Raw genomic sequence first — 115,343 nt, 5'->3', positions numbered from 1 at the left:
CGTGGGTTGTAAACCCACGGATGGGATATGATCTTAAAATGATTTGGCGGGATTTTTGCCAAATGAGAATAAGTTGGTCATTCTATCTACTGACAATATCACCATCCTTTTCATAATATATGATTGCAAAAATCATGACAAATCCCTAGTCATTTTAATTTCGTAAGCGATCAAGCAAATACGTCTTTATACATTAATTAATCGAGATGAACCTTTTTTAAAATGAATAGCTTAATTAATTGGTTTTATCATAGAATACTCAGTCATACCCAGAAATCTTTATAAATAAGGCCTGAAAGGACGTAGTCTAATAGCCGTGGGTGACCGAATATAACTGAATGAAGTCACGTAGTGACCAAATACCCTCAATGGATGACCGAATGCAGCTCAAAGAGCCAAATGCCTACTAAAGGCATTTGATGAAGATGACTGAACGAAATACGTAGTATCCAATCGACTAAATATGACTAAATATAGTACATTATCGAACATAATACGTAGTATCATTGACCGTAAATCGGTCAATGGTGAGAAAACCACAGCTACCACGCTGTGGGTGGGTGTGGAAAGGTCGATTTACGACCTTTGATTGCTCAAAGAGCAATTTTGCTCAGTCATTGCCTCGTCAAACGGCCACCCCACCCGTGAGGCTGAGCTCACGGCTCCCTCGCTGAAAGTCGATTTACGACTTTCAATGCTATCGCATCTTGTTCAGTTGTCTCGAAATCTTATCCGACATCATAAGATGCATTTGGTATAAATTACACTCCCTTCGTATAATATATTATCGAAAAAATTATTCCTCACCCAATACTTCCTCACTCCATAAATTATAGTCAGCAGCCATTTTAGCCGCTCTCTGAGGATATTCTTTTATTAGATTGTTGCTTTCCGTAATATCCAAGCTTAAATTGAATAGGTAATTACCATTCTCATCTTCCATATATTTCCAATCTCCCCTCCGAACACTGATGACAGGGTTGTCACTCCGGATAGGCAGTGTCCTCCAGAATAAAGTCCGTTTACTATCCATCGTTTGACCCGACAACAATGGACTAAAATCCATGCCATCAAAATTATCTTCCTCACTCGAAGCATTGGCCAGCGACAAGAAGGTAGGAGCCAAATCCATGGTCATCAAAGTGGTCGATTCTACTACACCCTCAGCGATTTGCCCCGGCCAATACGCAATGGCAGGAACCCGATGTCCTCCTTCGAATAAATTTCCTTTACCTCCTCGTAAAGGATAATTACTTCCCACCCAGGGATAAGCTCCATTGTCTGAAGTAATAAACACAAGGGTGTTTTCATCTAAATTCAACGATTCAAGTTTAGACATAAGCTCACCAATGCTATTATCTACAGATTCCAACATATCTAAATAGGCTCTTCGGTACTGACTCTCAGGCAGTGGTCCATACTTGACATCATGCCATATCTTGCCTTCTGTCCGCAAGGGAGGGTCGGTGGGACCTTGAAACGGAAAATGAAGAGCAATATGAGAAACATATAGAAAAAATGGATTTTCTTTATTTTCATCCACAAAATCGAGTGAATGTTGAGAAACTAAGTCGGTCAAATACCCCGATTCATTATTTAATTCGTGATCTTCATACCAATCTAACTCCCCTACTCGAGACATATGGGTATGGTAATCAGGGGAATTATTGCTCACTACACTCTTGTCAAAACCTTGAAAATTCGGGCCAAAAAATTCAACATGACCCAAATGCCATTTTCCAAAAACACCGGTCTTATATCCTTTCTCTTGAAGTCCTTCTGCAAATATTCTCTTATTCAAAGGAATTCCTTCTTCTTTATTGAAACCAATAGCCCGCTCCACACCAGAACGCTGCTGATATTGTCCCGTCATTAATGCTGCTCGAGTAGGACTACATACCGATCCGTTGGTATGAAAATCACTAAAGATCATACCCTTTCTGGCCAATCGATTAATATTGGGAGTATTATGCTGTCCATGACCGTATATCCCAAGATCCCCATATCCTATATCATCGATGACAATTAATACTATATTGGGTGGTTGACTAGAATTTTCATTGGCCTTTTGCGCCATTGCAGTAGATCCCAGCAATATACAACTTAACAATAGTGAAAACTGAAATCGTATATTTGGAGTATTCATCATAATTATTTGACTTTTTCAATTCGGTTAGGATCGGATAAAACTTGACCTTGATCGATTAGCAAAGACTGCATTTGATCGATGGCTACATGTCGCGGCAATTCCTCATTCTGAATACATAAATGCGCAGCTATTCCAGCAGCTTGACCTAAAGACATCCATGTGGGCTCCATTCTAATAGAACAAAATCCTATATGCGTAGCTGATAAAGCAACAGGAACAATAATTCCATCCAATTTGACAGGTATCATAGACCGATATGGAATCTCATACGGTCGTGTCAAATAAGCCAACATACCCAAATATCCTTCGAGTACGAGTGTATCTCCAGGTTGTTTCTTGTGAACCGGAAAACTATCGATGGGAAATTCTCCCATTGCAATGGTGTCAGGATGGGTAAAAAATTCAGGAGCTTGTTCTGTAATTGCAATGTCGTGCTCTGTAATGGTGTATTCACCGACCAAACGACGAGCTTCTCTTACATACAACTGATAAGGGAAGTGCTCATTGTCTTGAAATTCATCCAACGGCAGATGATATTGTCTGGCCATGGCTCTATGCTCTGGTAAAATTTCTTCGTCGTTTTGCAAAAACCATAAAAGTCCTAAAGCAATTTGCCGATGACGATCTGCTATGTTCAATCTGGTTTGATAATCGCCCTCCACATAGCCTTTATTTTCTTCGGGAAATGGAAAGGCCAAAGGACGGGGATTGATATTGGCATCTACTTTGTTTCCAGGCAGATCGGTTACGGATAATGCTCTAACCATGGTATCAAAGTGCTCAGGATAATATCCCCAACCATCGTGAAAAACAGCTGGCGCCGACATTAAACCCGATGCTAAATCTTCAAAATAAGGAGTATACAAATCTCTATTATACCCCTTAGGTGGTTGTGTAAGAACATAACTATTGTCTGGATCCTTAGTCAAACAGAGACGATAGGTATAAGCTGGCAATCCATCATCGCCCTCTCCAGTACTACCCTCCAAAAATTCTCCCTTCTGATAATCGAAATAGATTTTCCCTGCATGCGGTTCATTAAAATCACTTCGACCTTCACGCCCAAGACGATATTCAGCACCAGCACCGGCATATAAATCCCCTTCATAAGTGCCATCGATAAACACTTTGGCATCTACCGTCAGAGTATCGTGATCGGTATTATTTCTAATTAATACCTGTTTAATAGTATTATCCTGAACTTTGGGCACCACCAATGAATAATTTCTCAACACGGTAATATCCCCGGCTTCTGCGATCATTTCTTCGAGAATTTGTTCTGCTAGGGCTGGGGTAAAGTAATAGCCTTCCCTGCACAATGCCAAATCTTCAGATCCTTCCGGATAAATATTTTTGTAATAATCATATATTTTTTGAGTAAACTCTTTAAATAGACCGCCTATATATTCTTTTTGCTCTACATCACTCTTACCCAAACCACTCGTTGTCATACCTCCTAAATGTAATTGTGGCTCTATCAACAATACGGAACGCCCCAATCTTGCAGCAGTGATGGCAGCGGCTATTCCACCTGGTGTTCCACCATAAACAACAATTTCGTACCTTACATTTTTACTTACCTCCATTATCACTTTCTTTTTACTAATTATTTTTTAACTCTATTCCACACGGTCAATCCCGTCAAATCTTTGGTTGAATTCTTGTATCTAAAACTACCCAGCACATAAGCCACTACGATAAATAATCCATTGACCAAAGCGCCTACCCAATAACTATGTACTTTTAAAATCCAATTGTCGGGCAATACTCCTAACAAGCCCAGCCCTAGGTATATATTGAATGTAACCGCTACGATCAATGCTACTACAGCACTGTACCCATCAATTTTATTGGTAAAAAAGCCCATCAAGAACAAACCCATCAAACATCCTCCAAACACACTGGTCACAATGAGGCTTATATCGTTCATACTTTCTTTCTCAATTTGGCTAAATCCTATAGCTCCGGAAATCACTAAAACCGTCACAACTCCAGCGATCCAATGCGCTGATTTTAAATAAAAAGCATCGGTTTTTCCTTTTGCCAGCCAAGGCTTCATTAAATCGACAACGCTTACGGTAGATATAGCATTAACCCCTGAATCCATAGTACTCATTGCCGCAGCAATCACTGCAGAAATAATAATACCAGATACTACAGGAGGCAATTCTGAAAATATAAAATAAGGCAAAACTTGATCTGACTCTAATCCACCGATGACATCACTTGGATTTACTTGGTAAAACACAAATAATGCTGTACCGATAAAGAAGAACAAAATCCACATCGGTAACGCTATCGCTGAATACAATAATGTGGCTTTCTGAGCTTCTCTTGTCGATCGAGCTGAAGCATATCTTTGCACCATATTTTGATCACCTGAATAAATTCCCAACCACGTTATAACCCCCAATATAGCTACGGTATAAAATGTCCGCTCCCCTAGATCAAAGCGCATTTCCCCCATGCTAAATTTATTATTGGCTTGAGCAATTTCTATTACTTGACTTAAACCGCCTGGAATATCCATGACCATCCAAGTACAACAAATAGCCCCTCCCACCAATAAAATGATAGCTTGCAATACATCTGTCCAAATTACCGCTTCGATCCCGCCCACTATGGTATAGAATCCAATAAAGACTCCAGTGGCTATAATAACCCAGACTATAGATATTCCGGTGAGGAACTGTATGACTAAGGACACCAAAAACAATATCTGAGCCATCCGTATCAACTGGAGAATAATAAAACTAAAAGTACCATACATCCTAGGCACCATGCCATATCGCTCGCCCAAGTATTCGAAAGCAGAAGTTAATTTACCCCTTCTAAAAAACGGGATAAATATAATAACGGCCAAAATCGCCACAAAGGGAACTACTAAATTGACCGATAATTGCCGCCAATCCAAGATATACGCTGCAGCGGGTAGGGCTAAAAAGGTAGCGGAACTAACGATGGTTCCAAGCATTGACAATCCAATCACCCACCCAGAAAAAGATCGATTCCCAACGAAATAATCTTCAGTAGTCTTATTCTTTCTCGAAAAATATAAGCCCGCTAAAATCATCCCCACTAAATAAACCAAAACCGTAATTACATCGGCTGTTCGTATTTCTATATTCATTATTATTTTTCTTCGTTATTTGACCATTTAGTAGTAGGTCATTACAATTTATCTAAAGCAGATACTGGAAATTTAAGTACTTCCATAGTTTGTTTAGCACCTGCAAAAGCGACCAAGATTTCGCCGTTGTGCTCTATAACGTGGGGATAATCGATATGACGTCCGCCCACTAAATATCCAATTTTATTAAATACCAATCCGTCCTCACTTACGGCGATTGTCATTGGATCCCGCTTTTCTGGATTGGAGTTAGAAACCAAAATATATCGACCATCTTTCAATCTCAGACCGCTAAACTTTGACCGTGCATCGGGGAAATTGGTTTTAACTGGATTAGACCAAGTTTTGCCATTATCTGTTGAAAAGGCCCGATACAAATAGCCACTTCTATTATTATCTCTGAAAAAAGCTACTAAGTTATTGTCTGGTAAGATCAACCAATAGGGCTCTTCAGCTGCTAATTCCTTGCCTTTGTATCCAATTAAAGGAAAATTTTCCCACTGATCAAAAGACTTCACTCCTCCTATTATGATATGTACATTAGCCATACTATCTCTACGAGTCATCATCCATTCCCCTGTAGGCAATTTTTTAGGTGAAAAATTATTCATTGCATCATCCATTACCATTCCTAGATGTTCCCATTTCATTTTTCGCTTAGAAGTCAGTTCAAATGCATGAAGTTGTAGACCTTTACCTCGATAACCTCTTCCTCCATATTGGGTAACCAAGGCCAATAATTTACCGTCTCTTACCCAAAATCCTCGAGCAATCCAACCGTGACCTGTTTTGGGATCACCTGCCAAGCTTCTAGGTTCACTCCAATGGATACCATCTTTACTGGTAGCGAAAGACACCAACTGTCCAGGCAAATCATGTCCAGGCACTACACCGCGATGCTTTTCGGCACCTACACCATCGCGTGGATTTCCGACACCATCACTCCACATGGCCCAATACAATCCCTTGTAATGCACCAAATAATTGTGCTGATTGACTTTTCTTCCCCAAGCATATCGCACGTCATTGACGATAGAATGTGTGGAGGCTATCACGGGCAAATTTTCAAAATCCAAATCGTGAGTTTCCTCTGGAATTCCAGGACCTTGAAGCATCAACGGCGAACTGGGATTGGTCTCTGGATGGGGGTAGGATTCCTGCCCAATTACCGGATGTACTATTACTAATAAACTAAAAATGATGAATAAATAATTTCGTGATTTCATGGTTACTTATTTTGAGGATAATCATCCATATTTAATTTGTCTAAGTCTGATATCTTGATTTTCAATACTTCTATTTTTTGTTTTGTCGAACCTGCAAAAACGACTAATATATATCCATCGTGTTCTATTACATTGGGATAATCAATATGGCGACCTCCAGTCAAATAGCCCATTTTGTTAAACACCATCCCATCATCACTAATGGATATAGCGAGCGGATCTCTTTTCTCTGGATTGGGATTGGACACCAAGATATACCTACCATCGGACAAACGCAATCCATGAAATTTAGACCTTGCATCAGGAAAATTAGTCTTTACTGGGGTACTCCAATTTCTTCCATTATCCGTAGAAAATGCTCTGTACAAATACCCACTTTTTTTGTTGTCTCTAAACAAAGCCATTAAACTTTTTCCATCCGGCAACACCCACCAATAGGGTTCTTCTGCTGACAATTCACTATTAGTGCCCAATACTGGATACACTTCCCAATCATCCTTTGAAGTCAAGCCGCCGACCATAAAATCTACTCCTTTCTCAACGTAGTCATAAGCTCTTCGCGACATCATCCATTCTCCAGAAGGGATCTTTTTAGGGGCAAAATTATTAATGGCATTGTCGTAAATTAAACCGGCATCTTCCCACGATCCACTTTGCTTATTAAAAGTAAAAGATCTAAGTTCAAGACTTGGTCCAAAAAAACCTTTGGCTTCATCCAAGGTAGCAAGCGCCAAAAGCTCTCCATCTCTCAACCAAAATCCTCGTGCTATCCATCGCATACCTTTGTCCGTTCTAGTATTATAATATTCGGAACTAGGACCTGAATTGGGAGGATAAGGGGTCAACATCTTCGGCTCTGTCCACTCTAAGCCATCAGGACTAGTCGCATATTTGACAACCTGCCCTACTCTGTCCTCCACTCCTGGCCCGTCGCTCCACATCAACCAAAATTGACCTTCATGAAAAATCATGTAGTTGTGTTGATTCACGCCTCCTGCTAAATGTTGCCCTGCAAACTTATATTTAGATTCGTTCTCATCTTTACTTTGTACATCGCTTACTACCACATGTTGCGATGGAATCACTGGCAAACGATCAAAATCAATGCTATGAGGATGGTCGAACCAATCCCCTTCCAACATCAATGTTGACTCTGGATTTTTGACAGCGTCAGGATAATTTTTTGGACTACATCCAAAAACAATAATGAGCAATGCTAATAATGTGAAAATGTTTTTCATTTAATTCGATTTGTATTTTGACATATCTAATAGATCTAAATCAGATATTTTAATTATTAAAACTTCAATTTTTTGCTTAGTTGATCCCGAAAAGGCAATTAATAAATACCCGTTGTGTTCTATTGCATGAGGATAATCCAATTGAAATGGTGGGCGATGACCTACTAGGTAAGCCATTTTATCAAATACCAATCCATCATTACTAATAGACAGGGCTAGTGGATCTCTTCTCTCAGGATTAGGATTGGATATTAAAACATATCTACCATCTTCCAATCTTAGACCATAAAATTTAGACGCTGCATCTGGAAAATTGGTTTGTACAGGGGTAGTCCAATTTCTTCCATTATCTGTAGAAAACGCTCTGTACAAATAGCCACTTTTTTTATTATCGCGAAACAACGCCATTAAACTTTTTCCATCTGGCAACACCCACCAATAGGGTTCCTCTGCTGACAATTCACTATTGCTTCCCAAAACTGGATACACTTCCCAATCATCTTTAGAAGTCAATCCACCAACCATAAAATCCACCCCTTTTTGGACATAATCATATGATCTTCGAGACATTAACCACTCCCCAGATGGAATTTTTTTAGGAGGAAAATTATTTATAGCATTTTTCATAATTAATCCTTTATCTGACCATCTTTCAGAATGCTTATCCCATTTAAAGGCTCTTAATTCTAAACTTTCACCAAAAAAACCATTGGCTTCATCCAGTGACACTAAAGCTAACAAATTGCCCTCATACTCCCAAAAACCTCTAGATATCCATCGATATCCATTATCTGATCTTGTATTATAGTAAGAACTCGTCGTATCTGACTGAGGTGGATAAGGCGTCAACAATTTTGGTTCCGCCCAATCTAGACCATCTTTACTCGTAGAATATTTTACTACTTGACCGACTCTGTCCTCTACCCCTGGGCCATCACTCCACATCAACCAATATTGATTATCATAAAAATATAAGTAATTATGTTGATTCACTCCACCACTGGCTTTGGGATTGTAATGAAGATTGGCAGTATCGCTACCTCTGACATCACTTACTACTATGTGATGCATAGGCAACTTCGGCAGATTTAAAAAGTCGATATCATGAGGATGATCAAACCAATCTCCCTCTAACATTAAAGTTGACTCTGGATTATGCTGTGGATCAGGATAATCAATACGCTGCGTACAAGAGAAAAATAGAGATATTAGAATGATCGAACAAAATGGAATTAAAAATTTAAGCATCTACTTTAAATGATTATTGTGAACAAAGTAATCCGACATTGCTTTACCTAGAGCTATAGCTTCAGATCTGTATCCAGCCTTAGTACTCAAAGGTGTATTCATATTTACTTCTAGTGTAAATGCTATACAGGAATCATTCGTGTGGAGCAATACCCATTCATGAGAAGAACTACTTTTTTCTTTATCCCAAGCTCTTTCACTAAACAAAATATGAGTCATTGATTCTGTTTTTTTCGTTTCATCCGTCAACAACTCAGATTTCAAAATTTCTAAAAACGCTTTTCGATTCTTTCTTTGTTGTTCAAAAGGTAAATCCTTTTCAAAAGGTGTCAAAAAGAAGGGGTTACTTTTAGCGCCTGGCCCATGAAAATCAATAAACATATCCATCATATTAGAACTCGTAAGTCCTAATAAATGAGATTTTATAGTTGCCACCTCTGGCCATAGCTCAGGCTCAGTGTGCCAATTCATCCAATGATCATAAGGCAATTGATATTTACCCGTTCTTCCCTCGACCACCGCATCAACATCAACGATAGGCACGATATAAATATCAGACCATTTTCTCAGTTGAATAGCTTGGTCATCATTCGAACACAACCACAATGCCATTTCATGTAGTACCCAACTCGCCCCAGATTCAAAAGCATGAGCTCGCGCTTGCAACCAAATACCATTTTTTGCTTTTTTTGTTGCTTCCATTTTCATTGCCCGAACCGAACGTTTTTTCTTGGTTCTACACAGTTCAAATGGTTTCACTTTTTCGAACCTTGAGCATTGTTCTATCAGAGCCGTTGCATGATCTGGTACATATGGTAAATCATAAGCCAAATACATTTCATGATTTTTAACAATGTGCTTATATTCAAAATACTTCTTCCCATCCACTACAATATCTTGCCCCTTATTGGTCAAAGCCCAACTCATTTGATCATAACTAAAATAAGCTTGATCACTTATACCAGCTATTTCAGGATCTCCCTTAACCAATCGAATGGAAATTTCTTGGCCTGGTTGCAATCCTAGTATTTTGAAATACCACCATACTTTACTCCAACCTGCTTGCCCTTCATCGTGTGGGATCACTTCTAAGACAGTAGGTTGATTTTGGACAATAGAGATCTCACCTCCGGCACTTATGAAATCAGTTTGGATCAATAATTCTTTTTTGGCATTCATCTTTAACATATTTCAAATCATCCTTTATTTAAGATGAAATCCTTGACTAAAATATTTTGAAATTGCTTTTCCCAAAGTTATCGCTTCAACTTGATACCCATCTAAAGTACTCAATGGTGTACCCATATTCACTTCTAATGTCAGGTTAATTACATTATTAGTGGTGTTTTGCCCCACCCACATATTCGAAGAATCATGATTTTGACTTTTCCATTCTCTTTTACTATAAAAAAATTGATGCATGGATTGAGTCTTACTGGTGTTTTCATCAAATGACCTTGCCCCTAAAACGTCAAAAAATTTCTGACGATTAGTTCTTTGAATATCTGTTTTGAGGTTTTTGTCAACAGCGATTATAAAATAGGGGTGACTTTTATTTCCCGGGCCATGAAAATCTATAAACATATCTAACATCTCCTTAGAAGACATTTTATTCAGTTTAGATTTTGTCACATTTACTTCTGGCCAATGAGACTTTGCTTCACTCCAACCTCTATTGTGGTCGTATGGTTTTTGATTTTTGCCAGTTCTACCTTCTTCTACAGCATCCACATCCACTATTGGGAGAATGGTTATGTCCGCAATTTCGCGAAGTTGTAGAGCAAGAAGGTCATTTGAGATTAACCATTTAGTCAATTCATGTAATACCCAACTACTCCCAGCTTCAAAAGAATGAGCTCTGGCCTGCAACCAAATACCATATTTTCTATCTGACTTTTTACCTGTATTTTTCAATTGAATAGCCTTGACGACTCGTCCATGACTACTCTTACAATAATCAACGACTTTAACACGAGGCACACCCTGCAATTGTGGCAAGAGTTTGGATTCTAATTCCTTCATTCGATAGGGCAAATCATACGCAAAAGAGATCTTTTCTCCACGCATCACATGATGGATTTGTACATACTCTATACCATCTATATCAATGATATTTCCAGAATTAGTCAATGCCCAATTTTCATCATCATAGCTGTAAAAAACTTGCTCGGCAAACCCAGATCCCTTTTCTATATTTAAAATTATATTTTCATTTGGAGAAATTCCCTCCACTTGAAAATGCCACCAAATCTTAGACCATCCACCATCATTTTGATTATGCGGAACAACCTGAATCGTTATTGGATCCATTTTTTTCAACAACACTTCCCCCCCTCCATTAGGAAACTCAGTAGTCAATTTAATTTTCGAGTATTGACCTACGTTTTTGGAAGAGAAGCAGTAAGCATTAGCACCAATGATACTTACTGCCCCTATCGTACCACTTAATTTAACAAATAGTCTTCGATTGATCATAAGAAGTTATCTTTCTATTTCACCAGAATTATTTCCAATTCGGATTTTGTTCTAGATTTTTGGCTCTATCAATAGCATCTTGAGGAATAGGCCAAGTGTAATGTTTAGCTGGATCAAATATTCTTGTTTGAACATCTTTGTACGGCAATAATGAATTACCATTTTCATCTCTAGGCAAATCTACCCAATTAGATAAATCCATACTTTTTATTTCTTTATTTAAAACATCTTCAGCTATTCCCCATCGAAGAATATCAAAATATCTCAATCCTTCGCCTGCCAATTCAACTCTTCTTTCATTTCTAATAAATTCGCGCAAGCTAGATTGATCATTATATATAGTTTGGTCTACATCTGGCATTCCTGCTCTATTTCTAATAAGATTCAATGCATCGTAGATACTTTGATCAGGACCTGATACTTCATTCTTTGCCTCTGCATACATCAACAAAACATCAGCATATCTAAACAAAATCCAGTTGACATAAGCATCCCAAAATTTATTTTCTAAATCTGCTACATATTTAAGATAGTAAATATAAGTAAATGCAAACCGCGCTTCTGAACCTGTAAAATCTACGGTCGCACCGTTATAATCAATTCCTTGATAAATAAAAGTTTCATAAAAACGGGGATCTCTATTGTCAAATGGTCTTGCGGCGTGTTCAGGATTATTCCAATCAAATGGACTTCCATCACTCATTTCAAAACTCTGTTGCAATTCATCCGTAGGTAATACAAGAGCATAACCACCTAGATTAACAGGTGCATATTTTCTCACAATCCCTTGACCAGGGTGCGTATTGACATTTGCAGCATACTGATGAGCTAAAATAACTTCCTCTGTTTGATTATTAAATGCTGTAAGAAAAACCTCTTTAAAATTGGGATGAAGACTATATTGATTTAAATCCATAATTTGCTTAGCAGTATTAGCAGCTTCAGACCATTGACTATTGTATAAATGCATTCGTGCTTTCAATGCCAATGCTGCACCTTTTGTTACCCGTCCTGTTTCACTTTCAGGCCAGTCAAGAGGAAGTTTCTCAATTGCCAAGTCTAGTTGACTAAAAATATAGACTAAGACTTCTTCTTTAGAGCTTTTAGGTATGTCACTTTCCTCGATGCTTAATGGTTGGGTGACCAGTGGGATACTCCCATAAAAATTAACCATTCTAGAATACTGGTAGGCTAACATAAAATGCACTTGACCAGACAATTCACTCTCTTTTTCTGCAGTAATATTTGGAACTTCCTTCACATAATCGAAAAATTCTAAAGCTAATCTAATGTATCTGTAATTCCAAAAACTATTTACATGAGGATCATTAGTGTCATACAATCCATTTGCAATATTATTTGCGCCAGAACCCGCTCGTCCATAGGCATTATCACTAAAGGCTTCAAAAAGAGATTCATCAGCACCTCCTAAGCCAAGATACAAATTGTTCACCCACAACTCTGCTTGCTCTTCATTTTCCCAAAATGTATCTAAGGATGGGGTATCCAAAGGAGCCCTATCTAAAAAATCATCATTGCACGCAAATAATAAAACTAGTATTATTGCAAAAGATGAATGTTTATTAATTGAATATTTCATAATTACTAGATTTATAAATTTATATTAACACCAAAATTAAAGAGTCTAGACAGAGGATACCTAGCCTCTAATTGTCTAATATCCAACCCAGTAGCTAACTCTGGATCATATCCTAAATATTTGGTAAAGGTTATTAAATTTTCAGCACTTACATACAATTGAATGTCTCCTAATTTAAGATTGGACCATTTCTCTCCTGATATGGTATAACCTACTTGTAATTGTTTTAAACGGAAATAAGAAGCATCTTCTAACCAGAAACTTGAAAATTCCTTATTAATACCAACTAGTGGTCCTCCTCCTACTCTAGGACTAGGAAACTTAGCATCTGTATTCTCTGGGGTCCAATAATCCAAATGATAAGATCTAACAGAAGAAATTTCCCATGGTCTAGTTATGGCATTATGACTCATAACTCCTTGTCCAAATGCAATAAAATTAAAGTTCTTATAGTCAAAATTAATGCGTACTCCAAAAGGCAATCTTGGATCTGACCTTCCTAATCTTACTCTATCATCGCTATTAATTTCACCATCGTTATTGGCATCAAGATATTTAATATCTCCTGCTCCTACTTGAGGATTTTGTGTTGCACTATTATTGGCTTCATCATCAGATTGGAAAAATCCAATTGCTTTGTAACCAAACCATTCATCCATAGAATAATCCTCTTCTGAAATACTATATCCTGAAATACGAGGACTAATTCCCCCCATACTCACTATGTTGTTTTTTGAATCCGAAATTTGAAAACTTAAGCCATAACTAAAATCTCCTAAAGTATTTCTATGTCTTAACTCTAGTTCCCATCCCATGTTATCTACCTGACCAGCATTCTGAACTGGTTCTGCTTGACCAAATGTTGTTGGCAAAGGCAATTGCAATAAGATATTTTTAGCATTTTCACTAAATAAATTAATATCAAACTCTAATAGATTATTAAAGATACTTCCTTCAATTCCTAAATTAATAGCTTCTTTGGTTTCCCATGTTAACAGAGGATTAGGTGCTCCTGCAGTACCTACTGCTCTTTGAGGAGATCCATTGAAAAAATAAGCAGACTGTGCTAATCTATTAGCAAAAGGATAAAACCCAACATTCTGATTACCCACTTGCCCCCAAGCAAGTCTAAATTTCAAGAAAGTTAACACTGAATTACTACTTAAAAAATCTTCATTTGAAGCTACCCAACCTGCTGAAAACGAAGGAAAGAATCCCCAACGTCTATCCTCAGAAAATCTAGAGGAACCATCATACCTAGCAGATGCTTCAAATAAATATTTATCATTATATGAATAATTAGCCCTTGCAATATAAGACTCCAATGCCCAATCAGATGCAGTACCATTAACAGACCAAAAGTTTGGATCACTACTACCTGCATCAATAACATAAATATTATCAGTCAAAAAATCTCTTGTACCTATGCCTTCGACTGTATTATTGTACCATTCACGAGTCATACCGCCAAGAAATGACAACTCATGGCCCGAGATATTTTTACTATAATTTAGGAATAGATTTATATTTTGCAAAGTCTCTTCAGAATAATCAATATCTAAATAATTATCTACTGATTCAACAGCTACTTTGTCTTGATCGATTGGGTCATAAACCTTTAAAATATTTTTATAACTTCTATTCTTTTCATTCGTACCCACAATTCCATAACCAGCTGTAAAATCCAATTGATCCCAAATATTATAAGTTACCTTAAAATTACCATTTAGGCGATTGCTTTTACTCAATCTTTGACCTCCATCCTCTGAAAGAACTGCCAAAGCATTTCCTCCTTGAGTATGAGCTGCTTCCTGTAACCACTTGCCATCTTCTGATAAAAATGGCTCTGTTTTTTGGGTTGAATAAATAAATCTTAATGGAGACCAACCAGAACTCGGTGAGATTCCTTTAGAGGGAGAATATCCTCCACGCACATCCAATTTCAATTTTTCTCCGATGTTAAATACTTGATTTAACTGAAAGTTCAATCTTTGAAAATCTGAATTGATAACGATCCCATTTTGATCCAATAACCCAATGGACATGTAATACTTATGAGCATCCGTTCCGCCGGAAATGCTAACATTATGATTGCTTTGAATAGCTTGATTGATTAAATAACCATCCCAGTCGTGATCTTGCCAATCAGAACTCGAAAATCTAGCTAAATCCGATTCGGTATAAAATGGAGCTGTTCCATCATTAACTAAAGCCAAATTCCGCATTGTTGCATAATCAAATGCGGAGGGTTTTTCTGGCCATCTAGTCGGATCTTGCAAGCTAATTGTACTTTTTATGTTAATTCTTGGTTTTCCACTACCTCCTGATTTAGTAGTCACTAATATTACTCCACCAGCAGCTCTAGATCCATAAATAGAAGCCGAGGCAGCATCTTTTAAAACACTGATACTTTCTATGTCATTGGGATTTATTCTATCCAAAGAAGAAGGTACTCCATCTATAATGGTTAGTACAGGATTACTAGTAAAAGTACTTGCACCTCTTATCTTAAAATCTATGGTTTGATTCCCGGGCTGCCCTCCTGTTCTCACTACATTCAAACCAGAAACTTGTCCTTGAAGTGCTTCTTCTACAGAGGCAATGGGTCTATTCTCTAATTGATCAGCTTCGATAACACCTACGGCACCAGTTAGATTCACTTTTTTTTGAATACCGTATCCTACCACAACCACCTCGTCTAACAATTCAGAATCCGATATCAATTGTATGGAAAGCTCTGTTCTTCCATCCAAGGGTACTTCGACCGTCTGATAACCAATATAAGAAAAAACCAAAATGGCATTTTCATTGACATCATTAAGAGAATAATTTCCATCAAAATCAGTTGCGGTTCCTTTGTCTGTTCCTTTGACTTGCACATTGACCCCAATTAATGGCTCATTATTCACATCAGTTACTGTACCAGAGACATTGAGTACTAGTCCAGTCAATTCTCTAAGTTCCGGAGACCAAGCATATAAGAGTCCAGCTTCGCTAAGTGGTCGCAAACTCCGATCGACCTTAGCTTCTTCTCCCTTCTGAATAATGTCGCCAAAATGTTTCATCATTTCTTTTAATGATTCCAATCCTTGCTTATCATTCTTGTATAATATAACAAAACGTTGATCGTAAAATTTAAAATGAAGATTGGTACCTTCCAGCACTCCAGAAACGGCCTGCTCAACGGTTAAACCATCTTTTTTTACGTAATGTACCTTCATGTCCTTAACCAAGGTGTGATCAAAGGTGAAGTACACCCCATAATCCTCACTAATGGATCGTATGGCCTCAACCAAAGTCATTTCTTGATTGCCATCCATTTTATTTTCATACTCTGTCGCCCATGTGGGATAGACCAGAGACATAAAAAGCCCTATGGTGCATAAACACCTAATGTAAATTTTTAACATAATCAATATTGTATTTATATACTCCTAAATAAAAAAGTTTTACTTATTACTAGATATTTTATAGGTTTCACCTATAGATTCGATATTCACATTCATGGAGAGTTTAAGAGACTCCATGGTCGCCTCCCAATTCATATAAGGAACCCCTATATCCATTGACTTTTCAAGCAAGTCATTTTCCTCACAAATAAATTCTTTACCGAAAATATCACTAAGTGACACGAGAATGTCCTTTAATTTTTCACCGCGAAAACTAATGACACCATTTTTCCACGCAGCTGCAGAATTCAATGTTTCATTGACTGATTGCGCAATTTCTTCCGTTTCACTATCAAAAGACACTTGATCTCCTGGCTTTAAGACCAGCGATGTATTTTCATTGTTATCTAGATTCAATTTCACCTTTCCTCGCTCAAGAAATACTTTTGCATCTCCCCTACGAGATTGAACATTAAATGCCGTCCCTAAAACATTTACTCTTATATGTTCCGCGACCACATCGAAAGGGATGGCTTTCCCTTCAGCCTCATCATCTATGTGTACAATATCGAAGTAAGCCTCGCCCTCCAATTCAATTTCTCTACGATTCTCCTTCTCCCAGTCCTTCATCCATTTTGCCGTAGAATTGGCATTTAAAGTCAATTGACTACCATCGGGCAAAACAATTTCTTGAGTTTCTCCATAATTGGTTTGATAGACGATATAAAGGTTCTGATCCGACTTCATACCCCAACCAATCGCCAACACCAAGACAGCTACTGCTGCTGCACTTGCCAGAGCGACAGCAATGGACTTGGAAGTCCAGAAGCCTTTCTTAATTTTCACTTCTCCAACTCCGTTAAATTCAGTCAACCAATCGTGATCGACAGAATCTTCAAGTTCTTTATATAAGGATGGGTGGTCTCGAATAATAGCAATCATTTCTTCGTACTCCAATCGACTACTATCCCCATTCTTATACCTTTTCAATAATATTTTAAATTTTTCTTGATAATTCAAGGCTTTCCATATTTATATTTAACAATAACAAAATATAATTTCACCAATTCTCCTTTCTAAAAATCAAATCCAAACAGGTAAACTGTTTTAACCAAAAAAAAGACTAGTCAATAATTGATTTTTTTTAAAAATTATCATTTGACTTTACTACCTTTACACCTACAATATACTATTCACGCAGCTTTTCAAAAGATCAGATCCACTTTTGAGTATATAAATAACAATGTGTGAAAATGGAAGAATTATTAAAAAAGTATAGAAATCGAATTTACGGATTCATGCTTAAATATGTCAAAATTCCCGAGTTGGCGGAAGATTTGACTCAGGAGGTGTTGATTAAAATTTGGAAAAATAGAAATCGTTTTCTTACTATGGAAGACAAAGAATCATATATGCTGGCAATCACCAGAAATATGATTAGAGATCATTTCAAAAAACTAACCCAAGAAGAGAAGTATAAAGAAGAAGTATGGAGTCATTTTCCGCAAACTGATAATTCACTGATTCGACAAATACAACGGGAGGAATTAACCGACAGCATTAACCAAGTCGTCAATAGTCTACCCCATCGCCAACGTGAAATATACAAACTCAATTTTCAAAGAGGCATGTCACTTAAAGAGATATCCAAACAACTCGACATCTCCCCTTTCACCGCCAAAAACCACTTGGCTAAAGCGCTGAAGGTCATTCGATCTAAGGTCAATCCGGAGTCGTTTCTTGTAGGGTTATTGATTATTGGATTTTATGGCAACGGAATAGGAAGAGTAGTTTCAAATCTTATACAATAAATCTATCGGCTATACCTAGGGAGTATATCAAAATAGCTTCCATCAAACTATTGTCGCAGCATTGTACTATGGCATGAAAATAGACGAGGCAATTGTATCAACTACCCATTCTTACTTTCTTAAAAATACGGCTTACAAAAAATAAGCCCTATTTATCAAACTGTCATTGGTAAAGTTTTATAAAAACATACCAAACAACATTTTACTATTTTGATAAATAAGGCTTAATATTATTCAAAATCTTTAATTATAGTTTTAAAGATTTCTCTCAGAAAAATTCAATTTTTGAATTTTCGTAAAATTTAAAGGCTAAATTCCTTCTATCATTTAGAGTATTGAATTGACCCTAAATCCTGATCATTCGATAGGAAGGGATTTTTCTTTTTTAAATCCAGTAAGTACCATCTCCAAATCAGAATTGATATCCAAAATTGCAAAACTATTATTCTCCAGTCCCGGGCCTTCTACTGCTGCTTTTAAGGTAAAATAAGTAATAGAATTAATCTTATTATTATCTCCCTCATGGTAATGACCTTGAAGAACTAAAATAACCTTTTCTGATTTTTCCAAAACAGATCGAACCACACCTGAATTATTCACACAATATGCTGCATTACTTTCATTCTCATCTAAACGCTGATGAACAAAAACAACGGTTGGCAATTGGGTTTTCTCCAAGTCTTTTTCAAGCCACAGCAATTGGTTAGCTGGAATATTTGCATCTTTCCAATCAAAATTTCCATGATCGTATTCCATTCCTTGAGAAGTATAATTCGCATCTAGGACAATAAAATGAAAATCATTTTTATCAAATGAATAGAAATTCTTTGCTTCCTTAAAACCAGAAATGGAAACATTCTTCAAAAACTGTCGCTTAGAAATACTGTCGTGATCATGATTCCCCAAAACATGGTATTTAGCTCCATTGAAACGACTAAACTCTTTTTCCATTGCTGAAAGATACTTCAACGTCTTCTTTTCATTAGGCACTTCATCTTGATCTTTAAAATCTCCTAATTGAATCAAGAAATCAACTTTTTCTTCATTCATTACAGAAACACATTCTGATAATTTCGTTAAAGATTGATTATAATACCTATTATTCCCTTCTCCTGGTATACGATCTGCAAAGTGAAGATCCGTTATCAACCCTATTCTAATATTGTGCTTTTTAGATAACTTATTCCAAGAAAAATTGAAAGGTGCACCACCTATTATTATCGATGATGTATATATGAACGCTCTCCTTTTCATTATTCATTTGTTTATTGATACAATAAAATTTAGTACCCTGGATTTTGCTGAAGTTGAGGAGCCTTATTAAGTTCATCTATAGAAAGGGGAATCCAGTATAATTTATCCGTTATCGATCCTCTATCAAATGCAACAAAATTTTGCCATGTAACGACGGTATCATTCTTGACTTGATCTCTGGTTTCAATAATCCTAACACCTCTAACAGGTTTTAATACTTTATCCAAGATTTTCCATCTTCTTATATCAAACCATCTTTTGTCTTCAAATACAAGTTCTATTTGTCTTTCATGACGTAAGGCCTCTTCAATATCTCCTTCAAAATCCGGCATACCCGCTCTATTTCGAACCATATTCAAGTATTTTTCCGCTTCATTTAATTCTCCCAATTCCATACATGCTTCTGCATAGTTTAAAAGAATTTCGGCATACCTAATTTCAATCCACACATTACTGTTGTATTCATCCTTTCCCACTACTTCATCATCAAGCATTTTCTTCATTATATACCCTGTAAAACTTCCACTCCACTCTTGAATTGGACCTTGCCGTGTATCCAGACCAAACTCCTGAGTTTTGGATCCATCACTATGAATGGTTTCAACCGTTCTTCTATCATAAATTCCTATGGTATCAAAATCTCTAAGTGATTCGATTCGCTCTTGAAACTTAGCACCATCATATAAAACAGAAGCATAAAAACGAGGTTCTCTATTACTATAGATATTACCTGCATATTTATTTGATTTATTAAAATAATACCCGTCAGCGTCCATATCAAAATGTTCACTAAATTTAGAACCATCAGCCATCTCATAATTATCCACTAATTCTTGAGTTACATTGGTAGATGACCAATTGTATTGTCCATTGGGCCCCATCCATAAATTCATCCGATGTCTTTCACCAACATTATCGAGAAACATTTTTCCCCAAATGATTTCATCATCAGACAAATCTTTAGCCTTAAAAAAATTGAAATAATTACTTGCAACGGCCACTTGATCAGGGGCACCAAAATCACTTAACTGAAGTGTCGCTAAATCCATCACATCTTTTGCTGCAGATTTCGCAGACTTCCACAATGCAACTCTATCGGCGTTTTTGTATCCCACCAATTCATTCACTACTTCTTCATCAGCAGTCAGATCACTTGCCGCAAACAATAAAATTCGTGACTTGATAGCAAGTGCCGCTTCCTTAGTAGCTCTTCCTAGATCAATATTCTGTTTCAAAGGGAGTAATTCCGCCGCTTTATCACAGTCTGCTACAATAAAATCAACGGTTTCTTTAAACGATGATCTCTCTACTTTTGAAAAGTCAAAATCTATTTGAAATGACTCGGACAATAGAGGCAAACCACCATAAGTTCTCGCCATATGAGTGTATAAGAAAGCACGTAAGAATAAAGCTTCACCTTTTTTAACCGCTATGGATTCTTCAACCTGAAGTCTTTCTTCTCCACTATAAGCTTGGGCCACTTGATCAACATTATCTAGAAAATAATTAATCCGCTGGATATTCTTAAAATTCCACCATCCAATATGAAACAAACTTTTTGATCCATTCTGTCTTTCCCAATAAGTCCATACCTCATCCGCAGTAAGGTTTCCATCTACATAACCTACCATATGTTTATTATAAACTTCATCGGTAACAGCAGAAAGCATTAAATAACCTTTAAATCCATGACTCGTGTTTTTATAGCAATCCCTTAATACTGCATCCGCCAAATCAATATCAGACCACACCGTAACATCTGAATATTTGTCCAAAGGCTTTTTATCAAGCAATCCCTCATTACAAGAAGTGAGAGACACCAAAATAAATATTATATATATAAAATTTTTCATAATAATTAATTGAGAATAGTTTATAATTTTATTTGCAAACCAACAGCAATAGTCTTCATTATGGGATAGTTCGAAATACTACCAAGTTCCGGATCCATAATATTACTACCGCTTCCTACAGATAGCATTAATAGATTCTGAGCAGAAACATATACTTCCGCATCAGACAATAAAATAAAATTTGAAAGACGCTTTGGAATGGTATAAGACAGTACAATATTTTTTAGACGCATATAGGACATATCATGATGATAATAATCTGTCATATGACTTCCTCTCCAATAAGGATTGTCTCTTTCAAATGATCTAGGTTTATCCGCCAAGGTATTGTCCGGTGTCCATCTTCCATCTGCATCATACTGAAAGTAGGTTCCCCCTTTGCCTTGCACAGCGGTAAATATCTGTTTTGAAGTTTGTCCTACACCTTGAATCAAAGTATTTAATTTCCAATTTTGATAAGACAGATTGATGTCTAAACCATAAATAATTCTAGGGGTACTCGACTGGTCAAAGACTACTCTATCATCGTTTGTGATTTCTCCATCATTGTTATAATCCAATATTATTATATCTCCAGGACGAGCCCCATCCACATGAGGATAAGAATCCAAATCTTCTTCATCATCGAATACCCCAATAGATTTATACAATAAGGTTGATCCAATTGGATGCCCTGTCAGACTCTGCCATGCCACACTTCTCTCAGGCTCATCATATTCAACTATTTTATTATTTGAGAAAGAGAAATTTCCATTTACCGATACACCTAATTTATTGAATACATTATGATATCCAGCTACTATTTCAAAACCATTGACATCCACAATACCAAAATTTTCATCAGGCAATTCCAAACCTGTAAAGCTTGGCACGGAAGCATTTCTTTGTATAAGTATATTATTTCTTCTCTCATGAAAGAATTCAAAGTCTAAACTGAATTTTTGATTAATAAACATTGATTCAAAACCAAGATTAAAGATATTGGCCACTTCCCAGGTTATGAATGGATTGGGTACTCCATCTTGAGTTAATGCCGTTTGATAACTTTTGGTCAAACCAAAAACCGTACCTGTAGAAAATTTATAATTGGTCAAATATTGGAAAGCATCCACTGCATCATTTCCTAATTTTCCCCAAGAAGCTTTTAGCTTAAAATAATCAACTTTAGGAAAGACCCTAGGCCAAAAATCCTCACTAGAAGCCCGCCAGCCTAATAAAAGACTAGGGAAATTCCCCCATCGGCCATTGTCTTCTGAAAATCTCAAAGAGCCATCTCGTCTGAATGAAAATTGAGCTAAGTATTTTTCATCATAATTATAGCTAATTCTACCAAAATAATTCATTCTAGAATCAATAGAAACCGACGAACCAATTGACTGATCATCCACACTACCTGCAAAAAGATATGGCAATTGATCTGAGATAAAATATCTTCTAAAAGCATTTATTCCTTTAATTTCATATTCAGAAGATTCATAGGCAACAAAAGTGTTCAATGAATGAATTTTATTAAATACTCTGTTATAATTTATTTTAAAATTCAAGGTTTGAGTAAATGCATCACTATAAAAATCATTTACTTGAGGTTCAGAAAAACCAGTTGTATATGATTTTAAAAAACTGGAACCATCTTCTTTTCCAGTATTTCCTGCAGCATAATAAGCTTCAGTATCCAATACATATAAGGTCCAAGGCTTCTGAAATACTTTCTTAACATTAAAATATCGATCGTAAGAATAAAATCCAGAAAGGGACATTCCTTCTACAAAGGGTACTTTTACCTCGGCATCTAAAATATTTTCTAACCTGTATATTTTAGTGTCATTAAATCCAGTTTCAAAAGAGGTAGTTACAACAGGTTGGTCACCATATTCTACATCAGGTCCAGGAAATCCATTGGGAAATATCGCATGCTGAGTTGGTTTACTCCTATATATCCCATTTTGAAAAATTGAACTAGCACTTTTCGTTGGGTACATTGAATTTTCTTGTGAGCCATTGACATTTATCCCTACTTTGATATAGTCATTAATTTCACTATCTAATTTCAACCTTAAATTATATCGATTATATGAGGTAGCATTAGACTTGTAAATACCATCATTAAACTGATTACCAAATGAACCATAATACTGTATCTTTTTAGTTCCCCCACTTACCGCTACAGAATGATGATGAATATTTGTGTTTTTAGCAATGGCAGCACTATACCAATCGGTATTGGGATGGGTCCATACATATTCTCCTGATTTATATTTTTCGACATCTTCTAGTGAAAATTTCAAATTTTCTTCAGGAATTCCCTGATACAATTCTTGCTCTCTAATCATTTGAGCATAAGTAGGCGCATCGACCATTTCTGTTATTTTCGTTGGCGAGCTAAATCCATGATAATAATTATAACTTAATTTAGGTCCTCCTTCTTTGCCTTCCTTTGTTGTAATAAGGATGACGCCATTAGCCGCTCTCGCGCCATAAATAGCTGCAGAAGCATCTTTCAATACAGACAAACTTTCAATATCTTGAGGATCTATTGAATTCAAATCTCTTCCAGGTATGCCATCAATGACGATTAATGGATTATTATTCCCTAAAGTTGATTTACCTCTGATTAAAATACTCGCCGCATCACTTCCTGGTTCTCCGCTCGATTGTTGTATAATGGTCCCAGAAAGTCGCCCTGACAGAGCATTCGACACCATTGACACAGGAGAAGAAGTAATGTCTTCATTAGACAAACTACTCACTGAGCCAATTACGTTCACCTTCTTTTGTGTACCATATCCTACGACCACTACTTCATCCAAAAGCTCTGAATCAGATAGCAGTTTTACTGACAGTTCTGTTCGACCATCTAACGGAATTTCGACGGTTTGAAAACCAATATATGAGAATACTATTATGGCATTTTCATTAACGTTATTGAGTGAATAACTTCCATCAAAATCAGTGGCGGTTCCCATCTCACTTCCTTTAATTCGTACATTCACACCTATCAAAGGCTCTCCGTTAACATCAGTAACTTCCCCACTAATGTTTAAGATTAGCCCAGTTAATTTTCTTAAATCAGGCTTCCATCCATCCATTAGTCTGGTTTCTCCCAATGGGTAAAGAATACGACTGACTTCCCCAACTTCTTCCCTTTCAATGATTTCGCCAAAATGCTTCATCATTTCCTTAAGAGATTCCATCCCCTCTCTATCGTTTTTGTATAGGATAATAAAGCGCTGATCATAAAACTTAAAATGAAGATCAGTACCCTCTAACACCCCTGAAACTGCTTGCTCCACACTTACCCCATGGTCTTTCACATAGTGTACTTTAAGATCTTTGACCAAGGTGTGATCGAAAGTAAAATAGACCCCATAATCTTCGCTAATGGATCGTATAGCATCAACCAAGTTCATTTCTTGATTGAGAATTGCTTCATCTGTCTTTTCTCCTGACCAAATAGGGTAGATTAAAGACATAACAAGCCCTATGGTGCATACACACCTAATGTAAATTTTCAACATAATAAATTTGTATTAATAGACTCTTAAATAAAAAAGGTTTTACTGATTACTAGTTATTTTATAGACCTTATCAATGGGTTCAATATTAATGTTCATTGAAAGTTCGAGTGACCTCTTCGTGGCTTCCCAATTCATATAAGGGACCCCAATATCCATCGACTTTTCAAGCAGGTCATTTTCCTCACAAATAAATTCTTTACCGAAAATATCGCTGAGTGAAATAAGGATATCTTGTAATTTTTCACCGTGAAAACTGATCACGCCGTTTTTCCACCCAGCAGCGGAGGTCAGGGTTTCATTCACTGTTTGAGCAATTTCCTCTGTCTGACTATCATAAGACACTTGATCACCGGGATTAAGGATCAAAGCTGTATTTTCACTGTTATCAAGATTTAATTTCACCTTTCCCCTTTCGAGAAATACTTTGGCATCCCCTCTTCGAGACAGTACATTAAAAGCTGTTCCCAAAACATTAACTCTTATATGTTCCGCAACCACATCGAAGGGAATGGCTTGACCTGCAGTCTCATCATTTAGGTGTACAATATCAAAGTAAGCCTCTCCTTCCAGTTTAATTTCTCTTCGATTCTTCTTCTCCCAGTCCTTCATCCATTTAGCGGTAGAATTGGCATTTAGAGTCAATTGACTCCCATCTGGCAAAGAAATTTCTTGTGTTTCTCCGTAATTGGTTTGATAGACAATATAAGTGACTTGATCCGCCTTTATCCACCACCCAATAGCTAATATCATTAAAGCGACTGCCGCAGCGGTTGCTAGGGCTAAGACCATTGATTTTGTGGTCGAAGGAACTCTTTTAACCTTGATTTCCTTAACGCCATTAAATTCAGTCAGCCAATCTTTGTCTACAGAATTTTCAAGCTCCTTATACAAGGATGGATGGTCGCGAATGATAGCGATCATTTTTTCATAATCGGATTTGGACGACTCTCCAGTCTTGTATTTATCTAATAATTCTTTAAACTTGTATCGATAATTCAATGCACTATTTATTTATATTTATACCAAATCAATCCCTATCCAAAAATCAACGATTTCTAGAAAGTAAAAATCAAATTCAACCGGGTAAACTTCAATTGAATAAAAAAAGACTAGTCTGAAAATATATTTTTTTTAAATTTTCATTTCGTCAAATACTTCACCTTAACATAATATTCGGAATTCAACTTTCATACAGATTAATTCTACTTTTGAACGAATAATATCACTATGTGAAAATGGAAGAGTTATTAGAAAAGTATAGAAATCGAATTTTCGGATTCATGCTTAAATATGTTAAAATTCCCGAGTTAGCTGAGGATTTGACACAGGAGGTATTGTTGAAAATTTGGAAGAATAGAGATCGGTTTTTAACCATTGAAGACAAGGAATCATATATGTTGGCTATGACTCGAAATATGATTAGAGATCATTTTAAAAAACTAACGAAAGAAGAAAAATATAAAAAAGAAGTCTGGCGCCATTTACCTCAAAGTGACAATTCTTTGATTCAAACCATTCAACGAGATGAAATGACCGACAACATTAAACAAGTCGTCAATAGCCTACCTCATCGCCAACGGGAAATTTACAACCTCAACTTTCACACTAGCATGTCTTTAAAGGAAATATCTGAACAACTCGACATATCACCTTTTACCGCCAAAAACCACTTGGCCAAAGCGCTGAAGGTTATTCGTTCTAAAATCAATCCGGAATCATTTCTAACCGGACTAGTGATTATTGGATATTTCGGATGGGAAATGGCCCAGGCCATACTAAACATTTTATAACCAAATCTTAGAAAATAAAGACGAGTGATGTGATTAGAAATTTTCATAAGTGTTGACCTATTTTCTTAATAGATAATAACCTACACCTTATCCGACACTCATATCACAATATTCGACCGAAGACAAGAACCAAAAAGTATTAAAATCTTTTAAAATATCAATTTCCCAAAAGACCAGTATTCCCCACATAGTCTAGGGCCAATATTACCTGTACATATTTAGAGGAGATATTGGCTTTTATGTAATTGGCATAGAATTAATTGATCACAAATTCGGTCAAAACCAATCCATGGTCTGAGGGGTACATAAATTCTTTATCATTGATCATTATCGTTTCACCGAGGTCTTTCTTTAAAATATGTGATTTTCTGGCCTTGATTTTATTGCCCTTATAATGGATGTAATCAATTCGACAACTGGCATCTCCACTGCCTATGGTATGGCCCGGCTTTAATAAGGCATCGGGATGAACTTCCCGGTATGAATCGATTAAACCGACTTTCTCAAATGCTGATGTTGTCCACCAATTGACGACCATTCCCTGATGAATACCCTTGGTATCCTCTTGCCAATCTAAATGAGAACGGGCATTGAAATCGCCTCCAAAGATTAATGGTACTTCCTCATTTTGATCCAAAAAGTATTGCAAAGAATCCAAAATAGCTGTCACTTGAGGTTCTCTTTCATCTGATTTATCCCACTCAACCAATTCTTCTGCACTCATATTTAAGGTAAATGGCTCGTACGACCATGGCTGATAATTTAACCAAACATCAAAAACATTAAGTTTCATGGAATCATTAGGAAATATTTCAATACCACCGATATTAAAATATCTGTAAAAATCAAATCTTTCACCAAATGGGAATTTACTCATTATTGATAAGTTGATATTGGGATTATCCAACGCAGTCCCTTCTGGAGCAATGAGGTGAAAATTGTAATTTAGAGAATCTGCTATCATTTCACCCGCACCATAAGTCTCTATCATCAACACTATATCGGGATCCAACTCTTTAATGATGTTAATTACATGAGGTCTTCCATCTTCTTGCAATGCTACATTCTGTCCTCCGTGCAAAATATTCCATACCAATACAGAAAAAGTTTGATTGGTTTTTTCAACCTTATCTTCATTCCTTTCTGATTGATTGCAAGAACAAAAAACCCATAGTAATAGAAAGACCACATTAATTTTCATCATAGCATTATTGTTTTGACATACCGTTTATCTTCATCACTGCCTTCGATATCCACAAAAGAGCATCATTTTCTTTTATCTAAGTGCGAACTTTTACTGAACTCCATGATTGAATACAGATACATCCTTACTAATTATAGATTGAAGGATGATAATCACAACATAGAAAATCAAAACTTTCCCTCTGTCAAGTTCTACTTTTCCAAATATAATCTATTTACACCCAACGACTCTTGCACATTCAAGAATTAACCGTGAATTATTATAGATTGTATGGAATACATATTATACGAATTACATTTTATAATGACGGAAAAGATTTCGAGAATATTTGAAGTTTAACGAGGCTAAAAACACAGGCATAGCCGTAGCTACGGCGAGTATTTTAAACGAAGTAAAACTTCTAATAAATCGAAAGATTACCGTTAATTATAAATGTAATTCGTATTAGATATCATCTTCGGATTTTCATATCTCAACGAGCCATACCGGAAGTTATATATTCATTCCTTAGGACAAAATACTTATCAAAAGTAGTAGGTAATAAAATCGGCTTTATGTTCACACATAAAGCCGATTTAAAATATTCATTTGTTCTTTTTCCAAATGTAGAATTCTGATATACTTCGATGTAATTCTTGCCATCTATCTCAATGGTACTTGAGCATTGGGATACAAAGCAACTTTTTCAGGCTAAAATCTCATATTCAATACCTGCCTAGGTAATTTCTCACCTCGTGTGTATCTCAATAAATAATCGCAACTATACCCTTCATAGGACAACTTTTCTCTTCGTTGTCTTATCACTTCAACTTAAAGTACAGAAATAAAGAATATTACGAAAATGGAATCATCTATGTAATTTAAAGCGGCGATAAATCGAAATATTTTCAAACAAAATCGGCGATGTATATTGACAGATCTTCTTATGTATTAAAATAGTTTTTTGTTTCATTGGTAATCGTCTCATGATTCAAAATTAGATGCTTCCGAAAATCCCTTGGAGACATTCTTATGTGCTTCTTAAATTGCCTATTAAAATTGGATCTATTGTTAAATCCACATACTTGTGCTATTTCTGAAATATTCATTGCTCCATCTCTCATCAACAAACATGCTTGCCGCATTTTTACTGAATTAAGAAATTCTATAAACGTCATATTAAAATGATATTTAAAATAGATTGAAAAGGATGTCTGACTCATTTCAACTAGATCAGCTATCTGCCCCAACTTTATTTTGGAATCAAAATTTTTATAAATATAATCTAAGATCATGGTGCGTTTATCTGCGTCACTTCTAACACCTAAATTCATATAAGAAGGTCTCGCCAGTTGTTGTAATTCTTTGGAATCAATTAAAATTTGAAAAATTGAAAGCAAAATTGCGATTTTGGTTAATCTAGTTGATTTAAGCATTCGAAGAATCAATGGTTTTACTTTTCTTTTCGTTTCTCCTAAAATTATAACTCCACATTGCGATTGATGTAAAAGATATTTTACAGCCTTCATTTCTGGAATCAACATAGTTTCGCTTCCCAAAAAATCGCTTTTGAAATGAACAACGATGCCATCTGCTTTACAACCTGCTGAACCGTTAAAAAATTCAGGTCTATTGACCCACACATGAGGTAAATTAGGCCCCAAAAAAACTAAATCTCCTTCTTTAAAATCACCGATATGATCCCCGACTATTCTATACCCGGAACTTTTATTCACCAAAAAAAATTCATAGTTTTCATGATAATGCCACGGGTCTGGAAAATAGTTATTTAGTATTCTATAAGCATGTATTGTATTCAGATTATCACAACCACTGCAATCAATAAATTGCTTCATCTTGAAAAACATATTTAATTGTATAATTTAATACTCATAAGCCACATAGTTTTGTTGAAAAAAATCCAGAACCGACCATAACCATTTGATTGACTGAATTAATCTTTTTTAATACAACATCAATTCTCCTCAACTAAGTGATCAGGGCAACGATTGAATAAAAGGTCTCATCTTATTCTCATATACATCATCCAAATAAGCAGCTAAACCTATGTACTTTCTAAAGCCACTTTCAAGTTCATGCCTTAAAAAATCTTCAATTTCAATATGAAGGTTTGTTTTGGGTGGTGCAAGTACTAATTCTTCGATGGATGTACAATATCCAGATGTTATCGTTTTATTCCCTGATGTAGATTTAGATTGTACTCTTAAAAAACCATCAAATCCGCCAACTCCAATGGTATAATTAAATCCAACACCTCGTGCATCTTCTGCTATTAATACACTTGGAATTCGTCGACTAAAAAAATTAAGATGGGCATGACATTCATACCCTACATGTAAATCACATGATTCATAAAAATCTAAGTTTTTTAAATCACCAGCCATTTCTTTTATTTGAAAACCTTTAGATTTTGCATATTCGCGAACGGCTCGATTTTTAGCTGTTACATCTGGATTAAGGGCTGCACTATTTTCACTCTTCGCATCGCTTTCTTTATACGAATCAGCATCAAATAAATGAAATGCACATGTTTTCTCTGCATCTGGAAATAACTTTGCTAATAATCTTATCACAGATTTTCCTTGCTCTAAATAATATGGACTTAAAGGAGGACTAAAAACCACTTTCTTTACTTCTTTTGGTCGATACATTGGCTTGCCTAAAGATTCTATTGTATACCATGCAGGATCTCCAGTCATAATGGTATTTTCAATACCATGTTTACTTAATATGTCCAACGTGTATGATTCACGACAAGACATCACATCTACCTGATTATTGATATAATGAATAAAGTTACGTGTCGCATCAGAATACGATAATGTATTCCTAGATTCTCTATCTCCTGGATAAACATTCCAATTCGCACCTATTGGAATCATCGGTACTTTTATTTTAGATAAATCTTCCGTAAGACGATAAACTCCAGGATACATAGGGGTATCCCGTATAGGAAATGCTGGCAACAATATAGCTCTAGTCTTATTGATTTCTTCTAAATAGGGTTCAAGCGGTTCTTCTCTAAATATGGTTAAGAACTCAACATCTCCCTTTTCTCTCAATACAAGATCTTTTGTTCTTTGTTCAATCAACTTATCACCTACATTTTGACTACCATAAGGTGGGCTGGTCGTAAGTACAGTATAGGTATTGGACTTTGATGATTTTCTGGCTTTTAAATTATCAAAAAATTTGGAGCTTATATTTATATCCCCGATTGTCAATCCAGCACTTCCTAATATACTTGTTTTTATAAAGTCTCTTCTCTCTTTCATATTTTACTATTCAAATATTTTTTCTAATACCTCCTATCGAATTATTACATCTGGCTGGAGCTCTATACACTAAATAATTTATTGGGTTTATTCCATTTAATTTTTGCCACCCACAAACTTCCATCACTTCCATATTTCTCAACTCCCTTGGGCTGCATCCATTCTGAGACTGTTATCCAAGTTTCCTTTGGACTGACCTCAGTCACTCCAAAATTCCCCAAGCGGGCTCCTCTTTCAGGCACTAATATTTGCTCTGTTTCACGAATTATACATAAATTCTCTGGATCAACTTGTCCAATAAACAAAGGTGCCCGATGTCGAAAAACATGGTCATTGTTAGCCCCTTTTCGGGTATAGATTAAAAAAAGTCCATCACTATGTGTTACCCAATGCTGTTGGGTATTGTAATTTCCTAATTCTGAACCATCATCGAATTTCCATATTTTAATGGGATCAAAATGTAATCCATCTCCGCTACTCGTCACATAACCATGAAAATTGTGTCGGATCGTTAAAAAATATTTTTCTTTATAACAGGTTATAGATGGTTCATACAATCCTCTCGTTTCATCATCTATAGAAATTTCATCACCATGTTCCATGTACTCCAATTTTTTATTTATAAAGGAACATCTAGCAATGGTCACACTTCCATTTTGGCCAAGAGGATCAGGATGAAAAGCAAGAGGAAGTAATATTGTCCCCTCTTTTTCATCGTACCTCTGTGTGCTTCCAGCTCCACAATCATGAAACCTTTTATAATCTGGCATGACCAATTTTTTCCATTTCGACCATAGCCTTTTTTCTTCATTATAAATAGCATATGCTGGATGCCTTGGACGTGGTCTCGTAACCTTCCACTCGGGTGTGTAAAAAACCGTATGACCTGTACCCAATAATGTTTTCGAGTTTTTATGCCATTTTGGCCAAAAATCTCCCAAAGCAACCGGATGTTTTTCTCTATTCACAATCTCGTACCTAGGAGCCAATCGATCAACCACACTTGGACTTGTCCATGATTGCCCCAAATCATCCGTTTCCATTCCATATGTAGATTTGTATACATCACTTCCCGAAAGATCTTGTGTACTCATTGTCATCACCACTCTAGGTGGTAAATCTTCACCATCTCTTGAAACAATGCCTGCTCGAGAATGAACAAAACAACTCTTACCATCGTAAAAACGAGTAGGGTTGTTGAGTGAAATTTTATATTTAACCTCAATAGGTTTTACTCCTTTTGTTGCCACACACATTGGGAGACAAAGAAATGAAATTCCAGAGATTAAAGTTGTTTTCAAAAAACTTCGCCTTTCTGTCTTTGTTTCACTGTTTTTGAATTCACTTTTATTCTCACTCATATCCTTTATATTGTATTTCAAACTTGAACAACTACTCAATCTCTAATATTGACCCCGCAATAAAACGATTCATGTTGTTTTTATTAAAGTAATAGGTTACAAGTACTCTGTTATGCCCTATATTGACAGCCCACGGATAGCCAAGATCACTATTGCCACCATCTTCTCTTATTATAAACTCTTGAGCCGTTTCATAATCTGTACACTCAGGATTTAAAACTCGTGCCCGAATACCATATGGTTTATGTCGATAGCCATATACCAATAAGACCCTATTGTCTGAAAGTCTTGTGGCTTGTAAGGGATGTCCCTGAAACCCCATAGACTTCCATTTTTGAAAAGTCTTGCCACCATCTTTAGATCTGGCTATACAGGCCTGATCGCCATAATTCCCCGTTCGAAGAAATGCAACAAGATCCCCTTTGGGGGTTTCGTATAACGAAGTTTCATTAAAGATTATACTATCACTTTTAGCTATTTGAGATAGGTATTCCCATGTACCTCCCTGATCTTCTGACACCATTAAATAATTGGAGGTTTTCCTTTTGGGGTTATATGTATCTGCCGATGAAACCGCCCAATACAATTTCCCATTTTTCCCTTCACACATTTGTCCTCGATTGTAAGCACTTATTTTATTGCCAAATGCATTGAAGCTTTGTTCTGCTGGTGTTGCAGGCGGATAAATTGGTTCTTCCCAATTATTGCCTCCATTCAAAGAACGAAGCAAATACCCCCCTGAAAAAAGAAAATTACTTCTTTCCAGATGGGGGTCATTGAGATTTTCAATCGATTTATCACTTAAATAAACCCACAAATAACTCGCACAAAGCATTGTACCATTCTTTGTGATATAGAGACAAGGATCTTGTGATCCACCATATGGATGCGCAAATAATAACTGAGGGTTACTCCAATCCTCGCCTCTATTACTCGATTCGACATACATCAAATAACTATTTGGATCTATGTGGCTCGATTTCCCGTTTGCGAATATTCTTCTATCTGGTGCCCGTCGAAAAGCAAGATATAATGAACTATCTGGTTTCATAATTACAGAAGGAAAAGTTGCATAAGAATTTGTATCACTATAAATTACTATATCTTTTATTTTCCTAATTGAAACTCCATCATCTCTCTGTATTACATTATTGTCATCAATTTGACCATAGCTAATATTTGCAATTGTAAGAAAAACAAATAGTTTTGTTAGAAATAGAAGAATCTTCATACTATGTATATTGATAGAATATTAATACCCAGGGTTCTGAAGAATATTTTTATTTAAATTCAATTCCCGCTGAGGAATTGGATATAAATACCTATCGTTACTTGTAAAATTACCCTCGAGATTATATTTTGATAAAAAATCATTCATTACCTCTGAAGCTCGATCGGTTCGAACCAAATCAAACCATCTTATATTTTCAAAGCAAAATTCATGTCTTCTCTCTTCCTCTATCCAAAGCCTAAACACCTCTTTATCAGAAGTTTCAGGTCTTGGATTTATTCCCGCACGAGATCGAACATTATTTAAAATAGAGAGAGATTCTGTATTGGGGCCAACCGTTTCATTTAATGCCTCAGCATACATTAATAATACATCTGTATATCTCAATACAATCCAATCAATATCCCAATCACTATTACTGGTGATATAAGGACCACTATTATACTTCTTAATAAATGGTAAATCAGTTCTTAGGTCTCCATTTCTATCCACCCATTCAAATTCAATTGAAGAAAATTTTCTTACATCCTCTGATTCAAAAGAATTTAAAAGATCATCCGATATTAAGGGATAATTATCTGTACTCCCATATGGAATTCCAGGTGCCATCCTTAATGGAAACGGATTCCCAATTCCAAACCCAGCAATAAATCTTATACTAAAGAGCGATTGATTACCCAATTCATTTTCAAATTGAAATATATCATCGTAGTTTTCAAAAAAGGCAAATTTTCCCGAATCAATAATATCCTTAAATTCCTTTATGGCTGCATCCCATTTATCCATCTTTAGAGGATAGCCGCTTTGGAATACATAAGTTTTACCTAATAATCCTTTTGCCGACCATTTGGTTGCCCGACCTGCATTTTCAGAAGTATGTTCGTCAGGCAATAGAGCCGAAGCATCTTTAAAATCTTCTTCAATTTGCTTATACACTTCTGAGATACTATTTCGAGACAAACCGTAAGAATCAGAGATACTTAATACTTTAGTTATTAACGGAACATCCCCAAAATACCTTACCAAGTTAAAATATGCTATTCCTCTTAAAAATTTTGCTTCTCCCTCAAATTGATTTTTATCCGTAGCATTTAAATCCACAGATTCCAAGGTTTCTAATATCTTGTTTGTTAGAAAAACTAATTTATAATGCGCTCCCCAACAAGAAGATAACGCTGTAAGGGTTGGTGTTTCAGCAAACCTAACGATAGGTCCATCGTCATAACCCTGTAATCTTAACCAAATATTATCACTTCGAGATTCAGACATCCAAAAGGAATAATTCCCTCTCACCATAACATCTCCTAATGCCTCGTAGGCTGCAACCAAAGCTTGATCTACTTCAATTTTATTAGAGTAAAACCCTTCAGCACTTTTAGAAGATACTGGGAGTAAGTCTATTTCGTTACATGAAAATGATGTAAATACTAATATATATACTAAAATTTTATATGTTATATTCTTCATGATTTTTATAATTTTAAGTTGACTCCAAATGTATAAGTCGTTGCAAGTGGATAGGAGGAAGCATTATCAAGGTTAGGTGTTAGCGGTGAATTAGAATAATTCGCAGCCATAGGCGTATGATGATAAAAATCATGCATAAATATATTACTCCCGGAAACATAAATTTTCAATGCACTTATCCCCCTCATGTTATTTATTATGTTGGCTGGAATGGTATATCCAAGAGTAATATTTCTTATACTCCAGTAACTGGCATCATACAACCAAAAAGAGGATGGTGTTGTCAAATTATCATTTACTACTGCCCTTGGGGTCATTCCATCTCCAGGATCCTCTGGTGATTTCCATCTATTTCGCCAATACCCCCATTCATTATTTCTGGATTGACCAGCAGCTCTTTTAAAAATATTCATCGCATTTGCACCTTGTGTTCCATCAATAACTACGTTCAAATCAAAATTCTTATAAGAAAATGAGTTACTCAATCCCCAAATAAAATCAGGATGTGGATTTCCAACTATATGAATATCATCAGAATCTATAATTCCATCTTTGTTATAATCTAAGTATTTGATATCACCTACTTCTTGATTATTATAAGTTGGGTTCTGCTCTAAATCATCACGATCTAAAAAGACACCAGCTTGTTTTAGCAGATAATAACTTCCTATAGGTTTACCTATCTCGGTTATAGTCACTAAATGCCCTGCTCCATATCCATACAGTGGAGCGTTTTCAGGTCCAAGTTCAAGAACCTTATTGCGATTAAACGAAATATTAAAACTTGAAACCCATCTAAACCTTCCATCGAAATTCACTGTTCTCAAGTCCAACTCAACCCCCTTATTTTCTAAACTTCCAATATTTTGAATAGCACTGGAAAACCCAGTCGTTTGCGGGATTTGAACATTTAACAAAAGATTACTGGACACACTTTTATATACATCAGCTGTCAATTGAAATTTTCCATTATAAAATCCTACATCAACGCCAATATTGGTAGTTCGAAGTTTTTCCCAGCCCAAAAAAGTATTACTAAAATTTTCAGGTCTTAAACCCAACACTACGTTTTGTGGATTTCCAAAAACAGCTCGTTCCGTTTGGAGCGTCCCAATAGAAGCATAATTCCCAATATTATTATTCCCAGTTTCTCCATAACTTGCCCGCAACTTAAGATCACTAACCCAATCTAAATTTTGCATAAAACTCTCTTCCGCCATTCGCCATCCTAAAGAAACTGAAGGGAATAATCCCCATCTACTTTCCTTTCCAAACCTTGAGCTACCGTCCCGTCGTATACTGGATGTAAGCATATACTTATCCTTAAAAGCAAAATTAGCTCTCCCTAGGAAGGACATCAATCTCCATTCTGAGGTTTGAGATGATCCCGCAACTAAAGTCGAAGCAACATTTAATGTATGTATACTTTCATCAGGGAAACCAGTTTTATCCAAACTTAAATAACTATATTGGTCACTTTGATAAGTAAAGCCCCCCAAAAAATCAGCCCGCCAATCATCATAATTAATCTTGTAGTTTAATGTGTGCTCAGTCAATAAATTTAATTTACTGCTAGCGCCAACTGAACCGATTGAACCCTTTCCTCTATTTACATTGTCTTTCTTAAAATATTCATTATATCCATTTTTCTTCTCGATCCCAATAGAAGATCGCCAAGTTAAATTCTCTATTATTTTACCTGTCAGATAAAGATTCGATAACAAATTATTGTTTTTGGTATTGTCAAGCGTTTCATTCATCCATACATAAGGATTCACAATCCAGCTTGCTGCATATGGATAATATCCAGTATTTTGAGTGTTCTGATCCTGCCCTATTACAGGTGGGGCCAACTGAGATCGACTTATTCCTTGTCCATACCCATCAGTTTCAGGGTCATTGTTTTCTGTTATGGCTCCTGTGAAATTCAGCCCCACAGCTAAGAATTCGGAAAAATCTGCTTCCACATTACCTTGTATCGAATATCTCTTAAAATATGAATTAACAATAATTCCTTTTTGATCGAAATAACTACCTGAAACATAGTACTTAAACTTATCAGTAGCCGCGGAAGCAGATAACTGGTAGTTTCCAATCGGAGCAACTCTATCCACAATATCTTGCCAGTCATTATCTGGTAAAGATTCAGGGTTAGTTAACCATAAAGGATCAATCCAATAACCTTGAGAACGAACCTCATTTGGATCAGATTTATTTCCACCATTTAATTCCCATGTATTATTTCTTTCTTCTATGGCAAATTCTATCCATTCATCTCTATTTAAAACATCGTATTTACTAAATCTCTTCTGAAGACCATAATTCATATTAAATCCAATAGAAACCTTCCCTAACTCACCTTTTTTTGTGGTGATTAAAACTACTCCATTAGAACCTCTTGAACCATAAATAGAAGCCGAAGCTGCATCTTTTAGTACATCTATAGATTCTATATCATTTGGATTCAAAAATTCAATCCCCCCATCTAATGGAAAACCATCTACAACATATAATGGTGAATTTGAAAAATTTATTGATCCAGTTCCTCTTATTTTTATATCTAAAGACCTTCCGGGAGCGCCACTATTTTGTTGAACCTGTACACCAGAAATTTTCCCCATTAATGCTTGATCTAAACGTCCCACAGACAAATCATTGTTCAAACTTTCAGAATTAATTGTTGTAATCGCACCTGTTACTTGAGAACTTTTTTGTGATCCATACCCTACGACTACAACCTCGTCTAACAATTCCGAATCGGAGAATAAAACAACTCTAACATCAGTTCTACCATTTAATGCTATTTCTTGAGTTTGATAGCCTATATAAGATATTATCAAAGTAGCATTTTCATCGACATCTGGCATCGAGAATTTGCCATTAAAATCAGTAGCCGTCCCTACATTGGTACCCTTGACCAATACATTTACACCTATCAGAGGTTCTCCATTCTGATCGACAATAGTTCCAGAAACATTCATAACCAACCGCTTACCATTTAAACGTCCTGTATTATAGGAATCCAAGGGATGTAAAAGATTTGGCCTTCTTTTAATTTGAGCTTCATTTTTATCCACAATGCCTTGAAAATGCTGAATCATTTCCTTTAACGACTCTATGCCTTCTTCATCATTCTTATATATGACCACATAGCGGTGGTTAAACATCTGGTATTTCAGATCGGTATTTTCTAAAACCGCAGAAATAGCATCATCCACATTATCAGTGGTCGCGGGATCAAAATGAACTTTGATATCAGATATAATGGTTCTATCGTAATTAAACAATACATTGTAACTATCACTGATCTGTTGAATGGCTTCTATCAGTGTAATCTCCTGATTGAGAGGAGAAAATCGATCAATTGTATGCCCTTCTGCTATCGGTATTTTAAAGAATAGGGTGATCAATCCCAAAAAAACCAGCTTGATTTTTACTTTCGAATGGAGTAAAAATTGTACTTTCATCTTCGTTTTTATTTAAAAAATTATTTAATGCTGTGATTGGGGGAAATTGAATATGTTTTTAAATTAAAACATGAAGCTGCGCGAACAGCTTTTCAATTTTTCCCCTGTCACTATTTTACTGTAACTACATTTTCTGTTTCCAACATCTCTCTATTTATTGTCAACTTCATTAACTTAATTACCGTCTTCCAATCAGAATAAGGATAAGCTGCATCAATTTTCTTCTCAAGTAAACTCGAGTCTTGAACAGCGAATTTTTTTCCGTAAACGTCACTTAGTTCTTGAAAAACTACTTTTAGAGGTATGTCTTTAAATATCAGTGAACCCGTTTTCCAAGATGCCACCTGTTCGATGGTTCGATTGTCATGCTGTACAATCTCTTCTGTTGTACTAGAATAAGTAAATTGGTCTCCAGGCACCATTTCCAGGCTCGCTTTCATCAATTTCTTTTTATCAAAAGCCAAAATATCCGACTCTGTCCCTGGATTCAATTGAAGAAAGACCTTGCCTGATTCGAGAAAGACCTCTGTCTTTTCTCTGCGATTGGACACATTGAAAGTGGTTCCTGTAACTTGAACCGTCAGATCCGGGGTTTCCACCAAGAATTGATTCCCATTTAGATGAGCTACATCAAAAAAGGCCTCGCCCTCAATTTGAACTTTTCTATGACTCCTAAAGGCCCAGTTCTCATCCCAGTACATTTTGGAATTGGCATTCAAGCGGACATAGCTATTGTCGTTTAGTTGTATTTCTTTTACCTCTCCATATCCAGTCTCATAAATTACAATGACCTCCCTGTGCAGCCAAAACCAAGCCGCCAAACCTACGATCAAAAGCAGTCCTGCAGCGATGGATAGTGGAGTCATCCAATGTTTCTTTTTCAAAGGAGATGAATTACTATTAGATTTCTTTTGATCGGTTTTTTTCAAAAAAGTATCCCAATCCAGCGTTGTAAGTTCTTCCACTCTGTTATTACTACCCCAGTTATTTTGAAGAACCGACCTAACCTTATGGATATTTTCTTCGCTTTTTAGCAAATCAAACAATTCCTCCAACTCTGCATCACTACAGGTTCTATCAATATATTTTTGGTATAAAAACTTTATTCTTTCTTCTTGTGACACTATATTAAAATTTATATTATTAGCATAAATCATTAACCTTTTCAATAAGGTTTTTATGCATCTGTTAGTATATAAGACGTTTCAGAAAAAGCGGAATACTAATTTTTTATTTTTTTATTATTTATTATTCTTAAAATTCATCACCCACTTTTCACATTTTCCGTATAAAATATTAGATAATTAGCCTTAATCAATAACAATGACGTCATGGCATTTTTCACCTACACGTTATTAGATATGACGTTTCAGAAAAGATAGGATACTAATTATTTTATTTTTTTATTCATCTTTTTTATATTAATATTGTTCTTTCACCACATTAATTTTTTAACTAAAAAATGTGAAGGAAATTATGAAAAACTCATCTCTTGAATCCATATTCAATACCTACCGAGACAAGGTGTTTGGGTTTTTCATTAGTAGTTTAGGAAATCGTGAATTGGCAGGAGATCTCACTCAGGATCTTTTCTATATGCTTTGTAAGAATGAAGAAAAACTCGACGAAATTCGGGATATCAATAACTATATATTCTGGAAGGCTCAACGAATGGTCATTGACCATCTACGAAGAGCAGCTCACCAAAAAGACTATCGAGAAAAACTAATTGAAGCTTGGAAAAAGGATAATTTAGGTATATTCCAGCAAAAACCAGAGATCGAACAACAAATCCAAAATGAACACTATCATCATTTATTTGAACAATTGGTGCACGACCTAACTCCCCAACAAAAATTAATCGTAACCCTTAGCAAAAAGGACGGACTATCCAATGATCGTATCGCACACAAACTTGGCTTGTCCCCCAATACTGTTAAAAACCACCTCCATCAAGCATTGAAAATACTTCGATCACAACTCAATTCAAATATGCATTATATTATTCTGATTCTCCTAGTTGAAATGCTGTAAAATACATTGATCTTTATCCCCCTTTTAAACAAATTCAAATTGGGCTAAATAATAACAATCCTTTAGGCAAAAAAGCAAGAAAATGCTCGCGGCTTATTCTCAATCTCATTGCTCCAAAGAACGAATCCATTTAGCTATCTTCTCCAAATCATGATCAGGAATATGTGACATGGGAGGCATAGGGGTGGCAAATTCGGGCCAATTACTCGGTTGTGGTTTTTTAATCAAATCAATTAACTTGTCTATGGAATAATTCCGCTTAGCAATATTCGCAAATGAAGGACCCACTCTCTTATCAGATTTATGATGACAAGAAATACAGGTATATTTGTTCAATAACAATTCTATATTTTCGACTTTGTCATTCTTTTCAATTCCTTCACCAGAACTAGGTCCCACTAACTTTACATCTGCATTTGACAACGTAACATCATTTGGAATTACTCGATTGTCTGATGTAATCATTAGTTTCCTCATTTTGGGCAATTCGGTTAATGTATAATAACCAACACTATGCAACAAAGCCGACCTATCATGAGAAGCAATACCAGGCAAACTCACTTCATAAATATAGCCTAATTTCATTTCATCGAGAACCAGCCTAACTTTCATTCGATCCGGTGAAATTTCAATAGCTTTAATTTTAGCATATTTAGAATCAATGATGGGACTTCCATAATTGTGATGATACTTATAAGTAAAGCTACGCATTTGATATGATGCAACATCACGTGCCGTAGCTATATCCACTGGATGGGTAAATTCAATTTCAAATCCATCCGATTGAGCACGAACAGCCTTCATTTCAAAGGGTACATCTCCATTCCATATTACACGTTGTAGGCCGTATAGTTCTCCACCTATTGAACCCCATCCTCTTGCTGTCATACCTACGAATAGACTACCATCTCTCCCCAATTCTAACCTCATCACACCTGAAGAAAAACCACTAAGAAATGGAAAAACAACACCTTGTTTTACGCCATTCACTTCCTCAACAAAAATTCGATTAATTATACTCTGGCCTTGGTCTCCAATTAAAAATTGCCCCTTATAAGGCCCCATAAAATTTTCTTCTAAGGGTAAAATATCAGAAGTAGACACCCCTAATACAGCATGAGGAATGTACACAGTAGGAGATTTAAGTCCTTCGACTGATTTGGCTACTTCAAACATCGGACTACCTGTATCGGGAATATCATCTACTTCAAGGTTAACTGGTGAATTTTCTTCACTAGACCAAACCAAGGATGCAGGATGCCCAACAAAATCACCAATTTCAACCTCATTAAACCAACCTGAACCTATCCATCCCCCTTGATTTTCTGAATAGTATAAATTTCCTTTCCCATCAATAGTTAATCCTGCCGGCGACCTCATACCTGCTGCAATAGGGAATAACTCCCCATCTGGAGTAATCTTAACCATCCACCCCCTCCACTTTACCTTACTCACCATCTGACCACCAATCCAACCTAAGTTCAAAGTAACAATCATGTTTCCTTCTTTATCAAAAACCGGCCCATAGGCATATTCATGATAATTCCCTGTGAGTTGAAAAGTATGGATGGTCTTATATTCATCTGCTCTATTATCCCCATCAAAATCTCGTAATCTAGTTAATTCTTGTCGTTGAGTGACGTATAAATCATCTTGATGATAAGCCAACCCCAAAGGTTCATGTAATCCTCGAGCAAACAAAAAGTAGCTTGGAGAAGTACCTCCTTTTTTATACGGATTCGATATAATCCAAACCTCTCCTCTCCTTGTACATACTGCTAATTTATCATTGGGCAATAGCGCCAAACCACTAACTTCTAATACAATATCTTGCGGTATTTCCAAAGATTGAAGATGATAATAATCTTCTTCTTTAGGATAGTAAATTGTATCTCTAGACTTTTGCTGCGCATATACAGAAAAACCAAATATACAAATCACAATTATACAAAAAACACATCGCGTTTTTAACAACATTCGATTGAGGTATTTTCTCCGTCTAATCGCTTTCATATTACCAGATAATTTTATATTCTAAATCCCCTCCACACACCTGCATCATCACTCTCAATTCCATTTTTTGATCGAATTCCACCAAATGAATAGTATATCTATCATCTACTTGAATGTAATAAGAGTCATCAACGCGGTAAAGTTTATTATTTATTTTCTCAATAATTTCCCCAGATATAAGTCGACAAACAAGATTTTCGAGACTAGAGTCAACTTGAATCCTGCGATGTAATCCTGATTGGTCCTCTAAGGGATTGATTTTATCACTAATTTCTATATCGGCTAGCCTGAATTTAAATGTAGGATCTCGATCTTCATCCAACATATATCCTTCCATTTTGAGATAATCTAATTCATATTTATCAACCCATGGTTGATAAATATTATCCAAAATATACAAATGGGGTTCATCAGACAAGTGAACTACACTTCCCAATGGTTTGGCTACTTGTGAATTTCCGCGGCGATGCCACATTCCTGTGGTTTCCACAAAATCACCTCGCCAAACTTGAAGCAAACTTCCTTGACGAGTATCAAAAGAATAATTAACCCCATTTGGATAACCAACAGACACCACATAAGGCAATTTTTCATCTTTATAATTTAGAAAGCTTCTAAGAATATAAGGTTCTTGTAGAGGTCTTAAAATAATGGGATCTACTACTGTACGATCCAATACAGTATCAATTATTTCCAACTCTCTATATTTTAAATTTCTAATCGCCACCCGACCATGATCTCCTTGAATCATCAGTGGTCCAAATGCTTCCTCATTCTTAAAATAGGTAGACCGCGTAGGACCTGATATTTCCACTTCATCTTGGATTAATATATCATTTAAATAAACCTTAACAAACCTTGCATTACTAATTTTAATTCCATTTTCATCAAACCGTGGTGCTTTAAATAAGATCCTCAAATTTTGCCAAAGCCCAGGAGCACGACAAGCATTCAATAATGGAGGTACACCTTCGTATCCTTTATTAAATTCTTGATTATCGTCCCATCTCTGATATATACCTCCGCAATCAGCATAGGTGGGAAATATCTTCCTCCAACTATCAAATAATTGAACTTCATAACGCCCCATTAAATAAATGCCTGAATTGGATTGATGAGCCATCATAAAATCCAAGGACAATTCTATGTCACCAAAAGTGGATTCTGTTATCAAATGAGATTTATCTTCTGAAGTTGGAATATTTACTAAAACACCATCCCCTTCTTCCATCATTTCTACATTTGAATAATCGCCAAATCCCCAAAAGATTTTGCTAATCTCTTGCCAATTTTCGCCAACATCAACAAAATCATCGAAGCCTAAATAATGAAAATTCGTATCAATTTGTGCAAAAACAGGTATCGAAATTAACAGTAACAATAAAATCGAAAACTGCCTTAAAAATCCACCTATCATATTAAAAAAATTTCTCAATCGAAAATAAACAATGAAAAAAACACCAATTAAAAAGCCCATAATTAGTTATAAATAATTGAACTCAACACCAAAAGCTTCCAATACATTCTTGATTTCAGCTATAAAAAACCGAATAGCCATTTATATACAAAATACAATTATTTAACTACTCTATAAAACCCAACAATACTGAGATTCAATATTAAAAAGTATTTAGTTTAAAAATTAATAACCTGGGTTTTGCTTAAGGATTGATTCATCATTGATATTATCGATTTCTCTTTGAGGGATTGGAAATATTTTTTGATAATCATTTACTGAATAACCTTTTTCGGTTAATACTTCAACATATCGATTTGTCCTCACCAAATCAAACCATCGATGACCTTCACAAGCAAGTTCATGTAATCTTTCATTCTCAACAGCCAATCTAAATGAATTTTGATCTGGCAAATCATTTGAATTTAAATCATCCAAACCAGCTCTATTACGAATCCTATTTAAATACTCAAAAGCCACACCAGATGATTGATAGCCTAATTCATTCTCAACCTCTGCCAACATTAACAGCACATCTGCATACCTCAATACAGGCCAATCACTTTCTCCTTGCCCATTATTCGCTTCTGGATATTTATTTTGAAGCAGATAAATTAATGAAGAAGTTGAATCTACCGTTGCAGCTTTTCGAATATCATTCACCTCAAATGAATTATGAAAAGCCTCTTCAATTCTCAGACTAGGCTGATTTATATTTCTAAATGAATAATTAAATCCATTTCCATTTTGTCCATCATTGGTCCATCTAACCGCGAATATTATTTCGGAATTGTATTCATTACCAATATCAAAAACATCCATAAAATTTGGTTCCAATTCAACAAACTGGCCCTCAAAACCTACAACTTTCATTAGTACTTCTTTAGCTTCCTGAAACTTATTTTGGGTAAGTAACACCTTCCCCAAAATACCATTTGCAGCTATCGAAGTAGCCCTTCCCTTCTCCAAATCATACGATGTCGGCAGCAATTGCACCGCCAATTCAAAATCTGATTCAATAAGCTCATATACTTCGTTTGCATTACTCTGAGGAATGGTTGTAGATTCCGCTGGAGATATAGGCACTCTGACTATAGGAATATTTTCAAATAAACGCACTAGATAAAAATATATTAGGCCTCGTATAAAGTGAGCCTCACCTTTTATTCTAGATTTTATATCCGCATCAATATCAGCTTCATCGATTAAGTTCAAAATATTATTCACTTGATTAATTCCGCTATATCCATCTTGCCAAGTTCCTTGAATTTCTGAATTAGTGGAATTAACTGAAAATTCATCGATGTCAGACCTTGTTGTAACGGATCCTGAAACTGAAGGCCGACCAATGTCTGCTCGAATGTCGCCAAACAATATCACATCACCGTACAAACCGCCTGATCTCAAAGTATTATATGCAGAATTAATGGCTGCAATAAAATCATTTTCTGATTGATAAAAATTATCATTACTTAATTGAGATGCAGGTGCAATATTAAGACTTTCGTTACAACTCAATAAAGAAAATATCGTAATAGAAATTAATATTAATTTTTTCATTTTATCTTTTTTTAAATCCCTAATTTAATACCCAAAGTAAATCTTCTAGCCAAAGGATAAGAACCATAGTCCTCACCTGGATTAAGGGCAGATCCCCCTTGATAACTTACTTCAGGATTATACCCTAAATATTTAGTGAAATAAGCCAAATTATTTGCTCCTAAATACAATCTCAAACTCCTTGCATTTAACTTAGACAAAACCTCTCCAGTAACATTATAGCCTAATGTAATATTCTGTATTCTTATAAAAGATCCATCTTCTAACCATCGAGTAGAGGCCTGGTTATTATTCCCACTTGTAGTTGAATTGGCTCTAGGAACTATACCATTTCCGGGTTCCTCTGGTGATTTCCATCTATTTACTGCAACAGCAAGCTGATTTTGATTGGCTTCAAGATTTTCAATAAATCGACGATTAATATGTAAAACCGAATTGCCCTGTACTCCATTTAAAACCACATTTAAATCAATATTTTTATACTTAAAGGAATTACTCAACCCCCAAATAAAATCAGGGAAAGGAGACCCAACAACCACTCTATCGTTTGCATCTATTACTCCATCATTGTTATTATCCTTATATTTCACATCTCCTGGCCAAGTACCTCTTGAAATATTCCATGTGGCAGAATTTTCAATTTCTTCTTGTGTTTGAAATATTCCTTCTTGTTCCAACAAATAAAAAGCACCCAATTCACCTCCTATTTCTGTAATATGTATTCCTCCTATAGCCCCTCCAGAAATAATAGGATCTCCTTCTTCCCCTAATTTCAGAACTTCATTCTTGTTAGAAGAAATATTAAAATTAGTTGTCCAATCAAAATCGTCAGTATTAATTATATTTCCTTTAAATAAAAATTCAACTCCCGAATTTCGTATCGCCCCTAGGTTTTGCAAAGCAGAAGTAAAACCAGACACTGTAGGAATAGGTACATTTAATAGGAGATTATCAGTTTCACTATTATAATAATCTACACTAAAAAATAATCGATCATTAAAAGCACCTACTTCCATCCCAATGTTGTATTGACTAGTTGTTTCCCAAGTAAGGTCAGGATTGGCAATTGAAGAGGGACTAAATCCACTCACACTGCTTCCTGTACCTTGTCCCAAGACGTAAGTATTAGGCTGTAACAATCCTAAAGCAGCATAATTTCCAATTCTATTATTACCACTAATACCATAACTAGCTCTTAACTTTAATTCACTTAAATTTTTTGCCTGTTGTAAAAAAGCTTCATCAAGAATTGACCATCCAACAGAAACCGATGGAAATGTACCATATTTATTATTTGCTCCAAACCTTGAAGACCCATCTCGTCTTATAGATGCTGTCAAAAAATATTTATTATCATAGTTATAATTTACTCTTCCAAATAATGAAACCAAGGACCATTCTTGTATACTAGTTATAGCATTTGATATAGTATTGGAATTACTATTGATTGTTTTCACAATAGTATTAGAATAGCCTCTCGCCTCTATACTTGTATTGTTTTGATCAAATTTTTGATATGAAAATCCACCTAAAAAATTAAATTTATGCCCACCTATATCTTTTTTATAATTCAAGGTATTCTCATTCAACCATGTTGTTTGAAAGAAAGAATTAGTATTTGAAAAATCATCCTCTGAATTTCGAGTTATAATATTGGGAATAAACTCACTCCTATTAAAGGTTAAAAAATCTCCACCTATGCTGGTTTTGAAAACTAAGTTTTTAATTAATTCAAATTCTAAATATCCGTTACCAATTGTTCTAAATTGAGAACTCTTTCCATCATAGTGTTCGATATTTAATAAAGGATTCGTAACATTACAGCACCGCAAGGTCGCATCGTTATCTACAAAAGATTCCATATTGGACTCTAATGGCAAAAATGGAAATTGAATTTCAGCTATATTAATTACACCGCCATTTGCCCAATGACCTTCCGCCTTAACCTCATCATAAACTGAATAGGTAGGTGTTAGATTTACTCCTAACTTTAATTTATCATTTAACTCTGATTGTACATTGACTCTCAAGGAATATCTTTCAAATCCTGAAGATTTAACTATCCCTTCCTCGTTTAAATACCCACCAGACAAATAATAATTCATCTTTTCATTGCCACCAGAAGCAGATAATTGATAATTAGCTACTGGTGCATTTCTAAATATTTGGTCTTGCCAATCTGTATTTACGCCTCTATATTGAGCCTCATTTGATAAAAATTGAGGAGGAAGGAGACCAACATCATTGGTATTAGCTGCATTTGCGTAAGCTTCTCGAACTAAGTCAAGAAATTCATCCCCATTCATCAAATCCAATTTATTAATAACAGATTGAGTCCCTAAAGAAGCATTAAAATTAATTCTGGCTTTACCTTCTTGCCCCTGCTTGGTAGTTATTAAGACAACACCTGTTGCTGCCCTTGAACCATATATCGATGCTGCTGCGGCATCCTTCAGAATTTCTATTGATAATATATCATCGGGATTTATTGAAGACAAAGGATTCGTCCCTTGATCAACTCCACCTATATTAGCTTGTTCTACAGGAAATCCATCAATTACATACAGTGGATCGTTACCCGCATTAATTGAACCCGTTCCTCTAATTCTTATATTCATATTCCCACCAGGGGCACCCGTAGTTTGCTGTATCTGCACACCAGCGACTTTGCCCGATAATGCCCTTGCAAAACCATCCGTTGGAATTTCTCCAAGCTCTTCTGATGAAATGGAAGAAATTGCACCAGTTACTTCCCTTTTAGTTTGCTTACCATAGCCCACAACCACAACTTCATCCAACAACTCAGAATCTGATTGCAATACCACTTCAATGTTTGTTTTACCCATTAATGCAATCTCTTGAGTTTGATATCCTATATATGACACGACCAATACTGCATTTTCATCTACATCTTCTAACAAAAATTTTCCATCAAAATCTGTCGCTGTACCTTTATCTCTTCCTTTGACTAAGACGTTAACTCCTACTAAAGGTTGACCAGTCTGATCCACAACCCTACCTGTCACATTAACCACCAAACGCTTGTTATATATATCCATGAGTGTCTGGGTTGAAAGAGGGACAACTTTAGCTGTTTGTCTACGTACAACTTCCTTCTGCTGCTGCATAATGCCTTCCATATGCTTAATCATATCCTCCATGGACTTCAATCCTTCAGCATCATTTTTATAAAGGATCACAAAACGTTTTTGCAAGATTTGAAACTTCAAATCAGTATCTTTCAATAACAAATCAATAGCTTCTGTCACATCAGATACTTCAGTATATTCCTGATCTACCTTAAGACCTTGAACCAAAGCCAAATCAAAGGTAAAGTAGACATCAAAACGCTTGCTGATATCCTTAATAGCCTCCGTAAATGCAATATCATTATCACGATATGCCTCCATGGGAGCTGCTTGAGGCAGCTGCATGGCTATAAAAAATGATAAAATAATGGGAATCATTACTCTATTTTGAGTAAATAAATTTAATTTCATAGCAAAATCTATTTAAAGGGTTTTTAATATGAGTAAGGAGGCTGTCGCCAAACTATTCCTCCTTACTTATTTTTTTAATCTTCAATTCATTATTATTTTCTTCTATCTTAACTCCTAATGAAATTTCTATGGTTTGTAAAACCAAAGGCCAATCTGAGAAAGGAATACTGGTATACATCCGACGCTCAAGTAAACTTTTATCGACCACAAGGAATTTTTTACCATATAAATCCTCAATCTCTGTAAACATATCAGAAACCGATACATCTTCGAAATTCAATACCCCATTCACCCAATCAAGATCTTCGGCAGCTTTAGTTTTATTACGTGTAACAACTAATTTATCCTTCATGACGGAGAAATCTATTTTATCTCCCGGAGCCATTTCCAATTGAGCCTGCTCCTCGCTTTTTAGATCCAATACAATTTTCCCTGTTTTTAATTCCACCTCGGTTTCATCCCGTCGGTTATTGATATTAAAAGTTGTCCCCAGGACATTGACTTTTAAATCCTCGGTCTCAACCTGAAATTTCACCTCTCCTTCCATATGTTGAACATCAAAATATGCCTCTCCAATTAATTCTGCTTTACGCAATCCTTTACGCTGCCAGTTTTCATCCCAAACCAATGTAGAATTGGCGTTGAGAATGACTTTACTTCCATCATCTAGATCAATAGTTAAGGTTTCACCAAAATCCGTGGAATATATTTTATCGTCATTAAATAACAATTGACTGACACCATAGACCATGACGACTAAAAGCAAAATAGCTGCCGCCCAGCGCATAACTGGTATAAAATATTTCTTGTTAACTTGATCAACTTGGGGTGAATTAGAAGGCATATCAATTTGGGATAAAAATTCATTCCAAGTTTTAGGCTGCAGATCTTTATCTTTTAGGTCCGTTTCCCACAGCTCTGCCATATATTCCTTCACCACAAATTGATTCTCTTCTTGCTTAACCCAATGTATGAATATTTTATATTCAGATACAGTGATCGTGTTATTGATAAATTTTTTATAAAGTTCGAAATATCTAAGTTTACTCACACATTAGTTTTTTGCTCATTGAATACTAACAAGTCGTCAAAAACTCAAAAAAGGACTAATTGTTTTTTAAGTTTTTTTTTATTTACTTTACATTATCAACCTACAAATCAATCAATGCCAAAATATTATACCTACAACAAAGAATATAATGAAACATAATTTAGTTGCTAAATTATATAATGACTATAGCCATCAAGTATTCGGATTCGCACTTAAACATATCAAATCCGAAGAATTAGCTCATGACATTGTCCAAGATGTCTTCTTAGTTCTTTGCCAAAAGGACCTAAAGAAAGTAAAAAACATTAAATCCTTTATTTTCCAAATCACCAGCCATAAAGTTGCCGACCACTTCAGAAAACGAGTAAAAGATGAAAAACTGCAACAAGACATGTGGACCTATATCGCTGGCAAACAATTACAACACAACGACCAACTCATTTCAAAGGAATACGAGATCCAATTCCAAAAAGCAATGGATGAATTAACACCTCAACAAAAAATTATCTTCCGAATGAGTAGAGAAGAAGGCCTCTCTAACAAAATGATTGCAGAAAAACTACACCTATCCAAAAACACCGTTAAAAATCATATGGTCAGTGCACTAAAGACCTTAAAAAAAAATATCATCCTCCCTTCTGACAATATCGTATATATCATCTGTCTAGCATTTATCCTAGGTTTGTAATACGTATTATACGAATTACATTTATAATTGACGGTAATATTTCGATTTACTTGAAGTTTTACTTCGTTTAAAATACTCGCCGTAGCTACTACTATGCCTGTGTTTTTAGCCTCGTCAAACTTCAAATATTCTCAAAATCTTTACCGTCATTATAAAATGTAATTCGTATTACTCAATTAGAAAAAAAATCCTTAAAACAAAAAACCCCCTCATGCAGCCAACGCAGGAGGAGGTTTTATATGACACTTTGATTAAAGCCATTTCAATTCATGTCCCAAAAAACCGTCGCTCTATAATTGTCATTGTTATAACGAGTGGCGGCTTCCTTGACATTGGGTCCGTTTAAGGTCGCTTCTTCTACTGGGAAGATCATCCGCTTAGGAATATCATCAATGGTTAATCCCGATGGAGGATTGAATATGGGATAATCGAATATCCGCCATGTTGTCCACCCCTCAAATCCATTATTGAATAAAGATATCCATTTTTGCACCGCTATTTTCTGTCGCCAATCCCCTTCAGCAGTCTCATAGGCCACATTAGTTTGCGCCAAGTAATCATCTACCTGTTCTTGGCTTCCACCCCAAAACAAAATAGACGCCTTTATCCCTTCATTGTAGTATTCACTAGCTGTACCTCCAACATTGTAACCCCGAGCTGCAGCCTCAGCCAGTAAAAACTGGACTTCAGTATAATCCAATAAATTACCGGGAAGCGTTGGCTGCAAAAATACCGACGCCAAATGACTGTATAGCGAATATGCATTTACTTCGCCATATACTCCACCGACAAACTCATCGGTACCTGATTTGACATCATAATAGAGAGCTCTTCTCGGATCATTTAAATCGTTCATAATATCTACAATGGTATTGGCTGGCAAAAAATCATTTCGACCACTGAGAACCAAATTTTCATACAGTGGATTGGTATTGGGGGAAGCTGAATAATACTGCATTAAAGCACTCTGGGAAGGATCTGTAAACACCTTGTCATAGGCAGACTCCACAATTGCCTTAGCCCTGTCGCTGTCCATGTCAGCCAATCTCATTCCCAATTTCAATTTCAAGGAATAAGCCAATGCAAGCCATTTTTCTACATCTCCTCCATAAATAGGATCTTCACTTCCAAAAGAGGTAAAATTCGTTTTCAACTTGGCAATGGATTCATCCAACTCCAATAAAATACCGGTATAAATATCTTCACCTTTATCGTATTTAGGCTGAATAATATCTTCTTGTAAGGCTTCCGAATAAGGTACATCACCAAATATATCTACTAGAGTAGCATAGGTAAATACTTCCAAAATACCAATAATGCCGATTTTATTTTCTCTTACTTCTTCGTCACCAGACAACACAACCTCCTCTTGATTTAATAATTTCTCACACTCTTGCAAATCCACCAACACATTGGCATACAATACTTCAAAGGTTTTATCCGGGATATTTCTAGTCACCATATTGTACTGACTTTCATCTGGATAAGTAGTCTGTGACCAATATTGAGCATAAAGCCTAAATACATTGTAATTGACTTCGCACTCCGACATCTGAGTCACCAAATTCACCGCTGCATTTGTAAATAGTGGATTTGCGGGAATGGTACTCGGATTTTTCTTATCGGTGTTCAAATCTTCAAAGTTATCCGTTGAGCATGCCAGAAACCCAATCAACAATAAAAACAAAATATAATTTTTCATAATAATATGATTATTTTATAAATCTAATTTCAAACTCAAACCCATAGATCTCACTGTAGGATAAGCCCCTGCAGAATACCCCTGTGCATTTCCAGCACCCAATCCAGTTTCGGGATCGGCAAACAAAATATTTTTATCGATGATCCACAAGTTCCGCCCAACCAATGAGATGGTCGCTCCTCTTATATACTTAGAAATTTTACTCACGGGCAAATCGTAAGAGATACCCAACTCTCTCAACTTCACATAGGAAGCATCGTAAACCGTCATTTGACCAGGATTTCTTTCTGAATTCCCCCAGTAATAAGCTTCTACTGTTTCGGTAGCGGGCACTCTAATATCATTGACGGAACCGTCTTCCTTAACGCCCTTAAAGATTATCCCACCGCTAATTTCTGGTTGACCTTCTACCACAGGATCACGAATGGGATTCCCCAAATCATTCAAGCCCGCAGTATAATACGGTAAGCCCGTCCCTTGGCCATAGTGCAAATCCAAGGAATAAATATCTCCACCCTGAGATACATCAATTAAAAAGTTCAATGACAAATTCTTATAGCTAAAGGCATTTGACCATCCAGCAATCCAGTCTGGATTCATATTTCCGATGACTTGATCTGCCTCGGCAATATAATAACCGTTGCTATTGACCACTCTTTGACCATCTAGCAATTTATATCCAGTTCCTCGAATCGTCCCATAAGGCTGACCGATGGTAGCATTAATGGAAATACCCCCTTGATAGCTTTCTAACTCCAAATTATCCACTCCTTCGAACAAGGACAACACCTTACTGTCGTTTTTGGTAAAGTTGATATTGGAATGCCAGTTAAAGGCTTTAGAACGAATGACATTAAAATTCAAAATCAATTCGATCCCCTTATTTTCTACCTCTCCTGCATTTACAAACTTATAAGTATAACCTGTGGTCTTCGACGTAGCTACAGGCAGTATTTGATCGACGGTATTGTTTTTGTACCACGAAAAGTCAAAACCCAAACGATTGTCTAAAAACCCCATTTCCAGACCAAATTCCAATGATTTTGTCCGCTCAGGCTTCAAGTCGGCATTGTTCTTGGTATCTGGCAGTGAAAAAATAGACGATGTACCAAAATTGGAGCTTTTGCGATAGGTATCTAATATACTTCGCGCAGGTGCATCATTACCCACTTCACCATAACTGGCTCGCAATTTGCTAAAATTCAAGAAATCCAAACGCAGCAATCGCGAGAATACAAATCCCGATGAAATAGAAAAATAATTATACGTGTTATTGTCCACAGGCAAAGTAGATGAAATGTCTACCCGATCTGTCAAATCGAGAAATAGGAAATCCTTATATCCCAATGACACTGACGCATAGTAACCATTGACTTGCTTTTCATTCAAGGTTTCTTCTGGCAGTGGGCTTGGATTCAGTGAATTGCTCAAGGCATATAAATGCGGTACTACTAAACCACCAGCCGTAGATGCCCTCGTGCGATCATCAGTAGATTTTCTAATATTTAATCCCAACAAAGTTTTTAATGAAAAATCCGTACTTAAGTCGGTTTCATAAGTACCTATTAAATCAAAATTGGTCTCCAAATAAGACAGGGTATATCGCTGATATCCACTTTGAACTTCTTCTCGGTTGATACCATCGGGCTCGACCCCAAATTCAGCAGCTGTTGACCCTACAGCTCGTCGTTCCTCTCTTAAGTCATCGTAATTATCCATACCGAATCGTCCCATAATATTGATCTTATCTGTAACATCATAGGTTAAACTCACCGATCCAATCAACCGATTTCTCTCATCGGTTTGAAAATTTTCAAATCTAGTCCAATAGGGATTATCCCAATACAGTGGAGCAAAATCTCCATCCCATGGGGCACCTGAATTCCAAGTCACATTTCGTCCGGTCAAATGATAATATCTTTCCAGTGCATCTACATCTACATTGACTTGCCACCACTGTCTAAACTGCGACATAAGATTGTCACTGTATCCGGTAGAATTTCGTCCGAGTGCATCTTGCTTGGAAAATGTACCGTTAAATGCCGCCGTTAATTTATTCCCCAAATCATAGGAAGAATTGAAACTCACTGTATGTTTTTCCAATTCACTATTCGGCAATATACCATTGGTATTGTAATGAGTATATGATAGTCGAAATGCTCCGGCATCATTTCCCCCAGTAAGGGATATATTATTAGATGTTGTGGTTTCTGTCTCAAAGAAATCGACGGGAGTTGTTTTTGCCGCCAAATAAGGATAGGCCTGGCCAAACAAAGGTGATTCGGGAATAAAAGACTCCCATTGATAGACATTTAGATTGGGATCAAATTTTCCTCCATAACTGGCATCATCATAAACTGGTACCACCAAATCCAATACACCGTCCTTATTGACATCGATGTCTTCAAAATAACCCGTACTACCATAATCTGGTCCATAACCGGCACCATATTTATTTTGATATTCTAGAAAAGTTGACTTGTCGATTTGTCCAAAAGTCAAGGATGATGATACGGAAATCCCCAAACCTTGATTTTTAGCTCCTTTTTTGGTAGTAATCAAGACAACACCATTGGCAGCCCTTGATCCATACAATGCGGTAGCTCCAGCCCCCTTGAGCACACTCATGGTCTCTATATCACTGGGATTGATATCGGAAGCCGCATTGCCATAATCATAACCGGTTTTGGCTTTTGCCTGAGAAGCTAGATTCCTATTGGAATTGTCCACCGGCACTCCATCCACCACAAAGAGGGGTTGATTTTCCCCAGTCAAGGAAGAATTTCCCCGTATTACAATATTGGTAGACCCCCCAAAATTGTTATTCGTCCGAATCTGAACTCCCGACACCTTGCCCGACAAATTGTTGACAAAATTACCGGTCTGCACTCTATTGAGCTCCTGACCACCGACTTGCTGCTGCGAATACCCCAGAGAGGCTCTATCTCTAGATATACCCAAGGCAGTCACTACTGCTTCCTGCAACATTACCCCTTCGAGCAACTCTATTTTCAAATCCGTTCCAATGGCTACCTCCATTCCTTCGTATCCCGTATAACTAATTACCAAGAATTCAATATTGTCGGGCACAGTAAATTCAAATCGCCCATCAATATCAGTTATCGTTCCGATAGAACTACCCTTGGCCAGTATATTGGCGCCTATTAATGGCTCACCAAGATTGTCCAACACCGTTCCCGATGCCAACTGTTGTGCATGGGCTCCATAGACCAAAAACACCACCATAATTAAAATCGTTATCCATTTTTTCATAACTTTAATTTTATAAGTCAGATAGATATAATGAACCACCTATATATCAACACAGTGCCTTAACTGTTCACCAAGACTTCACATCCATACAGATGGTTTGTATTACAAATCACAAGGGGTTAAAACTGAAAAAACTGAGTCTATTATTCCTAGATCAAATCATCATAGGGTACTCTTTAGAATCTATCACGGATGGTCGGCGAAAAACTATTCCTATTAATTTTACAGAAAGACGTCATAGGACAATTCGACGCTATTGACGATTGCCGACTACTCCTCTAGTCATCTCACAAGATCCACCTCCTGTGCATCTCAATATTATAGATGACAGGCCATCACTGTTTCTACGAAGGGTTTATAAAGCACAATTTTTCGTTCAAATCAACATTCATGTTCTCACTATTAAACATGAATCAATTACAGAAAACGAAAAATAAATTTCCAGAATAATACAAGTTAATTACAGAAAAATCAAAACGCCTTATTAATAAATGCATTGGGTATTATATACCGTCAAAACGAAATAGGACGCAATTGAACTACAATTAACCATACTTCCATTTAGAAAACGTTTGACATTCCTTAATAGTTGCTTAACAAATTTAAAATACTAAATTTTTCCGATAATTCAAAATGAAAAATCTAACAACAACACAACAAGTAAAACACCAAACTTATACTCAGTAGCAAAAATACTGATTTCCAATAGCCTGAGTTTGATAAGAATGGCCATATAACCATAGGCATTTTCACTAAATATTTGACCACAATATTTAATACCCATTACACTTATACTTGATAAGTTCACCCAGACATGGAGCAGTGGTCGTCTTCATTAAAATCAAAGATTGATGTGAATTGAATGATAACATGAACGGTGATGCATAGGGATTTGTCACACTTTTTGCACAAACAAACAACCTGTATGACATCATTAAATTAAAACAAATGATTTCTCTGTATATGAGATGTCGAATAAAATAAAAATTCCGCCAAATCCATTTTGTTTATACTTTATGGAATCTCGTCGCAGCGCAGTGGCTAAAAACCTATCGAATTACGTTGCAGTCACGCCTCACGTAGAGACGCAATGCCTTGCGTCTCCTGTCATATATTTTAATGAAGTCTCGTCGCAACACAGTGGAAATCTGGATATAGTATAAAACTTATTCATGCCAAGCCGGAGCCAGTGGCTGAAAACCTATCGAATTACGGGGCAGTCACGCCAATTTGTAGAGGCATGACCGAATGCAGTACAAAGTACCCAATCGACTTAACGTCGATTGGATGAGAGAACCACGACCTCCGAGTCGTGGGTGGGTGGGCCTTGCGTCTTCCGTCATAGATTTTAATTAATACCACGCCGGAGCCAGTGGCTGAAAAACTATCGAATACATTGCAGTCACGCCGGAGCACAGTGGCTGAAAAACTATCGAATACATTGCAGTCACGCCGGAGCCAGTGGCTCCGGTTCCCTCGCCATTGATCCATTAAGGATCAACGATGCTGCGCATTTTGTTCGGTCATCTTCATCATTGACCGATTTACGGTCAATGGCTCTTCGAGCTTCATTCAGTCATCCTCATCCAATCCACGTCAATTCAAGAACGACAACTACTCTTCAACTTCTGCACTTCCCCACCAATCCGCATTGGGGCTATAATCTTCCGACAACCGCTGGACGCGCAGATCCTCTAATCTTTGTTGTAACACCTCCTCGATATTGACATTCCTAAGCCGTCTTTCTTCTATATCAAAAAGTGGATCTGGAACTGGATAACGAGCCTTAACCGAAGCCAAATACGATTGCAGCTCATCGTATAACTCTTCCACTAGGACTGGATTTTCAGCAGAAACATCGTTGTTTTCAAATAAATCATTGGCCATAGAATACAATTCATTTCGACCATCCTCATAATAATGGATCAACTTCCAATCGCCCTTACGGATAATTGAACTAGGCTCACCTCCTTGATTGCCATAATGAGGATAATGCCAAATGAGAGGACGCTCATCCCAATGTCCATCGTAGATCAACGACTTTAAACTTTTTCCATCCCTGTGCACATCTGGCTTTAATTCTGCATTCACTAAATCCAAGATGGTGGGATATAAATCAGATCCGACAACCGGAGTATCGATTACTTTGTTTTGAACAACGGCATCAGGGACATAAATAATCAAGGGCACGCGAATTCCTCCTTCCCACTGATAGCCCTTACCTCCTCTTAGTGGCTTTAAATTGGTCGAATAACTGTCGCCAGACACTACCCCTCCATTGTCAGAAGTAAAGACAACAATGGTATTGTCCATTAGCCCAGAAGCTTTCAACTCACCCATTACCAGTCCAACCGCATCATCCATGGATTCTACCAAGCCGGCATACACGGGATTGTCTTGATGACTGCGATAGGGAAGGACTCGCTCCATGGTATAGCCGTCTTCAGCCACACCCATTTTCACTGCTTTATCTCTATATTTTGCCCATTTTTCTTGAGTCGTTTGGATCGGACCGTGGACGGCGTAAAAAGATAAATAGGCAAAAAAAGAAGTATCTTTATTTTCTCGAATAAAATCTGCCGTTTCACGAGCCAATCTCATAGTAAGATTTTCTCCCTTAGGTCCATTTTCCAATTTGGGATTTTTATAAGGTGAAAAATACCCCCCCATTGGACTGCCTTTTTCAAATCCTCCTTTATTGATATCAAATCCATGGTCTTCTGGATAAGAGCCTTCATCTCCCATATGCCATTTACCCGCAAAAAATGTTTTATAGCCAGCCTGTTTCATTGCCTCAGGCAATACCGTCAAATCCGCATCCAATTGATGTACATAATCAGCCGGCAGCAATTTATCGATTCGCTTGTGTTCCCGCCATTTCTCTCCACTTTTCGCCCCAATCCAGTCGGTGACTCCTGTTCGAGCGGAAAATTGACCAGTCATAATACTTACTCGAGAGGGACTGCAAACCCTTGAATTGGCATAAGCTTGAGTAAACACAATCCCGGACTTTGCCAGTTGATCAATATGAGGCGTCTCGTAATATTGACTCCCCATATACCCCAAGTCATTGTAGCCCAGATCATCCACCAAGACAAAGACCACATTATGTCCTGCCTTTTCCTCGCTGGATTCCGAACAACTCGCCACCCAAAATATTGACAACAATAATAAAAGCCAACAAAATCTCATAAAATGCATTTTAAATCAAGTATATTTTAATATTGACGACTAAAAATGCAACAAAATTCCTCAAATTCAAAATATCCCAAGCCCAGCTATTTCATTCTTCTGCCTCTTAAAATAAATTTCGCAGACCATTCTCATCTAACAAATCCAATCAAGTCATGCCCTCCCATCTCCATAATTAAAATTAAAAGCGAAAATCAAACTTTAATTTTAATCATTGTCTGCCTTCTAGTTACCTGGTTCTAAAACCATTAACGCTTCAATTAATTCTGCTAATTCAGTATTCTTCAACTTTGGCAATACCTTAAAATGATTACGGCTCACTTTATCATCTCCATCTGCATCCGTCCAAAAAGTTTCAAAATCATCATTTTGTCTTAATTCTCCATTTTCTAAATCAAACAATTGAGGTCTGATTGCAAACAGCACTGCAATTTGATCCCAACTGGAACGTCCATTTTTTAAAGCATTATTCCCCCACAACTCGTATGAATGTCGCACCGGGTTGACTATTGACGTTTTGGGCAACAGTGATTTCCCTGTTATTACATCTTGGCCTGCGCCAGAAAAATAAACGGCGGTTGGCCACAACTTCAACAACCCAGAAATATAAACATCAGAACCATTTTTACCAAAATTCCAATCATTCTTTGGCGTTGTATCCGTGTGCGTCATAGCCACCCAAGATTTCACTTTCTCCTCTACCAATTTCCTACCTTCTCGATCGCACATCAAATAAAACAAACCTACGGGATGACCTACAGTTACAATTGTCACACTTTTCTTCGGTTGATTCTCCAGCATTTTCTTATACGCGACCACCAATTCTAGCCTTTCATTTTTATGAAGACCATTCGCTTTATCATAAATATTGGCCAAATATCCGGTGTAAGAATCTCGTGGATCTCCAATAACAACACTTCCTCGATATTCCCCCAACAATAAATTCGGTCGTCCAAAAAAACTATTAATTTCCGCGCAGGCAGTACTTCCATGCACATTGGCATTTGAACTATAGACAACGCCTAAAATTTTTGCTTCCTGCTTGTTTGCTAAATTATGCAATACAGCCAAGGCACCGGCATCATCACAGTCTGACCCGATATCCGTATCAAAAATAATTCGAGGAATATCCATAGTGTCACTATCAAGCAATGACTCTAAAAAATTCACTTGGTTAGCAAAACAGGCTTGCACCAACACCAAGAAATTAAATAGCAACAATACCCTCATCTTTAAATTATTCATTAAAAAATTGACACTAAATCAGCAGCCAACTCTCGGCATCCTATTACCAATGGAATTCCAATGACAACTCCATACGCCAAGGCATGTATACATATACGAGGACATTTGGACTGCAATTACTTCTCAAATTAAATATTTATCCAATCGTTTATCCCTATTAATACCACATCCTTTAGAGTAAAAAAGAATTGAAAGGCATTCAAAAATAAATGAAATACTGCATTTATTTCAAATTATAACAAACTCAGTCCAGCCTTCTAGTTATTTAGGCTCATACATCATCAAATCATCAATGATATCGGCAATATGCTGATAAGGATATTTATGCACCAAGAAAAAATACTTTCCACTTTCGTCGGCATCCCATTCATTACTCCCTTCTGAATCTACTTTTATCTTTCCGGGACCATTGACATAAAAATATTTTTCAGGATTCCTCACTGCCACCAACACTGCGGTTTGATCCCAAGATGATCTATTGTCCTCTTCTTTTTTAATATAGGTTTGCAAATTATAGTTATAAGCCCACTGTACTGGACTTGTCGCACTCCCCTGCTCCGCGACTTTTCTACCGGTTTTTATTTTCACTCCTATTTCAAATCCACTCAACAACACCGGTGTCGGCCAATCTCGAAACACTTCATATGAGGCTTCAGCGTGTTTATACACATTAAATTCTCTACCTTGAGGAATGGTACCAGCCATGGCTACCCAATGTTTAACCTTTTGCTTGACCAATTCCATTCCATTCAATTCTGAATATTCATCAGCCGTCGATTTTAGTAATTCAGCCAAATTAGATATAAATCCCACCGTAACAATGGTAACACTGCCATCGGGTTGACTGGCCAATGTCTTTCGATACACCTCAACCGCCGAGGGATAATCGGCATTAGTTTTCACCTCTGGCAAAAAATTCTTAATGATGGTATCATTCCAACCATTTTTTGCGGTAAAATTCGGTGCATTATCAGCTGGCGAACCTACGGGAATATCGGGATGGCCAAAATAAGTATTAAACGCTTCAATAGTTGGAGAAATTGAAGGATGAGCACAACTCGAAAGTGTAGCTAATATTTCACACTCCCCTTGAGCTGCCAAGGCGTGAAGTACGGTAATCGCTCCCACATCATCGTAGTCTGGTCCCATATCGGTATCAAAAATAATCTTTGGCGATGGACTAGGATTGACAATAGAAGAATCCTTCTCATCAGTTGGCGTGTCCGAATAACTAGAACATGCCACCGACAATCCTAGCAACATGATTGAAAAAAAGTAAAATTTGTAATTTATCATAGTTTGAATTTTCTCATTTATTAATTATCATCAGCCTTATAAACACCAACCATTAACTCGTCCAATTTTTGAGATATTTTATCCACAGGCATGCGGGGTATCAAATAACCATGGTTTCGCATTAATCCTTTTTCCCACCGATTACTCCCATCAGCTGCCACCAAACACAAACCTTTATCTTCTATTGACCAATAGGGCGAGGTAGGAAATACTGCATACAACAATGCTGCCTGATCCCAGCTTTGACGACCTTGAAAATCATTATACAATTGATAGCCACGCCTAACGGGATGATGTATGGGCAATGACGATTTTAAATATTCTCCACCGGTAATAATATCATTTCCAATTTCCCAACCCGCAAAAACAACAGGGCCAGACCAATTCTCTACACATACTACAGTAGATTGTGGATCGGGACGATAAAAATTAGCTTCTTTACCTTCGGGAAATCTTCCTCCCATGCAGGACCACAATTTCACCTTCCTCTCCACCAATTCCAGCCCCGAAAGAGGACTTATATCATCGGGCTTTGATTCCAGCAAATTCTTTAAATTAGTCAAATGACCTACCGTTACCACGACCACCGCCCCATCTTTTTGCTCAGTGAGCAACCTTCGATATAATCGAGTCGCATCTTCAAGTTTTTGACCGACACCCAAATCGGAATCAAACTCTTCACTTATTTCTTTTGTATATTTCGAATGATGCCTAAGTTCAATGTCTTTTTCTACACCAATAGGGATATCCGGTCGACTATAGAAGTGATTAATAGCATCCACACATTGGGCGGCATAGACATCATCGCTGGTAACCACAATGCCAAGAATTTTTACAATTTTCTCATCTGCCAATGTATGCAACATGGCCAAAGTCCCCACATCATCTACATCAGAATCAATATCAGTATCCAAGATCAGAACAACCTCTCTATTACTTTCATCTGAAGAAAATACTGACATAGATTTACAATACAGAGAATAACCTCCCAATACAAGACTTACAAATAATATTAAATAGATTATTTTATGCATAACCCAAGTTCTAATCTATATAAACACAAAATTTATTCATTAAAAATACTTATTACATCCCACTATCCTACATTCCCGCCACAATAATCAATCCCAAGCCCACAACAAAAAAGACAAACATCATAGCAATATAACGCTGTACTGTCGAGGATCCACCTTTAAATTCTTTCCAAATCAATACACCCCATAGAGCAGCCACCAAGGTAGCCCCTTGCCCCAATCCATAGGAAATAGCCGGTCCAGCTTTACCAGCTGCAATAAGGTTAAATAAATTACCTAATGCCCAGATCGATCCGCCCAATACGCCGACTAAATGCAGATTCATTTTACCCGAAAAATAATCTGAATATTTCAACGGGCTACCCTCCAGTGGACGTCTGATTAAATAGGTATTAAAGACTAAATTGCTCAATACGATACCACTGGCAAATACAACCACTGCGGTATAGGGCGTCATCTTCCCCACCGCTGGCGACACAAAATCATTTAAATCCATACCAGAAGCTACAAAGGGATAAAATAACGACATCAATACTCCTGCTACAATAGATACTACAATCCATTTGACACTGGTACCACCCCTGGATTGAGTCATCTTGGAATAAGCCATAGCATTGACCACAATAGCCAAAGCTACCAACAACACTCCGACAAACAACAAAAATGCATCGCCCTGAGAGGCCAGTAAAAAGTTAAATAAAACCCCTAATATCAAAGCTATCCCAATGCCAATGGGGAAAGCGATGGCCATTCCAGCCCCAGCGATGGCCGCAGTAAGCAAAATATTGGCGAGGTTAAATATCACTCCTCCAAAGAGGGCATTTCTTATATTGACCATATCCACTTGGGCTATATCTTCCAAGAAAGGGCGACCACTGTCTCCTGTACTTCCCATCGTCAGAGCCATCAATAATGAAAACACAAAAATACCGATGACATAATCCCAGTAAAACAACTCAAACCGCCACTTGCCCTGCACTAGTTTTTGGGTATTCGCCCAGGAACCCCAACAAAACATGGTAATGATGCAAAACAAAACAGCTAAAGAATAACTTTCTACTACAAACATAGCCTATGGATTTTATATATCTAATAAATTATCAATCAATTCATTGCGATAGGGCATCGCCGATTGAGCACCCAATCTGGTTACGGTAATCGCCGCTGCTGCACAGGCAAATTGAACGGCCTCCAATAGAGTTTTCCCTTCGGACAGCCCCACTACCAATGCCCCGTTAAAAGAATCACCGGCAGCAGTAGTATCTACTGTTTCTACTTCCGTAGCAGGGACATGTATGACTTCTCCATTATCCACGATCAAAGCACCATGCCTACCAATGGTCACAACGACCTTCTTTACACCGCTCTCATAGATGAGCAATGCAGCTTCTTTAGCTGACTCAACATCAACCACGGGGATTCCTGCCAACATTTCTGCCTCCTTGGCATTCGGCGTAATAATATCTATGAGGGGCAACATTTCTGCCAAATCTCCATGCATGGGCGCAGGATTGACGACTACTGTAATGTTGTTAGAACGTCCATATTCAGCAACCTCTCGCACCGTATTCATCGGTATTTCCAATTGCATTAGCAGAATCGAAATATTATCGATTTTATTTAAAGTAGGAATCACTTCTTCCGGCATCAATTTCCCGTTGGCTCCTGGAGCCACAACTATACTATTTTCTCCATCTTTGTCTACGGTAATCAAAGCCACACCAGAAGGTCCATTTTCATCAGATACCATGCCTTGAATATCGATGCCTTCCTCCTCAAACAATTGCATGGACTGCTTTCCAAAAATATCGTCACCGATTTTGGACACAAAAGCAACATCAGCATTCAATCTGGCCACAGCCACGGCTTGATTGGCCCCCTTACCTCCAGGATTCATAAAAAATTCACCACCTAATACCGTCTCCCCTGGAACAGGAATGTGATTGGTCTTAACCACCATATCCATATTTGAACTACCCACCACTATTATTCTGCCTTTATCCATTAAGTACAATTTGATATTTTATAATTATGCGATATGTCAAAATTAAAAAATCAAGCCACAATAATTTTACAAAAATTTCTTACTTTTAATAAATATAAAATTGAATAAATACTACTAATTATACTTAATTATTTATTTATCAATACCTTATATAAATAAATATTCACCGATTATATAATTTATGTAAAAAATATATGAAAATTTCAATTTTACATTGAATTAGAAATTCGTATTCCCCTAAAAAATACCGAAGTGATATCACTAGTAACTCCATAACCCAACCATGAAACTAGAATTGATCCAACTCATACAGACATTGACGCCTGGCGAAAAACGAAGTTTCAAATTGCAGTGTAAGAAAACTGAAACTTCATCTGCCTATTTGGATTTATATGAAATCATAAATCAGCACTCGATATCAGATATAGACAAAATTCAAAATGAATTTAAATCAAAACATCCCAAAAAATCCATAGACACAACGGCCCAATATTTACAACAATTAATATCGGATGCCCTTATAAAAAACAAAAGCCAATCCGACAGTCAATTTAAAATGTACTATGGATTAATGCGATCCAAAATTTACTTTGAGCGTTCGCTACCAGAAGAAGGATACAAAGAACTTAAAAAAGTGCAGTCCCTCGCCCATCAATCCGAGCACCATCTTATACAATATTACACCATGAGGATGGAACTCAATTATTTGAGCAATACAGGATTTGAGAACGTTCCAGATACCGAATTATACCACCTTCAGACCCAAAGTAAAAGTAAGCTGCAACTACTGAGACAAATCCAGGAACATCACAGCTTATATGAACTCCTAAAATACCGCTTACTCCACAGCGAAAAAACACAATCCAAACAAAACCAGAAAAAACTAAACGACTTAATTCTCAGTGAATTGAGCTTAATTACTCGCGGAAAAGAAAAAAGTTTTGAATCCCAAAAGCTACACTTATTATTTCAATCTTTCTTCTTCACACACTCAGGAGATCACAAATCTGGCCTTAAGATATTCACTCAATTGAATCAACTCTTCGAACAACACCAACATCTATTAGAAGCCCCACCCTACGACTATTTAACCACATTGGAAGGGATATTAGACAGTCTAAACACCCTTGGCCAATACCATGAAATGGATTATTATTTAACCAAAATAACCAATATAAGAAAAGATCAAAAACACCAACATTTTATTGAGTTGTGCCATCAAATCGTTCAAAACTATCGTTTATTAATCTTGCTAAAAAAAGGAAATTTTGAAGCTGGCCTTAAGTATTTTAACGATAGAGAAACCTCGAAAATGAATGTCTCTAGCTACCAAAATTTCCATAAATCTGAATGGTTACTATACGGTTCCATCTCTTACTTTAAACTAAAAAATTGGAAAAAAACTGCCACCTTCCTCAACCGAATAGAAGCCCACCCTAGGTTTGCTCTGATTCAGTACAAGACCGTCCACCTATTGAACATTATTAACCACTACGAATTAAACGACTTAACATATATCGAATATGCCCAACGTAACTATATGCGCGCAGCGAGGAAATCAAACTTCAAATTTAAACTAGAAAAAATAATTTTCAATCTCTTAAAATTTGATCCGCACAGAAAAAGCAAGCCAAACAAGGCCTTGTATTTTGAAAAATTAAAACCAAAATTAGACAGTATTGAATCCGATAAATATGAATTGCAAATTCAACACTATTTTGACTTTATTGATTGGATAAAAAATAAATTAATCGGCCAGTAACCATATGACAGAAGAGGCAATGAAGAAATTTCATAACAGAACATATTACAGTCATGTCAGAATCCTAGATCAATAGAACATCATACTAAACTAGGTCGGCCATGAAAGGGGGCTATCCCAATTATCTACGCTAAATCTATTACCAAGTCAATTAATTTTTTTTATCTTCCCTAATCTAAAAATTAAAATCATGAAAGCGAAATATTTATTCTTCATCCTCATTGCCTCAGCCTTGTCATTCAATTGTCAAAATGAGAAAAAAATGGAGACTGAAGAAGCATACGAAATAGAATGGCAGCAACTGTTTAACGGTAAGGACTTGACCGGATGGACACCTAAAATTTCAGGTCATGAATTAGGGGATAATAATGGCGAAACATTTTCTGTAGTAGATGGCTGTATTACTGTCAATTACGACAACTACGAAAATTTTGATCAACAGTTTGGTCACCTCTTTTATGAAAAGCCTTTTTCCGCCTATTTTCTAGCCGTTGAATATCGATTTATAGGAGAGCAAATCCATGACGGACCAGGATGGGCCTATAGAAATAGCGGAGCTATGTTACATGGACAAGACCCCAAAACCATGACCTTAGAACAAGATTTCCCCATTAGCATTGAAGGACAAATTTTGGGCGGCAATGGACAGGACGACAGGACCACATCAAATTTATGTACTCCTGGCACCAATGTAGTAATGAAAGGTGAATTATTCACCCCCCATTGTGTAAATTCTTCATCAAAGACCTACCACGGAGACCAATGGGTAAGAGCTTCGTTTTTGGTACTCAAGGATTCATTGATTCAGCACATTATAGAAGGCGATATAGTTTTGGAATACACCAGTCCCCAAATGGGAGGTGGAAATGTAGCGCCTGTAATGGAAGGTGTAATGCAAGAAGGGAAATTACTTACTGGTGGAAGTATTTCACTTCAAAGCGAGAGCCATCCGATTCAGTTTAGAAAGGTTGAAATTGTCGATTTAGATCCAATTTACGGCAACAAAAATTTACTTAGCAAGACGGTTGAATCTTTGATTGAAGGAGAAAAAATTACTAATTAAAATTGATTTTTTCTGAACTACAGTTTGATCGCAATAAAGATCACTCCCATATTCAGCAATGACAAAATAGCATAGATAGAAGTGAAACCATAAGAGCCGGCGTGATTTCAACAAAATACGACGGGATTTTACTTAATATTATTATTTCCTCCTTGCAGGGTTTTTCTTTAAACACTAACGAATAGTCATCACCTATTTACTCAGTTTAAATGATTGCTCAGATCAGGATTTCGATGAGCATGGATTTGTCACATTTTTTGCCCAATTTATCTTAATCTATCATTACAAAATATGAAAATATATGATCTCTTCGTGTCAGAAGATTGACCATGCAAAAAGTCCGCCAAATCAATGTTGATTAATATCCAATACCGTGGATTGTAAACCCACGATAACAAATCATCCCTTCAGGATGACTGAACGTAGTTGCCCTTTAGGGCAACCAAAGGTCGTAAATCGACCTTTGGTGAAGGAACCGAGACCACTGGGCTCGGGTGGGATAGCCACTGCGCCTTAGCCACCGCCAAACCACAACTCTTGGTTTGACCATAACCCAATCAATGTTGAAATAATAAAGAAAAATTGGAATATTCAATACAAACAGGACATCTGCATTGTGCCAACAGCTAAAGTTGACTTACACCATTCTAAAAATACGTGCTTACCCCCAAGGCAATATGACTCGATTTAAAAGTATCAAAATTGAAGCCAATTCCCTTTCCTTTTAACCATGCATCGTGAGTAACTCGAAGACCTACACTCCATTTTTCATTGACGTTCACTTCCATTCCAACATTGACCCGACCTGACAAATACGAATTGAACTCAAACGGACCATTGTTAAGTAAACCTCCAATATCGGTACCATCCCCTCCACTATCTGTTCTCATCAAATTGGAATAATCCGATTTTTGATCAAAAGTTTCTGGACTATACTTAGCTACAGGTACAAATCGTCCTGCCACACCCCCACTTACATACAATCTAAACTCTGGCAAATTCACGATATTATACCCCAACTCAACAGGTAGAGAAACCATAGTAATTTCATTTTCACTTGATGCTCCGGTATATTTTACCGTAGTGTAATCAGCTCCCAAGGCACCAAAGACCTTACCATACTCCATTTTATACCTCATAAAAGCTCCAGGACTAATAACGAGCTCTTCAAACGATCTTGGACCATATCGATCCTTAATATCGATTTTGGATACATCGGCCAACACACCAGCACTTAAACTACTCTGCAATTTTGGTCTAATGATTTGAACCGTAGACACAGTGGACAGAAAGCTATCGACTGGCAACTGAATATTGGATATATTTTTACTACTCAATGCAGGCAAACCATCAACCAACCGATTGCTCGCTTGGGTGTTTTGAATATAATGCTGGGGAGTAGATATCTTTGCTACATATTCTTCATTCTCCGCTTCTTCATCAATTCCTCCATCCAATCTAGGCGGCAAGATATCAGATCCTGGTAGTGGATTTACCGATTGAGCCTTGAGTTGATTAACCATATTTTCATAGGACTTGATCATGTCATCGGTAATGGCCAATCCCCCTTCTCCACTATCATTGGCAATGCCAACACTCTGTTTTAATTGAGAATCTTCAACAACCTCTCTGTTTAACGATTCTGCCTTCACCCGATCTGTCTCTAAATCGTAGGTTAATTCGTCTTCGTATTCAGAATCCAACTTATCTTGCTGAGCTAATTGATGAGAATCGATATTACTAATCACTGTGGTATACAGGCCAGAAAGCTGAGAAATGATAAGCAATACTGCAGCTACTTCCAAAATTTTCATCAAGAGAATACCAGCTCGATTATTGAGCGCATCCAGCCTCTCCGACATCAACTGCCAGTGTTCTTCTTTCAAAGAAAAATCCATTCTATCGAACTGATCCTTGATTTCCATGTCGAAATCAAAATCTAATTCATCGTTGAGATCATCGAGTCTAGATTCGAATATATCCCACCCAGCGGCAGCACTTGGAATATTTAATTGATCGAGTGAATCGTGAAAAGAAGCGTCAAAATCTTCATCTGATGGTAGCGCAGACAACTCCACCTCGAGTAAGGGGTAGAAAACAGCCCAATCCGATGGACGGGGAGAAGCATAGTGCTCCATTTTCTTTTTAATAATGTTGTCCAATCGCTCTATCAATTCACTCAGTTCTTAGGTGTACTAATATCTTCTTTAACTTTGACCTTGCTTTCACCAAATTGGATCTAGACGTACTCTCTGATATATCGAGTTGCTCTGCAATTTCTCGATGAGAAAATCCGTCGATCACATATAAGTTAAATACCGCTCTATAAGTTGGTGTCAATGTTTGGATGGCACTTAAAATTTCTTTTTCGGTTACCTTTTCCACGGCATCGGGCTCTTTACCTTCCACCCCAAACGCCTGATCGAGATCCTCAGTTCGACGTTTTGACATCTTCCTATAATGATCAATGGCCGTATTTACCATTATCCTTCTAATCCAGCTGTACAGCGAAGTCCCTGTTTGATATTTTTTAATATACCGAAATACCTTAATAAACCCATCGTGTAATATATCCAATGCCTCATCTTCAGTCTTAGCATAGCGCATACACACACCCATCATCTTACTGTAATGAGTCTCATATACGATCTTCTGCGCCCATTTTTCACGGTTTATGCAGGCTTCTATGATCGACTTTTCATCATGATCCAATGTCAATGTTACATCCATTGTCTGGCTAGGTATTTCCAACCAAAATAATACTAATTAAACGTTCGACCTATTTTCTTTGCTGCCTTAACACTTTAAAAGGCTTTAAAATCAGTGCCTTCATTATAAATTTTAAGCTTTAATTTAGGTAATCCACCTATACTGTATTGTTAATTAAAGCCCGATTTTAGGGCAATAACAATAACCATACAGGACGCTGATATTCAACACATCAGAAAAAACCACCATTACACTTACTCCTATTTCACTTTAAATTCAAGATTTCATATTTAAATATTTTTAACACATATTGATAAAATAAAATCTTTTTTAAAACGATTAAACTTCTTCAATTTCCCGATACATGGAAACTCCCTGTGTGCAATCAAGAACGGTTAACGTAAAATAGAACATAAAAAAAGCATCCCAATTAAAAATAATGAGAAATACACGATTTATTAATTCCTTGGGTTAGCCTTAGACAAAATATCAATCATATTAAAATGTCTCATGAAAATAGTTGAAATAGAGATAGAGGAAATGGCGATAGATGAAATTATCTATTGGGACAAAAAATTAATTTAAAAAATTTCCTGGCCTAATGAAAAAATACCTCTACATAATCTGAGTAAATGAGATAAAAAAAATCCTCTATAAATAATTCAACACTATCCACTAATCCCAATTCATAGCCCCATCTTACATCCATCGTTGAGGGATCAAAACAGAAGATCAATAATCTCATATAGGAATTCTAAAAACTAGTTGTATTTTTGCGCTTTATTACATTACAAAACCATGTAATAATTATTGATATACAGCAAATTATACAAAGATGGAAGAACAGAAGCAGAATAAGTCAACAGTAATCGCTTTGGATGGAATGTACAAAAACTATTTCTTAGACTATGCTTCCTATGTGATTCTCGAAAGAGCCATCCCTACCATCGATGATGGATTGAAGCCTGTTCAGCGCAGAATTCTGCATTCGATGAACGAGATCAACGATGGACGTTTTCACAAGGTTGCCAATATTATTGGACAAACCATGCAGTTTCACCCTCATGGTGATGCAGCCATCGGCGATGCCTTAGTCAAACTGGGCCAACGAGATTTATTAATAGACAAACAGGGAAACTGGGGAAATATTGAGACCGGAGACAGTGCATCAGCGGCGAGATATATTGAAGCGAGGTTGTCTAAATTTGCCTTAGAGGTTGCTTTTAATAAAGATATTACCGAATGGCAATTGAGTTATGATGGTCGAAAAAAGGAACCCATTCAACTGCCTATTAAATTTCCCCTTCTCCTCACCCAAGGAGTAGAAGGAATTGCAGTAGGATTATCGACAAAGATTATGCCTCATAATTTTTGTGAATTGATCAAGGCATCGATTAAAGTTCTCCAAGAAAAAGACTTTGAACTATATCCGGATTTTCAAACCGGAGGCCTGTTAGATGTATCCGATTATCAATCTGGACTGCGAGGAGGCAAAATTAAAGTCAGAGCCAAGATCGAGAAGGTAGATAAAACCACTTTGGCCATCCGTGAAATTCCCTTTACTACCACTACAGGTAGTCTTATAGATAGCATATTGAAAGCCAATGACAAAGGCCTTATCAATATTAAAAAAATCACTGACAACACAGCCAAAGATGTAGAAATCGTCATTGATCTAACCTCGGGCACCTCTCCGGAATTGACCATAGAAGCACTTTACGCCTTCTCGAATTGCGAAGTGTCTATATCGCCCAATGCCTGTGTGATCGTAGACAATAAACCATTATTTCTCGATGTCAAAGAAATTCTAAGACGATCTACTGCTCATACCAAAGCCCTTATCCGTGCCGAACTTAAAATTGAGGAAAGAGATTTATTGGACAAACTCCATTTTTCTTCTCTAGAAAAAATATTTATTGAAAATAGAGTATATCACGAAATCGAAGAAGCCGAAACTTGGGAAGAAGTCCTTCGTATCATCGATGTGGAAATGAGGCGCTATATCATGGATCCCGATGAAGAAGCAGGCCCCAATGACGACAGATTGAGATTAGCTCGTCCATTTATAGAAGACGACATCTTAAGATTGACAGAGATTCGGATAAAAAAGATCTCAAAATTCAATAAATTTAAGGCCGATGAAGCCATCCAAAATTTAAAAGATGAATTGGCCAAGGTTCGTCATCATTTAAAACACCTCGTAGAGTACTGTATTGACTACTTCAATCACTTGTTACAGAAATACGGGAAGGACTATCCGCGAAAAACCCAAATCACGACCTTCGCCGACATAGAGGTACAACAAGTAGTAGCCAACAATTCCAAATTATATGTCAATTACAAGGAAGGATTTATTGGCTATGGCCTGAAAAAAGATGAATTTATTCGCGACTGCTCAGACATCGACGACATCATTGTATTCCGAGAGGATGGCAAATTTATGGTGACCAAAATCGACGAAAAAGTTTTTGTAGGTAAAAACATCCTCTATGCCGATGTATGGTACAAAGGCGATGAACGAACCACCTACCATATGGTTTATTACGATGGGGAAAGTGGACGCTCTCGTATCAAAAGATTTCATGTTAAGGCCATAACCAGAGATCGAGAATACGACTTGACCAAAGGCAGCAAAGGATCCAAAGTATTGTATTTTTCAGCCCAACCCAATGGAGAGTCTGAAATTATTAAGGTTACCCTCTCTTCGTCTGCAAGAGCGAGAAACAAAGTCTTCGATTTCGATTTCGGAGAATTGGATATTAAGGGCCGAAATTCCATGGGAAATATACTGACCAAATACGGTATCCGTAAAATAGAATTTAAGGAAACTGGAGGATCCACTCTCGATGCACTTAAAATATCTATGGACACGGCAACAGGTCAGTTAAACACCGAAGATCGGGGTCAATTTATTGGAAAATTTGAAGGAGACAATCAACTTATCCTATTTTACAAAGAAGGTAGTTACGAAATTTTAGACTTCGATCCCAACCTCCGTCTTCCCGTCGACAAAATACAATTGGTTAAGCGGTTCGAGCCCGATACCATTTGGAATGTAGTCTATTATGAGGGAGAAAAAAAATGGACAATGGTTAAGCGGTTTCAGATTGAAACTACGACAACGAGTCAGCGATTCAAATTTATATCCGACCACCGAAGTTCGAAGTTATTTGTTCTCTCGGAATTCAATCAACCAGAAATTCGCTATCTAGACAGTAGCAAAACTGAAAAAACAACAGATTTAACTGATTTCATCGATGTCAAAGGATGGAGAGCACAGGGGAATAAGCTAGAGGAAGGAAGCATAAAACTTCTAGAAGTCAATGACCTTTCCCCACAAGAAGAAGACGATTCATCAACTTCGGACTCCTCTTCAGATGGTGATGGACAGGACAATGGACAACCTAAATTATTTTAATACGAATTACCAGGCCAATTAATTATGGAAAAATTATCTTTTGGTCGCACCATATTGTTGGTAGACGACTACGACAAAGCTTTAGAATTTTATCAAAGAGCATTTAACTGCATTATTATTTACGATGAGTTGTCTCCCGATGGCGACCGCTACCTCCACATTGGTTTTGAGGAAAATGCTAAATCTGGACTTTGGTTAATCAAAGATGTTTCCAATCCCAATCTAATAGGGAATCAAACAGGGTCTTCTCCATTTTTGGTAATCTATACTCCGGACATTTTTCAGATATACGACCATCTTGAAGAAGAAAACATTGAATTACTCACTGAAATCGCCATAACTCCTCAATCCAAGTTTTTCCATTGTAGCGACCTCTACGGCAATCGCATTGTCATCGTTGAACGATAATACAGATCAAACTTTAGTGTTTAACAATACAAAAACAAGATGGCCAATCAGATAATAACATGATTCATGGTGGATAGACATAAATGCTCTTTGTCTTTTATATAAATCACTCCACAGGAACGGCAGTTTCCTGCTGAATTCTCACCAATTGACTCGTATCCAATCCCTCAATTATTTCGGTATTTATGCCATCCGAAATTCCCGTGACCACCTTTACTTTATCGAATCCATCCCCATTTTTGACTTCCACAAAAGTCTCATCTTTTTCGTACAAAATATCTCGCTCTTTTATAGCCAACACATTGTCCTTTTTGTAAATCACAATATCGCCATTGGCACTATATCCAGCCCGTAAAAAATTGTCTTCCGTTTGCTCTACAGCTGCTCTCACTTCAAATTTAATCGTGCCCTCTTCCTTTACCCCTTTTGGCGAAATAAATTCCAAGACTGCACTAAATTCTTGGTCGGGAATGGCTCCGATCTTCAATATTATGGGCATACCTTGTTTTATCGAACCCACGTCGGCTTCATCCACTGTCCCTTCAAATATTAGCGTATTCATATTGGCTACCGTGGCTATCGTCGTCCCCTCATTGAAATTGTTGCGCTCTATAACCGAACTTCCCTCTTCTACCGGAACATCCAGTACCATACCTGACACTGTGGAACTCACAATATTGGCCACTTGTTTAGAATTTTGATCTACACCTTCCTTCAACAATCTCAAATTAGCCGTCGCACTAATCAATTCTTGCTCAGCGATCTCTACTCTATTTTCGTATTGACTTAAATTATTCTGTGATACAATTTTTGCATTTTCAAAACTGGTCTGACTCAATTCCAAATCCAGCTTATACTGATTGTATTGTTGTTCGGAGATCACTCCACCTTCGTATAAACTTCTCTGGCGAGCCTCTTCTGTCTTTGCGTTTTCGTAATTAGCTCTTGCCGTTTCTATATCCAATTGATTGGTATTGACCTGTTGTTGTCGTTGCAGTTCTCGTTTGGCATCATCAAATCGCAACTTGGCCAACTCCACCTGAGTTTGTGCCTGGTTAATATTTACTTGACTGGGCACCAATTTTATTCTCGCCAATTGCTTTCCTTTTTCTACAATTTCACCCGCCACTACAAAAAGTTCATCGATCACACCAGATACCTGGGGCTTAATATTGATTTCTTGTCTGGGATTGATAGTTCCTGAGGCCACTATTTTTTTGGAAATATCGAGGTATTCCGCCTTATTGGTCTTGGTGTTTTCAAGATCTGGTTTATTTTGCCGAACAAAATAGTAGACCAGACCAGCTGTCAACAAAACCAGTAAACCGATGGTACTAAATAAGCAACCTTTCTTCATAATCTTTGATTTATTATCTTTTTATCTATTGTCTTGATGTTCTATTTTCACATCTGATTTATTCATTCTTTAATGCCAAAACAGGATTTACCTTGGCGGCCATGATGGCCGGAATTAAACCAGCCAAAGTTCCCGCGATAACCAATATTACCACAGCACCTATGCCGACCTCTAATTTGACTTCGGGATTGTAAAACATATCCAAGGAAACATTATTGGTCTCCATAATAAAATCGATGGCGCCCACCAATAAGGTGCCACTCAACAAACCCAAATACCCTGAAACCAATGTGATAAATACCGACTCTATCAATATGGAACGAATAATAACCCCTGGAGTGGCACCTAAGGCTTTGCGTATGCCAATCTCTCTTGTCCGCTCTTTGACTACGATCATCATAATATTACTCACCCCAATAATACCAGCTATCAAAGTGCCTATCCCCACAATCCATAAGAAAATGGATATACCCAAAAACAATCCTGACATTTTATCAAATTGTTCTTCAAGATTAAAGCCACCAATGCCTCTAGGATCATCTGGGGCTACATAATGGCGCTGTTGGAGAATGGTTTTAACTTGGTCTTCGAGATCGCTGATCTTATACTTGGGCAATGCAGATAAAGCAAAATAATGTATCCTCCCAGCTGTACCAAAGGCCTTGTGCATGGTGGTTAGAGGAATAACAGTTGTTTCGAGATCATCCTCCGTCCACGGCTGAATAAATTCTGGACCAAAAATACCGACAACCTGAAATTCAACCCCATTGGCCGTCACATATTTCCCTATGGCATCTTCCCACTTTCCTTTACCGAACATCACTTCAGCCACTCTTTTACCTAATACGATGACCTTCCTAGATTCCTCTACATCACTGGGTTGAATATATCTACCTTTATACACCTTATACCCTTCCACGGTAATCATATCGGACAACTCCCCTCTGATATCGTAGGCTTCTGCATTTTCTTTATAGGTTATATTCCCCGGAATCGTCGTACGTGGAGCTATATAATTCACCCCTTCGACATTCTCATAGAGATAGTCGATATCTTCTAAATTCAGTCGAGGTACTCGGCCTGGTTGAAATCCTTTATAGGGCTTAGAAGTAGCATTTGACCAGACGTACATCACATTTTTGGCTCTATTGCCAAAATTTTTGAATACTGCATTCTTTAGCCCAGATCCCATTCCCAGCATAAATATCAACATAAAAATACCCCAGAACACACCGAATGCCGTCAAGAATGTTCGCATCTTGTGTTTTCGTAAAGTACCCAATATTTCCTGCCATGTATCTCTGTCAAACATGCACTTTATTTAATGATTTATCTTTAGTCTGTCCTCATTGCCACAATTGGATTGATTTTAGCGGCTTGTAATGCGGGAATCAATCCAGCCAAGGCTCCGGCAATGACCAAAAGCAATATAGCGGCCACACCTACTCCCAAATGAATCTCTGGATTGAGAAAAAATTCCGATTTTACACCACTCATCAAACTCAACAGCATAATACCAGCTACTAAACCAATATACCCAGCCATCGAAGTAATAAAAATAGCCTCTGTCAATATCATCGACACTATCGACCTCGGTGTAGCACCCAAGGCCTTTCGTATTCCTATTTCTTTTGTCCTATCTTTTACAATAATCAACATAATATTGCTCACACCAACTATTCCCGCCAAAATACTTCCCAGACCGACAAACCAGAGAAAGGATTTTATCCCTAAAAATAGATTTTGAAAACTTTGATAATCTTCAAAACGATTGTTGATATAAATTGCCCGCACATCTGAGGGATGAAATTGGTGTTTGGAAGCCAGAAGATTTTTAATACCTGTTTCCAATTCAGCTACTTCTTCCTCTTTCATGTCACCGGTAATCATAGCCAAATTGGCAATATCATCATTACCTTGATAGACCACCTGTGCCACACTTATAGGGATAAAAATTTCTCGCTGTGATCGATCATTTTCAACATCTAACACCAATCCGACAACGGTATAAGCTGTAGATCCTATCAATATCTCCTTACCTATGGGATCTTCATCTTCAAACACTTCCTTGCTCACTATAGATCCGATAACGGCTACTTTTCTGCGTTGTCGTTGATCTTCATCATTGATAAATCGGCCTGATTCAATGATTGCATTTTCTATTTTTATCATATCGGGATGAACACCTCGAACGGAAAAAGACAAATTTTTGTCCTTATACTTCAGTATCAAATTGCCGCGCAAAAATACACGTCCAGCCAAATTTTCAATTTCTGGAAATTGTTCTCCTATCACTTCATAATCTTCATTGTCGAAAGTAATATTTCGCCCTTTGGGTAGGCCATTAAATTCTTTGGACGTCGTCCCTCCGTACAACCAGATACTGTTGACGGCATCGCTTTTAAATTTCAATTCAATGGCATTTTGCAGGCCTTGACCTGAACCGAGTAAGACGACCAACATAAATATACCCCAGAACACCCCCAAGGCAGTGAGTCCTGTCCTTAACTTATGTTTTTGGATGGATTGAAAAATTTCACTCCACTTATCGAGATCTATAAATTTCATATCTCCCTATTTAATATTAATCCGTCTTGTATTCGGATAATTCGTTCGGTTTTCTGAGCTATATCCAATTCGTGGGTTACAATGATAACCGTCTTACCGGCTTGATGAATATCTTCAAACAAATCCATTACTTCGGAAGATGTTTTAGAATCCAATGCTCCCGTTGGCTCATCAGCCAAAAGTACTTTGGGCTCAGTTACCAAAGCTCTAGCTATAGCCACTCGCTGTTGTTGCCCTCCTGACAACTGATTGGGGTGGTGATTGGCCCATTCTTTTAAGCCTACCATTTCTAAATAATGCATGGCTTTTTCTAATCTCTCAATCCGATTTATTTTTTGATAGTACAGGGGTAGGGCTACGTTTTCAACCGCAGTTTTAAATGACAAAAGATTAAAGGACTGAAACACAAATCCTATAAAACGATTGCGAAAATAAGCCGCCTGCTTTTCGGAAAGATTTTGCATCAATTGACCAGCCAAGGTATATTTACCAGAGTCGTATTCATCTAAGATGCCCAAAATATTTAATAGGGTAGATTTCCCTGACCCCGAAGACCCCATAATGGACACAAATTCACCTTCTTCAATATCTAAATCAATGCCTTTTAAAACTTGCAGATTGGTAAAATCTGTTTTATAGGCTTTTTTGATATTTTTTAATTCAATCATTGAAAAAGTCTGCGCCATATTGTCCTTTCTTAAAGTTAAACAATTAAATATAAACTTCTTCAAATGCGAAATTGAAAAACTTCGCTCAGTACCAATGAATTATCGACCAAATTCAAAGTATCTAGTCTTCAAGACCAAAAACCGACTTGATTTTGTCACTATATTCGGGAATAGCACCCATAGATCCAGCTACATAAGCACCTAGAATACTCCCTCTTTCCAAGCCTTTGGCTACATTTTGGGCCTGACTCCATGAATGTAAAAAAGCAGCAGTAAAAGCGTCTCCAGCTCCAACCGTATCTACGGCTTCAATGGGCTCTATGGCCTGATTATAAATACTGTTGTTATAGTAGCCTTTCGAACCTTCACTGCCATAAGTAAATACGCAAAGTTCGATACCAAATTTCACTTTGAGTAAATGTCCAAATTCTATTGCCGACGAAGATTCTTCAAAAAGCAATTCTGAAAGCTCATATATTTCATCCTTATTAAATTTGCCAATATTGGCATATTGTAGAGAAGTTTCTATTATGTTTTTATCGTAATAATCTCCCCTGAGATTGGCGTCAAAATACACCCAGTCCGCATCGGTTTTTTCCAAAATTTCAGCGTACAAAGCTCTATTTCCTTCAGTCCTCTGCGCCAGTGACCCAAAAATAATTATATCCCAATCAATGGCCAATAAAGCTTCCAGATCCACAGATAAATCATCATAGGCCACTTCCTCAACAATATCGTATTCTGGTTCTCCATCATTGAAAGAAACGGTTACCGTACCTGTAGGTCTAGTGGGATGATTAAGTAAAAAATCAGTATTTACCCCTATTGCAGCAACTTCATCCCGAATCTTCTCTCCTAATTCATCGTTGCCTACAGCAGATAAGATGTAACTGTTATTACCCAATTTGGCCAAATGTGCAGCTACATTAAATGGGGCACCGCCCAACTTGTACTCACCATCGATTACATCAAAAAGTATTTCACCTAATGCTAGAACATTTTTCTTTTTCAAACCTTAATAATTGACATTGTTAGTATAAATATTAACATTAAACTTAATAAAATAAATAGAAACCCTCATGAAATTTTTATTTTCTGTCTTCGCCATCTTGGCAATTTATAGTTGTAAAGTATCGAAATATGAAGGCAATTCCCATCCTATCAGTCACGACTTATGGGAAGAATTGTTACAATCTCATGTGGACGATGAAGGTTGGGTAGACTATGCTGGATTCCAAAAAGATTCGGCAAAACTCAATAAATACACAAACTTGCTTTCTCAAAATCATCCCAATGACAAAAATTGGTCTAGGGAGGAACAGTTGGCTTATTGGATTAATGCTTACAATGCCTTCACCATCCAATTGGTGGCCAGACACTACCCTGTTGCCAGCATTAAGGATATCAAACCTGGTATTGGATTTGTAAATTCGGTCTGGGATATAAAATTTATTCATATTGAAGAACGCGTATACGACCTCAATAATATTGAACACGGCATTATTCGACAACAGTTTGACGAACCACGGATTCACTTCGCCGTTAATTGCGCCTCTTATTCATGTCCCAGTTTAAGCAATCACGCCTTTACGGCCGATCAATTAGATCAACAATTAACCGCAGCTGCCGTTTCATTTATCAATGATAAAAAGAAAAACTCCCTAAGCCCTGACCAAGTAACCATATCATCTATATTTAAATGGTTCAGTGGTGATTTTACAAAAAAACAAACCATAATTGATTTTCTAAATAAATATTCCCAAGTAGAGATCAATAAAGATGCCGATATCGACTACCAAGATTACGATTGGTCCATTAACGAACAATAAAATGGATGCTTAGTCATGGTATGAATTGCAAGAGTGCAATTCTAGATAATTAGTAAACCATTAGGAATTATACCAAACGCAATTGGTATAACTCCTAATGGACAATGATAATTATATCAACACAGAGACTAAACACCAATAATTTAATTTTTTAAAATCAAGGACAATATCCAAATCATCTACGGTACTCAATCCATTACCCACATCTAAATAAACAATTCAATAACATATAAAAAATAAATAATTAGTTAAATTTTTAACTTTTTTACAGTTTTTCCAGTTATAACAATATAGATGGCAGTCTATTCAACACAAGATTTCGAAATATACATCAATGTGAGATGTATTTGCAGAATTAATCTAATTGGATGGTAGTCAACTATTGATATTAGATATCACCTTATGAGGATATACATTAAATATTCAAAAATTAAAAGTATTATACTATGAAAATCAAACAATTCACTAAACCAATTTTACTGGCATCGATTTTTTGCTTATTCTTTATTATGTCGGGATGGGCTCAGGTAGGATCAGAGACCAAACCCAGCCCTCCAGCTACCGCAACGGGTACAATAAGCGATGCAAATATTACCATTAATTACAGTTCTCCAGGTGTCAAAGACCGGATAATATGGGGCCAATTAGTCCCTTTTGAAAAAGTATGGCGAGCAGGAGCCAATGAAGCCACTACCTTTCAAACCGACAAGGACATTATGGTAGAAGGAAAGAAATTGCCCGCTGGCATCTACAGCTTCTTTATAATTCCCAAAGAAAAAAATAACTGGGTAGCTATTTTCAATAGCGAAGCCAAGCAATGGGGTGCCTATAAGTACGATGCGAGCAAGGATGTATTGAGAGTAGATGTATCCCCTCAGAATTCTGAAAAAATGTACGAAAGACTGACTTATGAGGTTACACCGAGTAAGACCATCATGTACTGGGCAAATCTAGCTCTACCCATTTCAATGAAATAAACAGAATTCTCATAATTAAAAAAAGCTGTCATTGGATTCCAATGACAGCTTTTCTATTTTCAAACCCCATCACAGGGTATAATATGCTTATTCAGCAGCAGCGGCAGTATATACAAGTAATGAAACCTCGTTGTTCAATACTTCAATAAATCCTTTTTCAATGGAAAAATTTTGTTTTTCACCTGTTCCCAGTGTCAATTCCACATCACCCTTAACCAAAGCCGAAACTATAGGTGCGTGATTTTCTAATATTTGGAATCGTCCACTAATACCTGGCACCATTACAGAAGTAATTTCCCCTGTAAACAATTTTTCCTCTGGTGTCAATACTTCAATTACCATAGGACTATGCTTGTTCCGCGTCTGCGATTAATTTCTTACCTTTTTCGATGGCCTCTTCGATATTACCTACTAAGTTAAAGGCCGCCTCAGGATATTCATCAACTTCTCCGTCCATAATCATATTGAAACCTTTGATACTATCTTCAATAGGTACCAATACCCCTGGGATACCAGTAAACTGCTCAGCTACGTGGAAAGGCTGTGACAAAAATCTTTGTACCCTTCTCGCTCTGTGTACTACCAACTTATCTTCTTCACTCAACTCCTCCATACCCAAGATGGCAATGATATCTTGCAATTCTTTATTTCTCTGAAGCAAGTTAATCACTCGTTGCGCAGTATTATAGTGTTCATCTCCGATGATTTTGGCATCGAGAATTCTCGATGTTGAATCCAATGGATCAATGGCAGGATAAATACCCAATGAAGCCAATTTTCTACTCAATACCGTAGTTGCATCCAAGTGAGCAAAGGTTGTAGCAGGAGCTGGATCCGTCAAGTCATCCGCAGGTACATATACCGCTTGTACCGATGTAATCGAACCTCTTTTTGTTGAAGTAATACGCTCTTGCATAAAACCCATCTCTGTAGCTAGAGTTGGTTGGTATCCAACCGCTGAAGGCATCCTTCCCAATAGGGCTGACACCTCAGAACCAGCCTGAGTAAATCTAAAGATATTGTCTACGAAGAAAAGGATATCTCTACCTCCGGCAGGATCAGACAAATCACCATCTCTATAGTACTCTGCCATAGTCAATCCCGAAAGAGCAACACGAGCACGTGCACCAGGAGGCTCATTCATCTGTCCAAAAACGAATGTCGCTTTTGAATCTTCTAATTCTTTGTAGTCAACTTTATCTAAATCCCAACCACCTTCTTCCATAGAATGAAGGAAGTCGTCACCGTATTTAATAATTCCAGATTCCAACATCTCACGAAGCAAATCGTTTCCTTCTCTGGTTCTCTCTCCTACTCCTGCAAAAACAGAAATCCCATCGTATCCTTTGGCAATGTTGTTGATCAATTCCTGGATCAATACTGTTTTACCAACACCAGCTCCACCAAACAATCCAATTTTACCCCCTTTTGCATAGGGCTCAATCAAGTCGATCACTTTAATTCCAGTGAACAGAACCTCTGTTTCGGTAGATAGATCTTCATAACGAGGTGGCTTTCTGTGGATTGAATATGCAGTCTCTCCTTTTTCGGTTGGTCTTAAACCATCGATAGCTTCTCCAACTACATTAAACAATCTACCTTTGATTTGTTCCCCAACAGGCATTCTTATTGGAGCAAAGGTATCAACTACTTCTTGGCCTCTGATCAAACCATCTGTAGCTTCCATGGCCACAGTTCTAACACTGTCTTCTCCCAAGTGTTGTTGAACTTCCAATATCAAATCATTAAAGCCTTCTCTTTTGATTACCAGCGCATTAAGTATATCAGGAGTGGTAGATCCTTCTCCCTGAAAACTTACGTCCACTACTGGACCAATGACCTGTTTTACTTTTCCAATATTCGCCATAGTATTACTGTTGTTGCGTTTTATTCAGTCATAAAATTTGCGCAAAGATAGTCCTTTTCTCTTATCCACAAAAAGGTAAGGCCTTTATTCCTTGGAATAAGTCAATTTTTTTTTACCATTATAAAGTATTAAATAATTTCCCAGCCTTTAGATTGAGCTATATGTAAAATTCTGTAATTTTCCCTCCATCAATCATCATCGATTCTCTCTTGATTCTTTAAAGAAGTTTAAAAATATCATCCCTTTATAGAAATGATACCAAGCTTAATAAAACTGTACTACACAATCCTCAACGCTAGATTAAAATTAGATGTTTATAATCAACCTACTTCATATTTCAACACTATTGCAATACGCAATATTTAAATCCCAAAAAATAACCACCCCTCGTCCTCGACTCAGTCTTGAAATGAGGACAACAAAAAATCATTCACTCAATCGCGGCTTATATCTATCTTTACATCATAATTTCTATGACTAAACCGTGTTAAGTGCCAAATTTACTTCCCATAGAAGATCTAAAGAAAAGACTTTTTTTGTTCGTCAAGGATGAAGACAAACTGAGTTTTGAAGAATTTGCCCATCAATCTACCAGATACTATTATCAACAGATGTTGACGACCATCGAAGTACAAGATGAAGTCATCTCCATTACACCTCAGGAAGTAAACATCAGCCCGATAAGCAATGTCTTAGATAAAATATTAAAGATAGAAAACAGTGAAGTTCTACTTGAAGAGTTGTTTTACCATCTAAAAAATTGTGGATCTACCTTCCCTCCTATACATTTGCCCAATTTGTTAAACCTCGTCCAATCATGGCCTTCACTTTGGTCCGCTATATATCAGCTTCATCCCCAACTCATCCTCAAATTATCTGATACTAATGACCAGTTCGACTTTATGAAAATGGCCTTCGACCATGGTGAAATACCAACCGTGGGACAGACATATTTTTATCCCGCCATGGCCGTCAGGATGAAGAATTTCCCCCAACAAACGGTAGCATTTATTCGGGAAAAATTTGAATCTGTGTCCAGCCACCACAAAAATAAATTATTAGAAATACTATCCACCGACGACCATCCTGACACATTGGATTTTATAGACAGCAAAAAATCAAATCAAGATAAGGTAGTTAGGATAACGGCCCTCAAAATATTGCTCAAAAAGAAATATGCCAACCTTTATCCCAATTTGATAGCTGTGTTAAACCCCTACGTGGAATCCCAGTTTAAGGACAAAATTGAACTGACTAAACAAACCATGGGAATAAGGAAAGATGACATCCAGTCCCTGACCTCTAAAACCAGTACATTATCTGCCCTGATTTCACTTATCGATCCCGCTGACCTGTCCATTGACATTGCTAGCATTCCCAATGACTTGTTAAGCGATGTGGTAGATGGCTGTCTTTTTCATGAAAATATGAACTTCCTCAATCAATATATGCAATTACACCCGGGAGCACAATTTGATTCAGGGATAGAAACCAGTATTTCACCCCAAAACACAACTGCATATATCCATCATTATTACCTGACTCCGAATAAATCATTGTCGCCTACTTTCTTTGAAAACATTCTAAAAATCCAACCGTTCTTTACATACCAAGATTCCCTTTCGATTTGGACATACCTAAAAAAACAATATGAAGAATTTACATTTATCGAAGAATCGTTTCCAATCCACTATTTTGCATTGAAAATACATCCCAATGCTATTGTAGTAGTGTTATCTGACCTCACAAATATATCTTCGGATTGGAAGACTTCATTTACTAAAATACTGTCCATCAGAAAGGAAATTTTAAAAATATTATATCCAATAAAATGACCGATACAAAAAACATACTCAAACAAAGACTGGAAGACAAATATCAAGACGAACTCAATGCCTTAATAAAAACAGATAGTGGGTGGAAACCAGACAATTGGAAAATGTCTCCTCAATCGGTTTTACAATTTATCCTAGGCAATGTAGAAGTCAATGGCGTAACTATCAGTCCCAAATACATAGGACATAAAAATCTAGTAGAAACCGCCATCGCAACCCTAGCAACTCAACGGGCATTATTATTGACAGGCATGCCGGGAACAGCCAAAACATGGTTGGCCGAACACTTGGCCGTAGCCATTAGCGGAAACACCAAACACCTCATTCAAGGAAGTAGTGCTACCACAGAAGAAGACATTCTCTTCGGTTGGAACTACGCCAGCCTAATCGCCAAAGGTCCCCACCAAGAAGCCTTAGTGGAAAGTGCGATTTACAAGTCAATGCAAGGTGGAGAAATCTGCAGAATAGAAGAATTAAGCCGGATCCCAGCCATGATTCAAGACAACTTACTTTCCCTACTGTCTGAAAAATTAATCGTTGTGCCCGAACTAGACAACGAAATAAGAGCCCATAAGGGGTTTAATATAATCGCCACTTCAAACGACAAGGATAAAGGTACATTTCCACTAAGTGACGCACTGAAAAGACGTTTCAATGTTATTCAAATGCCTTTCCCTTCTAGCTTAGAAGAAGAAGTAAACATTGTTCGCTACAAACTAGATGTAGAAACCCTGCCCCTTTCTGTAGAAATTCCAGTAAAAGAAATAGAAAGAGTCGTTCAAATATTCCGAGAGCTAAGATCTGGAGTTACCGAAGACAGTCATCAAAAAATAAATACCACCCAAAGTAATCTCAGTACAGCGGAAGCGATATCCACTCTGGAACACTGTATATACATGGCCGGTTTTTTTGGAGAAGGTCGAGTGACTGCTAATGAAATAGCCGCCACCCTTCCCGGTGCCATTTTGAAAGATATCGAGAAAGACAGTAAACCATGGGAAGAGTACAAAAAACTTGTCATCGCCAAGAGACCGGACTGGCAAGATCTTAAAAACCTACTTTAATCTCTTCTATGAATGAAGTAAAATTATTGGGGATTCGACATCATGGACCGGGGTCCGCATTGCGAATCCAACGCATGTTGGACGAATATGGTCCCGACATTATTTTATTGGAAGCACCGGCTGATGCTCAACACATAATAGCCAGTTTCAACCCCTATGAGATGACTCCGCCTATAGCTGGACTAATATACGACCCCAAGGATTTTCAGAGAGCAGCCTACTTTCCACTAGCCGCATTTTCGCCTGAATGGATAGCACTGAAATATTCATTTGACCAAAAAATTCCATTGCGTTGTATCGACTTGCCCATCGGTGCCATCTTAAAACAAAAAAACCAACGATCTCGCCCAAAATTAAATCCCTTCTATCAACTGGCAAAAATATCGGGATTCAATGACGTAGAACAGTGGTGGGACCATTTTTTGGAAACTACAACCGACTCCACTGCCATTTTCGACCATATTGCCAAACTCATGCGGGAATTGCGAAAAGATGCTACCGAAAGTTCAGAGACCATCCAGCGCGAAGCTTTTATGGTAGAGCAAATTCAAATGGCTACTGGAGAAGATTTTAAAAAAATAGCCGTAATCTGCGGAGCTTACCATCTTCCAGCCCTTGAAAATCACAAGAATGCCAAACCCTCTAAGAAATCCGTCCGCATCAAAATGATAAAAACCGATGCAGTATGGATTCCTTGGTCCTATCGCCGAATGAAACAAGAAAATGGATATGGAGCGGGAATTTCCAACCCCACCTGGTATCATGCCTTATTCGAACACAAAGAAGAAGCTGCTATGTACTGGATTACAGAATGTGGCAAAACCCTAAGAGCTGTCAAGCCCCTGAGCACTGCCCATACCATTGAGACCATTAACTTGGCCAGAGGTTTGAAAAATTTGCGCAACAAAAGCAGTATTGGCATTCCCGAACTCGAGGATGCCATAACCACAGTGATGTACGAGGGCGACCCTAGTTGGAAAGAAGTTTTCGGTGACAAAATATTTACTGGACATCAAACCGGAAGCATTCCCAATGATTTATTTATTCTGCCCCTTCAATTGGACTTTAGAAAGATGCTAAAAAGTGGTAGACTATCCAAACTGTTGGAAGAGCCTATCCCCATGAATAAGACCCTTGATTTGCGGACGTCAAAGCATTTGCTTCTCTCATGTTTTTTCTATCAGACCCTGACTTTAGAAATCCCCTTGGCCAAGATTCAAGATCAATCGATTTCTGCCTTGGGTAATTTTAAAGAGATTTGGGATCTGCAATGGGATCCAGTTTCAGAGTGGATCCTCATCCAGGTATCCAGCTATGGCAATACAATAGAAGCCGCTGCTAGAAATAAAATAACCGATGCACTGACGGAAACAGAAATCATCGACGACGTCATCGACTTGTTAGATCAATCCTTTATGTGTGGTTTTGATGATTTGCTCGACATAATAAAATCTAAACTCTTAAAATCATACATACATACTGATTCCGTACTATCCCTTTTAAAAAGTGTAAACACCTTGATTCACGTCCAGTCCTATGGTCATATAAGGTGGAGTAAACCACCAGAGCTAACAGGGCTTTTGGACAGAATGATCTACAAGGTGAGCATCATGTTGCCCGCGGCAATTTACTCGATTGACGAAGATGAGATCGAAGAATTAAAGCAATTAATCAACCAATTGTATTTTACTCTTCAGAGTGGACGCTTTCCCCATCTCTCCAGCTACATGGATTCGGCATGGCTGGAAATATACAATCATCACATTGAAATAGACTATTTTAGTGGTAGAGCCTTGAGAATATGCATGGACTTGGGACGACTGGATAGATCGGAAATTGAAATCAAGATATCCTTTGTTTTCCAAACCTCTGACGCCAACCAAATGCTGGCTTGGCTGGAAGGGTTGTTTTCGGGTGGTATTTTATGGCTTATTTATGACGACATTTTTTTATCTCAATTATCGGAGTGGATGGAAAATATGGACACTGAAATATTTTATGAAAATCTACCTATGTTGCGAAAAACCTTTGGACTGACACCGGAATCAGATCGGTCAAACTTGTATTATAAAATCAAACACGGCCACTTAAACCACGACAGTTCTCAGTCCAATGATATAGCTTCTCCCGAAGTAGCGGAAAGAGTAGATTCCCTAATGCAACACCACGGATTGTAGCAGGCAGTGATTGGGACTAAAGAGCAACGTCTAAGTAATTCCCAGAAGGAATAATCTGACCTTTGTCCTTCCACCATTCGGGATGATACACATATAAATAACAATGGTAGTTTCCACAATTTCCATATACATCTACCGTTCGACGCAAAAACTCACTTTCCTCTTCATTGTCGCAATCGTATCCCTCATAATGATCTAAAACAGATAAAATAGAAATCGCATTGATTTCATTCCATTGATATACCTCGCCCAATACTCTGCTCTTCTGTTCCAAATCTAAAATAGCTCCGGGATAAGGCCCCATATTTTTCAAATAGCCATAGATAAAACCCTCATCAATTTGATAGGCGTTCTTAACTAAAAACTGAGCCATGGGATGTTGTATTTTAGATCGTAAAGATCCGTAAACAAACAAACTATTCATCTTCAGTAATTTCTCCATTTAATGACTCGGAATAATTCTCCCCTTGACTGATGTAAAAGGAATTAATATCACCGCTAATTTTAATTTCTAAACGTCTGCTATTAATCAATTCCAAAAGGGCTAGAAAAGTAACAATGGCATGAAGTCGATTATCCATTCGATCAAACAGGGATTCAAATGATTGTGACACTTTTCCCTTTATGGCAGACAATAAATGGTTGCGTTGATCTTCAATGGTGTAGGCAAAACTCACCACAGTATGTGCCACCTTGGTCTTTTCTTGATTGAATCTTTCCATGACTTTTTGAAAGACTGAAAACAATTTGTACAAATCAAGTGACTCCCATTCTGATTCTAACAGTGCTGCTCCTGAATAGGTTGACAATTCGGATTTTATATTGCCCCGGCTATGAAGACTTCTTCGGACTTCTTCAAGAGACTTCATTTCCTCAATAATAGATTTGAATTTTTTGTATTCCAAAAGACGTTGAACCAATTCTTCTCTAGGATCGATTTCGTTTCCGGATTCGTCCAATTCTTTTCTCGGCAACAACATTTTGGTTTTTATTCGCATCAATGTTGCGGCTACCACAATAAACTCAGAAGCCAATTCGATATTGAATTGATCCATGTGGTGGATATAATCCAAAAAATCTGAGGTGATTTTTGAAATCGGAATATTTTGAATTTCAATTTCGTCGCGTTCTATAAAAAACAGTATAAGATCAAAGGGGCCTTCGAACTGAGGTAATTTTATATAATATTGATCTATACTATTTTCGAACATAGACATAAATATACTTCAATTTACAAAGACCTGAATAAAGATCTACTACAATAATTTTTCACCTAGTCGAAATATCCTATTAATATTGCAAAAATTAACTTTCTTTATCTAATGAATTCAAATAAATTATACCTCATTCCCACGGCTATTGGGGCCCTCGATCGTCCTTCTCCTGGAGTTTTAGAGATAATCAACGAAATAGAAGTTTTTTTTTGCGAGCGCATTAGAACTACTAGAAGGTGGTTGCGCGATATCCAACCAGATTACGATATCGATTCCCGAACCTTTATTGAATTCGACAAACACAGCAATCGATTCCCGATGGATCTCGTCCTAGAGCAATGGAAAAAAGGAAGGATTACTGGACTTACTTCTGAGGCCGGCAGTCCAGCAATTGCAGATCCTGGATTCCAAATTGTTATTAAAGCCCATCAATTGAATATTCCCGTCCTACCATTGAGTGGGTCCAATTCGCTGATATTGGCTCTAATGGGATCAGGTTTCAACGGCAATCAATTTACCTATCAAGGCTACTTCCCCATTAAACCTCAGGAACTGAAGAGTAAAATTCAAAAAATACTGCCATCTATTGAAAAGGGCTATACCCAGATATTTATTGAAACCCCCTATCGCAATATCAAGACCATGGAATCGCTGATAGACATACTTCCAGATACTATAAGTATTTCTCTGGCCATTGACTTACTCAATACCAACAACACTACAGTGACCAAAACGGTAAAACAATGGCGAAGTAGTAAACTGCCTTCTATGCACAAGTTACCCTGTGTATTTGTGTTGGGAAAGGGAAATTGAAATACTTGATTTAAACTATATTGCCCTGTGATTGTATATAATTTAGGGAAGATGTATCATAGGGAGAATACAAAAACCAGTTCTACTAAACAACTGAATATCTATTTATTACACATCTAAATTATAATCTTATTCAAAAAATTTGCCCTATATAATACGATACAAGGAGATTTTTTTTTAAATTGCTAACTTAACATCAGGTTTTTATGATTGGAACAGAAGAATTGCTATTGGCCAAAAGAGATATTGACAAAAAGGGATACCTTGACATTAGTATCGATCCATCTTTGGATTTAGAGGCTGAAATTCAAAAACTTAAAAAAGAAAAAAACGCTATTATCTTGGCTCATTACTATCAGGAATCTGATATTCAAGATATAGCAGATTATATTGGTGATAGCTTGGGCTTAAGTCAAAAAGCAGCCACTACGGATGCGGATATGATAGTATTTGCCGGTGTTCATTTTATGGCTGAGACGGCCAAAATGCTATCGCCAGACAAAAAAGTCTTGCTACCAGATCTCAAGGCAGGCTGTTCATTGGCCGACGCATGTCCACCTCATCTATTCAAAAAATTCAAAGAGCAACATCCCGACGCTGTTGTCGTGAGTTATATCAATTGTACGGCAGAATTAAAAACATTAACCGATATATGTTGCACATCTACCAATTCAGTTGATGTAATAAATAGCATTCCTAAAGATAAAAAGATTATATTTGCTCCCGATAAAAATTTAGGTGCCTATTTAATTAAAAAAACTGGCCGTGATTTAATATTATGGAACGGTTCTTGTATGGTACATGAAGTATTTAGTAATGAAAAAATTACTAAATTGCAATTGCAGTACCCGGAAGCGAAATTAATAGCGCATCCGGAGTGTGAAGCTCATATTTTAGAAAATGCAGATTACATAGGTTCTACCAGTGGATTATTGAAATACACGAAGGAATCAGACAACCAAGTTTTTATTGTGGCAACTGAAGTTGGAATCATACACCAGATGAAGTTGGCTTCTCCAGAAAAGGAATTTATTCCTGCACCTCCAGAAAATCAATGTGCATGTAATGAATGTCCTCACATGAAGAGAAATACCATGGAAAAGCTATATTTATGTATGAAATATGAAAATCCCGAAGTAAATTTGCCCGAGTGGGTAATTGAAGAGGGAGTCAAGTCCATCGAAAGGATGTTGGAGATTTCCGAAAAAGCGGGATTGGGCTTGAAAGATTAACATTGGATCCAGACTGACGTCATTATACAGTTACTTCGTTAGTAGCCTTGCCTTCAAGCGGCAAGGCTTTTTTTTTGTAAAACAACTAAAACACATTATGAGTTTATTAATCGTGGGCACCGTAGCATTTGATACTATCGAAACACCTCATGGAAAGGTAGAAAAAGTAATTGGAGGAGCAGGCACCTATGCTGGATGGGCAGCATCTTACTTGCACTCCGATATTCGATTGGTTTCAATTATTGGTGGTGATTGGCCCAAATCAGAATTGCAACGCATGAACGCCAGAGGTATAGATACTGAAGGTATAAAAATCGTTGAAGATAAAAAATCGTTCTACTGGTCTGGAAGATATTTGGAAAACCTCATAGAGCGAGAAACCCTCATTACCGACCTTAATGTATTGGCCGACTTTGATCCTATCCTACCAGATAGCTATCGAAATAGTGAATTTATATTATTGGGCAACCTAACTCCAGCCATACAAAGCAGTGTCATCGATCAATTGGAATCCAAACCCAAACTCATCCTTTTGGACACTATGAATTTTTGGATCGATATAGCCAAAGACGAATTAATAGATGTCATACGAAGAGTAGATCTCCTAAGCATCAACGATGAAGAAGCGCGAATGCTCAGTGGAGAACACAACTTGGTAAAAGCAGCAGAAAAAATAATGAAACTCGGACCGCGTTTCTTAATTATTAAGAAAGGAGAACACGGAGCACTCTTGTTTGGAGATGATCATATGTTCTTTGCTCCCGCTCTGCCACTCAACAATATCGTAGATCCTACCGGTGCTGGCGATACCTTCGCAGGAGGACTAATGGGATATTTAGCCAATCAATCTGAAATCAATTACGAACATGTAAAACAAGGTCTGGTATATGGTGCAGCCATGGGATCTTTCTGTGTAGAAGACTTTTCATTAGAAAAAATTCAAAATATTAATTCTTCAGAAATTGATGCACGGATCAAAGCAATTCAAAAATTGACGACGGTAGATACGGCCAAATTATAGGCCTACTACAAAATTTTCAAGCTCAGATCTTTGGCGACAACACTATGGGTCAATGCCCCAGATGAAATATAATCGACACCGGTCTGAGCCACTTCTTTAAGAATGGACTCTGTGATTCCTCCAGACGCTTCTACTTCAAATCGACCATTGATTTGCTCTACGGCCTTGGCCATTTGAGGCGGAGTAAAATTATCCAACATAATTCGATCAAACCCACCTACATCTAGGGCTTCATCTAATTCTGCACTACTTCCTACTTCCAATGTGATAGGAAGTTTCATTTCCTTTGCCGATAAATATTGATGTACATTTTTAACTGCACGACTCAGCGATCCTGATGCGGTTATATGATTGTCTTTTATCATGATCCTATCGAATAACCCAATGCGATAATTGTAACAACCACCTATAGATACCGCCCATTTTTCAAGAAAACGCATCAATGGTGTCGTCTTACGAGTATCCAAAACCTTAACCGGATAATCTTTTACCAAATCGGCATATACTTTACTCATAGATGCTACCCCACACATTCGCTGCATGGTATTGAGCAATAGTCGCTCTATCTTCAACAGAGCTTGACTATTCATGGTTACGTAGAAAGCTACATCCCCTACTACGGCCTGATCTCCGTCTTTCATCCGAACTTCGATGTCGGCTGCAGGATCTACAAAATGTATCATATACTCTGCCACTTCCATTCCCGCCAACACAGTATCCTCCTTAACCAATAATTTGGCCCGTGACTGTTGCTGCGGATCTATGCAAGCCAAGGAAGTATGGTCTCCATCGCCTACATCTTCTCGCAGTCCAGCTGTCACAAATTCAGACAGCTGCCTCTTCATTGATTCATTCATCTCCTACTGTATTTTTACTGCTATTTGAATCCCAAACTGATTCAGAGCTCCCTTGGAATCCTCTTTGATCACCTTGGTTTGATTGTCTACTTCAATCACTTGTTTGCCTTTGTCTCTCGTGACATCAGCCAAACCCGAATTTAAAAATATCATACCTGACATATCGTGGCCTCTGTAATTGAAATCCGCACCCAATGCCATGCCCCATAAAAAATTAAAAAAGGAGACATCTTTACCAATCTTTTCTTTCTCCAGTAGTAGACTTCCCGCTTCTATCGTCCCTCTTGCTCTATTTCTAACCCCCATAGTAATGGTTGGGATACGCATAAATATAGATACATCGTTAATCTCAGGCAGGTTAAACTGCATACCAAAAGGAAGTTCAATATAATTTATGGTGTAGCGAATACTGGTATTGTCCGGAAAAGGCATATCCCCTTCAGTGTATTGGGGATCTGACAATGATGAACTCGGCAAAAAATTTCCACCTTCACTGTATAAGAGTTTTCCGCCCGACCACAACACAAAATCAAGACCAGCAACAAAACCTGCCCATTCCGTAAATTTAAAATTCACCGTAGCACCCAACTTCAATCCCACATTGATGCCGTTGGGACTGATATAATCGCTCGAACTATTCAATCTACTAAACAATGGGGCTATATGAAAATCGAGTACTTGCTCCTCAATATTCTGTGCCTGACTCGTGCCAAACATCCACATAACTCCCAATAATATTACAATTTTTTTATATCCCATAGTACATACACATTCCTCAGAAGTAAATATAAAAATATTCTAAACATTTCATTCTATTTGCCCAATCCCATCGTTTAAAATAGTATTGAAGTTAAAACAATTAACAATGCATTTAACATATTTTATAAGTTTTATAGTTTCAAAACACTCTCAACAAGGAACTATACTATAGTTATAAAAAAGTAGTTTAATTTGTATTCAAATTCAGTAAATGGAATTCAATTGAAAATGAAGAAAAGGTTTATAAAGTATTTTTCTATTCCTGTCAGACCAAGATCATACTCTGTCCTAGCCTGGACAATGGTAGGCATTATCATAGTTGGTTTATACAGCTGCAACACTTTGGATGAAGATGAAGGACTCGACATTGAAGCAGAAAAAATTGAGATTATAGCTTACGATCAATTGATCTGTGGCACTGGAGAAGACATGGCCACAGGAAAGACCTTATCAGAAGAACATCCAGAATTTACAGATATATTTTTTAATCAAATTTTATTTCCGCGTCAACCATTTGCAATCCCCCTGGACACCTTGATGAAGGAGTACTGTCGTTCTGGAGCCATCCAACATCTAATGGATACCACAGCTATTCTTTATCCCAATACCGACTTTATCGCCGAAGAATTGGGTCTGGCCTTTGGTTATTACAAACACTACTTCCCCGAAAAATCCATTCCAAAAGTTTACACCTTTGTATCGGAGTTTAGTATCGGCAGCTTTACCATTGACGATGAAATCATAGGTATCGGCTTGGACTTCTACCTAGGGGAAAACTATCCTTACTACGATCCTTCCGTATTCCCTTTATTTGTAAGATCTACCATGTCGCGTGAATACATTACCCCACAAGCCATTATGGCATTATTGGAATATCTGACCCCTCCAGTGAAGGGAAACACATTGTTGGACTACATGATACGCAATGGAAAAATCATTTACTTATTAAAAAAATTAATGCCCTTTAAATCAGATCACAGTTTATTCTTGTATACACCTGAACAATTGGACTGGGTCGAAGACAATGAATTAGAAATATGGCAATTTTTCTTAGACAATGAATTGTTATATGAACAAGACAGTAGAAAATTTGCAAAATATGTAGATCGAGCCCCAAACAGTCCTGGGATGCCAGCAGAAGCACCGGGGAGAACCGCTAACTTCATCGGATATAAAATTGTCGAAAAATATATGTCATCTAAAAATTCTGACGATATCCAATCCTTATTAGATCTAGAAAGTGGACAAAAAATCCTTTCAGAATCCAATTACAAACCACCACGTCGGTAAATAAAAATTCTTATATTGATAATTAAAAGAATATAATATGTCAACTATATCTGTACCAAAATTAGATCTCTCTCAATTTTCTCAGGGAAATGAAGAAACTAGAAGCCAGTTTATTCAAGATTTGGGAAATGCTTTTCACGAATGTGGATTTGTCATCATTAAAAATCACGGAATCAGTCAGGATTTAATTTCTAACTTTTATCAGCGATCGAATGCCTTTTTCGAGTTGCCCGATGAAATCAAAAAAAATTATGAGATCAAAGGATTGGCCGGTCAAAGGGGATACACTTCTTTTGGTAAAGAACACGCCAAACATTCAGAAGTCGCCGACCTAAAGGAATTTTTCCAAATTGGTCAAGAAGTTCCAGAAGGACATCCCAAAAAACCACTATATCCCGATAATGTCAAAGTAGCTGAAGTAGAAGATTTCGCAGATTATGGCAAAAATTTATACCAAGCTTTTGAAAAGACAGGAGGTATCTTACTTCAAGCCATAGCTCTTTATTTAAATTTGCCAGAGCATTATTTTGATCGTGAGATTCATGAAGGCAATAGCATATTGAGATCCATATATTATCCTCCGATTACTGTAGAACCCAATTCTGCGGTGCGTGCAGAACAACACGAAGACATCAATTTAATCACCTTATTAGTAGGAGCCTCTGCCGGCGGGCTTCAATTATTGACAACAGAAGGAAAATGGTTACCAGTATTGCCCCAAGAAGATGAAATCGCCATTAATGTAGGGGATATGCTTCAGAGACTGACCAACAATTATCTCAAATCTACTACCCATCGCGTCATCAATCCACCGAAGGAAGAATGGCACGTACCTCGTCTGTCTATTCCCTTCTTTTTGCACCCTGTGGCCGACATGGATCTTTCCTGTCTCCCCAATTGCATTACGGAAGACAATCCTCTGCAATACGATGCCATTACTGCAGGTGAATATTTAGATGAAAGATTGCGTGAAATAGGATTAAAATAAAAGAAGACCTCTATCATAAAATTACTAAACCCCCTTGGTCAATGATGATCAATGGGGTTTATAATATAAGTCAAAGTATAACCCAAATTCGAGGATGGATAATATCATTGAGGTATTCATTGAAGATGAGAACCTCCACAAATGCCATTTATTTTCCTTCCGATCATTATTAGCAATGAATTTATAATTGACATTTATATTTCGATCTATTTGAAGATATTCCAATTTGAGAGTAGTGGACTTTCTGTAGGTGATTTTAATTGAATGTACACAAGGTCAAACTAGCTTCCCCAACTATGGCACAGAACTTCCATCTTTCCCTCTTCAACCCAGTACAGAAAATTGTTAAACTACAACATTTAAATTCTATTATTCGATAATTGTCTATAAAATATTTAGATTTGTACAAAACTAACCAATAACAAACTACTATGAAGACCTTTTTCACTACACTAATCATGTTGATGATTAGCCTACCGGCATTTAGTCAATTGGATGTATCTATCAATCCCATTGGCCTACTCTTTAAAAGCATTGGCGTTTCTGCTGAAAAACCTGTCCACGAAAACATTGGACTGGAAGGGACACTAAACTTAAATTTCAATAAATACAGCGTAGATGGCGAAGATTTCAACAGTAATGGATTTGGATTGAGAGCCCTGGGAAAATACTACTTTAACCCGGATAAAGGCTATGACAAATTCAATGCTGGAGCCTACCTCAGAATGAGCAACAACAGTGTAAAATACACAGGAGACAAAGTTAAAAACTTCCGACTGGCTCTGGGTATTTACAGCGGTTACAAATGGGTATCAAAAGACAATATCATATTTGAACTAGGTCTAGGCGTAGGACGAGCCTTGACGAATAATTACAAATCTGATGACACCAGTTTCAATGCTGCTGAGTGGCCATTATTGAATTTTGACATTACGGGCAAGCTTGCCATTGGATATCGATTCTAGTCTACTTTTTAACCTAAATATAGATACGAGGATGAATCATTGGATGAGTCCTCGTATATTTTCTTAGGTACGGCCTTCCAAAACCATAGAGAGATTTCTATTGACTCACTATCTACTTAGAACATCATTGAAGTGGTCACATCAGCGCCAGCTGTTAATACGAAATACATTTATAATACATAGTAATTTTCTTTTCCCATTTTCATATCCTTCCTACCAACCAATATTGTACAGCGAGGTATAAGAATATAAGGTAATCTCAATATTAATTTTTTCCTTTCATTTTCACTACCTTTACAATTATTATACGAAATAGTCATCATTATTTATAAGGCGACATCTATGATGGTTCTCTAAACCATTTCGCTTTAAAATTGTGATATATTAAAGAAGAGCGATTATTATGGATATCAATACCGCTATAGACTCTCGACTGAGCAATACACATCTTCGAAAAACACCTTTTCGCAAGGCTGTTTTAACCTATATGCTACAACACAAAGGCAAGGCAGTATCGAGTAGAGAATTGGAAAACGAATTGCAAAATCCCGACCGTGTAACTCTCTATAGAACCTTAAAAACCTTTGAAGATGTAGGGCTTATCCATCAAACCGTAGATGCTACAGGTGCTACCAAATACGCACTTTGTGAAGAAGGTTGTAGTGGTCATGCTCATCAGGACAATCACGCTCACTTTCACTGTACATCCTGTGACAAAACTGTCTGTGTGGAAGGATACTACGATAGTGAATATCGACTACCAGAGGGATTTCAAATCAATGAATCTCACATTATTCTAGAAGGTCTATGTAACCTGTGTCAAAAATCCTAAAAAGAATACTGCAATGACAGATTGGCATTGATTCCCACTTCATCGGCATAATATCGCTGTCTATTGAGATAATCTCGATATTTGGTATTGGTCAAATTTTGAATATCTAAATGAATATTAAACCGTTGTCCACCTATAACTAAATTGCTTCCCAATTCCAATCCCATCAAAAAATAGCCAGGAGGAGGCGGCAAATAATCTTGGTCAAGATCTAATCGATTTTGTTCAAAAACGTATTGGCCTTTGATCTCAATGTAAGACTTCTGCCATCGACGATGATCGGCCAGCTGGTAACGATAAGTCGCAGTTAAATTATCTGCGGGAATATATACCAAACTATTACCGTTTTGGATATCATCTCCTCGGACAATAGAAGCCGTTAGAGCCACAGTGTGATAGGTATTGAGATGCCATGATGCATCGGCATCCAGTCCATAAATATGAGCATTGGTTTGACTGTATTCAAACACGGGAAAAGCACCGCGAATAGTCAACTCATATTCATTTAAGGGTTGGAGATAGATAAAATTTTTAACCCATTGGGAATACCCCACTACATTGATGGACCATGAGGACGATTGTTGCCATCGATGACCAAGGGTCGCTTTCCACGACTCTTCCATGGATAGATTGGGATCTCCCATTTCAATTCCACTCACCCCTTGATGAAGGCCAAAACTATACAATTCATTGACTTCTGGGGGCCGTTTCATAAACCCTAAATTGAGTTTACTCTCCTGTCCATCCATCCAATGATATCTTCCGCCGACTGAAAAAGCCGACTGTAGGAAAAAGTGATCAAAATATTCAATCTCTCGTGGCAATGTTCTAGAAATCGCTTGCACATCCATCTTCTTAACCGACCATCGACTGCCAAAATCAAAAAACCATTGATTTATACTTTTCTCAATCAAGGCATAACCAGCACCAGAATAGGATCGATAATCGGGAATTAAGGGCAAAATCCCCGTTTCGGGGTGATTGGTATTGTCCAACATCATTTCTTGCAACCCTATCTTGAGTTCTCCATCCTTCCATATAGGTTGATGATACAGTTGCTCGAAATAGTGTGACCACAACTTCATCCTCATAGCTGGGAATTCAGACCGACCACTCCTTCTAACATCAAACTCTTTCCTAGAATTGATCTGTCCACCGTAGTTCACCTCCAACCATCTATTGTCCTTTAAAAAATATTTATTCTGCCATTTCAACAAATGGTGAACTACTTCTTGCCTTGGAGGAGCGATGGAATAAGAAAATTCATCTGATGTAAAATACGGCTCAGATCGACCAATAGCTGACTCCAAATCCGTTAAATTACCCACATGTGCACCTCTCAGAATACCTGTTTCTGTAGAGAACAAACTATAATATAAAGTCGATTGCCAGTGATCGAACATGGTTTTTTCCAATTGGAGAGATAAATTTTTCTCCCTCTGCCCAGTATTGGTCAAATAATAATCTGGACTCTTGCGATCACCTATATGTTTAATCGTCGATTTCAATCTCCATGCCAATTGAGGTTTGTATTCCTCTATCTCAATGTTGCCTGTATGACCGAGACCATTGGTTTGAAAAATATAATTCAATTGACCATGTATGCCTTCTCTTTGAGATATCTTCGACATATTGACTTTGACTACACTGCCCAAAGAGGTCCCAGCATAAGCAAGAGCACTACTTCCTTTGACCACAGTCAATTCGTCGGCTGAAAAAGCGTCAATTTCCGGTGCATGATCATTGCCCCACTGCTGGCCAGCTTGCGGAATGCCATTGTTCAATATCCCTATCCTATTCCCAAACAATCCGTGAACGATGGGTTTTGATATCCCAGATCCACTCTTGAGCACACTTACCCCTTCAATGGTCGAGAGCAAGTCTGAAAGATTTTCATTGGATGAATGCACAATATCTTCCTTTTGAATATTGGACCCTATCTCAGTAGAATAATCATTGGACTTCCCCTGAACCACCACGTCTTCTAATTTATAAGACGTGTGTTCCATCTCAATGACGATAGTTGTATCTGAGTGCAAGAGAACTTCTACCAGCTGTGGTTCACAACCTATGTGACTTACTTGGAGTCGATAAGAATGACTACTACAGAGATTATTGATTTCAAAACGACCATCTTGCCCTGTAACCTCACCCAAATCTTCGTCCATTACCATTATGGTAGCAAATTCTAATGGCTGACGACTTGCTTGATCTACCACTTGTCCCGTCAACCTATACAAACAAGATTGGCCCACTAGTTCAACATGCCAGAGAGCCAATCCTAAAACCAATATTAATATTTTTTTTGTCATCAACTATTCAATGGTCACAATAAAAGTCACCTCTATGTCGGTCTCTCCACCAGCATTGGCAATCAACCCATCAGATACTCCATCGGCCGACTTAGTCGGTTCATGACGCAAGGTCACCGTAAGATTACCCGTTCCAGCCTGACCAGTAGTTGCTTTAGTCTTTAGCCCTATAGGGTTTCCATCACCATCTTGGTCATCGTAGTCAATACTTAGATCCAATCCTCCATCAACAGCAAAAAAGAATTGATGTTCATCATCTTCCTCAGTTATTTCAGAAGTAATATCTTCTGATGGATCCTCAGAATCATTCGACAAGGTCAAACTCCCTGTATACTCAGTGTTTGCTTGTAAAATTCCACTGGTAATCATGGGGGCATTCCCTCCATCTCCATCCAAATCCTTGAATTCGAAGGTAACCGTTGGCGCAGAATCCGATACTAGGGTATACACAACAGTGGTGATTAACTCTTCTTCATTCGGTATAATTGGATCGTCCTTTTCACAACTCACAAATAATAACCCAATAATCATAACCGGTAATAATCTCAAAATCTGAATCATATTTAAGTTTTGTTTTACATGTAAATACAACAATGTTGCAAATATAATGAAAACTATGATTGACCATATCTATATTAATGTAAATCTTTCATAAGCTGTTTTCATTTTCTCATATCTATTAACAATATGGTCCCATCCATTATCCTTCGACTCTCTTGTTAATGCGTTAATCTATCCTCCTTCAATGTTGTAATATCATCTAGTACGATGACATACATCATTGGACTTATCACGATTTGAAAAGACCTTTGTATTACAGAAAAAGGAGTAATACCACCTGCATTTTTTATTTCCATAGAACCTCAAAGTCATACATGAACAACAATACGCCGCATACCATCAGCAAGACCGCTTGCTATCATTGTGGAGAACCATGTAACAATACTGAGATACAATTGGACGAATTGTCATTTTGTTGTCACGGTTGCAAAACCGTATATCAAATACTGGCCGACAACAATTTGACTTCTTTCTATGATCAGTTTCCAGGTCAAGCGGTACAAGCCAAACAGAATACTAATTATGACTTTCTAAAGAATACAGCCATAGCCAGGCAACTCATCGATTTTCAGACGGACAATATTGCCACCATTATTCTAGAGCTGCCGCAGATTCATTGTTCTGCCTGCATATGGATTCTTGAGCGCCTATTCCGATTTGATGATGGGATATTGTCGAGCAAGGTCAACTATCTAAAAAAAGAGTGTACAATAGTATTTGATATCAACAAAATAGATTTGTTTTCCTTAGCCAATCTCCTTCAACAGATAGGGTATGGCCCAGAATTCAATTTAAATAATTCCAAAGAAGAAAAAAAACGTTTTTCAAAATCTAACAACTATAAAATTGGACTGGCTGGATTTTGTTTTGGGAATATCATGCTACTGAGTTTTCCAGAATATATGTCCAGTCCACATCAGCCTATGTTTACCACCTTTGGATATTTAAAAATACTACTCGCCCTCCCCGTTTTATTATACGCCGGCAAAGATTATCTTTTGGCCGCCAAACAGTTCTTACTAAAACGCAATATAGGCATCGACTTACCCATAGCCATAGGCATGATTACTCTATTCAGCAGAAGTGTTTTTGAAATACTATCAGGAATAGGCGAAGGTTACCTCGATAGTTTTGCCGGCTTTGTGTTTTTATTACTCATTGGCAAGTGGTTTCAAGAAAAAACCTATTCCAATATTGCTTTTGATAGAGACTACACTTCATTTTTTCCGATCTCTGTACTTAGAAAAGAAGCTGATGGATGGGATTTTACTGCAATAGATCAGTTAAAATCTGGAGATATTATTAGAGTACGAAATGAAGAAATCTTACCCTGCGACAGTAAATTACTGGCGGGAAACGGTCGAATCGATTATAGCTTTGTAACTGGAGAATCCAAACTCCAGTCGACAACCATCCACCAAAATATTTTTGCTGGTGGCAAGATCGTCGGTGGTTTTGTTGAGGCCGAAGTCATCCATCCTGTAGCTCAAAGCCGATTGACCCAATTGTGGAACGACGATGTATTTCAAAAAAGCAAGGATATAAAAGAAAAATCCATCATAGACTTTATCAGTAAATATTTTGTTTTCATCATTATTGGAATAGCTGTTATAGGATTTTTTTACTGGTTGCCCATTGATATTGGCATGGCTTTTAACGTACTGACATCGGTACTCATCATCGCCTGCCCCTGTGTACTGGCTCTGTCTATTCCATTTATCTATGGAAATGGCATCAGACAGTTGTCCAAATGGAATATATTTTTAAAAAATACCGACACCTTATTCCGGTTACAAGAAATAGACAATATAGTATTTGACAAAACCGGAACCTTGACCGACCACAGTAAAATGCAAGTCACATTTTCTGGTATAAGTCTCGATGACCAGACTAAGAACCAGATAACCTCACTATGTCGGCTGTCCGCCCATCCATTGAGTCAAGCCATTGTTGAATTTTTAAAATCAGGTGATGAGGTAGAAGTCAACAACTTCTCAGAGTTTCCAGGACAGGGTATTCAGGGAACAATGGATAATAATTTTTGGCGATTGGGTTCGGAAAAGTTTATTCTGGGCCATACTTCACAAACCTCCATCTCTAGGAGCTATATTGAGTTCAACGGAGACATATTGGGTTATTTCAGCTTTGAACAAAAATTAAAAGGTGAAATGAAAAACATCATCGAAAACCTCAAGACTTCATATATACTCGGAATGACCAGTGGGGATCCGATTCCTCATCCTGAGATTGACCAATGGTTTGCTAAATGTGAAAAACCCTTGTACAATCAATCCCCCCAGGACAAATTAAGACATATAGATAATTTGATCCAACAAGGATATAGCCCCATGATGGTAGGCGATGGGCTCAACGACTCTGGCGCACTCAAACAGAGCAATGTCGGAGTAGTCGTAAATCATCGTCAAAACAATTTCACTCCGGCGGCAGATATTGTAGTCAATGACGAAGCATTAATATTACTCCCGCAACTATTGGAATATGCCCAATGGACGAGACGGATATTATATGGTGGATTTGTCATCGCGGCCTTGTACAATGGGATTGGCCTATATTTTGCACTCAAAGGCCTATTATCTCCACTTTTTGCAGCTGTTTTAATGCCTCTAAGCAGTATTACCATAGTAGTATATGGATTTTTTTCTATTAATATTTTAACTCAAATAATATTTCCAAAAAACCGAAATGACCATAGTCATTCCAACCGTTGACACAGGTCATAGTACAGCATTGGGTTATGTTATAATTTACACTCAAATTTCAACAACCATGCAAATAATCATTCTGCTTATCGCCATTAGTTTAATTCTGGCCATAGGATTTTTAATTGGCTTTTTTTGGGCTGTTCGATCGGGTCAATACGACGACGACTACACTCCATCTATAAGAATGTTATTTGACGATGAAGAAACAAACTCCAAAATTAATAAATAATGAATATGCCGAAGCTTGACACGTTTAGTTATGATGACAAAATTGTCCGACAATTTGCCATAGCTACCTTAGTTTGGGGAGCCATTGCGATGACGGTAGGCCTATATGCCGCTCTCGAATTGATATGGCCCAATCTCAATTTTAACAGATACATCACCTTTGGTCGAATCAGACCTCTGCATACCAATGCAGCCATATTTGCATTTGTGGGTAATGGAATTTTTATGGGCGTCTATTATTCATTGCAACGCTTGGTAAAGGCGAGAATGTGGAGTCCATTTTTATCCAAGCTCAATTTTTGGGGATGGCAGGCCATTATTTTGGCCGCAGCCATTACATTGCCCTTGGGTTTGACCAGTAGTCACGAATACGCGGAACTGGAATGGCCCATCGACATCGCCATTGCTGTGGTATGGGTGGCGTTTGGGGTCAATATGTTTGGAACCATTCTCAAACGAAGAGAAAATCACCTTTATGTAGCCATTTGGTTTTATATAGCCACATGGGTGACGGTAACCGTATTGCATATTTTCAACAATATCCAGATTCCGATATCCCTCTATAAGAGTATTCCGGTATTCGCCGGTGTACAAGATGCCCTCATCCAATGGTGGTATGGACACAATGCCGTTGCATTTTTTCTTACCACTCCTTATTTGGGTTTGATGTATTATTTCTTACCCAAGGCAGCCAATAGACCTGTGTATAGTTACAAACTCTCTATTATCCATTTTTGGGGTTTGATTTTTATATACATATGGGCCGGTCCTCACCACTTGTTATATACCTCATTACCAGATTGGGCCCAATCTCTGGGGACGGCCTTTAGTATTATGTTGATTGCTCCGTCATGGGGTGGTATGCTCAATGGACTATTGACACTGCGAGGAGCATGGGATAGAGTGAGAACCGATCCCATTTTAAAATTTATGGTGGTTGCTATTTCGGCCTATGGGATGGCTACCTTAGAGGGACCCCTATTGTCTATTAAGAGTATCAACGCCATAAGTCATTACACAGACTGGACGATAGCCCATGTTCACGTGGGTACTTTGGGCTGGAATGGGATGTTGACCTTTGGTATATTATACTGGTTAATTCCCAAACTCTACCAGACCAAGCTCCACTCTAAATCTTTGGCCAACGTACATTTTTGGTTGTCTACCTTAGGTACTATGTTTTACACTATTCCCTTGTACTGGGCGGGTTGGACTCAGAGTATGATGTGGAAGAGTTTTGACCCTAGTGGTTTTTTAACCTATGGAAACTTCTTAGAAACAGTTACTCAAATCCTTCCTATGTATCGATTGCGGGCATTGGGTGGATTGATTTATCTAATCGGTGTATTCATCATGGTCTATAATTTGTGGATTACTGCTCGCAATGGTAAAGCATCAGACACTGTAGTCACCGTACCCAGCAGAGTAAAACACAAAAGACAAAAAGGAGAATACTGGCATAAATGGATTGAACGAAAACCCATCCAACTCCTTATTGGAGCCACAGTAGTCGTCCTTATAGGAGGATTGGTTGAAATATTCCCTATGCTTCTCATTGACAACAATGTTCCGAAAATAGCTTCCGTTAAGCCATACACCCCGCTGGAATTGGAGGGTAGAGATATATACATTCGAGAAGGTTGTAATACCTGTCACTCTCAAATGGTAAGACCTCTTCGATCTGAGACAGAGCGATATGCTGGAGGTTTCTCAAAATCTGGAGAATTCATCTATGATCGTCCCTTCCTTTGGGGATCTAAGCGAACAGGGCCAGACTTGCACAGATTGGGTAAAAAATATTCTCACAGTTGGCACTACAATCATATGTTGGATCCCACTTCGACTTCTCCTGGTTCTATCATGCCATCTTATGAATGGTTACACACGACTGATTTGAATACCGATTACACATCGGCAAAAATCAAAGTACTTAAAATGTTAAATACTCCTTACGGCAAAAATTATGAAAACCATGCCGTGGAAGATTTACAAAAACAAGCAAGAGAAATCACTGAAGTACTGCGTCAAGACGGTATAGAACAAGAAAATTTAGAGAATAAAGAAATCATAGCCGTCATCGCCTATCTGCAGCGATTAGGTACAGATGCCAACCCCGAATTAAACAATTAAATCTAAACATCATGTATAAATATATCCTGGAACAAGCAGGTCAAATAAATTGGATGGCGGTGACCTCCCTACTTACTTTTTTCTTTGTATTCGTTACCGCCCTCGTCTTGGTTTTTAGAAAAGACGCCAATCACCTTGAACACATGACACATCTTCCTTTAGAGGACGATACTATTGACTTCAAAAACCAAATTTCATGAAAAATAAAAAAATCAATATAACGAGCTTGATCTGTATCCTGTCCATCGTCCCATTAATGGCTAAGACATCAGCCTCTAGCCCAACATTGGAATGGATTTTTCATAATTTACTTTTCATCTTATTCGCCGTATTGATGATTGGCGTACTGGTCACTCTCTACAATGTTTTGATGAATTATCTCAATTTAGAGAAAAAGAAATACCTTATAGAAGCGGGAAAAATAGTAGAAGAAGACACCCAAATCCAAAATGGTTCAGCTCTGAGTAAACTCTTGGAAAAAGCATGGGGATTTGTACCCAAAGAAGAAGAGGAATCTCTCGTTCTTGACCACGACTACGATGGGATCGTAGAACTCGACAACAAAATGCCTCCATGGTGGTTGGCTCTATTTTATGGAACCATCGTTTTCGCTGTTGTGTATCTATATATCTACGAATGGTCGGGCAATTGGAGTTCTACCCAACAATGGGAAGAAGAGGTAGCAGCGGGCAATGAGGCCAAAAGTGATTATTTAGCCAAAATGGCCAGCTTGGTCAACGAAGAAAATGTCACCCTATTAACCGATCCAGACGATATAGCCATGGGCAAAAAAACCTTTCAATCCCTGTGTATTGCCTGTCATGGCAGTGCGGGAGAAGGAAATAGCATAGGTCCCAACTTGACCGATGAATACTGGTTACATGGAGGTGGGATTCGCAATGTTTTTAAAACCATTACCCATGGTGTCCCAGAAAAGGGAATGATCGCTTGGAACAATCAATTGGAACCAGCAATGATCCAAAAGGTCGCTAGTTACATTCTATCACTCCAGGGAAGTAATCCACCGAATGCCAAGGATAAACAAGGACAATTGTGGACAGAAGACGAAAATATTAATTAGCCCTTCATCGGCAACAGCTCAATGCAAACCCAAAATGAATAATGACCATTTATATCAAGACCTCTACGACAAAGATGAATCTTTTAGAGATAGTTTGTCGACGATAGATCAACAGGGGAAGAGAATATGGGTTTATCCCAAGAAACCCAAAGGTCCTCTGTATCAATATCGCAAATACATTTCCTATCTCTTGTTATTGGTTTTATTTGCCATTCCCTGGATTAAAATAAACGGTCAGCCCCTTTTCTTATTCAATATTTTAGAGGGAAAATTTATTCTATTTGGCATTTACTTTGGACCTCAAGATTTTCATCTTTTCGTCATAGGTATGCTCATCCTAATGGTATTTATAGTATTATTTACTGTGGTTTTTGGGCGTGTATTTTGCGGATGGGTTTGCCCTCAAACCATTTTCATGGAAATGGTTTTTAGAAGAATAGAATACTGGATTGAAGGAGATTACAAGGCCCAGAAAAGATTAAACAAAGCTCCATGGACGGCGGAGAAAATTATGAAAAAAGGAAGCAAGCAAATCATTTTTTTCTCCATCTCCGTCCTTATTTCTAATACCTTTCTCGCTTATTTTATCGGTTCCGATGCCTTAGTGGATATTATCACAGATCCCATCCAACAACATTTATCGGGATTTATCTCCATGGTTATTTTTTCGGCAGTATTTTACGCAGTATTCTCTGTTCTTCGAGAACAAGTATGTACCACCATCTGTCCCTACGGCAGACTACAAGGTGTTCTTTTAACGGAAAACTCCTTGGCTGTGCAATACGATCACGTCAGAGGTGAGCCTCGTGGAAAAATTCACAAAAATCAAGACCAATCTCAAAAAGGAGATTGCATAGATTGCAACCTATGCGTCCACGTTTGCCCGACAGGAATAGATATAAGAAACGGTATCCAATTGGAGTGTGTAAATTGTACCGCATGTATCGATGCATGCAATGATGTAATGACAAAAATTGACAAGCCCAAGGGATTAATTCGCATCGACAGTCTCAATGGAATTGAAACCGGGGTAAGAAGCATTGTCAACAAGCGTTCTATCGCCTATTCCATGGTTCTAGTGGTATTGATTATCCTCCAAGTTGTACTATTTATAAATCGATCTGATGTAGAAGCCCTTATTCTTAGGACTCCTGGAACCTTGTACTATGAAAATTCTCCGGACACCATCAGCAATCTCTACAATTATCAATTGATCAATAAAACTGATAAAGAATATTCCATCCAATTTAAGATTGCAAATATAGATGCAGAAATCGAATTTGTAGGAGAAGAGCCCTCCACCCTAGCCCAACAAACTGCTGAAGGAGCCATGTTTATTAAAATACCTAAATCGATACTGACGGATAGAAAGACCAATCTAAATATTGAAGTATACCACGACGACGAACTCATCGATAAGACTAAAACCGTTTTTTTAGGACCCTTAAAATAAAACCTATGTTAAAATTAAACTGGGGCCAAAGCCTGTTGATATTCTTTATATGCTATGTAAGTACTCTGGGTTATGTATTGTACCGATCGACCCAAGTGGATCACAGCTTGGTCATGAAAGATTACTATAAACACGATCTGGCTTATCAAAATCGATATGATCAAATTGAAAATCGAAAAAAATTAGATCGCGACCTTCAAATAAATTACGAGGCAGAAACTGCTGTGTTAACCTTGGATTTTGGTCCGAATAATACCCCTATCCAAGGCGAAGTAGTACTGTATTCTCCCTCCGATGAATTAAAGGACAAAAAATGGAAGGTTTCCGTACCCAATGGAGGGAAAAAACAGATAAATTTTAAGGATTTAGCATCGGGTAAATACCATGTACAAGTAGAGTGGCAGGATGGAACAAACAGTTATTACAAGGAAACCAATGTAGTGTTACCATGATATATACCTTGGCCATATCTTTGGGATTTTTTGGAAGTCTACACTGTTTAACCATGTGTGGCCCCCTCATTATAGGTGGGATTCAAAGTCAACCTTCCAACAACAAATACGACAGACTATTTCAACTTTTAAAATACAATATTAGTCGATCGTTTGCCTATGCCCTAATCGGTATCGGCATATCTTCCATTGGTCAATTACGCTTTCTAGGCAATTTCCAGCAAACGCTTTCTCTCCTTGGAGGTGCTGTACTTATTCTATTATTTTTAGCCTCATTGGACATCGAAAAAGCCCTCTTCGCCATTCCGGGATTTAAAAAAATCTACGCTGGTTTACATCGACGCATTGGTCAATTTTTCTTAAATCGAAAGAAAACATCGGTCTGGATAATTGGTTTTTTTAATGGACTGTTGCCTTGCGGACTCGTCTATTTGGCATTGGCCGCATCACTAATGGCAGACAATGTCTGGCAGAGTGGCTTATTTATGTTTTTGTTTGGGTTATCTACCAGTCCTATCCTAATTGGATTGGTCCTGGGCCATCATCGAATATCCATGGTATGGAAAGCCAAGATCGCAAATGTTATTCCCATATTTCAATTGGTCCTGGGATTGATCTTGATATATAGAGGGCTCTTCATCCATATGCCCAGTGAATTACAGTTTTACTATTTAATCCAAAATCCAATTATGTGCCATTAAATCCCTGTCAATGGGGATAGTTTCTCAACACTTCTGGCTCCAATATATTGATCTCAGAGCCCTGAATGCGAATCAATCCATCGGTTTTGAATTCGGAAAGGGTACGAATTGTCGTTTCTTTCGCAGTACCTGCTAAATCAGCTATATCCTCTCTGCTGACATCGATGGCCGATGGAGAATAGAGATCGTATAATGCCATAAGACTGGAAGCCACTTTTTTTCGAACCGACTCATAGGCCTGCTCCAACAATCGATTGTAGGACTGACTGTATTCTTCCATCATCAGCTGATTGAAATAAGACATCAATTGATCGTTGGACTGTACAAAATCTAGAAACTCTTCTTTGTTAATAATCCGAACACTTACCGGTGTCAAACTGATGGCATCAGCAATATAGGGTCGTCCTCTAAAAGCATCAAATTGTCCAACAAAATTTCTTCGAGAAGCCAATTGAACAATCAAGGTTTTGCCCATTTCATTGGTTTTGGATATCTTAATCTTCCCAGATTCAATATAATATACATTGTGTACATAAGCATTCTCGCGATACAAGTATTCTTTGGCCGCAAACAATCTCAATTCTTTATCTTCAATAAAAGATTGGATATCTGATCTCAATTTTTCACCATTAGAAAACTGTGGCCGAGACTGTACCTTAGAGGTATTGGCCATTTTTATTCTCAATTCAATGGCTCTCAACAACTCGGAATCATCAAAGGGCTTGGTAATATAGTCTACCGCGCCCAGACTCATCCCTTTTCGAAAATCTCTTTTTTCCGCCTTTGCCGTTAAAAAAATTAAAGGAATGTCTCTGGTTACCTCTGAATTGTTTAAAATCTTCACCACGCCAAATCCATCTAATTCCGGCATCATTACATCGCATAATATCAAATGTGGATGGTGCTCCAATGCCATTGCCACACCTTGTTTACCATTGGCCGCAAGTAGTACATTATATCCTGCCAGTTCTAGGATTTCTCCTATGTTATCTCTTACTTCGAAATTGTCTTCGATAATTAACACCCTACTTTTCATATATGGGAATTTTCATGGTAAAAGTACAACCGCAGTATTCTTCACTTGTGAAAGATATCTCCCCTTTCAACATATTAATATAATGCTCTACTATATGCAAACCCAAACCAGTTCCCTGAATATTTTCCACGTTGGAAGCTCTAAAAAATCGGTGAAAAATATATTGTTGATCTTGTACAGGAATCCCCATTCCCTTATCGGCTACCTCTATAGACACCGAATCCACTCCATAGTCTATATTGCAAATAATCGGTGAATTTTCAGGTGAATACTTTATAGCATTGCTCATTAAATTGAATAAAATATTGCGAATTATATGACGATCCGAATAGATACTGACTGATTCATCAGCTATGTTAATTTCAAAATATTGACCTTTCTTTAAAATACTCTCCAATTCGTTGACCAAGGTAGAACATACATCGGTAAGATTAAATACAGTGAATTTTAATTCTTGTTTGCCTTCTTCCAGTTTGCTCAAAGACAAAAAGTCATTAAGTATTCCCGTAAGGTTGTTGACCGCTGATTTTATTCGATCCACATGTTTTAAACGATTGGTCTGATTTTCTGCGGTTTGGTATTTGGAGATCAAAGAGGCCGACGACAATATAGTACTCAGTGGTGTTCTAAATTCGTGAGAAGCCATGGATACAAATCTCGACTTGAGTTCATTGAGTTCCCTTTCGTTGTCCAAAGCTTTGGCTAGGGTTTTCTCTTTTTCCTCGAGTTTTTTATTGGTACTCAACAGGCGATTGATGACTTGCTCCAACTCAATGGTTCGCAGTTCCACCAACTTTTCAAGTTCATTATTAATGGTTAGCAATTTTCTATTGACTTCATCTAATTCTGTCAAATCGTGTACTACCCCAGTAAATATGATCCGATCACTCAGCACTACTTCACTGACCGCTAACCTAAAAGGGAACAAAGTTCCATCTTTTTTCAAACCCTGGACTTCTCTTCCAATACCAATAATCTTTGGCTTCTTGGTTCGATTATAGTTTTCTATATATTTATCGTGCTGAGATTGATCGGGTTCTGGCATTAAAAATTTCACATTTTTCCCAATCATTTCACTGGGCTTATACTGAAACAATTGTGCTGCCGACTGATTGACCATCTCAATAATGCCCTTATCATTTATAGTCAATATCCCATCAATGGCTGTATCGATAACATACCTTAGGGTAGAAGCAAGGTCTATATTTTCCTTATTCAAAACTCAAGATTGATTTGTATCATTTCAAAATGTGATTTACATCATCGCGTAAAAAAAGCTTACCTCCTATTTTTGGAATAATTTAAAAAAAAATTGCAGAATAGATGACTCCTACTGGAATAAATCCAAAATAAATTACCTGCAAAAGTACAGGGCGGATAGTGAATTCCCTAATGAAACAAAAAAAATAATCTAACTATTACTTCAATTAATGCAGAATGCAGAATCTAGACTATTAGTTAAAAAAATTATGGATTGAATACATTGATTATATACGGGACCAAAACTCAAAAGTACAACCTAATAAAGGATGCTTTGACTCAATTTATTGAGAAACATCAATATGAATTTGCCATCGTAGAGGTCAACAATATTCTAAAGATATTATCGGACAACACTTCTTCCATCCCGGCTGTAAAAATCAATAATAAATATCTAGTATCTTGGGATAGTTATCAGCAAATTGACTTATTTATTGAGCAGTGTAAACAGATCATCGTTCGCCATATAGACAATGTCAAACTAAAAAAAATAGGATTTGTCATAGATTACCAGATGGAAGAGTTAAGTGACTTAAATCGAATTCAACAAATAAAATCCTCTGAGGACACGGTATTAGACATTATCTACATGGTCACTCCCAGTTTGGATCAATACAACACTCTTCATATTCTAATGGCTAAAAAAGTAAAAGATTTAATTGAAAAATCTGATATACGAAGAGATAATTTTGACATACTCCCCTATCAAGTCGACTTACAAAATGAATCCATTCAAGACACTTTAATCCATTTATCTTCCCAATACCGAGAACTGTATATTGACCGTATAATTTTAGATCGCTGGCTTTCCCTATCCTCCATTCAATCCTTACATCTGTTACAGCAGATGAGTTCTTGCCCCATTCAATCCCTGTAGTTTTACCTTTTTGTTTTCATTTGCCTTTGGAGTCGTAAACCACCTTCACAATATTCCCTCTATAGTCGGTATCGGGTTTTTAGAATTAAATAAGGATTTGAATTACTTTTCCATGGTAGTCATAAAACAATTGACACAATTTGCAGTTTGTATTGAATAATTAAAACTGAAATTCTTGATGAAACCCATTATCATTTCCACATTAATATTGCTCATTTCTGTATTGATCTACGCTTGCACGAAACCCAGTAACCAAGCCGCCGTGTCAATTCTTTCACAAAGTGAAGAAATCATTCATCAATCAATCAAAGCTATGAATGGATCACTCTTGGATAGAGCCCATATAAGTTTTGAATTTAGAGGTCAGCAGATTCAATACCACAACGACAATGGGACATTTGAATACATAAGAAATTTTCAAGACACTTCGGCCAATCTCATCTTGGACAGTTTGAATAATGAGGGATTTTCTCGATATATGAACAATGAAAAATTAAATTTAACATCGGAAGAAGAAACCTCCCTAGCCGGCGGCATTAATTCAATAATATATTTTGCCTTCCTCCCCTATGCTCTTACCGACCCTGCCGTCAATTCATCGTATATCGGCGAAGTAAACATAAAAAATAAAACCTACCATAAAGTCCAAATCACTTTTGATCAAGAAGGTGGAGGAGAAGATCACGACGATGTATTCCTATACTTTTTTGACATCGAAGATTATTCCCTAGACTATCTGGCTTATTCATATCATGTCCATGGAGGAGGTATTAGATTTAGAGCTGGATACAATGAACGCAATGCCAATGGGTTGATCTATCGAGATTATATCAATTACAAGGCCGACCCCAACACTATCGACTTTGATATGATCGAAGAAGCCTATGAAAATGGTCATCTAGAAGAATTGTCCAAGATAGAAATCGAAAATTTAACCATCCATTCAAGCAAAGAATAAATTAATATATTTATAGGGACAAATAATTTAACCCTATGAAATATTACTCCTATCGCTACCTAGTCATCTTTGGTCTTACCTGGATCCTTTTGTGTAAGGTCAGCGAAAGTAATGGTCAAAATTTTGGAGGTATTCCCCCCAGTCAGGATTGGAAAATTAAAAAAACAGCCCAAGTCGATGTCATTTACAATCGAGGATTAGAACATCGTGCAGACGACATAATTCAAGATATCAATGACATTCAATCTCATTCTGTATTGAGTTTGGGAAGTCATTCCGATCACATCCCCATTATCCTGAGAAACAACAATCTCACCGCCAATGGATTTGTGAGTTATGCCCCATATCGATCGGAGTTTTATCTACATGGATCTCAAGACCCCAATCTAATTGGTTATGGTGATTGGCCTCAATTGTTAACCACTCACGAATATAGACACGTATTACAATTTTCTAACTTTAGGGCGGGCCCATTAAATGTTATCAGCAAATTTGCTGGCCAAGCCGCCATGGGTGGCACCTATCATTTTCTAATTCCCAATTGGTTTACTGAGGGCGATGCCGTTTATTTTGAGTCAGAAGTAACTCAAGTAGGTAGAGGACAGTTGCCTGCCTTTGACGCCGATCTCCACGCGATTTTACAGGCAGGAAAAAATCATTCCTATGCCAAATTTAGAAATGGATCTTTTAAAGATATTATCCCAAACCATTATGTTTTCGGCTATCAATTGGTAGCCCATGGCTATAGGGAATACGGTGAAGATTTTTGGTCTAGAATATTGAACAATTCGCACAGACTGAAATATGGACTCCCTCCATTTGCCAAAGCCATTCGCAAAAATACTGGCCAAACCATATCCCAGTTTTCCAATGATGCCTTAGCTCAATATGTGAATCTTCATTCAGAATTTCGACACATAACGGACAAGTCCAGTCCTCTTTTTGATGACGATAAAAACATAAGAAATGAAAAAATCATTTTAACTATAGATGCCGATAGATCCATTTTACTTCAAAGCAGTTATGACGAGATCAATACCGTATATCTAGTGACTGGGGTTAGGAAGGAAAAACTATTTGCTCTGGGGGCCACTAACGATGCATACATAAAAAATTATGGATCACAAATCTTCTACCTCAATCAATCTCCCCATCCCAGATGG

85 protein-coding genes (1 of these 85 cut by a window edge) are annotated in these 115,343 nt (G+C 37.3%); 31 read left to right on the top strand and 54 right to left on the bottom strand.

Features of this window, described 5'->3' with window-relative positions:
* Positions 1-796: 796 nt before the first annotated feature.
* The 11 genes from LVD51_RS05565 to LVD51_RS05515 are packed head-to-tail and all read right to left on the bottom strand — an operon-like array spanning position 797 to position 17,448.
* Positions 797-2,149 (bottom strand): sulfatase-like hydrolase/transferase, encoded by a 1,353-nt coding sequence (locus LVD51_RS05565; RefSeq protein WP_236970209.1) that lies wholly within the window; start codon positions 2,147-2,149, stop codon positions 797-799.
* 2 nt (positions 2,150-2,151) lie between these two features.
* Positions 2,152-3,735, bottom strand: a complete 1,584-nt coding sequence (locus LVD51_RS05560; RefSeq protein ID WP_236970208.1) for an FAD-dependent oxidoreductase — start codon at positions 3,733-3,735, stop codon at positions 2,152-2,154.
* Between the two features lie 20 nt (positions 3,736-3,755).
* Positions 3,756-5,279 carry a sodium:solute symporter family transporter gene (locus tag LVD51_RS05555; protein WP_236970207.1) on the bottom strand — a complete coding sequence of 508 codons (1,524 nt, stop codon included), beginning with the start codon at positions 5,277-5,279 and terminating at the stop codon, positions 3,756-3,758.
* 41 nt (positions 5,280-5,320) lie between these two features.
* Complete coding sequence (locus LVD51_RS05550; RefSeq protein WP_236970206.1) at positions 5,321-6,505, bottom strand: exo-alpha-sialidase; 1,185 nt, start codon at positions 6,503-6,505, stop codon at positions 5,321-5,323.
* Positions 6,506-6,507: 2 nt separating this feature from the next.
* A complete protein-coding gene (locus tag LVD51_RS05545) occupies positions 6,508-7,746 on the bottom strand; it encodes an exo-alpha-sialidase (RefSeq protein ID WP_236970205.1) in 1,239 nt (412 codons plus the stop codon).
* Entirely contained in the window at positions 7,747-8,994 is a 1,248-nt protein-coding gene (locus LVD51_RS05540) for an exo-alpha-sialidase (protein WP_236970204.1), read from the bottom strand. It lies immediately after the preceding gene.
* On the bottom strand, positions 8,995-10,173 hold the full coding sequence (locus LVD51_RS05535) for a M14 family zinc carboxypeptidase (RefSeq protein ID WP_236970203.1): 1,179 nt from the start codon (positions 10,171-10,173) through the stop codon (positions 8,995-8,997). It abuts the gene before it with no gap.
* Positions 10,174-10,197: 24 nt separating this feature from the next.
* Positions 10,198-11,469, bottom strand: coding sequence for a M14 family zinc carboxypeptidase (locus LVD51_RS05530; protein ID WP_236970202.1), 1,272 nt, complete (start codon positions 11,467-11,469; stop codon positions 10,198-10,200).
* A gap of 28 nt (positions 11,470-11,497) precedes the next feature.
* The gene (locus tag LVD51_RS05525; RefSeq protein WP_236970201.1) at positions 11,498-13,069 is read right to left on the bottom strand and encodes a RagB/SusD family nutrient uptake outer membrane protein; all 1,572 of its coding nucleotides are present in this window, start codon (positions 13,067-13,069) and stop codon (positions 11,498-11,500) included.
* Positions 13,070-13,080: 11 nt separating this feature from the next.
* Positions 13,081-16,479, bottom strand: a complete 3,399-nt coding sequence (locus LVD51_RS05520; RefSeq protein WP_236970200.1) for a SusC/RagA family TonB-linked outer membrane protein — start codon at positions 16,477-16,479, stop codon at positions 13,081-13,083.
* A 39-nt stretch (positions 16,480-16,518) separates the two neighbouring features.
* Positions 16,519-17,448 (bottom strand): FecR family protein, encoded by a 930-nt coding sequence (locus LVD51_RS05515; protein ID WP_236970199.1) that lies wholly within the window; start codon positions 17,446-17,448, stop codon positions 16,519-16,521.
* Positions 17,449-17,711: 263 nt separating this feature from the next.
* On the opposite strand from LVD51_RS05515, the gene LVD51_RS05510 reads away from it, so the two are divergent.
* Positions 17,712-18,269, top strand: coding sequence for an RNA polymerase sigma factor (locus tag LVD51_RS05510; protein WP_236970198.1), 558 nt, complete (start codon positions 17,712-17,714; stop codon positions 18,267-18,269).
* 357 nt (positions 18,270-18,626) lie between these two features.
* On the opposite strand, the gene LVD51_RS05505 is transcribed toward LVD51_RS05510, so the two are convergent.
* The 4 genes from LVD51_RS05505 to LVD51_RS05490 form a co-directional block, all read right to left on the bottom strand.
* Positions 18,627-19,523 carry a metallophosphoesterase family protein gene (locus LVD51_RS05505; protein ID WP_236970197.1) on the bottom strand — a complete coding sequence of 299 codons (897 nt, stop codon included), beginning with the start codon at positions 19,521-19,523 and terminating at the stop codon, positions 18,627-18,629.
* Positions 19,524-19,552: 29 nt separating this feature from the next.
* A complete protein-coding gene (locus LVD51_RS05500; RefSeq protein ID WP_236970196.1) occupies positions 19,553-21,376 on the bottom strand; it encodes a RagB/SusD family nutrient uptake outer membrane protein in 1,824 nt (607 codons plus the stop codon).
* A 20-nt stretch (positions 21,377-21,396) separates the two neighbouring features.
* Entirely contained in the window at positions 21,397-24,846 is a 3,450-nt protein-coding gene (locus LVD51_RS05495) for a SusC/RagA family TonB-linked outer membrane protein (protein WP_236970195.1), read from the bottom strand.
* A gap of 84 nt (positions 24,847-24,930) precedes the next feature.
* Positions 24,931-25,890 (bottom strand): FecR family protein, encoded by a 960-nt coding sequence (locus LVD51_RS05490; RefSeq protein WP_236970194.1) that lies wholly within the window; start codon positions 25,888-25,890, stop codon positions 24,931-24,933.
* 236 nt (positions 25,891-26,126) lie between these two features.
* Here LVD51_RS05490 and LVD51_RS05485 point away from each other — a divergent pair, with 236 nt between their 5' ends.
* Positions 26,127-26,681, top strand: a complete 555-nt coding sequence (locus LVD51_RS05485; protein WP_236970193.1) for an RNA polymerase sigma factor — start codon at positions 26,127-26,129, stop codon at positions 26,679-26,681.
* 256 nt (positions 26,682-26,937) lie between these two features.
* Here the strand turns inward: LVD51_RS05485 and LVD51_RS05480 are convergent, their stop codons facing one another.
* The 8 genes from LVD51_RS05480 to LVD51_RS05445 form a co-directional block, all read right to left on the bottom strand.
* Positions 26,938-27,885 carry an endonuclease/exonuclease/phosphatase family protein gene (locus LVD51_RS05480; protein ID WP_236970192.1) on the bottom strand — a complete coding sequence of 316 codons (948 nt, stop codon included), beginning with the start codon at positions 27,883-27,885 and terminating at the stop codon, positions 26,938-26,940.
* Positions 27,886-28,808: 923 nt separating this feature from the next.
* Positions 28,809-29,720, bottom strand: coding sequence for an AraC family transcriptional regulator (locus LVD51_RS05475; RefSeq protein ID WP_236970191.1), 912 nt, complete (start codon positions 29,718-29,720; stop codon positions 28,809-28,811).
* Positions 29,721-29,861: 141 nt separating this feature from the next.
* Entirely contained in the window at positions 29,862-31,160 is a 1,299-nt protein-coding gene (locus LVD51_RS05470; protein ID WP_236970190.1) for a polysaccharide pyruvyl transferase family protein, read from the bottom strand.
* A gap of 62 nt (positions 31,161-31,222) precedes the next feature.
* Positions 31,223-32,521 carry a hypothetical protein gene (locus tag LVD51_RS05465; RefSeq protein ID WP_236970189.1) on the bottom strand — a complete coding sequence of 433 codons (1,299 nt, stop codon included), beginning with the start codon at positions 32,519-32,521 and terminating at the stop codon, positions 31,223-31,225.
* Positions 32,522-32,552: 31 nt separating this feature from the next.
* On the bottom strand, positions 32,553-33,572 hold the full coding sequence (locus LVD51_RS05460) for a sialidase family protein (RefSeq protein ID WP_236970188.1): 1,020 nt from the start codon (positions 33,570-33,572) through the stop codon (positions 32,553-32,555).
* A 201-nt stretch (positions 33,573-33,773) separates the two neighbouring features.
* Positions 33,774-35,219, bottom strand: coding sequence for a RagB/SusD family nutrient uptake outer membrane protein (locus LVD51_RS05455; RefSeq protein WP_236970187.1), 1,446 nt, complete (start codon positions 35,217-35,219; stop codon positions 33,774-33,776).
* Between the two features lie 5 nt (positions 35,220-35,224).
* On the bottom strand, positions 35,225-38,686 hold the full coding sequence (locus LVD51_RS05450; RefSeq protein WP_236970186.1) for a SusC/RagA family TonB-linked outer membrane protein: 3,462 nt from the start codon (positions 38,684-38,686) through the stop codon (positions 35,225-35,227).
* 110 nt (positions 38,687-38,796) lie between these two features.
* Positions 38,797-39,810: a FecR family protein gene (locus LVD51_RS05445; RefSeq protein WP_236970185.1), complete on the bottom strand. Its 1,014-nt coding sequence runs from the start codon at positions 39,808-39,810 to the stop codon at positions 38,797-38,799.
* 352 nt (positions 39,811-40,162) lie between these two features.
* Between LVD51_RS05445 and LVD51_RS05440 the strand changes: the two genes are divergently transcribed.
* Positions 40,163-40,720: an RNA polymerase sigma factor gene (locus LVD51_RS05440; RefSeq protein WP_236970184.1), complete on the top strand. Its 558-nt coding sequence runs from the start codon at positions 40,163-40,165 to the stop codon at positions 40,718-40,720.
* Positions 40,721-40,825: 105 nt separating this feature from the next.
* Here LVD51_RS05440 and LVD51_RS05435 read toward each other — a convergent pair whose 3' ends face one another.
* The 5 genes from LVD51_RS05435 to LVD51_RS05415 all read right to left on the bottom strand — a co-directional run bounded on the left by LVD51_RS05435 (position 40,826) and on the right by LVD51_RS05415 (position 50,300).
* Entirely contained in the window at positions 40,826-42,733 is a 1,908-nt protein-coding gene (locus tag LVD51_RS05435) for a DUF7133 domain-containing protein (protein ID WP_236970183.1), read from the bottom strand.
* 1 nt (position 42,734) lies between these two features.
* Complete coding sequence (locus LVD51_RS05430; protein WP_236970182.1) at positions 42,735-44,150, bottom strand: 3-keto-disaccharide hydrolase; 1,416 nt, start codon at positions 44,148-44,150, stop codon at positions 42,735-42,737.
* 225 nt (positions 44,151-44,375) lie between these two features.
* Positions 44,376-45,749 carry a RagB/SusD family nutrient uptake outer membrane protein gene (locus tag LVD51_RS05425; protein WP_236970181.1) on the bottom strand — a complete coding sequence of 458 codons (1,374 nt, stop codon included), beginning with the start codon at positions 45,747-45,749 and terminating at the stop codon, positions 44,376-44,378.
* Between the two features lie 11 nt (positions 45,750-45,760).
* Positions 45,761-49,249 (bottom strand): SusC/RagA family TonB-linked outer membrane protein, encoded by a 3,489-nt coding sequence (locus tag LVD51_RS05420; protein WP_236970180.1) that lies wholly within the window; start codon positions 49,247-49,249, stop codon positions 45,761-45,763.
* 52 nt (positions 49,250-49,301) lie between these two features.
* Positions 49,302-50,300: a FecR family protein gene (locus LVD51_RS05415; RefSeq protein WP_236970179.1), complete on the bottom strand. Its 999-nt coding sequence runs from the start codon at positions 50,298-50,300 to the stop codon at positions 49,302-49,304.
* 148 nt (positions 50,301-50,448) lie between these two features.
* Between LVD51_RS05415 and LVD51_RS05410 the strand changes: the two genes are divergently transcribed.
* Complete coding sequence (locus tag LVD51_RS05410; protein ID WP_236970178.1) at positions 50,449-50,988, top strand: sigma-70 family RNA polymerase sigma factor; 540 nt, start codon at positions 50,449-50,451, stop codon at positions 50,986-50,988.
* Positions 50,989-51,250: 262 nt separating this feature from the next.
* Here LVD51_RS05410 and LVD51_RS05405 read toward each other — a convergent pair whose 3' ends face one another.
* From LVD51_RS05405 to rbsK, 8 genes are all read right to left on the bottom strand, one after another.
* Positions 51,251-52,690, bottom strand: a complete 1,440-nt coding sequence (locus LVD51_RS05405; RefSeq protein ID WP_236970177.1) for a SusD/RagB family nutrient-binding outer membrane lipoprotein — start codon at positions 52,688-52,690, stop codon at positions 51,251-51,253.
* A 15-nt stretch (positions 52,691-52,705) separates the two neighbouring features.
* Complete coding sequence (locus tag LVD51_RS05400) at positions 52,706-55,963, bottom strand: SusC/RagA family TonB-linked outer membrane protein (protein ID WP_236970176.1); 3,258 nt, start codon at positions 55,961-55,963, stop codon at positions 52,706-52,708.
* A 1,614-nt stretch (positions 55,964-57,577) separates the two neighbouring features.
* A complete protein-coding gene (locus LVD51_RS05395; RefSeq protein ID WP_236970175.1) occupies positions 57,578-59,155 on the bottom strand; it encodes a sulfatase in 1,578 nt (525 codons plus the stop codon).
* Positions 59,156-59,380: 225 nt separating this feature from the next.
* Complete coding sequence (locus LVD51_RS05390) at positions 59,381-60,400, bottom strand: nucleoside hydrolase (protein WP_236970174.1); 1,020 nt, start codon at positions 60,398-60,400, stop codon at positions 59,381-59,383.
* Between the two features lie 261 nt (positions 60,401-60,661).
* Positions 60,662-61,696, bottom strand: a complete 1,035-nt coding sequence (locus tag LVD51_RS05385; RefSeq protein ID WP_236970173.1) for a nucleoside hydrolase — start codon at positions 61,694-61,696, stop codon at positions 60,662-60,664.
* A gap of 20 nt (positions 61,697-61,716) precedes the next feature.
* On the bottom strand, positions 61,717-62,730 hold the full coding sequence (locus tag LVD51_RS05380) for a nucleoside hydrolase (protein ID WP_236970172.1): 1,014 nt from the start codon (positions 62,728-62,730) through the stop codon (positions 61,717-61,719).
* Positions 62,731-62,797: 67 nt separating this feature from the next.
* Positions 62,798-63,799: a GRP family sugar transporter gene (locus tag LVD51_RS05375; RefSeq protein WP_236970171.1), complete on the bottom strand. Its 1,002-nt coding sequence runs from the start codon at positions 63,797-63,799 to the stop codon at positions 62,798-62,800.
* A 12-nt stretch (positions 63,800-63,811) separates the two neighbouring features.
* Complete coding sequence (rbsK, locus tag LVD51_RS05370) at positions 63,812-64,735, bottom strand: ribokinase (RefSeq protein ID WP_236970170.1); 924 nt, start codon at positions 64,733-64,735, stop codon at positions 63,812-63,814.
* A 283-nt stretch (positions 64,736-65,018) separates the two neighbouring features.
* On the opposite strand from rbsK, the gene LVD51_RS05365 reads away from it, so the two are divergent.
* Entirely contained in the window at positions 65,019-66,497 is a 1,479-nt protein-coding gene (locus LVD51_RS05365) for a hypothetical protein (protein ID WP_236970169.1), read from the top strand.
* Between the two features lie 190 nt (positions 66,498-66,687).
* Positions 66,688-67,560: a 3-keto-disaccharide hydrolase gene (locus LVD51_RS05360; RefSeq protein WP_236970168.1), complete on the top strand. Its 873-nt coding sequence runs from the start codon at positions 66,688-66,690 to the stop codon at positions 67,558-67,560.
* A gap of 647 nt (positions 67,561-68,207) precedes the next feature.
* Here the strand turns inward: LVD51_RS05360 and LVD51_RS05355 are convergent.
* From LVD51_RS05355 to LVD51_RS05345, 3 genes are all read right to left on the bottom strand, one after another.
* Positions 68,208-69,734, bottom strand: a complete 1,527-nt coding sequence (locus tag LVD51_RS05355) for an outer membrane beta-barrel protein (RefSeq protein WP_236970167.1) — start codon at positions 69,732-69,734, stop codon at positions 68,208-68,210.
* A gap of 1 nt (position 69,735) precedes the next feature.
* Positions 69,736-70,290, bottom strand: a complete 555-nt coding sequence (locus tag LVD51_RS05350) for an RNA polymerase sigma factor (protein ID WP_236970166.1) — start codon at positions 70,288-70,290, stop codon at positions 69,736-69,738.
* Positions 70,291-70,867: 577 nt separating this feature from the next.
* On the bottom strand, positions 70,868-71,014 hold the full coding sequence (locus LVD51_RS05345) for a hypothetical protein (RefSeq protein ID WP_236970165.1): 147 nt from the start codon (positions 71,012-71,014) through the stop codon (positions 70,868-70,870).
* 90 nt (positions 71,015-71,104) lie between these two features.
* Here LVD51_RS05345 and LVD51_RS05340 point away from each other — a divergent pair, with 90 nt between their 5' ends.
* Both LVD51_RS05340 and LVD51_RS05335 read left to right on the top strand, forming a co-directional pair.
* Positions 71,105-73,687 (top strand): DNA gyrase/topoisomerase IV subunit A, encoded by a 2,583-nt coding sequence (locus tag LVD51_RS05340; protein ID WP_236970164.1) that lies wholly within the window; start codon positions 71,105-71,107, stop codon positions 73,685-73,687.
* A 24-nt stretch (positions 73,688-73,711) separates the two neighbouring features.
* Positions 73,712-74,095 (top strand): VOC family protein, encoded by a 384-nt coding sequence (locus LVD51_RS05335; protein ID WP_236970163.1) that lies wholly within the window; start codon positions 73,712-73,714, stop codon positions 74,093-74,095.
* 106 nt (positions 74,096-74,201) lie between these two features.
* Here LVD51_RS05335 and LVD51_RS05330 read toward each other — a convergent pair whose 3' ends face one another.
* The 5 genes from LVD51_RS05330 to LVD51_RS05310 all read right to left on the bottom strand — a co-directional run bounded on the left by LVD51_RS05330 (position 74,202) and on the right by LVD51_RS05310 (position 79,700).
* Positions 74,202-75,452, bottom strand: coding sequence for an efflux RND transporter periplasmic adaptor subunit (locus LVD51_RS05330; protein WP_236970162.1), 1,251 nt, complete (start codon positions 75,450-75,452; stop codon positions 74,202-74,204).
* A gap of 58 nt (positions 75,453-75,510) precedes the next feature.
* Positions 75,511-76,764: an ABC transporter permease gene (locus LVD51_RS05325; protein WP_236970161.1), complete on the bottom strand. Its 1,254-nt coding sequence runs from the start codon at positions 76,762-76,764 to the stop codon at positions 75,511-75,513.
* 23 nt (positions 76,765-76,787) lie between these two features.
* A complete protein-coding gene (locus LVD51_RS05320; protein WP_236970160.1) occupies positions 76,788-78,020 on the bottom strand; it encodes an ABC transporter permease in 1,233 nt (410 codons plus the stop codon).
* Entirely contained in the window at positions 78,017-78,688 is a 672-nt protein-coding gene (locus tag LVD51_RS05315) for an ABC transporter ATP-binding protein (RefSeq protein ID WP_394803151.1), read from the bottom strand. The genes LVD51_RS05320 and LVD51_RS05315 overlap by 4 nt, the downstream gene beginning before the upstream one ends.
* 121 nt (positions 78,689-78,809) lie before the next feature.
* Entirely contained in the window at positions 78,810-79,700 is an 891-nt protein-coding gene (locus LVD51_RS05310) for a carbohydrate kinase family protein (protein ID WP_236970158.1), read from the bottom strand.
* A gap of 67 nt (positions 79,701-79,767) precedes the next feature.
* Between LVD51_RS05310 and LVD51_RS05305 the strand changes: the two genes are divergently transcribed.
* Both LVD51_RS05305 and LVD51_RS05300 read left to right on the top strand, forming a co-directional pair.
* Positions 79,768-80,517: a DUF547 domain-containing protein gene (locus tag LVD51_RS05305; RefSeq protein WP_236970157.1), complete on the top strand. Its 750-nt coding sequence runs from the start codon at positions 79,768-79,770 to the stop codon at positions 80,515-80,517.
* Positions 80,518-80,963: 446 nt separating this feature from the next.
* Entirely contained in the window at positions 80,964-81,494 is a 531-nt protein-coding gene (locus tag LVD51_RS05300) for a DUF2911 domain-containing protein (protein ID WP_236970156.1), read from the top strand.
* An 87-nt stretch (positions 81,495-81,581) separates the two neighbouring features.
* On the opposite strand, the gene atpC is transcribed toward LVD51_RS05300, so the two are convergent.
* Entirely contained in the window at positions 81,582-81,836 is a 255-nt protein-coding gene (atpC, locus tag LVD51_RS05295; RefSeq protein WP_236970155.1) for an ATP synthase F1 subunit epsilon, read from the bottom strand.
* Between the two features lie 4 nt (positions 81,837-81,840).
* On the bottom strand, positions 81,841-83,361 hold the full coding sequence (atpD, locus tag LVD51_RS05290; RefSeq protein ID WP_236970154.1) for a F0F1 ATP synthase subunit beta: 1,521 nt from the start codon (positions 83,359-83,361) through the stop codon (positions 81,841-81,843).
* 491 nt (positions 83,362-83,852) lie between these two features.
* Between atpD and LVD51_RS05285 the strand changes: the two genes are divergently transcribed.
* From LVD51_RS05285 to LVD51_RS05275, 3 genes are read left to right on the top strand one after another with little or no spacing between them, the layout of a single operon-like run.
* Positions 83,853-85,196 (top strand): hypothetical protein, encoded by a 1,344-nt coding sequence (locus tag LVD51_RS05285; RefSeq protein WP_236970153.1) that lies wholly within the window; start codon positions 83,853-83,855, stop codon positions 85,194-85,196.
* Positions 85,193-86,260: an ATP-binding protein gene (locus LVD51_RS05280; RefSeq protein WP_236970152.1), complete on the top strand. Its 1,068-nt coding sequence runs from the start codon at positions 85,193-85,195 to the stop codon at positions 86,258-86,260. The genes LVD51_RS05285 and LVD51_RS05280 overlap by 4 nt, the downstream gene beginning before the upstream one ends.
* 8 nt (positions 86,261-86,268) lie before the next feature.
* Positions 86,269-88,437, top strand: a complete 2,169-nt coding sequence (locus tag LVD51_RS05275; protein WP_236970151.1) for a DUF5682 family protein — start codon at positions 86,269-86,271, stop codon at positions 88,435-88,437.
* A 16-nt stretch (positions 88,438-88,453) separates the two neighbouring features.
* Here LVD51_RS05275 and LVD51_RS05270 read toward each other — a convergent pair whose 3' ends face one another.
* Positions 88,454-88,861, bottom strand: coding sequence for a gamma-glutamylcyclotransferase family protein (locus LVD51_RS05270; protein ID WP_236970150.1), 408 nt, complete (start codon positions 88,859-88,861; stop codon positions 88,454-88,456).
* Positions 88,854-89,654 (bottom strand): segregation and condensation protein A, encoded by an 801-nt coding sequence (locus LVD51_RS05265; RefSeq protein WP_236970149.1) that lies wholly within the window; start codon positions 89,652-89,654, stop codon positions 88,854-88,856. The genes LVD51_RS05270 and LVD51_RS05265 overlap by 8 nt, the downstream gene beginning before the upstream one ends.
* A gap of 105 nt (positions 89,655-89,759) precedes the next feature.
* On the opposite strand from LVD51_RS05265, the gene LVD51_RS05260 reads away from it, so the two are divergent.
* The 3 genes from LVD51_RS05260 (at position 89,760) to LVD51_RS05250 (ending at position 92,717) form a co-directional block, all read left to right on the top strand.
* On the top strand, positions 89,760-90,464 hold the full coding sequence (locus tag LVD51_RS05260; RefSeq protein ID WP_236970148.1) for an SAM-dependent methyltransferase: 705 nt from the start codon (positions 89,760-89,762) through the stop codon (positions 90,462-90,464).
* 206 nt (positions 90,465-90,670) lie between these two features.
* Positions 90,671-91,696, top strand: a complete 1,026-nt coding sequence (nadA, locus tag LVD51_RS05255; protein ID WP_236970147.1) for a quinolinate synthase NadA — start codon at positions 90,671-90,673, stop codon at positions 91,694-91,696.
* A 97-nt stretch (positions 91,697-91,793) separates the two neighbouring features.
* On the top strand, positions 91,794-92,717 hold the full coding sequence (locus LVD51_RS05250; protein WP_236970146.1) for a PfkB family carbohydrate kinase: 924 nt from the start codon (positions 91,794-91,796) through the stop codon (positions 92,715-92,717).
* Positions 92,718-92,722: 5 nt separating this feature from the next.
* Here LVD51_RS05250 and nadC read toward each other — a convergent pair whose 3' ends face one another.
* The gene (gene nadC, locus LVD51_RS05245; RefSeq protein WP_236970145.1) at positions 92,723-93,574 is read right to left on the bottom strand and encodes a carboxylating nicotinate-nucleotide diphosphorylase; all 852 of its coding nucleotides are present in this window, start codon (positions 93,572-93,574) and stop codon (positions 92,723-92,725) included.
* A gap of 3 nt (positions 93,575-93,577) precedes the next feature.
* A complete protein-coding gene (locus tag LVD51_RS05240) occupies positions 93,578-94,333 on the bottom strand; it encodes a hypothetical protein (RefSeq protein WP_236970144.1) in 756 nt (251 codons plus the stop codon).
* Positions 94,334-94,561: 228 nt separating this feature from the next.
* Here LVD51_RS05240 and gldB point away from each other — a divergent pair, with 228 nt between their 5' ends.
* The 4 genes from gldB (at position 94,562) to LVD51_RS05220 (ending at position 98,408) form a co-directional block, all read left to right on the top strand.
* Positions 94,562-95,623, top strand: coding sequence for a gliding motility lipoprotein GldB (gldB, locus tag LVD51_RS05235; protein ID WP_236970143.1), 1,062 nt, complete (start codon positions 94,562-94,564; stop codon positions 95,621-95,623).
* A gap of 37 nt (positions 95,624-95,660) precedes the next feature.
* On the top strand, positions 95,661-96,611 hold the full coding sequence (locus LVD51_RS05230) for an isopenicillin N synthase family dioxygenase (RefSeq protein ID WP_236970142.1): 951 nt from the start codon (positions 95,661-95,663) through the stop codon (positions 96,609-96,611).
* A 431-nt stretch (positions 96,612-97,042) separates the two neighbouring features.
* Positions 97,043-97,576, top strand: a complete 534-nt coding sequence (locus tag LVD51_RS05225; protein WP_236970141.1) for a DUF3575 domain-containing protein — start codon at positions 97,043-97,045, stop codon at positions 97,574-97,576.
* Positions 97,577-97,979: 403 nt separating this feature from the next.
* Entirely contained in the window at positions 97,980-98,408 is a 429-nt protein-coding gene (locus LVD51_RS05220; RefSeq protein WP_236970140.1) for a Fur family transcriptional regulator, read from the top strand.
* Here the strand turns inward: LVD51_RS05220 and LVD51_RS05215 are convergent.
* Positions 98,405-100,720: a TonB-dependent receptor gene (locus LVD51_RS05215; protein WP_236970139.1), complete on the bottom strand. Its 2,316-nt coding sequence runs from the start codon at positions 100,718-100,720 to the stop codon at positions 98,405-98,407. The two genes, LVD51_RS05220 and LVD51_RS05215, sit on opposite strands and share 4 nt — an antisense overlap.
* A gap of 3 nt (positions 100,721-100,723) precedes the next feature.
* Positions 100,724-101,281, bottom strand: coding sequence for a type 1 periplasmic binding fold superfamily protein (locus LVD51_RS05210; protein WP_236970138.1), 558 nt, complete (start codon positions 101,279-101,281; stop codon positions 100,724-100,726).
* A gap of 314 nt (positions 101,282-101,595) precedes the next feature.
* Between LVD51_RS05210 and LVD51_RS05205 the strand changes: the two genes are divergently transcribed.
* Genes LVD51_RS05205 through LVD51_RS05170 form a run of 8 tightly spaced genes read left to right on the top strand, consistent with a single transcriptional unit; the run spans position 101,596 to position 110,049 of the window.
* Positions 101,596-104,010, top strand: coding sequence for a heavy metal translocating P-type ATPase (locus tag LVD51_RS05205; protein ID WP_236970137.1), 2,415 nt, complete (start codon positions 101,596-101,598; stop codon positions 104,008-104,010).
* A 58-nt stretch (positions 104,011-104,068) separates the two neighbouring features.
* Entirely contained in the window at positions 104,069-104,233 is a 165-nt protein-coding gene (ccoS, locus tag LVD51_RS05200) for a cbb3-type cytochrome oxidase assembly protein CcoS (RefSeq protein WP_236970136.1), read from the top strand.
* Between the two features lie 5 nt (positions 104,234-104,238).
* The gene (ccoN, locus tag LVD51_RS05195; RefSeq protein ID WP_394803150.1) at positions 104,239-106,362 is read left to right on the top strand and encodes a cytochrome-c oxidase, cbb3-type subunit I; all 2,124 of its coding nucleotides are present in this window, start codon (positions 104,239-104,241) and stop codon (positions 106,360-106,362) included.
* A gap of 11 nt (positions 106,363-106,373) precedes the next feature.
* On the top strand, positions 106,374-106,562 hold the full coding sequence (locus tag LVD51_RS05190) for a hypothetical protein (protein ID WP_236970134.1): 189 nt from the start codon (positions 106,374-106,376) through the stop codon (positions 106,560-106,562).
* Positions 106,559-107,443, top strand: a complete 885-nt coding sequence (locus LVD51_RS05185) for a cbb3-type cytochrome c oxidase N-terminal domain-containing protein (RefSeq protein ID WP_236970133.1) — start codon at positions 106,559-106,561, stop codon at positions 107,441-107,443. Before LVD51_RS05190 ends, LVD51_RS05185 begins: the two co-directional genes overlap by 4 nt.
* Positions 107,391-108,896, top strand: coding sequence for a cytochrome c oxidase accessory protein CcoG (gene ccoG / locus LVD51_RS05180; RefSeq protein ID WP_236970132.1), 1,506 nt, complete (start codon positions 107,391-107,393; stop codon positions 108,894-108,896). Before LVD51_RS05185 ends, ccoG begins: the two co-directional genes overlap by 53 nt.
* Before the next feature lie 5 nt (positions 108,897-108,901).
* Entirely contained in the window at positions 108,902-109,348 is a 447-nt protein-coding gene (locus LVD51_RS05175) for a FixH family protein (RefSeq protein WP_236970131.1), read from the top strand.
* Positions 109,345-110,049, top strand: a complete 705-nt coding sequence (locus tag LVD51_RS05170; protein WP_236970130.1) for a sulfite exporter TauE/SafE family protein — start codon at positions 109,345-109,347, stop codon at positions 110,047-110,049. Before LVD51_RS05175 ends, LVD51_RS05170 begins: the two co-directional genes overlap by 4 nt.
* A gap of 7 nt (positions 110,050-110,056) precedes the next feature.
* On the opposite strand, the gene LVD51_RS05165 is transcribed toward LVD51_RS05170, so the two are convergent.
* The gene (locus LVD51_RS05165) at positions 110,057-111,085 is read right to left on the bottom strand and encodes a response regulator (RefSeq protein ID WP_236970129.1); all 1,029 of its coding nucleotides are present in this window, start codon (positions 111,083-111,085) and stop codon (positions 110,057-110,059) included.
* On the bottom strand, positions 111,075-112,304 hold the full coding sequence (locus tag LVD51_RS05160) for a PAS domain-containing sensor histidine kinase (RefSeq protein ID WP_236970128.1): 1,230 nt from the start codon (positions 112,302-112,304) through the stop codon (positions 111,075-111,077). Before LVD51_RS05160 ends, LVD51_RS05165 begins: the two co-directional genes overlap by 11 nt.
* A 255-nt stretch (positions 112,305-112,559) precedes the next feature.
* Here LVD51_RS05160 and LVD51_RS05155 point away from each other — a divergent pair, with 255 nt between their 5' ends.
* The 3 genes from LVD51_RS05155 to LVD51_RS05145 form a co-directional block, all read left to right on the top strand.
* Positions 112,560-113,222 carry a hypothetical protein gene (locus tag LVD51_RS05155; RefSeq protein ID WP_236970127.1) on the top strand — a complete coding sequence of 221 codons (663 nt, stop codon included), beginning with the start codon at positions 112,560-112,562 and terminating at the stop codon, positions 113,220-113,222.
* A 178-nt stretch (positions 113,223-113,400) separates the two neighbouring features.
* A complete protein-coding gene (locus LVD51_RS05150) occupies positions 113,401-114,180 on the top strand; it encodes a DUF6503 family protein (protein WP_236970126.1) in 780 nt (259 codons plus the stop codon).
* 35 nt (positions 114,181-114,215) lie between these two features.
* A protein-coding gene (locus tag LVD51_RS05145; RefSeq protein WP_236970125.1) for a TolB family protein crosses the window boundary here: on the top strand, positions 114,216-115,343 show its beginning. It continues 1,692 nt past the right edge of the window; 1,128 of the gene's 2,820 nt are visible here — the first part of the coding sequence; it begins with the start codon at positions 114,216-114,218; its stop codon lies off the right edge, out of view.

The sequence above is a fragment of the Membranihabitans marinus genome, assembly GCF_021729155.1.
Classification (GTDB): domain Bacteria; phylum Bacteroidota; class Bacteroidia; order Chitinophagales; family Saprospiraceae; genus Membranihabitans; species Membranihabitans marinus.
Note: the sequence above shows the minus strand (reverse complement) of the source record. Positions and strands in the feature narration are given on the sequence as shown.

Bases quoted from the DNA above. Each gene is read 5' to 3' on its own strand.
- LVD51_RS05400 (WP_236970176.1), bottom strand. From the start codon at position 55,963: ATGAAAAAATGGATAACGATTTTAATTATGGTGGTGTTTTTGGTCTAT.
- LVD51_RS05375 (WP_236970171.1), bottom strand. From the start codon at position 63,799: ATGTTTGTAGTAGAAAGTTATTCTTTAGCTGTTTTGTTTTGCATCATT.
- LVD51_RS05440 (WP_236970184.1), top strand. From the start codon at position 40,163: ATGAAAAACTCATCTCTTGAATCCATATTCAATACCTACCGAGACAAG.
- LVD51_RS05430 (WP_236970182.1), bottom strand. From the start codon at position 44,150: ATGATAGGTGGATTTTTAAGGCAGTTTTCGATTTTATTGTTACTGTTA.
- ccoN (WP_394803150.1), top strand. From the start codon at position 104,239: ATGCCGAAGCTTGACACGTTTAGTTATGATGACAAAATTGTCCGACAA.
- LVD51_RS05420 (WP_236970180.1), bottom strand. From the start codon at position 49,249: ATGAAATTAAATTTATTTACTCAAAATAGAGTAATGATTCCCATTATT.
- gldB (WP_236970143.1), top strand. From the start codon at position 94,562: ATGAAGAAAAGGTTTATAAAGTATTTTTCTATTCCTGTCAGACCAAGA.
- rbsK (WP_236970170.1), bottom strand. From the start codon at position 64,735: ATGGATAAAGGCAGAATAATAGTGGTGGGTAGTTCAAATATGGATATG.
- LVD51_RS05535 (WP_236970203.1), bottom strand. From the start codon at position 10,173: ATGAATGCCAAAAAAGAATTATTGATCCAAACTGATTTCATAAGTGCC.
- LVD51_RS05175 (WP_236970131.1), top strand. From the start codon at position 108,902: ATGTTAAAATTAAACTGGGGCCAAAGCCTGTTGATATTCTTTATATGC.
- LVD51_RS05530 (WP_236970202.1), bottom strand. From the start codon at position 11,469: ATGATCAATCGAAGACTATTTGTTAAATTAAGTGGTACGATAGGGGCA.
- LVD51_RS05275 (WP_236970151.1), top strand. From the start codon at position 86,269: ATGAATGAAGTAAAATTATTGGGGATTCGACATCATGGACCGGGGTCC.
- LVD51_RS05410 (WP_236970178.1), top strand. From the start codon at position 50,449: ATGAAACATAATTTAGTTGCTAAATTATATAATGACTATAGCCATCAA.
- LVD51_RS05265 (WP_236970149.1), bottom strand. From the start codon at position 89,654: ATGTCTATGTTCGAAAATAGTATAGATCAATATTATATAAAATTACCT.
- LVD51_RS05215 (WP_236970139.1), bottom strand. From the start codon at position 100,720: ATGACAAAAAAAATATTAATATTGGTTTTAGGATTGGCTCTCTGGCAT.
- LVD51_RS05300 (WP_236970156.1), top strand. From the start codon at position 80,964: ATGAAAATCAAACAATTCACTAAACCAATTTTACTGGCATCGATTTTT.
- LVD51_RS05190 (WP_236970134.1), top strand. From the start codon at position 106,374: ATGTATAAATATATCCTGGAACAAGCAGGTCAAATAAATTGGATGGCG.
- LVD51_RS05225 (WP_236970141.1), top strand. From the start codon at position 97,043: ATGAAGACCTTTTTCACTACACTAATCATGTTGATGATTAGCCTACCG.
- LVD51_RS05565 (WP_236970209.1), bottom strand. From the start codon at position 2,149: ATGATGAATACTCCAAATATACGATTTCAGTTTTCACTATTGTTAAGT.
- LVD51_RS05250 (WP_236970146.1), top strand. From the start codon at position 91,794: ATGAGTTTATTAATCGTGGGCACCGTAGCATTTGATACTATCGAAACA.
- LVD51_RS05495 (WP_236970195.1), bottom strand. From the start codon at position 24,846: ATGTCTTTAATCTACCCTATTTGGTCAGGAGAAAAGACAGATGAAGCA.
- LVD51_RS05455 (WP_236970187.1), bottom strand. From the start codon at position 35,219: ATGAAGAATATAACATATAAAATTTTAGTATATATATTAGTATTTACA.
- LVD51_RS05470 (WP_236970190.1), bottom strand. From the start codon at position 31,160: ATGAAAGAGAGAAGAGACTTTATAAAAACAAGTATATTAGGAAGTGCT.
- LVD51_RS05380 (WP_236970172.1), bottom strand. From the start codon at position 62,730: ATGCATAAAATAATCTATTTAATATTATTTGTAAGTCTTGTATTGGGA.
- LVD51_RS05210 (WP_236970138.1), bottom strand. From the start codon at position 101,281: ATGATTCAGATTTTGAGATTATTACCGGTTATGATTATTGGGTTATTA.
- ccoG (WP_236970132.1), top strand. From the start codon at position 107,391: ATGCCAAGGATAAACAAGGACAATTGTGGACAGAAGACGAAAATATTA.
- LVD51_RS05505 (WP_236970197.1), bottom strand. From the start codon at position 19,523: ATGAAAAGGAGAGCGTTCATATATACATCATCGATAATAATAGGTGGT.
- LVD51_RS05150 (WP_236970126.1), top strand. From the start codon at position 113,401: ATGAAACCCATTATCATTTCCACATTAATATTGCTCATTTCTGTATTG.
- LVD51_RS05485 (WP_236970193.1), top strand. From the start codon at position 26,127: ATGGAAGAGTTATTAGAAAAGTATAGAAATCGAATTTTCGGATTCATG.
- LVD51_RS05560 (WP_236970208.1), bottom strand. From the start codon at position 3,735: ATGGAGGTAAGTAAAAATGTAAGGTACGAAATTGTTGTTTATGGTGGA.
- nadA (WP_236970147.1), top strand. From the start codon at position 90,671: ATGATTGGAACAGAAGAATTGCTATTGGCCAAAAGAGATATTGACAAA.
- LVD51_RS05520 (WP_236970200.1), bottom strand. From the start codon at position 16,479: ATGTTAAAAATTTACATTAGGTGTTTATGCACCATAGGGCTTTTTATG.
- LVD51_RS05315 (WP_394803151.1), bottom strand. From the start codon at position 78,688: ATGATTGAATTAAAAAATATCAAAAAAGCCTATAAAACAGATTTTACC.
- atpD (WP_236970154.1), bottom strand. From the start codon at position 83,361: ATGGCGAATATTGGAAAAGTAAAACAGGTCATTGGTCCAGTAGTGGAC.
- LVD51_RS05525 (WP_236970201.1), bottom strand. From the start codon at position 13,069: ATGAAATATTCAATTAATAAACATTCATCTTTTGCAATAATACTAGTT.
- LVD51_RS05545 (WP_236970205.1), bottom strand. From the start codon at position 7,746: ATGAAAAACATTTTCACATTATTAGCATTGCTCATTATTGTTTTTGGA.
- LVD51_RS05360 (WP_236970168.1), top strand. From the start codon at position 66,688: ATGAAAGCGAAATATTTATTCTTCATCCTCATTGCCTCAGCCTTGTCA.
- LVD51_RS05220 (WP_236970140.1), top strand. From the start codon at position 97,980: ATGGATATCAATACCGCTATAGACTCTCGACTGAGCAATACACATCTT.
- LVD51_RS05395 (WP_236970175.1), bottom strand. From the start codon at position 59,155: ATGAGATTTTGTTGGCTTTTATTATTGTTGTCAATATTTTGGGTGGCG.
- LVD51_RS05185 (WP_236970133.1), top strand. From the start codon at position 106,559: ATGAAAAATAAAAAAATCAATATAACGAGCTTGATCTGTATCCTGTCC.
- LVD51_RS05340 (WP_236970164.1), top strand. From the start codon at position 71,105: ATGGAAGAACAGAAGCAGAATAAGTCAACAGTAATCGCTTTGGATGGA.
- LVD51_RS05230 (WP_236970142.1), top strand. From the start codon at position 95,661: ATGTCAACTATATCTGTACCAAAATTAGATCTCTCTCAATTTTCTCAG.
- LVD51_RS05280 (WP_236970152.1), top strand. From the start codon at position 85,193: ATGACCGATACAAAAAACATACTCAAACAAAGACTGGAAGACAAATAT.
- LVD51_RS05425 (WP_236970181.1), bottom strand. From the start codon at position 45,749: ATGAAAAAATTAATATTAATTTCTATTACGATATTTTCTTTATTGAGT.
- LVD51_RS05260 (WP_236970148.1), top strand. From the start codon at position 89,760: ATGAATTCAAATAAATTATACCTCATTCCCACGGCTATTGGGGCCCTC.
- LVD51_RS05510 (WP_236970198.1), top strand. From the start codon at position 17,712: ATGGAAGAATTATTAAAAAAGTATAGAAATCGAATTTACGGATTCATG.
- LVD51_RS05550 (WP_236970206.1), bottom strand. From the start codon at position 6,505: ATGAAATCACGAAATTATTTATTCATCATTTTTAGTTTATTAGTAATA.
- LVD51_RS05465 (WP_236970189.1), bottom strand. From the start codon at position 32,521: ATGAGTGAGAATAAAAGTGAATTCAAAAACAGTGAAACAAAGACAGAA.
- LVD51_RS05435 (WP_236970183.1), bottom strand. From the start codon at position 42,733: ATGAAAGCGATTAGACGGAGAAAATACCTCAATCGAATGTTGTTAAAA.
- LVD51_RS05390 (WP_236970174.1), bottom strand. From the start codon at position 60,400: ATGAATAATTTAAAGATGAGGGTATTGTTGCTATTTAATTTCTTGGTG.
- LVD51_RS05475 (WP_236970191.1), bottom strand. From the start codon at position 29,720: ATGAAGCAATTTATTGATTGCAGTGGTTGTGATAATCTGAATACAATA.
- LVD51_RS05450 (WP_236970186.1), bottom strand. From the start codon at position 38,686: ATGAAAGTACAATTTTTACTCCATTCGAAAGTAAAAATCAAGCTGGTT.
- LVD51_RS05555 (WP_236970207.1), bottom strand. From the start codon at position 5,279: ATGAATATAGAAATACGAACAGCCGATGTAATTACGGTTTTGGTTTAT.
- nadC (WP_236970145.1), bottom strand. From the start codon at position 93,574: ATGAATGAATCAATGAAGAGGCAGCTGTCTGAATTTGTGACAGCTGGA.
- LVD51_RS05205 (WP_236970137.1), top strand. From the start codon at position 101,596: ATGAACAACAATACGCCGCATACCATCAGCAAGACCGCTTGCTATCAT.
- LVD51_RS05165 (WP_236970129.1), bottom strand. From the start codon at position 111,085: ATGAAAAGTAGGGTGTTAATTATCGAAGACAATTTCGAAGTAAGAGAT.
- LVD51_RS05405 (WP_236970177.1), bottom strand. From the start codon at position 52,690: ATGAAAAATTATATTTTGTTTTTATTGTTGATTGGGTTTCTGGCATGC.
- LVD51_RS05460 (WP_236970188.1), bottom strand. From the start codon at position 33,572: ATGAAACCAGATAGTTCATTATATCTTGCTTTTCGACGGGCACCAGAT.
- LVD51_RS05170 (WP_236970130.1), top strand. From the start codon at position 109,345: ATGATATATACCTTGGCCATATCTTTGGGATTTTTTGGAAGTCTACAC.
- LVD51_RS05500 (WP_236970196.1), bottom strand. From the start codon at position 21,376: ATGAAAAATTTTATATATATAATATTTATTTTGGTGTCTCTCACTTCT.
- LVD51_RS05305 (WP_236970157.1), top strand. From the start codon at position 79,768: ATGAAATTTTTATTTTCTGTCTTCGCCATCTTGGCAATTTATAGTTGT.
- atpC (WP_236970155.1), bottom strand. From the start codon at position 81,836: ATGGTAATTGAAGTATTGACACCAGAGGAAAAATTGTTTACAGGGGAA.
- LVD51_RS05320 (WP_236970160.1), bottom strand. From the start codon at position 78,020: ATGAAATTTATAGATCTCGATAAGTGGAGTGAAATTTTTCAATCCATC.
- LVD51_RS05365 (WP_236970169.1), top strand. From the start codon at position 65,019: ATGAAACTAGAATTGATCCAACTCATACAGACATTGACGCCTGGCGAA.
- ccoS (WP_236970136.1), top strand. From the start codon at position 104,069: ATGCAAATAATCATTCTGCTTATCGCCATTAGTTTAATTCTGGCCATA.
- LVD51_RS05480 (WP_236970192.1), bottom strand. From the start codon at position 27,885: ATGATGAAAATTAATGTGGTCTTTCTATTACTATGGGTTTTTTGTTCT.
- LVD51_RS05335 (WP_236970163.1), top strand. From the start codon at position 73,712: ATGGAAAAATTATCTTTTGGTCGCACCATATTGTTGGTAGACGACTAC.
- LVD51_RS05540 (WP_236970204.1), bottom strand. From the start codon at position 8,994: ATGCTTAAATTTTTAATTCCATTTTGTTCGATCATTCTAATATCTCTA.
- LVD51_RS05385 (WP_236970173.1), bottom strand. From the start codon at position 61,696: ATGATAAATTACAAATTTTACTTTTTTTCAATCATGTTGCTAGGATTG.
- LVD51_RS05330 (WP_236970162.1), bottom strand. From the start codon at position 75,452: ATGAAGAAAGGTTGCTTATTTAGTACCATCGGTTTACTGGTTTTGTTG.
- LVD51_RS05325 (WP_236970161.1), bottom strand. From the start codon at position 76,764: ATGTTTGACAGAGATACATGGCAGGAAATATTGGGTACTTTACGAAAA.
- LVD51_RS05240 (WP_236970144.1), bottom strand. From the start codon at position 94,333: ATGGGATATAAAAAAATTGTAATATTATTGGGAGTTATGTGGATGTTT.
- LVD51_RS05270 (WP_236970150.1), bottom strand. From the start codon at position 88,861: ATGAATAGTTTGTTTGTTTACGGATCTTTACGATCTAAAATACAACAT.
- LVD51_RS05345 (WP_236970165.1), bottom strand. From the start codon at position 71,014: ATGAGATTATTGATCTTCTGTTTTGATCCCTCAACGATGGATGTAAGA.
- LVD51_RS05350 (WP_236970166.1), bottom strand. From the start codon at position 70,290: ATGGATGTAACATTGACATTGGATCATGATGAAAAGTCGATCATAGAA.